Origin of the sequence: Blattabacterium clevelandi, from assembly GCF_003268615.1 — a bacterium.
Taxonomy (GTDB): domain Bacteria; phylum Bacteroidota; class Bacteroidia; order Flavobacteriales; family Blattabacteriaceae; genus Blattabacterium; species Blattabacterium clevelandi.
The window spans coordinates 288,358-403,700 of the sequence record NZ_CP029844.1 but is presented as its reverse complement, the minus strand read 5'-3'; the positions used below and the strand labels follow the sequence as shown (position 1 = coordinate 403,700).

The following is a 115,343-nucleotide window of genomic DNA, read 5'->3' as shown; positions in this document are numbered from 1 at the left end:
TCCAGAAGTTTTAGATAATATTTATGGTTTTTTTACTTTATTAAGATTTTCATCTAAATATTTAGATGTGAATCGGTCTTTTAAAATTTTGAGATCTTCAAGTAAAATATTATTTATTCCTAAAAAAAATTTGAAAAAAGGATGTTATAAACTTATAATTAGATGGAAATCTGATCAAAAAAAATATTTTTTTGAAAAAAATTTATTTTGGTGATCCTAATATTTTTTTATAAAATTTATTTTTTTATCTGTTTTCAAAACCATATCAATATTTAGTATAATGAGAAAAGACATAAATAATCTTCGTGAAGAATCTTTAAATTATCATAGTAAATTTCCTTCTGGAAAGATACAAATATCTCCAACAAAAAAATACAATAGTCCAAAATATTTATCTCTAGCATATTCTCCAGGAGTAGCAGAGCCTTGTAAAGAAATAGCACGATTTTCTAAGGAAGTATATAAATATACATCTAAAGGTAATCTAGTCGCTGTTATTACTAATGGAACTGCTGTTTTAGGTCTTGGAAATATTGGTGCATTGGCTTCTAAACCTGTAATGGAAGGAAAAGCAATTTTATTTAAAATATTTTCTGGTATTGATGTATTTGATATAGAAATTAATGAATCTGATCCAGAAAAATTTATAAAGGTTGTAAAAGCTATTTCTCCAACTTTTGGAGGAATAAATTTAGAAGATATAAAAGCACCAGAAGCATTTGAAATAGAACGAAGACTTAAATCTGAATTAAATATACCAGTAATGCATGATGATCAACATGGAACGGCTATTATTTCAGGAGCTGCTTTACTTAATTCTATCACTTATGTTGGAAAAAAAATACATAATATAAAAATGGTAATTAATGGAGCAGGAGCTGCTGCTATTTCTTGTGCAAGAATTTATAAAAATCTTGGGGTAAAATCTAAAAATATCCTTATGTTCGATAGTAAAGGATTATTACATATTTCCCGAAAAGACTTAAATAAAGAAAAAAAAGAATTTGCAGTAAATACTTCATTTACTAAAAATTTAGAAGAAGCAATTAAAAATTCGGATGTTTTTATAGGTTTATCCATAGGTGGAATATTAACTCCAGATATGTTAAAAAATATGGCGAAGGATCCAATTGTATTTGCTATGGCAAATCCAGATCCTGAAATTGATTATAACTTAGCCATAAAAGTTAGACCAGATGTTATTATAGCTACAGGTAGAAGTGATTATCCTAATCAGGTAAATAATGTATTAGGATTTCCTTATATTTTTAGAGGGGCATTAGATGTTCATGCAAGTATTATCAATGATGAAATGAAATTAGCAGCTATTCATGCTATTGCTTCTTTAGCAAAAGAACCTGTTCCAGAACAAGTTAATATTGTTTATAATAAAAAAAATATTTCTTTTGGAAAAGAATACATTATTCCAAAACCTTTTGATAATCGGTTAATTACTCGTGTAGCACCTGCTGTAGCTAAAGCAGCGATGGATTCTGGAGTAGCGAAAAATCCTATTTTAGATTGGAAAAAATATCAAGAAAAACTGCTAGATAGAATGGGATATGAAAACAAAATTATCAGAATGATTCAAAATAGAGCACGTACAAATCCTAAAAAAGTTGTTTTTTGTAATGGAGAAGAATATGAAATTCTTAAATCGGTTCAAATTCTTAATGAAGATGGAATTATTTCTATTCCCATTGTTTTAGGAAATGAAAATCGTATAAAACGTTTAATAGATACAAATAATTTAAATGTAAAATTACAAATTATAGATCCTGAAAAAGAAGATAATATAAAAAAAGTAGAACATTATGCTCAAATACTTTGGAAAAGAAGGAATAGAAAAGGATTAACTTTATATGAAGCAAAAATACTAATGCGTACAAATGATCATTTTGGAGCAATGATGGTAGACCAAGGAGAAGCGGATGCCGTTATAACAGGATATACTAGAAATTTTTCATTAAGTTTACGAACTTTATTAGAGGTTATCGGAAGATCAGATTCTATTCATAAAACAGCAGGAATGATTATTTTGTTAACTAAACGTGGTCCTTTATTTCTAGCAGATACTTCCGTAATTTCAAATCCAACTAGTGAAGAGTTAGTAAGAATTGCTCTTATGGCATCTTATGTAGTTAAAGGTTTTGATATTGAACCTCATATAGCAATGTTATCCTTTCAAAATTTTTCATCAAATTCAAAAACTTCTTCTAAAGTATCTCAAGCAGTAGCCTTTTTACATAAAAAATATCCTGATTTAATAGTAGATGGAGAATTACAACCTGATTTTGCATTAAATGAATTTTTATTGGCTAGTAAATTTCCTTTTTCCAAACTTATGAAAAAAAAAGCAAATATTTTTATATTTCCAAATCTTGAATCCGGAAATATGACTTATAAGTTTATTAGAGGATTAGGAAATATGCCAATTATTGGACCTTTAATATTAGGCATGCGTAAAACAGCACATATCATGCAAATGCAATCAAGTATAGAAGAAATTGTAAATCTTGCAACTTTATGCGTAATAGATGCACAATTTAGAAAAAATTAAGAATATGTTTTTTAAATAAAATTTTTTCTCCAAAATGAATTCGAACTTGTTCTTTAAAAAATGGAGAAATAGAACTAGATGTATAAAAAATTGTATTATTCCATTTTTTGGGATGAATGCATAATAAATTATTTTCAAATAATTTATTTTTTATTTCCTGAACTACAATTTTTTGTATATCTATTAAACGAACTTTACCATGATAAAAATTATCTATTTTTTTTTTTAAAAATAAGTAATGAGTACAAGCTAATAATAGCGTATCTATTGATTTTAGATGATTCAAATAATATTTTATGATGGAATTAATCTTGATTTTTTCAAATCCATTTTCAATTATTGTAGCTAATAAAGGCGTAGATATTTGGGTAATATCTAAATGAGGAAAACATTTTTTAATTTTTTTATGATAAAAATTGGAATGTATGGTAGCAGGAGTTGCCATTATTCCTATTCTTTTAGAAGAAAGAAATATTTTATTTTTTACTATGGGATCTATAACATTGAATATTAATATTTTTTTATAAAAATTTTTTTTAATTAAATCTAAAGCATTAGAAGTTATAGAATTACAAGCTATGACTATGGCTTTACATTTCTTTTTATAAAGGAAAGAAACAATTTTTATAGAATTATTTCTAATAAAATCTTTTGACTTATTTCCATAAGGCATATTTTTAGTATCTCCAAAATAAATAATACATTCATTAGGCATATAGGTTTTAATTTCTTTAGCTATAAGAATTCCTCCGATACCAGAATCAAATATTCCTATCGGAGAATAAGGACTTATTCTCATTTTATTGATTTTGAAGAAAAAAAATTATACTTTTTCCAAAAAAAAATAATAGTTATAAAAACCTATAAAAACAAATGACCATCATTATTCGTTATTTACTTAGGATCATTTTTTATTGATCAATAACTTTTTTCTTAATTTATTTTTTAACCTTGCTGCTTTATTCATATGTATGATATTTTTTTTAGATAATTTATCTATCATAGAAAAAACCTTAGAATATTCTTCCTTTTTTTTTTTCCCTTTTATTAATTGTTTAATAGTAGTTCTGGTACTTTTAAATACATATTTATTACGCAAACGTCTAGTATTATTTTGTCTAATTCTCTTTAATGCCGATAAGTGATTTGCCATAAGAATGATCTAGTATTTTGATAGCCCATAGGGGAATTGAACCCCTCTTTCCAGGATGAAAACCTGACGTCCTAACCAATAGACGAATGGGCCAGAATACAAATTTAATTTTTTTTAAATTTAATACAAGTATTTTACTTACATTTGAGCCTCTATTAATAATAATTAATAATTTATTTATTAGAATTTCTTTTGAATAATGGAAAAAAAATAAAAATTATTCCTATTTTAAATTCTAAAATTCTTTTATTTTTTGTATTCTATTCTCATTTTTTTTATATTCCGTTATTATATGGAAATATGGTATATAAAAAAAAGTCTGAAACAATTTTTTTCAGAAAAAATAAACAGAATCCATACTACGATAAAAAAAACTATTTTCAAATTATTAAAAATAAAATTTTTTTAAAAAAGAAAATGGATTTTCTTATTGAAGAAGCTAAAAATTATATGTCAACTCCATATAGATATGGTGGAAATACTAAAGATGGAATAGATTGTTCAGCTTTTATAAAAAATATTTTTGCATCTTATAAGATTTCATTACCACGTATATCTTCCAATCAAGCTAAAAAAGGACTTTTAGTTCCTAAAAAATATATAGATAAAGGAGATCTATTATTTTTTGCTACAGGACAATCTAAAAAAAAAATTAATCATGTAGGAATGGTGATCCATGTAGATCATAATAATATCTTCTTTATTCACGCATCTACGTCAGGGGTACTTATTTCTAGATTGTATCAAAAATATTGGAAAAATAAATTTATTACGGCAAGGAGAATACTTTATTCTTCATAATAATCAATTGAAAAACCTAAATATTTCAAGTCCATCCAAAAATTTGGATATGATTTCTCTACAACTTTTGGTTCCTCTATTTTCAAAGAATAAAATAATCCAAAAGAAGAAAAAGCCATAGCCATTCTGTGATCTTGATAAGTTTTTATTTTTATAGTAGAAGAATCCATTTTTTTTGGAAAAAAATCTATTATTTCTAAACAAGAACTTGTAATTTTTATTATTACACCCAATTTTAATAATTCATTTTTTAAAGCTTTCAAACGATCTGTTTCTTTAATTTTTAAGGTTTCTAAACCTTTTAAATAACACTTTATACCAAGAAAAGAACAAGTTACAACAATAGTTTGTGCAAGATCTGGAGTTTTATTTAAATCTAAATGAATGACTCTAGGTAGAGTAAAATTTAATTTTTTATTTAATATTATTTTATTTTTTTCAAAAATTGTGGATATTCCAAAATATTTTTCATAGATGGAAGTAATTTCTCTATCTCCTTGTAAACTTTTATTTTTATAGTCACTTAAAGTTAGATTACTCGTTTTTACAATACTAGCCATTGAATAATAATAAGAAGCTGAACTCCAATCTGATTCTATAGAAAAATATTTTTTTCCTATTTTTTTACCTGGATAAATATGAATAATTTTTTTTTTCCAGGATATTTTTATTCCTGCTATAGTTAATAAATCAAAAGTCATTTTTATATATGGAATTGATGTAATATCTTCTTTTAAAGATATTTGTAATCCAATCTTAAATTTGCTAGCTATTAACATTAAAGAACTAATATACTGGCTACTAATTCTAGCATTGATATCTATTTTTCCTCCTATAATGTTCTTACCAATAATTTTTATGGGTGGGTATCCAATTTTTTCTAAATAAATAATTTCTGATCCTAATTTTTTTAAAGCATCTACAAGAATAGATATAGGTCTTTCTTTCATTCTATTGGAACCTGTCAATACGAATTCTTTTCCTTCTTGTATAGATAAATAAGAAGTTAAAAAACGCATAGCAGTTCCTGCATGATGAATGTTTAATATGTTAGAAGTGCTATATAAACTTTTTTCTAAAACTTTTGTATCCTCACAGTTAGAAATATTTTCAATATGAATATCATCTTTATAAATAGCTTTTAAAATTAAAAGACGATTAGATATACTTTTAGATCCCGTTATAGATATAGAACCGGATAAGTTTTTCCTCTTTTTGTGAATTTTGATATAAGAAGGCATATTTTTTATTTTAATTTTTCATTTTTATGATGTCTTTCATCATCTCTTATTTTTTTTTTTTTTAATTTTTGATGAAAAGATTTTTCCAAATCAATTCCAGTTTGATTAGCTAAACAAATTAATACAAACAAAACATCGGATAATTCTTCTCCAAGATCTTCTTTTTCTTTACAATTTTTTTTTAAAGATTGTTCTCCATAATTTCTAGCAATAATTCTAGAAACTTCACCTACTTCTTCAGATAAAAGTATGGTATTAGTTAATATATTAAAATAACGTATTCCATAATTGACAATCCAATTATGAACTAGTTTTTGTATATTTTTGATTTTCAAATTTTTTTTTATTGATTCTTTTTTTTTTCTAATAAAATTTTTACATGATTCATAATAGAATCACGATCAATTTTATATTTTTTTAATAACTCCATTGGTTGACCACTTTCACCAAAAGTATCATTAACAGCTACTAAACTTTGATGTACGGAAAGTCTTTTAGTAGTAATTACTCTAGCTATACTCTCTCCTAATCCTCCAAAATAATTATGTTCTTCTGCAGTTACAATACATTTTGTTTTATCAATGGAATTTAAAATTAGTTTTTCATCTAATGGTTTTATTGTATGAACATTAATAACTTCACAAGTTATTCCCTCTTTTTCGGACAATATTCTAGATGCTTCTAAAGATTCCCATACTAAATGACCAGTACTCACAATAGTAATATCTTTCCCTTCGGTTAAAAGAATGGCTTTACCAATTTCAAATATTTGATTTTTATCCGTAAAATTAGCTACAGCTGGCCTACCAAATCGTAAGTATACTGGCCCAAAATAGTTAGCTATAGATAAAGTAGCTGCATAAGTTTGGTTATAATCGCAAGTATTAATGACGGTCATTCCAGGAAGCATTTTCATCATTCCAATATCTTCTAAACTTTGATGTGTAGCTCCATCTTCACCAAGTGTTAATCCGGAATGAGAAGCACATATTTTAACATTTTTATAAGAATAAGCAATGGATTGACGTATCTGATCATATACACGAGATGTTGCAAAATTTGCAAATGTCCCAGCAAAAGGAATATATTTTCCAATACTTAGTCCAGCAGCTATTCCAATCATATTAGCCTCTGCAATTCCAATTTGAAAAAATCGTTCAGGAAATTCTTTAGAAAAACGATTCATAAATAAAGAACTGGTAAGATCTGCACATAATGCAACTACTTGATTGTTTGTTCGACCTAATAAAGTCAAAGCATTTCCAAACCCTTTTCTGGTTTCTTTGAATCCTTTATTTTCATATATTTTGATCATAATTTTTTATATTTTTGGAAAATCCCCCAAAGTTTCAGGAAGTTGGAATAGTGCTTTTTTTAATTCCTCTTCGTTAGGAGATTTTCCATGCCATACATTATTTCCTACCATAAAATCTACACCGTATCCCATTTCGGTGTATAGAATAATTAAGACTGGTCTACCTTTACCAGTCTCATTTTTTGCTTTTTTTAAAATATTAATAACCTTTTCAATATTATTTCCTTTTAATTCTTCTAAAACTTTCCAATCAAAAGATTGGAATTTTTTTTTCAGATTTCCAAGAGGAAGAACTTCATCGGTATTTCCATCTATTTGTTGTCTATTGTAATCTACAGTAGCTATATAATTATCTATACCTTTAGATCCTGCATATAAAATAGATTCCCATATCTGTCCTTCATTCAATTCACCATCTCCATGTAAACTATAAATAAGACTATTATTATCTTTACTAAGTTTTTTAGATATAGCTGCACCAATTGATACCGACATCCCTTGTCCTAATGATCCTGAAGAAATTCGTATTCCTGGAAGATTTCCATGTACAGAAGGATGTCCTTGTAAACGAGAATTTAATTTTCTAAAAGAAGATAATTCTTTTATAGAAAAAAAACCAGAACGAGCTAATACACTATAATAAACAGGAGATATATGTCCATTTGATAAAAAAAAAAGGTCTTCCTTTTTTCCCTCCATAGAAAATCTTTTGGGATCGTAATGCATTATTTCTTGATATAAAGAAACAAAATATTCAGTACATCCTAAAGATCCACCAGGATGTCCAGAATTTGCGTTATTTACCATACGTAATATATCTCTTCTCACTTGAGTACATAAATTTTTTAAATAACATACACGTACATTTACATTCATAATTTTAAAAAAATTTATAGAATTTTATTTTTTCACAAAAATAACAATTAATTATGAGTATTCTAAACAGAAAAGCAAGATTTCAATATAAGTTTATAGAAGAATATATAGCTGGTATTCAATTATTTGGTTCTGAAGTCAAATCTATAAGACAAAATAAAGCTAATATAACGGAAAGTTTTTGTCAGATAAAAAATGGAGAATTGTATTCTATTAACATGTATATTTCTGAATATAAATTTGGAACTACTTGGAATCATTCAAGTAGAAGAGAAAGAAAATTATTATTAACTAAAAAAGAATTAATAAAAATAGAAAAAAAGTTAAAAGAACCTGGATTAACTATTATTCCTAATAAATTATTTTTTAGTGAAAAAGGATATGTGAAAATCCAAATTTTTTTGGCTAAGGGTAAAAAAATATATGATAAGCGTGAATCTATCAAAAATAGAGATCTTCTTCGTGAAAGAAAAGAATCTTTTAAAAGATAATTTTTAAAATCATATATATGATTTATATTTGTTGAGGTTCAAATTCAAAGAAATTCAAAGAAATTATAGTTCTATGAAAAAAAAATTAAATTTTTTTATTATTACTTTTTTTGTTTTATTTTCATCTGTATTCTCTCAATATTCTCAGAAAAAATGGTCTATTCGAATAGGAGCAAATGATATTAACTATTATCCAAGGAGTAATCCTATTAAATTTTTTTTACACAAAAAAAATAATAGCATCAATCCTATTTTTTCTAATGTAGAATTGGTACATCATATAAATAAAAATCTGGGGGTATATTTAGAGGGTGCATTAGGAATGGTTGACAATAATAGATGGAGAATAATAGATGGATTTTTCTTAAAATTTGGTCCTGGAATTAATTTCTATTTTTTACCGAAATATTGGTTTGATCCTTATTTTAGATTAGGAGGTGGTTATCATCAATTTAATTATCAAAATAGAATATTAAAACTATCAGGATCAAAATCTTATAAATTGAATAAGAAAAATTTTTTTCTATTAGATGGAGGATTAGGTATCAATTTTTGGATTGTCTCTAATTTTGGGATTAACATTCAAAGTACCTATAATCATGTATTTGCAAATCATTCAAGAGATTATTTAAATTTTTGTAAACATTCCCTGGGATTAGTATTCCGTTTCGGAGGAGAACATGAAAATTATTCTGATGATTATGATAATCAAACACAAAAAAAAATAATAGAAATCAATCAAGAAAATTCTTATTTACCTTCTATAATAGAAAAAAAAGAGGATAAAAATATTATAGAAAATTCGGAATATGAAAATAAAATTTGTTGTAAAAAAGATGACTTAGATAACGATGGTATTTTAGATAAAGAGGATTTATGTCCTGATCAATTTGGATTAAAAAAATTTAAAGGATGTCCAGATACAGATTCTGATAATATTCCAGATATTGAAGATATTTGTCCCAATAAATATGGAATAAAAGAAAATAAAGGATGTCCCAATAAAATAATTTTCAATACTATTTTATTTGATCTTGGAAAATACCAATTATCTTCTAGTTCCTTAGTAATTATTAATAAGATTTCTGAAATTATGATCAAAAAACTTCCTAATTCTAAATTTTATATCAATGGATATACAGATTCTTATGGAAAATATTCTTATAATAAAATATTATCCTTAAAAAGAGCAAATTCTGTATTTGAAGCTTTGGTTTCCAAAGGTGTAGATCCTTCTAGGATGGAAGTTAGAGGATTAATAAAATATGCAAAAAAGAAGAGTAAAGGAAGATATGTTGAAATAACAATTAAAAAATAATCATAAAAAACCTCTTAATTTAATTTTTAAGGGGTTTTTTATTTCTTTTTAGAAAAAGAAAAAGAAATATAGAGACTTAATTGATAAAGAATCAATAGAGGAATTAAAACGATTATCGTACTTAAAATATCGCCAGGAGTAATTGCAGAAGCAATAATTAAGATCATCAAAAAAGCATGTTTTCTATATTTTTTCAAAAATGTATAAGTTATTAATTCTATTTTAGTAAGAAAATAGATAAAAATTGGGAATAAAAAAGTCATCCCCATAGAAAGCATAGAATTCATCATCAAAGATATATAATCCGATAAATCAAATATATTTTTTGGAATAGAACTAATTCTAAAAGTATAACCAAAATGAATTAAAAATGGACATAATAAAAAATATCCAAAAAGAATTCCAAATATAAATAAAAATGTAACTGTTATAATGATACCACGAGAATATTTTCTTTCTTCATCAGTAAGAGCAGGTTTGATAAATTTCCAAAATTCATAAAATATATAAGGAAAAGATAAAATAAATCCACCGATACAACAAGTCCATATATACATATTAAATTGGCCAAATATTTTTCTATTTTGTATTTCCAAATTTTTTGTAAAAAAAAAAATAGGATCATGATCTATTCCAAAAAAAAGAAATTCTAATTTAGAAAATATACGGTAAGTAATAAAATCCTTTTTTGCTGGACCAAAAAGAATATAATCAAATATAAAATATTTATTATTCATCAAAATAATAGTTGAAATTATAATTGCACATAAACTATGAATCAGATGTTTTCTTAGATCTTCAATATGTTCCCAAAAAGGCATTTCTTTTTTTTCATTTTTCATAATAAATAGAAATACGATAAAATACTTATTTTTTATTTACAATAAATTGTAAATTTCACAGAAAAATATTGTTAGTTAAAATTTTTTTTTGAGTTTTGGAGTCAAAAAATGGCTATTTGATTAGTTAAATTTATCAGTATAAATAAAATATTTTTATCATCAATGAAATGTGGAATTATTGGGTTACCAAATATAGGAAAATCAACATTATTTAATCTTATTTCTAATTCTAAAGCATTATCAAAAAATTTTCCTTTTTGTACCATAGAACCTAATTATGGAATAACAAAAATTCCAGATAAAAGATTATATGAATTAAAAACCTTGATTAATCCCAATAAAATAGTTCCATCCAAAATAAAAATAGTAGATATTGCTGGATTAATTAAAGGTTCACATAAAGGAGAAGGATTAGGAAATAAATTTCTATCCCATATTCGTGAAACAAATGTAATAATCCATATGATTCGTTGTTTCAACGATATAAGTGTACTTCATATCGAAGGGGAAATAAACCCAATTAGGGATAAAGAAATTATTGATATAGAATTACAGTTCAAAGATCTAGAAACGATAGAAAAAAGACTAGAAAAAACTTCTAAAAATAAAAAATCTGTAAGTAATATACTACTACAAAAAGTTTTTTCTTTTCTAAAAGAAGGAAAAAATATTAGAATATTTCCATTTAAAAATAATGAAAAAAAGTACATAGATGATTTACATTTACTAACTATTAAACCCGTACTTTATGTATGTAATATAGATGAGAAAAATGATCCTAATCTAAAAAAAATCAAAGAAATGGTAAAAAAGGAAAAATCAACTTTAGTTGTTTTATCGTTGAAAAGAAAATTATATGATCAGAAAAAAAATTACATTTCAGGAATTGATAAGATTATTAAGGAATCATATAAGTTATTAAACTTACAAAGTTTTTTTACAATAGGAAAAGAAGAAGTACGTGCTTGGTCTATTCCAAACCATTATACTGCTTACCAAGCTTCTTCAGTTATACATACAGATTTAAAAAAAGGATTCATTTGTGCAGAAATTATTCATTATAAAGATTTTATCAAATATGGTTCAAAAGAAAAAGCGAAAAAAGCAGGAAAAACATTTTTAGTAGGCAAAAATTATCTTATTAAAGATGGAGATATTATCCATTTTCGATTCAATCAATGAAAAATTTTTCTTGAGAATAGTTAATTCCTTTTAAGGTTTCAAAAATTAATTGTATCGTTTTTTCCACATCTTTTTTATGTACCATTTCTACTGTAGTATGCATATATTTAAGAGGTATGGAAATTAAAGAAGAGAGAACCCCCTTATTAGAATAAGCAAAAGCATCCGTATCGGTACCCGTTCTAGATGAAACTAAACGTTGAAAAGAAATTTTTTTATTTTTAGACGTATCAATAATAAATTCTCTAATTTTTTTATGTATTGAAGGAGCATATCCGATTACAGGTCCTAAACCACATTTAATATCTCCCTGTATTTTTTTATCAATCATCGGAGTAGAAGTATCATGTGTTACATCAGTAACAATAGCTATATGAGGTTTTATGGCATGAGAGATCATTTTAGCTCCTCTCAATCCTACTTCTTCTTGAACAGAATTCACCACATATAATCCAAATTGTAAATCAATTTCATGTTCTATTATCATTTTTGCTACTTCTGCAATTATAAATCCTCCTATTTTATTATCCAAAGACCTACAAACAAAATAATTATGATTCATAATAAAAAATTCATCAGGATAAGTGATAAAACATCCTACATGAACGCCTATTTTTTCTACTTCTTTTTTATCAAAAGCACCAATATCTATGAAAATATTATCTAAACTAGGGTTTTTTTCTTCTAAAGATTTTCTTGTATGGATAGCTGGCCAACCGAATACCCCATTTACTAACCCTTTTTCTGTGTGTATAACTACTTTTTTCGATGGAGCTATTTGATGATCAGATCCTCCATTTCTGGAAACATATATTAATCCATCTTCTGTAATATAATTCACATACCAAGATATTTCATCCGCATGAGCTTCAATTATTAATTTGTAAGGAGAATTATTAGGATTAATAATTCCTACTACGGTTCCATACAAATCAGTTACTATTTTTTCTACATAAGAACTAATATAATCTTTCCATATTTTTTGACCTTCACTTTCGTATCCAGTTGGGGAAAAACTATTTAAATATTTATTAAGAAATCTTATAGATTGATCACTTATTGAATAACGGTTTTTATCCATATTTTTTTATCTTTATCATTAAATATTAATATACCCTTCAAAAATAAATTTAACAGATCCTGTTAAATTTATTTCTTTATATTTATCATGTATTTTTTTAAATGAAATCCATAATTTTCCTCCTAAAGTGTAGGCTAAAACCTTTCCATAAACATGATTATAATATGCAAGAATCCCTTTTTCATAAGCTGCAATAGCAGAAGCTGTAACTCCTGTACCACAGGATAAAGTTTCTTTTTCCACTCCTCTTTCGTAAGTCCGTACTTTTATCGTATTATTTCCAATAACTTCCACAAAGTTAACATTGACACCATCTTCTTCATAAGGGGACTGAAATCTAATTTTTCTACCTTGTTTATTAACATCTATTTTTTGAATATTTTCTACAAAAAGAACATGATGTGGAGATCCAGTATTTAAAAAAATATATTTTGGATAAATTTTTATCATATTTATTTCTATATCAATTAGATTTATGCATATCAAATTTTTATCCTTTATTATACCATAGTGAATTCCATCTATAGCTCTAAAATAGATTTTATTTTTTTTTTTTATTCCTAATTTTTTTGAAAATGAAATGGCACAACGTCCTCCATTTCCACACATTGTACTTTCTTTTCCATCAGAATTATAATACTTCATATAAAAATCGCTTTGAAAATCATTTTTAATTAAAATAATTCCATCAGCTCCAATTCCAAAATTCCTATTACATAATTTTGTAAACAAAGCAGGGATACATACCGGAATTTTTTTTTTTCTAATATCTAGTATGATGAAATCATTCCCCGTCCCTTGGTATTTAAAAAAATTAAATTTCATGAATAATATTAAGAAAAAGTTAATATTTTTTTTTAAATAAAGTTTACTTTATAAGTATCATATTTATATATTTGTGTAATCAGGATAAATATAATTATATTATCTTATTATTAAGAACATAACATGAAAAAAATAGTTGTTTATATTGTTATTAGTAGTATCATGAGCTCAGTAATGACTATTGCAGTATACAAAAAATATACTAAAGAAGACCCTCCATTATTTCCATATGGATCTTCGTTTGAAAAAACGACCCCCTCAAATTCATCTTCATTAATTAGTTCTGCTGGATTACCTGATTTTACAAGAGTAGTAGAAAAAACAATACATGCGGTAGTAAATGTAAAAAATTATTCTAAAAAATATAGTAATCGATTGAATTTCGATCCATTTGACTTTTTCTTTGGATTTCCTGATGATTTTGGAGGAAGAGGTAAAATGCCTCAAAGAAATGATATACCTGGTCTTCATGGATCTGGAGTGATAATATCTCCTGATGGATATATTGTTACAAATAATCATGTCATAAAAGATGCAGATAAGATAGAAATTACTCTTAGTGATCAAAGAACTTATAGAGCAAAATTGATTGGTACAGATACAAGTACGGATATAGCTTTATTAAAAATAAATGAAAAAAATTTACCTTTTATTTATTTTTCGGATTCTAATAAAGTACAAGTAGGAGAATGGGTTTTAGCAATAGGAAATCCTTTTGATTTGAATTCTACTGTTACTGCAGGTATCATAAGTGCTAAAAATAGAAATTTAGGAATATTAAGAGGAGAAACTCAAACAGCTATAGAATCTTTCTTTCAAACAGATGCAGCTGTAAATCCTGGTAATAGTGGAGGAGCATTAGTAAATACAAATGGGGAACTAATTGGAATTAACACGGCAATTTCTTCTAATTCAGGAAATTTTATAGGATATAGTTTTTCCGCTCCTTCAAATTTAGTTGGAAAAGTGATACAGGATATTAAGAAATACGGAACTGTACAACGTGCATATTTAGGAGTTAGAGGAATGGATCTTTCTAAGGCTGAATATTTAAAAGCTTATAACAATGAAACTCATCAAAATATAAAACCACAACAAGGATTCTTAATTGGAGAAGTATTTGACAAAAGTGGAGCCTATGAAGCAGGTCTTAAAAAAGGAGATATTATCAAAAGTATAGACGGAAAACCGATTCAAAATGTAGCAGATTTATCTTTTATGGTTGGAACCAAACATCCAGGAGATCAGGTAAAAGTTAATATTGTACGTAATAGAGAAAAAAAAACTTTTAACGTTACTTTAAAAGATTCACAAGGAAGAACAAAAATTAGAAAAAAAGAGGAAATAACACCATCGGAATTACTAGGTGCTACCTTTGAAACTCTGGGTAAAGATTACAAAAAAGATTTTGGAATTAATTATGGTATTAGAATTACAGAAATCCGAACAGGTCGTTTAAGTTCTATAGGACTGGAAGAAGGAGATATTATTTTATCTATTAATGGAGAAAAAATAAGAAAACCTAATGATGTAGATCGTATTTTAAAAAGATACAAAGGAGATGTAACTATAAAATCTATTAAACAAAATGGTCAAGTATATATAGCAGGATTTGAAATGAATTAATTTTTATTTCTATTCCAATAAATGAATAATGTGATTATTCCCATAATGATATTTGGAAGCCAAACAGATAAATAAGAAGGTAAATACTCTTTTGTAGAGTATACTTTAGATATTTCTATAAAAAAAATATAAAAAAAGGCTAATATTAATCCAATAATGAGATTTACTCCTATTCCTCCTTTTTTCATTTTTGATGATATCGATAATCCTAAAATAGTAAATATAAAAGTAGAAAAAGGTAAACTTGTTCTTTGATAATACTCATTCAAATGCATATTTATGTTATGGCTTCCTTTTTTTTTTTCTATATTAATAAATTTTTTAAGTTCCGAAATGGTCATAGTTTCTGCTATATACTCTTCCGGTAAAAGTTCTTCCGGAGTCATAGCAAAATTTTTTTTTATATAAAATCCTTTGAATAATATATCTTTATTCTTTTTTATATAAGTTTCTATATAATCATGTAGAATATATATACGATATTTTTTGGACCAAAAAATATTTTTAGCTTTTAAAATATATACTAATTTATTTCTATTAAGTTTTTGATATACACATTCATGTCCTATATTTTTTTTTTTTGAAAAATTTCTAATAAATAGATATTCATTATTGGAAATTTGAGCACTTATAGCTTTACTATTTTCGTATTGACTTTTTTGTCTTAAACTCAATAAATATTGATAATGAAATTTATTTTTTATTTTATTAGCCATGGGTAAAAAAGAATAATTCATGATTAAAGAAAATCCTCCTATCATAAATGCTGAAATTAAATAAGGAATAGTAATTCTTTTGAAACTAATTCCGCTACTTAGAATAGCGGTCATTTCTAAATTTTTAGTTAATCTAGATGTAAAAAAAATAATAGATAAAAAAACGGAAATAGGGGAAAAAGTATTGGCTAACCATATAGACCAAAATGGGTAATAATGAATTAAAGCCTGTTTTATTGATCCTTGATTGTTATCCAACCTATGCATACGTTGAGAAATATCTATAACTATAGATAGTATCTGTAAAAAAAAAGTAATAAATATATAAGTAACAAGAACATTATAAATAATATAACGATCTATTTTTTTCATTTTATGAATGTTCTTTTCATGAATAAATTATAGATTATTTCCAATAAAAAAAAATGGATTTTTGAGAAGATTATTTCTTTTTTTTTAAAATTTTTTTTTTGAATAAAAAAGATTTCTTACATATTCCCATTTTTTATATTTACAATACATTTCCAGGTAAATAACATTTTATGATGTATTTTTTGTCAACACTACGTAATCAAATATTTATATATTAAGTTAATTTTCTTATTAGTTAATAGAATAAATTTGAAAACCTACATTATCTTTCTAAGATGGATTTTTTCAAAAAAAATCTTATATCCAACATTGTATAGTTCATTTTTTGGAATAGATTTCACACTTTATTTTAAATTTACTGTTAATGGAATAAAAATAGGAGTTTCTATTTTTCCATGATCTTTATTTATTATATTATTATAGAGACTTTTTTTATAATATTTATTAAATTAAATAAAAATTTTATCGAATTATATATGAAAAATATGAGGATAAAGCATAATTTCGTTTTCAATAGAAAATAACAACCTATTCAAAGAGTAAAAAATGAAATTTCAACATTATTATTACCATAAACCAGTACTACTCAAAGAAAGTATAGATAATTTGGTTACAGATAAAAATGGAATTTATATAGATGTTACATTTGGTGGAGGTGGACATTCTTATGAAATTTTAAAAAAATTAGATCGAAAAGCTATTTTAATTGCTTTGGATCAAGATGAAGAATCCATAAAAAATAATTTTATCAAGGATAAACGTTTTCATTTATTCCAAAAAAATTTTATACATATAAAAAATGTATTGAAAAAACTTCATATCGAAAAAGTATCAGGATTATTAGCTGATTTAGGAATATCTTCTTTTCAAATGGATAATCCTATAAGAGGATTTTCTCATCAATTAAACTGTACTTTGGATATGAGAATGAATCAGAATGGAGATTCTTATTCTGCTGTACATGTGATCAATAAATATTCAAAAAATGAATTATTTCATATATTTTACAAATATGGAGATTTCAAAAATGCAGTAAAAATTACTGAAAAAATATTAGAAAGACGTTTAAAAAAACCTATTAAAACTACCTTGGATTTAAAAAATATTTTTTTTCTTAAAAAATCTTCTTTTAATAAAAGAAAAAAATTTTTTTCTAGACTTTTTCAATCTATACGAATAGAAGTTAATAATGAAATAAATATTTTAAAAAATTTTTTACTAGAATCTTCTGAAGTTATCCTACCAGGAGGTAGAATTTCCGTGATTTCTTATCATTCAATAGAAGATAGAATTACAAAATATTTCTTTAAAAAAGGATGTTTTAAACAAAAAAATAGTAGTCAGATCGATATAATTCCATTTAAAATGATTCATAAAAAAGTAATTAGGCCTAGTATTCAGGAAATTATGGATAATCCAAGATCTCGAAGTGCTAGGTTAAGAATTGCGGAAAAACTATAAATCAATAATAATTAATGAAGACTAATTTCAAAGATATACTGAAAGGAAAATTTTTAGTGAAGGAAGATGCATATCGTAGTTGGAATTTTATTGTTTTTATTACTATTTTATCTTTAATAAGCATTACTAGTTCTCATATGATGGATCGTAAAATTAGAAAAATTACGAATATAAGTGAAGAAATAAAAGAACTTCAATCTGAGTATGCAGATATTCATAGTAAATTTCTAAAAATGAAACTATCTTCCGTTTTAAATAAAATGGTCAATATAAATGGTTTAAAATATTTAGAGGAGCCACCATACGAATTAATTTTAATCGATAAAAAAGAGATGGATCCAAAAAGAAAATGATGAAACGAAAAAGGTATATTTTATTGTATAAATCTTACTTAATTGGTTTTTTATTTCTTTTTATTGCATCCCTGATTATTTTTAATTTATTCTACATTCAGAATTGTTCAGATCAATATAAAAAGTCTTTTATAGAAAGAACAATTAGAACTAATTTAATTAAGGCAAAACGTGGAAATATTTATGCATCAGATAGCAGTATTTTAGCCATGTCTATCATAAGATATGATATTCATATTGATTTTAGATCTATATCAGAAAAATTATTTAAAGAAAATATTTTCTTTTTGTGTAATTCTTTAGAATCTTTGTTTAAAAAACCAAGAAATTTTTTTTATAAAAAATTTCAATACGAAAAAAAAAAGGGAAATAGATATTTTTTATTAGTAAAAAATTTAGATTATCCACATTTCAAAATATTACGAAATTTTCCAATTTTTAACAAAGGAAAAATACGAGGAGGTTTTATTGTAGAAAAGAAAAATTTCAGAGTACATACATTAGAAAGTATAGGAAAAAGAACTTTAGGATACGATGATCATAGGGGTAAAGCAGGGTTAGAAGGAGCTTTTAGTAAGTATCTTAAAGGAAAAAATGGAAAACGATTAGAACAACGTATTAGTTCTAATATCTGGAAACCATTAAATTCAGGGAATGAAATTGATCCAGAAGACGGAAAAGACGTTTATTCTACTATAGATATATCTTTACAAGATATTGCTTATAATGCTTTACTTCATGAACTAACCATTTCTAATGCTGATCATGGATGTGTGATCCTTATGAAGGTAAAAAGTGGTGAAATTAGTGCTATGATTAATTTAGAAAAAACAAAAAAAAATGTTTATGAAGATTTAAGAAATTTTTCTGTATGGGAATGTAGTGAACCTGGATCTACTTTCAAGACTATGTCTATTCTTGCTGCTTTAGAAGATAAAAAAATAGAAATGGATATGATTGTTAATATTAAAGATGGTGTTATGAAATTAAGAGGAAAAAAAATACGAGATAGTCATTACAGTGGATATAGAAAAATGAATCTAAAACAAATTTTGGAATATTCTTCAAATATAGGAATCGCCAAAATTATTTATGAAAATTACAAAGAAAATCCGAAACAATTCATAGAACATTTTAGAAAATGGAAATTAGATAAAAAAATAGGAATAGATATTCCAGGTGAAAGTCACCCTTTCATTCCAAAACCGGGTGGAGAAAATTGGAGTAGTATTACATTACCATGGCTAACTTTCGGATATAACTTGAAACTAACCCCTTTGCAAATTCTAACTTTTTATAATTCTATTGCTAATAAAGGGATTATGATTAAACCTATTTTTATTAGAGATATTAAATTTTATGGAAAAAGTATTAAAAAATATACTACCCCTATTGTAATGAATCCTTCTATCGCATCAAAAGAATCTATAAAAAAAATTCAAAATATGCTAGAAGGAGTGGTAAAAAATGGAACAGCTAAAAAATATTATCATCCAGAATATCCTTATGCAGGAAAAACTGGGACCACACAATTAGATTATTGGATAAAAGGGAAACCTTTATCTTACAATAGTTCTTTTGTAGGATATTTTCCTGCAAAAAATCCAAAATATTCTTGTATTGTAGTTATTTCAAAACCAGAAAAAGGATATTACGGAATAGAAGTAGCTGTCCCCGTATTTGATAAAATAGCTAGATCAATTTATCCAAAAATTGGAAAAAAGTATCTTAACAAAAATAATAAAGTAGATATTAATTTTATAAAAAAAATTAAAGAATCCAAAAATTATTCGTTAATCTATTACCTTGATCAAGGTATTATGCCTAATATAATTTCTTTTCCTGGAAAAGAAATTATCCCTCTATTAGAAAATAGAGGGATAAAGATACAATATAAAGGGATAGGAAAAGTTTTTTTTCAGTCTGTAAAACCAGGAAATAAATTGAAAAAAAATAAAGTTATATTTCTGAAATTAGAAGAATGAAAAAACTACTAATGGATATTTTAATAAAAGTGAATATATTAAAAATCATAGGAGATTCTAAAAAATGGATAGAAGGGATTTCTATACATTCTAAAATGGTAAAAAAAAATAGGATTTTTGTAGCTCATAAAGGAAGAAGTACAGATGGTCATTTGTTTATTATAGAAGCTATCCAAAATGGAGCAAATATCATAGTTTGCGAAAAAAAACCTTTTTTCATACATAAATCTATTACCTATGTACTCGTCAAAGATTCAATAGAAGCTTTAGGAACTATTTCTTCTAATTTTTATGATAATCCTACTAAAAAAATAAAATTGGTAGGCATTACGGGGACAAATGGAAAAACCTCCGTGGCTACAATACTTCATTGTTTATTTTATAAAATGGGAGAAAAAAATATACTTATTTCTACTATGGGTATTAAAATTATGTCTAAAAAAATTCCTACTTTACATACAACTCCCAATATTATTGAAATAAATAAATATTTAAATATATCGATTCAAAAAGGATGTAAATATGCATTTATGGAAGTAAGTTCACATGGAATTCATCAAAAAAGAATTACAGGATTATTATTTACAGGAGGAATATTTACTAATATTACACATGATCATTTAGATTACCATAAATCTTTTGATAATTATCTATCAACTAAAAGATTTTTTTTTGAAAATTTTTTGCATAAAAATACTTTTGCATTAATTAATGTTGATGACAAAAATTCACATAAAATCATAAAAAATGTTTTGGCTAAAATCTATTTTTACGGAGTAAAAAAAAAAGCAGATTTTAAAATTAAAATTTTAAAAGAAAACATCAATGGTAATGAATTATTAATTGATAAAAATAAGTTTTTTATCGGTTTAATTGGAAAATTTAATATTTACAATTTATTGGCTAGTTACGCTACAGCTATATTATTGGGGAAAAAAAAATATGAAATATTAAAAAAAATAAAGACTATAAAACCTATAAAAGGTCGTTTTGAACAATTTCTATCCTATTCTGGAATTCGTATCATTGTTGATTACGCTCATAATCCAAATGGATTAAAAACGGTTTTAAATACCATTAAAAAAATAAAAAAAAAAGAGGAAAAGTTAATTTGCGTAATAGGTTGTGGAGGAAATAGAGATAAAAAAAAACGTTCATTAATGGGAAAAATTGTCTATGATCTATGTGATAGATCAATTTTTACATCAGATAATCCTAGGGAAGAAGATCCAAAAAAAATATTAATCGATATGAAAAAGTTTAGATCATATTTCAAGAAGAAAAAGTATATTTTGACAATTGTTAATCGAAAAGAAGCTATTAAAAAAGCTATTCAATTAGCAAAAAAAAAAGATATTATTGTTCTAGCAGGAAAAGGACACGAAAATTATCAAGAAATTAAAGGAATACGTTACCCTTTTAACGATATGAAAATTGCTAAAACGTTATTAAAAAATGATAATAGATAAGGATTGATATGTATGATAATTTTTCCTATTTTTAAGTATTTAATTTCGAATTCTATAATCATAAATTCTGTTTTTTATAGATCTGTCATAGCATTTATTTTATCTATTTGTATATCATTTTTTACCAATAAAAAAATTATTTTATGGAATAAAAGAAAAAAAAGTATAGGAGAACGAGTACGAAATCTTGGTCTAAAGGAACAAAAAGAAAAAGAAGGAACTCCTACAATGGGAGGATTAATTATTATAATTTCTGCATTAATTCCTACCATGGTTTTTTCAAAATTAAATAATTTATATATCATAATTTTGATAATTACTACATTATGGATGGGATGCCTTGGATTTATAGATGATTATATAAAAATCAAATATCATAAAAATGGACTTAGTTTCATGGGAAAAATATTAGGTCAAATAATCCTAGGTATTTTTATCGGAATTTTTATGTCTTTTAATAAAAATATCACTACTTTTAATCAAAAAATAGATTATTGTTCTAAAAAATATCCATCTTTATTAGTATCCGAAAAACATAATTTTAAGACAACTATTCCTAGTTTTTCCCATATAAATGAATTTGATTACGCCTATATTTTTAAAAAAAAATGGAAAAAATATACATGGATTATTTTCGTACCTATCGTTATTATAATTATTACATTTATATCTAATGGAGCAAATATAACCGATGGAATTGATGGATTAACGGCTGGGGTCTCTTCTATCATATTTTCAACATTATCCTTATTTTCTTTAATTTCCAGTAGTAAAATTTACTCCTCTTTTTTTCATTTTTTGTATATTCCTAATATAGGAGAAATCACTATATTCTCTTTTTCTTTTTTAGGATCTTTAATTGGATTTCTTTGGTATAATGCCTATCCAGCACAAATTTTTATGGGAGATAGTGGAAGTTTAACTATAGGAGGTGTCATTGCAGCAATATCTATATTAATTAGAAAAGAATTAATACTTCCTATTTTATGTGGAATTTTTTTTATCGAAAATTTTTCTGTAATAATACAAGTGTTGTATTTTAAATTTTATAAAATAAAATATGGAATAGGAAAAAGAATTTTTATGATGGCTCCTTTACATCATCATTTTCAAAAACTAGGTTATCATGAAAGTAAAATAGTATATCGTTTTTTAATCATACAAATGATTCTTTCTATGGTGGTAGTTATTTTATTAATCACATAAAAAAAATAATACAATGAAAAAAAAATTCATTGTTGTATTAGGAGGAGGAGAGAGTGGAGTAGGGGCAGCTTTATTAGCTAAAAAAAATGGGTTAAAAATATTTTTATCTGATTCTGGAATTATTCTAAATAGATACAAAAAAATTTTAGTAGAAAATCAAATTCCTTTTGAAGAAAAGGGACATACAGAAAACATGATTCTTCAAGCGTTCAAAGTGATAAAAAGTCCGGGTATTTCTAGAGAAAATATCTTGATAAAAAAAATCAATTTTTTAGGAATTCCCATTATTTCCGAGTTAGAATTTGGAAAAAGTTATCTGAATTCTTCTTATATTATTAGCATTACAGGAAGTAATGGAAAAACTACAACAAGTTCTATTGTGTACAAAATTCTTAAAAAAGATGGATTCCATGTAGGAATTGCAGGAAATATTGGACGTAGTTTTTCACGAGAAGTAATAAAAAAAAAAGAATTTTATGTATTAGAAGTGAGTAGTTTTCAACTGGATGATTGTTTAAATTTTCGTTCAAATATTGCAGTATTATTAAATATAACAAGGGATCATTTGAATAGATATAAGGATTTTCAAGGATATATATCTTCTAAATTGAGAATTTTTACTAATCAAAATAAGGAAGATATTTTTATTTATAATCATGATGATCCTATTCTAAAAAAGGAATTAAAAAAATATACAATTTTATCTCATTGTATCCCTTTTTCTATAAAAGAAGAGTTACAGGTAGGTGCTTATATCAAATGGAATAATATTGTTTTTCGTAAAAAAAAAAATAAAAAAGAAATATGTCTTCTCAATATAGAAAAAATATCTTTAAAGGGAGATCATAATTTATACAATATAATAGCATCAGTTCTTGTTTCCAAAATATTGAATGTTAAAAAAAAATCCATTATCCATTCTGTATTGGACTTTTATCCTATAGAACATCGTATGGAAAAAGTATTAAATATTAATGGAGTACAATTTATTAATGATTCTAAAGCTACTAATGTAAATGCCGTTTTTTATGCATTAAAAAGTATGAATTCTCCTATAATATGGATTGCAGGAGGAAAAGATAAAGGAAATGATTATAGAGAATTATTACCATTGGTTAAAAAAAAAGTGAAAGCCCTAATTTTTTTAGGAAAAAAAAATAAAAAATTTATAAATTTTTTTCAAGATGTGATTGATATTATTATAGTTACGGAATGCCTTAAAAATGCGGTTAGAATAGCATACATGTTATCTATTCATGGAGATAATATATTATTATCTCCAGCATGTTCTAGTTTGGATATTTTTAAAAATTATAAAGAAAGAGGTCATCAATTTAAACAAGAAGTAAAAAAAATTTTCTATGAAAAAAATAGATATTTTTTTTAATAGATATATAAAAGGAGATAGATATTTATGGGCTTTTATTACCTTATTAGCTTTATTTTCCTTTTTACCAGTCTACTCAGCAAGCACCAATTTGGTTACTACATATGGAGGAGGTTCAAATACCGTATTCCGTTATTTATTAAGACATACCATTTTTTTGTTAGTGGGGTTTGGGATTCTTTTTTTTACTCAATTTATAGACTATAAATATTTTTATCGTTTTTCTATACTTACGATTCCTGTAGTTTTAATTTTACTTGTTTTTACCATTAACCAAGGAAAAGAATTAGATGGTGTCAATGCATCTCGTTGGTTGCATATACCCATTATTAATATATCTTTTCAAACTTCCAATATTGCTGGATTAGTTCTTTTTATTTACTGTGCTAGATATTTAGCAAAAAAAAATAAAGAAAAAATTAATTTTATTAATTCTTTTTTTTCCTTAATTTTTCCTATTTTTTTTATTCTTGGGTTGATATTTCCCGCTAATGGTTCTACTGCTGTCATTTTTTTGATTTCAGTTTTGATTATTCTTTTTATAGGAGGATATCCTTTTACAGGAATTATAGGAATTTTATTTATGGGTATAATATCAGCAGGAATATATATTTTTTCTGTAATCAAATGGGGGGAAACAAAACCTATAAATAGAGTTTATACATGGAAAAATCGTATAGAAAATTTTCTTAATAATGAATCTGAAGAAAATTATCAAATAAAACAATCTAAAACAGCCATTATTTTAGGAAATAAATTTGGTCGTGGTCCTGGAAAAAGTGTTTTGAAGGCTTTTCTCCCCCAATCTTCTTCAGATTTTATTTATGCTATTATTATAGAAGAATATGGATCTTTTGGAGGAATTATTCTTCTGTTTATTTATATTCTTATTTTGCTTAGAATTATGGTTATTGCTACGAAAGTAAAAAATTATTTTTGTACTTTATTGGTTCTTTCTGTAGGGGTTCCTATTATAAATCAAGCACTCATTAATATGGGTATATCTGTAGGTTTATTTCCTGTTACAGGACAAACTTTACCACTGATTAGTGCTGGAGGGACTTCGATGTGGATAACATTTTTTAGTTTTGGTATAATATTGAGTGTAAGCAGGATCATATATAAGGAAAAAAAATCATAATGAAGAATACTTTTCCACCTAGAATAATTATTGGAAGTGGAGGAACAGGTGGACATATTTATCCAGGAATAGCTATAGCAGATGAGCTGAAAAAACAGATTCCAGAAGTCAATATTTTATTTATTGGATCTAAGAATAACATGGAAATGCAAGAAATACCTAAATTTGGATATCAAATTGAAGGTATTTGTATTTCAGGTGGAAAAGATAAATTTTTTTCTATATCAGGATTTTTTATTCAATCAATAGAATTAGTGTATAGTTTTTTTTTAGCAAATAAAATTTTAAAAAAATTTTCTCCAGATATAGTTATTGGAACAGGTGGATACGTTAGTTTTCCAACTTTATATGCTGCAAAGAAAAAGAAAATTCCCATTGTTATTCAAGAACAGAATTCATTCCCTGGATTTACCAATAGAATATTTTCTCGTTATGCTCAAAAAGTTTGTATTGCTTTTGAAGAATCAAGAAAATATTTTCCTAAGGGAAAAACTATAATAACGGGTAATCCAGTACGATCTGAAATATTGAAAAAATTTACTAGTAGAAATAAAGCTTGTCTTTATTTAGGATTAAAAAAAAATAGACCTATTATTTTATCTATGGGAGGAAGTCAAGGGGCTAATAGTATCAACAATGCTTGGATGAATGGATTAAAAAAACTGATCCATTTTGATATACAACTTATTTGGCAAGTAGGAAGATCTAATATTCATAGAATAAAAAAAAATAATACTCTTTCTAATCATAAAAATTTTATTATAATGGAGTTTATTGAAAATATTCCGATATGTTATGCTGCAGCAGATATTATTGTATCTAGAGCTGGAGCTTTAACCATATCAGAAATATGTTTAATAGGAAAACCTTATATATTAATTCCTTTTCCTTGGTCTTCAGATGATCATCAAAATAAAAATGCTCAAATATTGGAGGAAAAAGAGGCTGCTATAATAATTAAAAATGAAGAAATAGAGAAAAAATTAGTGGATTCCACAATACAAATACTTAACGATTCTGATAGAAAAAAAAAAATGAGGAAAAATATTTTACAATTAGGAAAACCTCAAGCAACAAACGATATTGTTAACGAAATTTTACATATTCTTTGATGATGAATTTATGAATATAAATCAAATTGATGCTTTTTATTTTTTAGGAATTGGAGGAATAGGAATGAGTTCCTTAGCAAGATATTTTCATTATATGGGTAAAAAAGTTTATGGTTATGATAGATATAAGACCTTTTTAACCAAAAAATTAGAAAAAGAAGGGATATTGATCAATTATCAGGATACCATAAAAATGGTCCCTGAATGGATTCATTCTCAACGATGTTTAATTGTATATACACCGGCTATACCATCTACTCATAAACAATGGATCTTTATAAAAAAATACGGAAAAAATATAAAAAAACGTTCTCAAGTATTAGCTTTAATTACAGAAAATAAAATTTGCATAGCTATAGGAGGAACACATGGTAAAACAACTACTAGTGCTTTACTAGGACATATTTTATATAGTTCAGGTAAAAAAGTTACGGCTTTTTTAGGAGGTATTTCTGAAAATTATCAATCTAATCTCATTTTGAATGGCACGGAGATCTTCTTGGTAGAAGCGGACGAATTTGATCACTCTTTTTTATATCTATCTCCTAATATAGCATGTATTACTTCTTTAGATCAAGATCATATAGATACTTATCCTAAAAAAGAATCCTTGATAAAGGCTTATATAAAATTTTCCAAAAAATTAAAAAATCCATATAAAAAACTCTTTCTTTGTCAAGAAGAATATTTTCCGTATTATAATAAAAACGCTATATATTATTCTGTAGGGAAAATAGGAAATTATTATTCAAATTGTATTTCTATCAAAGGGGATAAATGGTATTTTGATTTTCATACTCCAAAAGAAACATGGAAATCCCTTTTATTACCTATTCCAGGATTACATAATTTAAAAAATGTAACTGCTGCATTAGCTATATCTGACTATTTGAAAATAGATAGTGAAAATATTAGAAAATCCTTATTTTTATTCAAAGGAATTAAAAGAAGATATTCCATACATTATCAATCTAGAAAAAAAATATATATAGATGATTATGCACATCATCCTACAGAAATTAATGCATTGATTAGTACTATAAGAAAGTGTTTCCCTCGTAAAAAAATATTAGGAATTTTTCAACCCCATTTATTTAGTAGAACTAAATTTTTTGAAAAAAATTTTGCAAAAAGTTTAGAAAGACTTGACTTTTTAATTTTGTTGGATATTTATCCAGCAAGAGAATACCCCATTGAAGGGATTAGTTCTAATAGTTTATTAGAAAAAATAAAAATGAACTCTAAAAATAAAGAAGTTACTAGCCTATCTAGAGTTTTAGAAAAAATTGGAAAAAAAAATTTTGATATTCTACTTACAATAGGTGCTGGTAATATAGATACCTTGATTTTCCCAATCAAAAAATGGTTGTATAAAAAATATGGATAAATAAATAATAAATGAGAAAACATAAAAAAAATTTTATTCCTACTTTATTGTTTTTATATATGATTTTTATGACATTTTGTTTTTACTTTTCTCAAAAAATACATAAAAATAGAAATTTAGAAAAAATCAATATTATCATGGATCCATTATCCAAAAATCATTTTGTAAATGAAAAAATTATTAAAAATTTTTTATTTTATACAACAGAAAAAATTGAAAAAAAAATTGGTCAATTATGTATATTAAAAATGGAACAAAAATTAAATAATCATCCTTTTATAAAAAAATCTGAAGTATTTCTTAGTGCAGATGGAACCTTAAATATTAAAATTTGGCAAAAAGAACCCATTTTAAGAATAAAAAATGGTAATAAAGAATATTATCTTACTAAAGAATTGGAAAATTTAGGACTTTCTTCTTTTTATTCTTCAAAAGTTATTTTAGCAAAAGGATCCTTTTCGAAGGAAGAAAAAAAAGACTTATCGGATTTAGTGAAAACCATCAATTCTGATGAATTATTGAAAAACCAAATTATTAGTATAAAAAAAACTGTTTCTAACTTATTTATTTTAATTCCAAAAATAGGTAATCATCATATTATATTAGGAACTATAAAGGATTTTAAAAGTAAATTGAATAAATTAAAAGCTTTTTACAAGCAGTACTTAAATAAAATAGATATTAATCAATATAAAAGCATTGATTTACAATATAAGGACCAAGTAGTAGCAAAAAAAAGATAAGTCTATGGAATATCAAGATATAGCTATAGGTCTTGATGTGGGAACCACAAAGATTGTAGCTATGGTAGGAAGGATAAATGAATATAATAAAATTGAAATTTTAGGTATAGGTAGATCTAAAAGTACAGGAGTACATAGAGGAGTTGTTAACAATATAACTCAGACAATTGAATCTATTCGTGAAGCTGTAAATGAGGCAGAACATAGTTCTGGATTAAAAATAAAAGAAGTTATTGTTGGGATTGCAGGACAGCATATTAGAAGTTTACAACATAATGATTATATTACAAGATTAGATTTTGAAAATGTTATCAATCAAAAAGATATCCAAAAATTAATTAACCAAGTCCATAAACTAGTTATGCTTCCAGGAGAAGAAATAATTCATGTTCTTCCACAAGAATATAAAGTCGATAGTCAATCAGAAATCGGAGAACCTATAGGAATGTATGGAAGTCGTTTAGAGGCTAATTTTCATGTAGTTGTAGGACAAATTTCTTCAATTAGAAATATTGGAAGATGTGTAAAATCTGCAGGATTGAATTTATCTGGTATGACTTTAGAGCCATTAGCTTCTGCAGAAGCTGTTTTAAATATAGAAGAAAGAGAAGCTGGGGTAGCACTAGTAGATATAGGAGGAGGGACTACGGATGTTGCAATATTTAAAGATAATATTATTCGTCATACTGCAGTCATTCCTTTTGGAGGAAATGTCATTACTGAAAATATTAAAACAGATTGTTTAATTATTGAACGACAAGCAGAATTATTAAAAATAAAATTTGGATCCGCATGGCCTGGAGAAAATAAAGAAACCGAAATTGTTTGCATTCCTGGATTAAGAGGTCGTGATCCTAAGGAAATTACATTAAAACTTCTTTCTCAAATTATTCATACAAGAGTTTGTGAAATTTTAGAGCAAGTTAATATAGAAATAAAAAATTATGGAAATGAAGAACATAAAAAAAGACTTATAGCTGGAATAGTGATGACAGGTGGAGGATCTCAACTCAAACATATTCGACCCTTAACAGAATATATTACTGGAATGGATGTACGTATCGGTTATTCTAATGAACATATTTCAGGAGGAGAGAACGGAATGATAAGTGATCCAGAATATGCTACATCTATAGGTTTAGTGATAAAGGGTATTGAAGATAAAAAAAAATATATTTGCACAGAAATGGAGTCTAGATATTATGATGAAAATTCAGAATTTTTTTCTTCAAAATTATATGATAAAAACCGTAGATTCAATAATAATAAGGACCCAGAGGATAAAAAAAATAAGAAAAAATCTAAATCTTTTCTTGAAATTTGGGCTGATAAGTTCCGTCAAATACTGAATGATACAGAATAAATAATGAAAAAAGAAAATTTTATACAAAAAAAAGAAAACGTACCATTTGGATTTTCTAAAAATCGTTCAGCTTCTATCAAAGTTATTGGTGTAGGAGGTGGGGGAAGTAATGCTTTAAGTTATATGTTTGAACAAGGTATTACTGGTGTAGATTTTATAGCGTGTAATACGGATGCACAAGCGTTAAATAATAATCCAGTTCCCTTAAAAATTCAATTAGGGGCTTCTATTACAGAAGGGTTAGGAGCTGGAGCTGATCCAGAAGTAGGAGAAAAAGCAGCCTTAGAAAGTCTAGAAGAAATCAAAAGTATTTTAGATTCTAATACAAAAATGACTTTTATTACAGCCGGAATGGGAGGAGGGACTGGCACTGGTGCAGCTCCAATTATTGCAGGTATTTCTAAAGAAAAAGGAATCCTTACTGTAGGTATTGTAACAATTCCATTTCATTTTGAAGGAAAAATGAGATTACAACAAGCTCAAAAAGGAATAGAAAAATTAAGAAAAAATGTTGATTCTCTAATTGTTATTAATAATGATAAATTGAGAGAATTATATGGAAATCTTGGATTTAAAGCAGGATTTTCAAAAGCAGATGAAGTTCTTACTACTGCAGCTAAGGGGATAGCAGAAGTCATTACCCACCATTATAAACAAAACATAGATTTAAGAGATACTAGAACGGTTCTTAAAGAAAGTGGGACGGCCGTTATGGGATCATCTATTTCTGTTGGTGAAAATAGAGCAAAAGAAGCCGTTGTACAAGCATTAGATTCTCCATTATTGAATGACAATAAGATAACTGGAGCAAAAAATGTTCTTTTGCTTATTGTTTCAGGAAAAATTGAAATTACTATAGATGAAATAGGAATCATTAGTGATTATATACAGGCAGAAGCCGGAAATAATGCTAATATTATTATGGGAATCGGAGAAGACGAAAATTTAGAAGAAAGTATTTCAGTTACTATAGTAGCTACTGGGTTTCCAACGGAAGTACAAAGGGTAATTAATCACGAAGAAAAAAAAATATTTCATAGGTTAGAAGAACCTTACAAACAAAGATTAACAAAAATAGAAGAAATTCCTTCTTATTATAATTCTAAACGAATAGAATCTATTGCTTCAAAAAAAGAAAATTATAATAAAAGGGATTCATCGATAAATTATAATAAGGGAAAATTGTCCTTAAATTTAAATCCAAAAAAAAATATGATTAATCATCCTTCCAGTTCTTTGGTAGAAAAAAAATATAAAAGATATATGCTAGAAGATAATTTTAATCTTCCTATTTCCTACGAAGAAAAAAATAAAATATTGAAAAATAATAAAATGAAACTTACTAATAACATTTTAATAAAAAAAGAAAATAATAAACATGAATAGATAAAAAATTTTTAGATGAACTATATATATCCTTTTTTTTGATGGAAAAACCTAGTATTCCAAAAGGAACAAGAGATTTTTCATCCATGGAGATGAATAGAAGAAACTATTTAATTCAAATTATTCGAAATAAATTTGAACTTTTTGGTTTCTATCCTATAGAAACTCCTTCTTTTGAAAATATTTCTACTCTTATTGGAAAATATGGGGAAGAAGGAGATTCCCTGATGTTTAGATTACTTCATTCAGGAAATTTTTTAAAAAAAGGAATTTCAGATTTTTTGATGAAAAATAAAGAAACTAAAGTTGATATTATTAAAAATTTATTGACCGAATATATATCCAATAAAGCACTTAGGTATGATTTAACGGTTCCTTTTGTACGTTATGTAGTGATGCATAGAAATGAAATTTTTTTTCCTTTTAAAAGATATCAAATACAACCTGTATGGCGTGCAGATAAACCACAAAAAGGTAGATTTAGAGAGTTTTACCAATGTGATGCCGATTTTATAGGAATCGAATCCTTATCTTTATGGTCAGAAATTGAACTAATTCAACTTTGTGACGAAATTTTTACTAAATTAAATTTTCCTATATTAATTCATATTAATCATAGAGATATCTTAGGAGGATTAGTAGAAATTTCTGGAATAGAAAATAATTTATGGAAAGATTTTACTATTTCTTTGGATAAATGGAATAAAATGGGAAGAAATATAGTAAAAAAAGAAATGTTACGTAAAGGTATTTCTTCCGAATCTTTTGAAAAAATAGCTTGTTTTTTTGATATGAAAGAAAATTTTTCCAAAAAAATAGAATCTTTAACTTTTGCTTTAAAAAACTCTAAAAGAGGAAAAAAAGGAATAAAAGATCTTAGCTTTATCTTTAGAAATATAAAAAATATTTCTTTAAAAAATACAAAATTGGAATGGAATATTTCTTTAGCTAGAGGTATGAATTATTATACAGGAACTATATTTGAAATATTTCCAAAGGATAATAAGGGATCTAGTCATTTAAATTCTATTGGAGGAGGAGGAAGATATGATCAATTATCTAGTTTTTTTGGAATGAAAAATTTTTCTGGAATAGGGGTCTCTTTAGGTTTAGATAGAATTTATTTATCTATGATAAAAGAAAATTTTTTCCAGAATATTTCTAGTGCTCCTTCAAAAATATTGTTTATTAATTTTGGGGATGAAGAGGTTTTATATGCATATAAGATGATAAATTTTTTGAGAAAAAAAGGAATATCTACTCAATTATATCCTAATGCTGTTAAAATAAATAAACAATTTAGATATGCGAACGATAATAATATTCCATTTACTATTAGTATAGGAAAAAATGAAATAGAAAGAAATACAATACGAGTCAAAAATATAAAAAAAAGAGTAGAAATAGAATATGATAATATCAATGATTTTTTTTATCAATTAAGGAAAGATTCTTCTTAAATTAACATAATATAATATAATATAATATATAAATAAACTTTTATTTATTGATGAATAGTGCTTTTTTTTTCCAAAGCACATAACCAATTATGGATAGTACTGAAAGAAAAATAAATAAAAAACCTGTTAATATAAGACCTTTCAAAAAATAAATGGGGATAGAAATTAGGTTGCCAACCATCCAAAATATCCAATTTTCTACTTTTTTCATAGACATTTGATACATTCCAGAAAAAAAAATACCAGTTGTCAATACATCCATCCAATCGGAATTATTTTTAAGTTTTCCATTTAAAAAATAAACCGTTATACTTAAAATACAAGTTGATAAAAAAAATAAAGCTGTATATAAATAATCTTTTTTATTGGAATAAGTTATAGGTATTTTTTGTTTTTTTTTATCCTTTTTTGATGTCCATACATACCATCCATAAAAACCCATTCCTGTATAATATATATTGATAATAAAATCTCCATAAAGAGAGAATATAAAAGTTAAATAACTATATATACAGGTACTAAATATTCCTATTGGATATAACCATATATTATTTTTTTGTGCAAATATTACACTAAATATACTAAGTATTACAGCTGATAATTCTAAAATGATAGAACCCCAACTTTTATTATGATAAGGCGATAAAAACATATTTATCCATTCATTCATCCTAAATTCTATTTATTTATCATCTATAATATAAACTAGATAATGGTCATCTATTTTTCTATAAAAAGCAGAGAATTTTTTACTATAGGAATCTTTTATAATCCAACAGGAGATGCAAGAATCCTTTTTTAGAAAAAAAGGAGAAACTTTATAGTGATTTAAAAAATTGGAGGATAGGCCACCTTCTAACTTATATAAACTTTCTTTAATCCCCCATATGATATGAAGATAATCTTCTTCGTAATTAGGATGAATAAAAACTGATTCATCATTTCTAATGAATTTTTTTTTTATTTTTATTATCTTTTTATCTTTTCGTAATTTTTCTATATCTATACCTATATGATAGGAACTAATTGCTATAGCAATTAGTTCAAAAGAATGACTTAAAGAAATATACTTTCCTTTAGGAAAAAAAAAAGGCTTTCTTTTTTCATTATACAAAAGATTCATGTTTATACCTATATATTTTAGGGCATAACGTACTCCTAAAAATTCTTTTTTCCGTTTTTCTGATAAAGATAAAAAAAACTTTTTTTCTTTATCAGAAAATATTAATTTTTCTAAAAGCATAGTTTTTAGATGTGAACATCTAAAAACTATAATTTTAGTGTGAATATGGTTAAATTTATTCAAAATAAACATAGAAATAGAGATACATATTTTTTATGTTAAAAAAATTATCAAAATTCAATCTAGCCATTTTTTTTGTACTATTGTGAAAAATATCCATATATGGATTAGAATTTTTTTTTTATGAAACAAAAAATTTATCAAGCATTAGAAAATGTTTTTATCCTTGAAAATAAAAAAAATATTATTGAGTCTGGAATTGTAAAAAAAATAGATGTATTGAAAGATGAAATAAGAATACATATAAGTTTATACAATCCGACTATGCATATCAAAAAAAAATTAAAAAAAGATATTTTAAAATCTATAAAATATAAAAATTTAGATACAAAAAAAATTTGTTTAAAAATAGAAATTAAATTAAGAAGAAATACTGATCAAAAAATATCTGGGATAAAAAATATACTAGCAGTAGCTTCTGGAAAAGGAGGAGTTGGAAAATCAACTATTGCAACAAATATAGCGGTATCTCTAGTAAAAATGGGATTTCATGTTGGTTTATTAGATGCGGATATTTATGGTCCTTCCATTCCATTAATGTTTAACATAGAAGAAGATAAGATCCATTCTTCTATTCTAAAAAAGAAAAATAATTCTTATGTAATGAATCCTATCACGAGTTATGGAGTTAAAATTATATCTTTAGGTTTTTTTTCAAAATCTGGAGAAGCTGTTGTTTGGAGGGGACCAATGGCTACTAAGGCTTTAAGACAATTTATTCATGATACGGATTGGGGTCCATTAGATTTTTTAATTGTAGATTTACCTCCAGGAACAGGAGATATTCATTTATCTATTTTACAAGATATCCCCTTAAAAGGAATTATTATCGTGAGTACACCTCAAAAAATTTCTTTATCGGATGTACATAGATCTGTAGCAATGTTTCGTATTAGATCTATTCAAGTTCCAATACTTGGAATCATAGAAAATATGTCTTTTCTTCTTGAAAATAAAACCAAAGAAAAACAATATTTTTTTGGAAAAAATGGAGTAAAAAATTTTTCCAAAAAAATGAATATTTTTTTTTTGGGAGAGATTCCAATGTTACAAGAAATCAGAGAATATTCTGATTTAGGAGTCCCGGTAGTTTTAGAAAACGATCAAATAAGAAAAATTTTTGAAAAAATAACAAAAAATATAATAAATAAATTATCCTAATAATCATTTTTAAAATTTATACTAGGAACAAAGTTTTATAAAATCTTTGAAAATTAATATTAGAATAGGTAGAAATTTTTCGGTTTCGTCAAAAAATTTAGTCATAAAATTTATGGAATTAGAATAAGAATCCTTATTTTCATATAATCCAACTATCATGGAGATAAAAAAAACTCGTAGATTCATACATCTAGCTGTTATTATGTATGAAATCGGATTCATTCCAACACTATCTCCACCTATAGATCGGATCATTGCATGTTCTGCATAGGTTTTATAATTTGGATATGAAAAGGTTACATATATCCCTTTTTGTATGATTATATTATGATTCATTGCAATATTTTCTGCCATTTCAAGCATATTTTGATCATATAACTCTGTAATACAAAAAGACTTATTATTTTTTTTTTCTATAAATTTTTTTATTTTAGGATTTTCTGGTAAAAGATTGATATGATCTTTGACCAACATAATATCTCCTATTTTATAATTTGGATTTACTCCTCCAGAAATATTAATTAATATTAATTTATCTACTCCAATATTTTTAAAAATTATAATAGAAAAAGGAATTTTTTCATTTTCATAAAATGGTTCTATTGAAAAAATAACTTTTTTATTTTCTATTTCTCCGAAAATAAATTTTCCATATAAATTTTTTTTATTGAAATTGGGAATTTCTTCGTAAGAAATATATATAGGATTTTTGATTTCTTCTACCAGTTTATTAAACTGATTTTCCAATAATATTATTCCAAAATCAGGTTTTTCTTTGATTTTTTTTTGTATATATTTTGTTGATTTTTCTTCTAAAATTATTGACATAGATTAAATTTTTTTATCAATTTCTATATTATTTAAATAAAATAGAATCTTTATTATAAGATAATAAATAAAAAAAAAGTATTTTATTGATAGAAGATGGTTCTCTTTTTTTTTATTAATAAACTTTATCTAGAAAATTTTTTTAGTTATTTTTTACTGTATCATATTTACTTCTTTAGATAACACGACACCTAACTTTTCTTTAATTTTTTTAGTTATTTTTTCTGAAAAAGAATAAATATCCATACCACTAGCTTTTCCATAGTTTACTAAAACTATAGGTTTTTTTTCATAAACCCCAACATCTCCTATTTTTTTTCCTTTCCATCCTATTGTTTCGATCAAGGAACTAGCAGATATTTTTACTTTATCTTTAGAAACAGAATATCCAATAATAGTTGGATATTGATATTGTAATTTTTTTAAATCAAATATTCCTACTATAGGATTCATAAAAAAACTACCAGCATTTCCAATTTTTGTTGGATTGGGAAGTTTTCTATTTCTAATATTAAAGATAGCCTTTCTTAAATCGTAAGGATTTGGTGTTTTTACATTCATGTATTTTAATTCTTTTTGAATTTCAATGGAATAAATATTTAATTTTTTATATTTTTTCCTTAATAGAAAAGAAACAGATAAAACCAAAAATTTATTTCTAGCATGTTGATTTTTAAAAAAAGAATTTCGATATTCTAGTTTACATTCTTCTCGTGTGAACCTTTGGATTATACCACTATAGATATCATATACTTGAACTTCTAATAAAGTATCCTTGACTTCTGATCCATACGCTCCAATATTTTGAATTGGGGCAGCACCAACCGTACCAGGAATAAATGATAAATTTTCTAAACCATTAAATCCTTTTTTTAGAGTCCAATCTACAAATTCATTCCAATTTTCTCCAGCAAAAGCTTTAACAATTACTTGATCATTGTTCTCCTTCATTATTTTTCTACCTTTTATTCCCATTTTTATTACTAATCCTTGATAATAATTTTTTAAAAAAAGAATATTACTTCCATTTCCCAAAAAAAAATTGGGAATGTATGGATATCTATTAAAAGTTTTTTGTAGATCTTCTATACTTGTCACATTTACAAAATACCGAGCATAAACATTTATTCCAAATGTATTAAAATTTTTGAGAGAAAAATTTTTTTTAATATCTAACATATAGAAAAATATTTTCATAAAATAACAAATATCATTTTGTATGTAAATATTGTAAATTTATCTATAAATATAAAATTGTTTTTTTATGAAAAAAGGAGGAAATTTTTTTTGGGGATTGATTATTGGAACTATTGCAGGGTTAGTAATAGGAATGATTTTATCTACAAAAAAAGAAAATAAAATTAGAAATATACTAGGAAAAAAAACAGAAGAATTGAGAAATAATTTACAAAAAATAGGTAAAAAAATTGGAAAAAAAGTAAATAGAATTAAATCTGACATTGAAGAAAAATGGAAAAAAAATAAAATAGATAAAATTGATAAAGTAGAAGAAGAATTGGGAACTTAATAATTCTTTTTTTTAATGTTCACATTTATCAAAAATTTGATCAATAAAAAATTGAACTTTTTTAAAAATGAAGCAACAAAAATTATAGTATCCATCATGACAGAAATTTTTCTGAATTTTTGTTTACTTATATTTTTCATAATGATTCTTTTTTTAGGAAGTTTTTCTTTATCTTTTTTTCTATCCTATTATTTTGGAAATTATATTTTAGGATTTGGAATTATGACTATTTTATATATTTTTCTTTTATTCTTTATATTTTTTTTCTGTAAAGATTTTATACGATTTTTGATCAAAGATTCATTTTTTAAAATTTTTGATAAAAAAAAATAAAAGGATTATGAGTAAATTAGAAGTTATTTATGGAATACATCCATTAATAGAAGCCATTCAATCAAAAATTACTATTAGAAAGCTATTTTTTCAAATAGGATGGGAACAAGGAGCTAATAGTTATAAAAAAAAATTAATAAATCTTTCTAAAAAAAATAATATCCAAATTCATTCCGTTTCAAAAAAAAAATTTGATCAATGGAAAAATAAAAATCATCAAGGAGTTTTTGCGATTCTTTCACCAATAAAAACTTATCATATAGAAGATTTGCTACCGATTTTTTATGAAAAAGGAAAAAATCCACTTTTACTCATTTTAGATCGTATTACCGATGTAAGAAATTTTGGATCTATCATTCGTACTGCGGTATGTGCAGGTGTAGATTCTATAATAATTCCTAAAAAAGATATGGCTATGATTGGATCTGATTCCATCAAAACTTCTTCAGGTGCTTTATTTAAAGTTCCGATATGTAAAGAAAAAAACATTGTAAAAACTATTGAGTATTTGATAAAATCTGGATTAAAAATTGTTTCAGCTACAGAAAAATCTAATCAATATTGGTATGATATTGATTTTTCATTTCCTACAGCTTTAATACTAGGAAATGAGGAAAATGGAATTTCCCGTAAATATTTAGAACTTTCCTATGAAAAGGCAAAAATACCATTAATACAAGGAATATCATCTTTAAATGTTTCTGTAGCATGTGGAGTCATTTTATATGAAATAGTACGACAAAGAAAAAATATAATAAAATGAATTATTTAAAAATCACTTTTAAATTGTCTTAAAAAACGAATATCGTTATCAAAAAAAAGTCGAATATCATTGATTTTATAAATCAATATAGCAATTCTTTCTATGCCTACTCCAAAAGCAAATCCAGAATAAATTTCTGAATCAATATTTACGTTTTTTAATACTTTTGGATCTATCATACCACAGCCCATGATCTCTAACCATCCTCTATTATTTTTATTATTAAAATAAATATCCACTTCAGCACTAGGTTCTGTAAATGGAAAATAGGAAGGACGGAATCGGATTTTTACTTCTCCAAAAAGAGATTTTATTAAATATTGAATGGTTTTTTTTAGATCTGAAAAAGATACTTTTCTATCTATAGAAAAACATTCTGCTTGGTGAAACATAAAATGGGATCGTGAGGAAATTGTTTCATTTCGATATACTTTTCCTATAGATAAAATCCGAAAAGGAGGACAATGTTTTTTCATATATCGTATTTGGACAGAAGAAGTATGTGTACGTAACAAAATATCTGGATTTTTATGTAGAAAAAATGTATCCTGCATATCTCTTGATGGATGATCTATAGGAAAATTTAAAGCCGTAAAATTATGCCAATCATTTTCAATTTCAGGTCCCTCTACATAAGAAAAACCTATTTTTCTAAAAATGTTTATAATTCTATTTTTTAGAATAGATATAGGATGTATAGATCCTATATCTATAGATTTTCCTGGAACTGTAGTGTCAAAATTTAAGGTATTTTCCTTTCTAAAAAAATTTGTTGGAGGATTCATTTGTATTTTTTCTTGAACCTTTTGTTTTAAATCATTGATGATTTTACCATACAATTTTCTTTGATCAATAGGTATTGTTTTTAATTCTTTAAATAAAATCGTTAAAATACCTTTTTTTTTCCCCAAAAATTTAATTTTGAATTTTTCTAAATCTTCATATTTTTTAACCTGAAAAATTTTTATTTCTTCTTTGATTTGATCCATTTTTTTATCCATAAAACATGATTATTTATTTTTCTAAATATCATCAAGAATATTTTCTTCAATCATATAACGAATGATTGCTTTCTTAATTAAAAAATATTTTTCTTCCTTTTTTAAAAAGAAGTAATTTTTTTTCAATAAATAATGTGGCCATCCTTCTCGATCCCTACCAATAAATACATAATAACCAAAAGGTTCTAAAATTCTACATATTGCAATATGTAAAATGTTTATTTTATCTTCTTTTTTTAAAAATCTATTTTTACCTTTTCCTAGAACTTGAATCCCTATCAGGTAAATAATTCCAATAGAACTAATTTTTCCTCTTATGTAAAAATTATTTCGTATATATAAAATTACTTTATTCCAATTAATATGAAATTCTCGTATAAATTCTTTTTTCATGTTATTTTATTAGCTTACTATTATTAATATTTAGAAAAATAAGAATATTTATGATGATGATCACAGATATAATTATTCTGATTACAGTTTTATATGGTGGATATCATGGTTATAAAAAAGGGTTATTGTCTCAGTTATTTGTATTCATGATATTTTTTATATTGATATATAAAGGGATCGATATATTTGACTTAGTTTCAGAAATATTACCAAAAAAAGTAATTAGTAGTAATAAAGATCCTTTTTCTACTAGTTATTCTATAATAATTTCATTTTTTTTGATAATTTTAATAGCTTTTTTAACTAAAAAAATTATCGAATTTTTTTTTATAATTACATGGATACAACCTTTTGAAAAATGGTTAGGTGGTATTTTAGGATTAATCAAATATTTTTTTTATCTATCAATATGTATTCTTTTATTTAAAGAAGTAAATGAAAAAATAAATTTAATTCCTTATAATTTTTTTCAAAATTCTTTTGAAAAAGAATTTCAATATATTTTTTCAATATATAGGAAAGCCCCTCTGTTCTTTTTTAAGAAATTGGAAGAATTATATTTGCAAATTTCATGAAATGTACTTTAAAAAAAATATTATAATGATGGATACAGTATAAATAAAGGAAAAAAGAAAAAAAATAATTCGTCAATAATGAAACTATATAAAAAAAAAGTGGTTCGTATAAAAAATATTCCCTCGAAATATAAAATGACATAATTTTTGTATCAAAAAAATCCAAAGAAAAGGTCTATTTCGATGTGATCCTTTGGATGAGACTACGAGATCTATAAAATAGTCATATAGATTGAAAAAAATAAAATTAATTGATTAAAATTGATATTATTGATTTATCCAATTATTTTTTTTACTTTTATTTATACTAATGATTTATGAAAAAAATAAATAACGAGGAATTTTCATTTTTAGTAAAAATAGATTCATCAAATATACGAGGATAATTTTTTAAATTTTTATATTTTTTACAACTAAAATGGAAGAGTCTCTGTTTGAATAAAAATGGGATAAAAAATTTGTATATAATAGGATAAAATCTTCTATATTTTCTGTAATTTTTTTTGATTGGATAAGAATATCTAACATTAATAATGTATTTTTTTTACCATATTTTTTATGGATAATTCCATTAACCTGTTGATTTATTTGTTCTTCAATATTTTTTATAATATTAATTTTTATTTTTTTTCTTACATATTTACAATTTCTATTCATGATTATTTTTTTTATAATACTGAAATATTCTATCATAAAATGTTCAAGTGTAAGTAAATTATTTTTTTGATTGTATTTTAAAGGATTATGGCAATTAATGACATGAAATAAAGTGCAATTGGTAATAATGTCTTCGGATTCCAATATTTCTTTAATTTTATTGTATATACGTATATAAATTCTTCCAAAAATAGGATCACTATTCCTTGTTTTTTTGATCACTCTAATTAAAGAGTTTTGTATATAATTAAAATTTTCTTTTACTTTTAAAAAGTTTTTTCTATTATCTTTAAGGGGGTTCAAACTTTCTTGAGTAATTCCTTCTATACTATTTTTATAAATCAGTTCTATAGATTTGAGCATAGGCTCTAAAAGATCTGAACTTTCGGAAGTTTTGTTTTTTAATGTTATCCATTCTATTATCCCAAATATAGTTTTTTTCTCTTCCACTTTTTGATATTGTATTTTTTGATAATTTTTATAACTTTTGTAAAAAATAAATACCATTAAAAAAATAAAAAATATTAGAGCCCATACCTTTATAAAATACAAAAAATAGGCTATAATGACGGACATAGTGAATGCTATCAACCCAGTTAAAAACCATCCCCTTATAACTTTTAAAACTCCTGATATTCGATAAACCGCACTTTCTCTATTCCACGCTCTATCTGAAAGAGAAGTTCCCATAGAAACCATAAAAGTGACAAAAGTAGTAGATAGTGGAATATTTTTAACGGTAGCTATAGAGATCAATATACTAGATATAGTTAAATTAGCAGAAGCTCTAACTAGATCAAAAGCAATATTTTCCTCTTTTTTGATTTTTTGCTTAAAATTTTTTTCTATTTTAACCAGAAATCGTTTCGGAAAAAAATTAAAAAATTTTTTTCCGAAAAATAAAAAAAATCGAACAATTCCTCTTGCAAAAGAATTGGATAAAAATTTTTCGTTTCCTTCATTTTGTCTACTTAAATTAATTTCCGTTTTGGTAATTGTTTTTGTTTTTTTAGAAACCCAAAGTGTTAATATCATAATTATACCTGCAAATATCAAAACAAAAGACGGAACCTGGACATTTCCAGATAAATTTTTCATATTAAATTCTTCTGCAGGAGGACTTCCGGCTTCTTTCCATATATTATAAGATTGTATACTAGCTATAGGAACTCCTATGAAATTGACTAAATCATTTCCTGAAAAAGCCATAGCTAAAGAAAATGTTCCATATAATACGACAAATTTTAAGATATTATATCCTAAAAGAAAAAATATTTTCGCTATAATGATCCAAGTTGTAAATAATAAAATCAAAAAGAAAAAAAAATTATGATGGATCCATTTTATAAAATGTTGAATTACTAAAGATAATCCTGATAAATTATCATATATGTATCCTTTTTGTAAAAAGTTACTGTGTAGGCCTCTTACAATCAAAAAATAGGTCATACTACTCAATGAAATAGAGGCCCATATAACTCCGGTATATTTTAATCTACTTTTATATTCAAAACTGAATAAAAGCCGTATAAAATAGTGAATCAATGCACCAGAGGAAAAAGAAATTATAATAGATAAAAAAATTCCTATACCAATTGTCAATGTTTTTTCCGCTTTAATGTATTGACTTAAATGATGAAATGGTTCATTACTTAATGGAGAAGCAATTTTTATCATGGAAATACTAAACGCTCCTCCTAATAAACAAAAAACCATTGATACTGTAGTAGAGGTCGGCAATCCTAAAGTGTTAAAAATATCCAATAAAATAATATCGGATATCATAACTGCTAAAAAAATAAAAATAATATCAGAAAAATAAAAATAAGACGGATCAAAAATACCTTTTCTTGCTATTTCCATCATTCTACTAGATAAAAAAGAACCCAATAGAATACCTAAACTAGCAAAAATCATAATAGTCTTACGAGAAGCGACTTTAGATCCGATAGCGGAATTAAGAAAATTTACGGAATCGTTAATCACCCCTACAATAAGATCAAAAATAGATAATATAAAAAGAATAACTATAATTGATGGATAAAAAATTTTCATAATAAAGAGGTCAATATTAATTAATCAATTTCACGAAAAAAACAGAAATATATTATTTTTAGGGTTTGTTTTTTTTTCATCAATTAGAAATTGTAAATAATGATTGACGATCTTATAACTTTTTTAAAGATTCTTTGATTAAATTTTCTACAGTAAATCTTGGATTTTTTTCTAAAAGATCCTCTAAAACTTTTTTAGATTCTTTAGTAGAAAAACCCAATACTATCAAAGCACTTAAAGCTTCTTTTTTTATAATAGATGGTGTATTTTTATCGAATAATGTAACGTTTTTTTCTTTTTTAGAAAAAATACCTATTTTATCTTTAAGTTCTATTATAATTCTATGAGCCATTTTTATACCAATACCCTTAACTCTTTTGAATACTTCTGTCTCTTCTTTAGATATAGATTTTTCTATTTCATATGGAGTTAATGAAGATAACAATGTTATAGCAGAATTTGGTCCTATTCCATTTACAGATATCAAATTAGAAAATATTTTTCTTTCGATTCTATCAAAAAAACCATATAAAACATGTTGATGTTCCTTTATAAATAGATAAGTATATATATAGATTTCCTCTCCTTCTTTTTTAGTAGAAAAAGAAGAATAAGTAGATAAGGATATATGAATATAATATCCTATTCCGTTACAATCTATGATTAAATAGGATTGATTCCTTTCGATAAATTTTCCTCTTAAATGTGTTATCACTTTTTTATAAAAAAAACCACTAAGTAAGTAGATAGATGAATTATGAAAAAATTATTTTTTTCTGAAAAAAATTTGTATAGGAACTCCTATAAAATCGAAATAATAACGAATTTTATTTTCAATAAATCTTTTGTAAGATTCTTTTATATACTGAGGATAATTAGAAAAAAAAATAAATTTTGGTGTATATGTAGGCAATTGAGTACAATATTTTATTGTAATCAATTTTTTATTGATAGAAGGAGGAGGATTTTTTTTAAAAATTGGTAACATAACTCTATTTAATAAATTGGTTTTTAATCTTTTTTTTCTTTTTCTAAAAATATGATAAGCTATGGGGATAATATTATATATACCATCCTTATTTTTAGCCGATATAAAAAGGATAGGTACATTATCAAATGGAGCAATATTTTTTTTAATAAAAATTTCAAAATTTTTCTGTATAGAAGAATTTTGATTATTATGTAATAAATCCCATTTGTTAATAAGAATGATTACACCTTTTTGATTTTTTTCAATCAATCTAAAAATATTTCTATCCTGCGATTCCCATCCTCTAACTGCATCCACCATCAAAAAACAAATATCTGTATATTTAATCGTTTTAACCGTTTTCATAGTAGAATAAAATTCAATATTTTCACTTATTTTTGATTTTTTTCTAACTCCAGGTGTATCAAATAAAATACATTTATATCCCAATTTTTTGTAGAAAACATCTATACTATCTCTGGTTGTACCAGAAATATTTGTGACAATATGACGGTCTTTCTCTAAAAAAGAATTAATTAATGTAGATTTTCCTACGTTTGGTCTACCAATTACAGAAAAACGTGGAATACCTTCCCTTTCCTCTACTTTTTTTTCTACTAATTTTTTCAATATTTCTATTAATCTATCCAACATTTCCCCAGTACCACTTCCATTTATAGCAGATATACAATAATAATTATTAAATCCTAAACGGAAAAAATCTGTATCATGATACAGATTTTTTCCGTTATCTACTTTATTAACTACTAATAATATTGATTTTTTACATTTTCTAAGTATTTTAGATATTTCGATATCTACATCTAGTAGACCTATTTCCATATCCACTAAAAACAAAATTGCATCAGATTCTTTTAAAGCTATTAAAATTTGTTTTCTGATTTCTGTATCTATTATATCTATATGATTATTTGGAGGATTATAACCTCCTGTATCTACTACAGAAAAATGGATTCCATTCCATTCAGAATTTCCATAGATCCTATCTCTGGTAACTCCACTTTTAACATGAACTATAGCTTTTTTTTGTCCTATAATACGGTTAAATAAAGTTGATTTTCCTACATTTGGACGTCCTACTATAGAAACTAGATAACTCATTCTAAAAAATTATTCACAAAGGTAGAATTTTTTCACTATTTTCATTCATAGATTCTTATTCAAAGTGTATATTACTAAAAAAAATGCGTATAGATATTGTTAGCATAATTCCGGAAATACTAAAGGGACCATTTTCCAATTCTATGATTCAAAGAGCTATAAATAAAAAAATCATAGAAATTTATCTTCATGATTTACGAAAATATGGTTTAGGAAAACGTAAAAAAGTAGATGATTATCCTTATGGTGGAGGATCTGGGATGGTGATTCGAATAGAACCTGTATATCGGTGTTTTCATAAACTTTTTTCAGAAAGAGATTACGATGAAAAAATTTTTATGACTCCTGATGGAAATATTTTTTCACAAAAATATGCTTATGAATTTTCTTGTAAGAAAAATATTATTATTTTGTGTGGTCGTTACAAAGGTATTGATCAAAGAATCCGAGATCACTTAATTTCCAAAGAAATATCAATTGGTCCTTATGTTTTATCTGGAGGAGAATTAGCAGCAGCGGTTGTAGTAGAGGCTATAACTAGATTGTTACCTGGAGTTCTCAATAATCCAGATTCTATGATTACAGATTCTTTTCAAATGAAATCTATCAATCCTCCCCCTCTTTACACTCGTCCAATCCTTTATAAAGGATTAGCTGTCCCAAAAATACTTGTATCTGGACATCACAAAAAAATAAAAGATTGGTTCTCTAAAAAATCTATCCTGAAAAAAAAAATGGATTCTTAAATTTTCATAGTTTATTCCATAAATAATAGGATAAATTCACATTATATATAAATAGATCCCAAAATCTATTTTCGATTAGTATTTATCCTCCATTTTTTTTATAAATAAGTAAAAAAAAATTAACCATAGATATATTTTCTTTGATTCTTATATATTTGATTATTGATAGATCTTTTACTATGAATTTTTTTCTACTTTTTCTAATCAATTTATTAACAAAAATTATACTTTTTGAGAATAAGAATGAAAATCTTCATTCCTTAATGAAAATTTTAAAAATTTTTTTAGATAAAAATAATACTTAATATCATATTTACATGATCTATCGTTCCAATGAATGATATTATTATAATATCATGTTAATCTCAAAAAGTAGATCAAATTTCGAATCTTTCCATGATGTAAAATTTTCTATTAGTCTCTTTTTTACAAATTTTTATATGATAACATTTTTTATATTTTTTCTATCTTTATCAAATAGATTAATCAAATATAAAACTATAAATTTTTTAGAAAAAATTTCTAATAAAATTCATATTATGAGTAAAAAAACAGATTATACTGCAGATAGTATACAATCTTTAGAAGGAATTGAACATATAAGGATGAGACCTTCCATGTATATTGGAGACGTAGGGATTAGAGGATTACATCATTTGGTATACGAAGTGATAGATAATTCTGTAGATGAAGCCTTAGCAGGTTTTTGTAATAGGATATTCGTTACAATTCATAAAAATGGATTTATTACAGTTATTGATAATGGTCGTGGAATACCAATAGAAATTCATAAAAAAGAAGGGAAATCAGCTCTTGAAGTGGTAATGACTAAAATTGGAGCAGGTGGAAAATTTGACAAAAATTCCTATAAAGTTTCTGGAGGATTACATGGTGTAGGAATATCCTGTGTAAATGCCTTATCTAGGACACTTATTGTTACAATTTATCGTAACGGAAAAATTTACCAACAAGAATATTTTAAAGGAAAAGCTCTTTATAAGGTAAAGTTTTTAGGAAAAACTAATAGGAAAGGAACAAAAATTCATTATATAGCTGATAATTCTATTTTTAGTTCTATCACATATGATTATAACATATTAGTCAAACGTTTGCAAGAATTATCTTTTCTCAATAAAGGACTACACTTGTTTTTAAAAGACGAAAGAACTAACATAGATAACCAAAAAAAAGAATACTTTTTCTCAAAAAATGGATTAAATGAATATCTTTCTATTCTAGATAAAAATAAAGAATCCTTAACAAAAAATATTATTTTTTTCGAAGGGGAGAAAGACAGTACCATTATAGAAGTAGCTATGCAATACAATACTTCTTTCAAAGAAGAAATTTATTCTTATGTGAATAATATTCATACTTCTGATGGAGGAACTCATCTTACTGGATTTCGAAGAGCCTTAACTCGAACGTTAAAAAAATACACTGATGGATATATCCTTTCATCCAATAGAGATAAAATAGAATTTACGGGAGATGATTTTCGAGAAGGAATTACAGCAATTCTTTCTATAAGAGTGATGGACCCAAAATTTGAAGGACAAACTAAAACAAAATTAAGCAATCATGAAGTAGGAGGAATTGTAGAAAAATTTGTTGGGGAAAGGTTCAACAGTTATCTAGAAGAAAACCCTAATGATAGAAAAAAGATTATCGATAAAGTTATTTTAGCGGCTAAAGCTCGTCAAGCCTCTAAAAAAGCGCGAGAATTGATACAAAAAAAAAATCCAATTTACAATAATATTTTACCTGGAAAATTGGCAGACTGCTCATTTAATGATCCAGAAAATTGCGAAATTTATTTGGTAGAAGGAGATTCTGCAGGTGGTACTGCTAAACAAGGTAGAGATAGAAAATTTCAAGCTATATTACCTTTACGAGGAAAAATCCTAAATGTAGAAAAAGCAATGGAATATAAAATATTTGAAAATGAGGAAATAATAAATATATTTACCTCTTTAGGAGTTTCTATTGATAAAGAAGAAAATACAAAAAATTTAAATATTAAAAAACTTAGATACAATAAAATTATTATTATGACAGATGCGGATATAGATGGTAGTCATATTTCAACTTTGATTTTAACCTTATTTTTTCGTTATATGAAACCATTAATAGAAAAAGGACATATTTATATTGCTACGCCTCCACTTTATTTAATACGAAAAGGTCATCGTTCTCAATATGCTTGGAGTGATCAAGAAAGAGAAAGTATTATTCATCAATTAGGAGGAAGGAAAAATAATATAAATATACAACGTTACAAAGGATTAGGAGAAATGAATGCTGAACAACTTTGGGAAACTACTATGAATCCAAAAAAAAGAACCTTACGAAAAATTAATATAGAAAATATTTTTGAAGCAGATAAAATATTCTCCATACTTATGGGGGATGAAGTTCCACCACGTAGAAATTTTATAGAAAAAAATGCGATACATGCAAAAATTGATGTATAATAAACTAATAGTTTGGTTAATTATATGATTTATTATTCTATAATCATATTATACATATTATATAAATTAATTTATGAATTATATCCAATCAATCCTATTAGGAATTATTGAAGGAATTACAGAGTTTTTTCCTATTTCTTCTACAGGACATATGATCCTTGTATCTTCTTTAATGGGGATTTTAGAGAAAAAAATTACAAAATTATTTCTAATATCTGTTCAACTTGGAGCTGTTTTTTCGTTAGTTTTTTTATATAGAAAAAAATTTTTTTTTCAAAAATTTAATTTTTATTTAAAAATTTTTATAGCTAGTTTACCTATATTGATTTTTGGTTTTTTATTAAAAAATAAAATAATTTTTTTTTTTAGAAAATCCACTTATGGTAGCTATTTTTATCCTTATAGGAGGAATAGTTATTTTAATAGTGGAAAATTTATATGAAAAAAAAAATTATAAAAATAAAGACTATAGAATAACTTATTTTAAAGCTTTTATTATTGGATTAGGACAATGTTTTTCTATTATTCCAGGAGTATCTAGAAGTGCTACTACTATAGTATCCTGTATGTTACAAAATATTGAAAGAAAAAAGGCTATTGAATTTTCTTTTTTTTTATCTTTTCCTGTTATTTTTATTGCTACATGTAAAAAATTATTTGACCATTATTTTCAATTCCAGTATTTCACTTTTTCATTTAATGTTCGTAGATTTTTTATTTTTCCAATAATAGATAAAAATTTTTTTTTACAAGAAGATATAAAATTATTATTAGTTGGAAATATAGTTTCTTTTATTACAGGAATTTTATCCATAAAATGTTTTATGTCCTATCTCAAAAAAAATAATTTTAAAATATTTGGATATTATAGAATTATTTTTGGAATTCTATTCATTATTATACATTATTTTATTAAACCAATTGAAAATTTTTGATAAAAAATTGTTCAGAATTTGAAAATGGAAAGCTATTATTAATAGATAAACCGTGGGGGTGGACTTCATTTGAAGTGGTGAAAAGGATTAAAAAAAAAATAATGGGTTTTTCTAAAAAAATAAAAATAGGACATGCTGGAACTCTAGATCCTCTTGCAACAGGACTTTTAATTATTCTTACAGGGAAATATACTAAAAAAGTAGATTCTATTCAAAATTATAAAAAAACTTATACAGGTCTTATAAAAATGGGATGTGTGACTCCATCTTTTGATTCAGAAACCCAAGAATATAATTTTTCTTCTACCTCCCACATAACTCCGGAACTTATTCAAAAAATATCTCAAAAATTTATTGGTGAAATAAATCAATTCCCCCCCTGTTTTTCGGCATTAAAAATAGAAGGAAAGAGATTTTATGAATATGCTAGAAAAGGGAAAAAAATAAAAAATATGAAACCTAGACGAGTAAGAATTTATCAATTTTATATCCTAAAAATTGGAATACCTTATATAAAATTTTTGATAAAATGTGGAAAAGGAACTTATATTCGATCTATAGCCCAAGATTTCGGAATAAAAATAAAAAGTGGCGCCTATCTTCTTTCTTTAAGAAGAGAACGTATAGGCCCATTTTCTATAAAAGATTCTTATAATGAGCTATAAATTAAATTAAAAATATAATAAAACTATCATGTTAACTTACCCTACTATATGCTCTATGATAAATTTTTATTTTTCCAAAAATGAAATTTTTTATGAGCTTCTTCATCACTTAATCCTCCTCTTTTAACTCCTTCTAATAAATGTTTTTTTAATAATACTCCATTTTTAGAAAAAATAGATCTTACCGTATCAGTAGGTTGTGCACCTTTGATCAACCATGATACAGCATTATTCATTTTTAATACTGTTGAAGGTGGATTCGTATTAGGATTATAAGTCCCTATTTTTTCAATAAATTTCCCATCTCTTGGTGAACGAGAATCGGCTACAACTATATGGTAAATAGGCTTATGTTTTTTTCCAATTCTTTTTAAACGTATTTTTACAGACATAATAATTTGATGAATTCTGGTAATGATAAAAAAAAATTTTTTTATCTATTCAACATATCGTTTTTCCCTTTCTTCTAATATACTAATTAATTTTTTTTCCTATTTGGATATGGGGTTCTATTCGTACAATTTTCTATTGTAGATAGATCCTATAATCTAAAAAATATCCTTATCCATCATTGTAATGTTTTTGAAAAAAAATGGTATATATTTACATTTTTCATAGACCCGTTGTGTAACGGTAGCACAGCAGATTTTGGTTCTGTTAGTTGGGGTTCGAGTCCCTACGGGTCTGTTAACGATTATCCTTTTCTTCTTATATATATATAAATGTTGAATTTCACAAAATGAGTATTGGAATGAAAGTAAAAAAAGAAAAAATTTTACTAATAGCATTTTTAAGTTTTTTCGCATACGTGTTTATTCACTTATCAAAAAATTTTTTTGGATTAGATAAATTTACTCTTTTTATTTTTAGATATTTCGTTATCTCTATTTTCATATTTTATGCATTTTTGAAAAAAGACCTAACTACTTGGATCTTATTATCCATAATCATAGGAATAGAATTCGGGATAGATTATCCTAAAATTGCTATAGAACTTAGATTTTTATCTCAAATATTTTTGAGGCTTATAAAAACTATTATAGCTCCAATATTATTTTCCACTTTGGTAGTTGGTATAGCAAGTCATTCTAACATTAAACAATTAGGGAATATGGGGTGGAAATCCTTATTGTATTTCGAAATAGTTACTACTTTAGCCTTGTTCATTGGTCTTATTGCCATTAATATTTCTCAAGCTGGAGTAGGAATTGTTATGCCTTCAGGAATAACGGAGAATCAATTTCCAAAAGTAGAAATTAAAACTTGGCAAGATACTATTATTCACGTATTTCCAGAAAATTTCATTAAATCTATATATCATGGAGATGTATTACCTATTGTTGTTTTTTCCGTAATTTTCGGAATATCTATGGTTTTTTTAGATGAAAAAAAACGTAGTCCTATATTATCATTTACAGAGAGTCTTTCAGAGATTATGTTTAAATTCACTAAGATAATCATGTATTTTGCTCCTATAGGAGTAGGTTCAGCTATAGCTTATACAGTAGGACATATGGGATTGGATATATTATATAATCTTTTTCAGTTATTATTTACGCTTTATATTGCTTTATTTATATTTTTGATAATGGTGTTATTTCCCATTCTTTTATGGATTAAAGTTCCTTTAAGAGGATTTATAAAAGCTTTAATGGAACCGGTTTCATTAGCGTTTGCAACTACAAGTTCCGAATCTGCTTTACCTCTACTTATGGAAAATTTAGAAAAATTAGGTGTTCCAAGAAAAATTATTGCTTTTGTGATTCCTACAGGTTATAGCTTTAACTTAGATGGAACCACTCTTTACTTATCTTTAGCCACTGTTTTTGTAGCGCAAGCAGCTGGAATTCCTTTAAGTTTTAGTCAGCAAATATTTATAGGTTTAACTTTAATTTTAACTAGTAAAGGTGTTGCTGGAGTACCTAGAGCATCTTTAGTCATTCTGTTAGCTACTGTTTCTTCTTTTGGTCTACCGAATTGGCCTATATTAGCAATTATAGGAATAGATGAATTAATGGATATGGCTCGTACTACCGTAAATGTTATAGGTAATGGATTAGCTAGTTGCGTTATTGCTCGTTCCGAAGGAGAATTAGATGATGAAAAAATGTTAGATTATATAAAAAAACGTGATAACGGTTGATAAATTGAATCGTATTTTTTTACATAACTTTTGAAAAGTAATTGTTTCTTTTATAAGAAAAAAAACTATTCTATAGTTTCAAATGGAGTAGTCACCAAAAAGAGCCATTCCAATATAGCTTTAATAAAATATTGGGGAAAACGAAAGAATAAAATTCAAATACCGATGAATTCTTCTATTAGTTATTCATTAGAAGAGGTTTACACGGTAACAAAACTAATTTATCATCTTAGAGAGAAAAAAAAAAAAAGATCTATAAAAATTTTCTTTTCTGGAAAAGAAAAAACTAATTTTCTCCCAAAAATTTTGGAATTTTTTCATAGAATATCATTTTATTGTTCTTATTTGCGATATTTTAATTTTGTTATCAAAACCGATAATACTTTTCCCCACAGTAGTGGAATTGCTTCTTCGGCTTCTTCTATGAGCGCTTTAGCTTTATGTATTATGGAAATAGAAAAAAAATTAGATTCTTCTTTAAAAGAAGCTTTTTTTTTAAAAAAAGCTTCTTTTTTAGCTAGATTAGGATCCGGAAGTGCTTGTAGATCTATCTATCCAGGACTTGTAGTTTGGGGAAAACATAAATCAATAAAAGGGAGTAATAATCTTTATTCTATCCCTTATCCCTATAAAATACACCCAATTTTTACAAAAATTTGGGATACTATTTTAGTAATAGATGAAGAACCTAAAAAAATTTTAAGTTCAAAAGGACATCAATTAATGAATAACCATCCTTATGCTAAAGAAAGATTAAAATTCGCTAATAGAAATATGGATCAACTGATATCTATATTAAAAATAGGAGATTTTCCAAAATTTGGAGAATTAATAGAACATGAATCTTTAAATCTTCATGCTATGATCATGACCTCTAATCCCTATTTTTTATGGATGAGACCGAATACACTTCACGTACTTCATAAAGTATGGGATTTTAGAAAACAAAGCAAACAAAACATCTATTTTACACTAGATGCCGGCGCAAATGTTCACCTTTTGTATCCTATTCAAGAAAAAAAGGCCATAATAAGGTGGATATACAGTGAACTTATCTATTATTGCAAAAAAATTATCGAAAGTTTTTGTCAATAAATTAATTGATTGTCTATATTTGTTATTATTACGATAGATAGATATGGTGGATGTAGCTCAGTTGGTTTAGAGCATCAGATTGTGGTTCTGAGGGTCGCCGGTTCAAATCCGGTCTTCCACCCAAAATTAAATTATTTTAATACTTTTTTTATCCTTGTAAGAGCTTTTACAATTTTATCTTCTGTTGTAGCATAAGAAATACGTAAATATTCATTATCTCCAAAAGCACTTCCACTAACAGTGGAAACTTGAGCTTTTTCAAGAAAAAAAGAAGATAAATCTTCTGAATTTTTAATAATTTCTCCATATAACTTTTTTCCAAAAATATCTGAAACTTTTGGAAATACGTAAAAAGCTCCATTTGGTTTATTGATTATTTGAAATTCAGGAATTTCCTTCATCATATCCAATACTAAATTTCTTCTTTTTTTAAATTCTTTGATCATATATTCTATTTTAATTGGTGAAGCGTTTAATGCAGAAATAGCTGCACGTTGTGCGATAGAATTAGCACAAGAAGTTATTTGTCCTTGTATTTTTTCACAAGACTTAGAAATCCATTCAGGAGCTCCAATATACCCAATTCTCCATCCAGTCATAGAGAAAGCTTTTGATAATCCATTTATTGTTATGACTCTATCATAGATATCAGGAAAAATGGCAATACTAATATGTTTTACTGAGTAACAAATATGTTCATAAATCTCATCGGAAAGAATAATGATTTTTGGATATCTCTTAAAAATTTCTACTAAATTTTTTAATTCTTTATAAGAGTAAACACTCCCTGTAGGATTGCATGGTGTATTTAAAATAAATAATTTTGTTTTTTTTGTAATAGATTCTTCTAATTTTTTTGGATTAATTTTAAAATTTTTTTCCATAATCGTTGGAATAATAATAGGAATAGCTTCACATAATTTTACCATTTGATAATAACTTACCCAATATGGTGCGGGAATAATCACTTCATCTTTTGGATTAAGTAAAGATAAAAGGACATTCATAATAGATTGTTTTCCACCAGTAGAAACCACAATTTGAGATGGAATATATTTCAATCCATTATCACGATAAAATTTCTTGCATATTACTTCTCTAAGTTCTAAATATCCAGATACTGGAGTATAGTAATGATAGCTTCCTTCATCAATAGCTTTTTTTGCATCGTTTAAAATAAAATTTGGTGGAGAAAAATTAGGTTCTCCCAAACTTAAGTTAATAATGTCATACCCTTTATTTTGTAATTTTAAAGCTTTATTAGACATAGCTAAAGTTTGCGAATAAGATATATTTTGTAATCTTTGGGATAATAATCTATTTTTCATGGATAGATAATTTGAAATGATTGCAAATCTAAATAAATTTGATTATAAATTTGGATTCATTTATCAATCATATGGAATGGAATTAATTAAAAAGTATTTTCCAAATCTATTGGATAATCAAATACATCAATTATCTTCTTTAAAAAATTTATATGAATATTGGAATACTTATGTAAATATTATTTCTAGAAAAACATTCTATAATTTTTATCAACAACATGTTCTTTTTTGTTTAGGAATTGCTAAAGTTTTTCCTTTTTTTCCTGGATCCTTTGTTATGGATTTAGGTACAGGAGGTGGATTTCCAGGAATTCCTTTATCTATAATTTTTCCTAATACAAAATTTATATTGGTTGATTCCATTAAAAAAAAAATTAAAATTGTAGAGAAAATAATCTATGATCTACACTTAAAAAATGCACATGCTATTTGTATACGTGCAGAAAAATTAGAATATCGATTTGATTTTGTTGTTAGTAGATTTGTAACAAAAATATCAAAAACTCAAAAATGGATCAAAAATAAATTTAAATATAAATCCAACTATATAATCCAGAATGGATCCTTATATTTAAAAGGAGGTGACCTTTCTAAAGAATTAGAAAAATTTCCTCATGCAGTAGAATATCCTCTCATTAATTATTTTAGAGAACCATTTTTCATTACCAAAAAAGTTATTTGGATTTCCAATATTTAATATTTATTATAAAAAAAATCAAAATGAATCCCAAAAAAAAAATTATTGAAAAAGTTAAACAGAAAGGTGGGTGGGTAAATGCCCATTCTCACTTGGATAGAGCTTATACTCTAACAAAAAAAAATTTTAAATATTCTTATTATTCCCTTAATAAAAAATGGTATTTAGTTGATGAAATGAAACGTTTATCTTCAGAAGAAGATATTTATATCCGAATGGAAAAAGCTTTGGAATACTTTCTAAAACAAGGGACACAAGCTTTATGTACTTTTATTGATGTGGATGAAATTATTGAAGATCGGGCATTAAAAGCCGCTAAAAAATTGAGAAATAATTATGGAAATTCAATTCATATTCGTTTTGCAAATCAAGTACTTAAAGGAGTTTTGAATCAAAAATCGAAATATTGGTTCGATCAATCAGTGGAATTTGTAGATATTATTGGTGGATTACCTGCTAAAGATTATGGAAAAGAAAATGAACATCTAGATGTATTATTACAAATAGCTAAAAAAAAGGGGAAATTAGTACATGTACATGTAGATCAATTTAATACAAGTGAAGAAAAAGAAACTGAAAAACTAGCAAAAAAAACTATTGAACATGGGATGCAAGGTAAGGTAGTAGCCATACATAGTATTTCTTTAGCAGCACATGATAGAAAATATCGTTATGAAATATATAGATTAATGAAAAAAGCTAATTTAATGGTAATATCTTGTCCTATAGCTTGGATTGACCATACTAGAAGTGAACGTTTGACTCCTAGCCATAATTCTATTACTCCAGTAGATGAAATGATTCCTGAAGGAATTATAGTTGCTTTTGGAACAGATAATATATGCGATATATACAAACCTTTTTCTGATGGAAATCTTTGGATAGAATTACGTGTTATGTTAGAATCTTGTCATTATTATGACATAGACCATTTGGTTGAAATTTCTACAAAAAACGGATTAAAAGTTTTAGGGTTAGAAGAATAGACCTATTTATTTTATTTTTTTTCTGGTCGCATTTGCGGAAAAAATAAGACTTCTTGAATAGAACTTTTCTTCGTAAATAACATGACCAATCGATCTATTCCAATTCCAATCCCTGCAGTAGGAGGCATCCCAAATTCTAAAGATCGTATAAAATCTTTATCAAGCAACATAGATTCATCTGTATTTTTTTCAGATAATTTGATTTGTTCTCGAAAACGATCGAGTTGATCTATAGGATCATTAAGTTCTGAATAAGAATTAGCAATTTCTTGTCCGTTGATAAGTAATTCAAAACGTTCTGATAAATTTTTATTATGACGATGTCTTTTCGTTAATGGGCTCATTTCTATAGGAAAATCGATAATAAAAGTAGGATTTATGTAATTTTTTTCGCATTTTTCTTCAAAAATTTTTTCAATCATTTTAGCTTTGCTCATTTTTATATTTTCCTCTATCTCTATATGCAATTTTTTACAAACTTTTCTTAATTCTTCCTCTTCCATATTGATAATATCAAATCCAGTATTTTTTTGAATAGAATCCAATATAGGAATTCTTGGAAATGGAGTTTTAAAATTAATACGATTTTTTTCTATTAAAATACCCTTATCATCCTTTTGAACTTTTTTGTAAATACACTTCAAAAGTTCTTCTGTAAATTTCATCATCCAATAATAATCTTTATAAGCAACATAAAGTTCTAACACCGTAAATTCTGGATTATGAATACGATCCATTCCTTCATTTCTAAAATTTTTAGAAAATTCATATACTCCGTGAAATCCACCAATGATTAGTCTTTTTAAATAAAGTTCATTAGCAATACGTAAATATAATGGAATTCCAAGTGAATTATGATAGGTAATAAAAGGACGAGCTACAGCTCCACCAGGAATAGATTGTAGAATAGGAGTATCCACTTCTAAATAACCTTTATGGTCTAAAAAATTTCTAATTTCTCGTATTATACGAGTACGTTTTAAAAAAATATTTCTAACATGATCATTCACAATAAGATCTACATAACGCATACGATAACGTTGTTCAGTATTAGAAAAAGCATCATATATTTTTTTATTTTTTTTATCTATTTTTACTTGTGGTAATGGTCGTAAAGATTTAGATAGGATAGTTAATCTATGAACATGTATAGTAATTTCATTCATTTTTGTCTTAAATAAATTACCTTTAACTCCAATAATATCTCCTATATCTATAAGTTTTTTTAAAAAAATATTGTAGGATTCCTCTTTTTCCATTTTTTCTGAGTAAAAATGATTCTTATTAAAGTATATTTGTATACATTCTGTGTGATCTTTTATTTCTCCAAAAGAAGCTTTTCCTAAAATTCGTAAACGTATTAAACGTCCAGCTATGCTGATAGGGGCTTTTTCTCTAAAATTTTTTTTTATATCAAAAATAGTATTTGTAATAAAATACTCCTCTGGAGGATAAGGATTTATCCCTAATTGTCTTAATTGATTCAATTTTTTTATACGTATAATTTGTTGTTCTGATAAATTAGGCATAAAAATATTTCATGCAGAGAATTGTATGATTGTAAAAACAATACGAAGGTACATTTGTTTTTTTATTGTATTATTAATTTTTCAAAATTAAAAAATTATGAAAAAAAAAATACTTTTTTTCGAAGACTTAGGAAAAAAAGAATATAAAGAAACTTGGAAATATCAAAAAATATTATTTGATGATATTATCCAAAAAAAAGTAAAAAACAGATTTTTTCATAATAAAAACGAAATAGCAGGATATTTACTCTTTGTAGAGCATCCACATGTATATACGATAGGAAAAAATGGAAAAAATAAACATTTATTAGTATCATCGGATTTTTTAAAAAAAATAGATGCTACATTTTATCAAACAGATAGAGGAGGAGATATAACTTATCATGGTCCTGGCCAATTAGTTGTATACCCAATTTTAAATATGGACTATTTTTTTACTGATATTCACAAATATCTACGTCTTTTAGAAGAAGTCATTATTCATTTTCTAAAAAATCATGGAATAAAAGGGGAACGAGAAAAAGGAAAAACAGGAGTTTGGTTAAAGAAAAAAAATGGTAAATATAAAAAAATATGTTCGATAGGAATTAGAATGAGTCGTTGGGTTACCATGCATGGTTTTGCTATAAATGTAAATACAGATTTACGGTATTTTAATTATATCATTCCTTGTGGTCTTTTCAACAATCAAGAAGTAACTTCATTAGAAAAAGAATTAAAAAATAAGATATCCTTTTCATATACAAAATATCTAGTAAAAAAATCTTTTAAAGAAATTTTTAATGTAAAATTTATTATAAATAGAAAAATAAAAGTTATTTAATAGATTTAGCAATCATGATACCATCTTTATCTACTTCCGTTAAAAGTACATTTTGTAATGTATTTTTTAATATTGGATTTGAAGATATTTTTGTTCGAATATAATTTTCTGTATATCCATACAAATATTCGTTATTCGTAGAATTATTTTCAAACAAAACAGTTTTTTTCGTATAAATTTGTCTTTCACAAAAAGAAAAATATTTTTTTTTGGAAAGTGCTCTTAATATTTTGTTCCTTTTCCATTGTATTTTTTTAGATACTTTTTCCTGTATAGTTATAGATCTAGTATTAGGTCTTTGAGAATAAGAAAATATATGTAAAGAAGAAATTTCTAATTTTTTCAAAAAATGAAAAGTTTCTAAAAAATGTTTATGTGTTTCTCCAGGAAATCCAACAATAATATCTGAACCTATATAAGCATCTGGGAGTAAATTCCGTATAATTTTTACTTTTTCTTGATAAAGTTCTCTTCTATAACGTCTTTGCATTTTTTCCAATATATCGTTACTTCCAGATTGTAAAGGAATATGAAAGTGAGGAACAAAATGTTTACTTTTCGATAAAAATTCAATACATTCGTTTTTCAATAAATTAGGTTCTATTGAAGATAAACGGATTCTTCCCTTTTCTTTTATTTTATTATCTATAGCCTGGATTAAATCAAAAAATGTATAGGTACGATATTGATGTATCCCATCTATTTTCTTTCCATAGTCTCCAATATTGATTCCCGTTAATACTATTTCTTTTACTCCTTTATTAAAAAGTATCCTGATCTTTTTCAAGATATTTTCTATACTCTCAGATCTAGATCTACCTCTTGCCATAGGAATAATACAATAACTACATTTATAATCACATCCATCTTGGATTTTTAAAAAAGACCGAGTTCTATCTCCAATAGAATACGATGAAAAATAAGAAAATGTTTTTTTTGAAATAATTTTTGCAGGATATCTTTTAAATAAATGAATTTGATGGATATAATCGATTATTTTAAATTTTTCTTCAGACCCCAATACCATATCTACGCCACGTATATAAGAAATCTCTTTAGGATTAAGTTGTGCATAACATCCTACTGCAATAATAAAAGATTTTGCATTTTTCTTCATAAAAGAACGTACAATGTACTTAAATTCCAAATCTGCATTTTTGGTAACAGAACAACTATTGATCACATAAATATCTGCAACTCCCTTGAAAGAAACATGTTCATAATTTAAATTAGAAAATTTTCTCGCTATAGTGGAAGTTTCTGCATAATTTAGCTTACACCCCATTGTATAAAATGCAATTCTTTTTTTCCCCATTTAAATGAAAGATAATATTAATTAACGGAAATTAACCTTTTTTTTCAGAGTTTTTTTTAAGAAGAAAAATAATCTAAAAGACCACTATGACTAGCTTTCATAGATTTTTTACCTTTTTTCCAATTTGCTGGACAAACTTCTCCACTTTTTTCATAATACTGAAGAGCATCGATCATACGAATTGCTTCATCTACATTTCTACCCAAAGGAAAATCATTAATTAAAAGATGTCTTATAATCCCATTTTTATCTATTAAAAACAATCCTCTATAAGAAATCATTTCTCCCGTTGCTTTCAATTCTTCATTATTGCAAATCCAATTTGCAGATAAAACTCCATAATTATGGGATATAGTTTTATTGATATCTGAAACGATAGGATATGTAACACCATATATACCCCCTTTTTCTTTTGGAATCTGCAACCAAGCCCAATGCGATTGTTCTGTATCTGTAGATACAGCAATTATTTGTACATTTCTAGATTCAAAATCCTTCATTTTTTCTTGAAATGCATATATTTCTGTTGGACATACAAAAGTAAAATCTTTAGGATAGAAAAAAAGCAATACATATTTACTTCCCTTAAATTGTTCCAAAGTAAAATTTGGAACAATTTCTTTTCCATTTAATACTGCATTAGCTGTAAAATTAGGCGCTTTTTTTGCAATTAATGTATTCATTTTTCTATATTTTATATGCACGAATTTACCAAAATTCTTATAAGAATCAAAAATAAAACAAGTCATCTTCCATTTTACATAAATTCTATAATGAATATTTTTTCATTTTTATACATATCTATGTAATTTTTTATTCAGTTCATTTTTTAAAATTGTTAAATTCATTATTTTTTGTAAAAGATCTTTCTTATTCTCAATTTTAATATTTTTTCTAAAATTACTGATTTCTTTTTGAATTAATTTCAAAAAATATTGGGACTTATATCTCAATAAAAGGTCTATAAGATATCGATCTATGTTATCCTCTTTAGAGGACACTTCAATTCCTTTTTTATCCCATTTGGATAATGAATAGGATTTCGTATTTTTATGATACAAAAATTTCCATTTTTTTATTTCCTTTTTTTGTAAACAAATTTGGTCAAATATTTTTTGATGAGAATCCAAAGAAAAACGAAAATTATGGAATTGAAAAGTCTGGAATATTTTTTCGGAAACTGTTGTCTTAGATCCTTCTATTTTTATCTCCTTATCTCCATAATTTAAAATCAACTGAATCAACTTTTCTTCAATTAGAAGAAGAATATTTTTGTTAGTTTTTTCTGAACTAATACTAATAGTTTTATTTTTCTTATAAATTTTTTTATTATTTATTCTTTCCAATTCAGAAATTAAAATTTCTTTACGAATTTTTAGATTTTTGGAAGCTACTTCTATATATAATTCTCTTTGAATCAGATTGGATACTTTTGAAATGCTCTTCAAAATATTCAAAACTAAAAACGATTTTTTAATTGGATCATCTTGACAGAATTTTTCAAACATTTTTTGTTTAAAAGAAACAAAATTATAACTTTTTTTTTCTAAAAAATATCTCAATTGAGAATAAGAATATTTTTTCGAAATAGTATCTGGATCTTCTCCATTATTAGTCAATAATATACGTAAGTTCATTTCTTGTTCCAAGAACATATTTATTCCTCTTAAAGAAGCTTGAATTCCAGAACGGTCCCCATCGTAAAAAAGAACAATATTTCTTGTAAATTTCTTAATTAATAATATTTGATCAATTGTCAAGGAAGTCCCAGAAGAGGATACAACATTTTTTATTCCAGATTGATGCAAAGAAAGGACATCTGCATATCCCTCTACTAAATAACAAAGATTCTCTTTTAAAATAGTTTTTTTAGCTTGAAATAAACCATACAAAATTTTACTTTTTTGAAAAATATCATTTTCGGATGAATTTAAATATTTCGTTGTACGGGAATAACTATTAATAGTCCTACCACCAAATCCTATAACCCCACCTGATAAATCATGTATAGGAAAAATGATACGTTCACGAAAACAGTCAAAATTATTGGATTTTTTGAATTTAGTAAGACCAGATTTTTTTAAATCACGTATTTTAAATCCTTTTTTTAAAGCTGTTTCCGTAAATAATATCCAAGAAGAATTGGCATAACCTAATTCAAATTGATGAATCGTTTTCATATCAAATCCTCTTTTTTTTATTAAATAATTCAATCCCTTTTCTTGACCTTCTTTTGTGGAATGTAATTGTTGAATGAAAAAACATTTTGCATAATTCTGTATTAAATATAAAATTCCATATTTTTCATGATAAATTTTCCTAAATTCTGTATTTTCTTCAGATTCATGAATCTTTATATTATACTTTTTAGCTAAATAATGTAAGGATTCTACATAAGTTAATTTTTCGTATTCCATAAGAAAAGTAATAATATTTCCACCTTTTCCAGAACTGAAATCTTTCCATATTTTTTTTGTAGGAGAAACAATCAGAGAAGGTGTTTTTTCATTAGAAAATGGACTAAGACCTCTATAGTTTAGACCACTTTTTTTTAAAAAAACAAAATCTCCGATAACTTCTTCTATACAAGAAGAATAAAATATTCGTTTTATAGTTTCTTTAGAAATCATGATTATTCAAAAAAAAGAATAAGAATACAAAAATCTGATTTTAAATGCTTCCTAATTTCATTCTATGAATAATTTTTTTTGGGTTAGAATTCGAAAAAATAGTAGTTCCTGCTACCAATATATCTGCTCCATTTTTGAATAATAAAGAAGCAATTTCTAAATTAATACCTCCATCTACTTCGATAAGTGCAGAAGAATTTTTTTTAAAAATCAAATCTTTAGTATCTTCTATTTTTTGATAAGTTTGATGAATAAATTTTTGTCCGCTAAAACCAGGATTTACGCTCATTAATAAAACAAAATCTATATCTTTAATAACATCTTGTAAAAGAAAAACGGGAGTATGAGGATTGACTGCAACACCTACTTTCATTCCATATTCTTTAATGGAATTAATAGTTCTGTTTAAATGTATACAAGCTTCATAATGAACATGTAAGTTATCTACTCCACAGGATTTAAATTCTTCTATATAGTGTTCTGGTTGCATAATCATTAAATGCACATCTATAGGTTTATGAGTATATTTTTTGACATGTTTGATAAACAAAGTACCAAAAGAAATATTAGAAACAAAAGAGGAATCCATAATATCAATATGGAACCAATCTGCTTCACTTTTATTTAGCATTTCTATATCACGATATAAGAAAGCCAGGTCTGCTGAAAGTAAAGATGGAGAAATAATTTTTTTCATATTTTATATTTTTCTAAAAAAATTGAAATAAATAAATAAAAATTATGAAATCATCGTTTCACTAATCCCTGTTTTAGAAAAACCTCCATCATGATACAAATTTTGCATTGTTACTTTTCTTGTAAAATCTGAAAACAGTGTAATTATATAGTTTGCGCAATCTTGTGCCGAAGCATTTCCTAAAGGAGATATTTTTTCAGATAAAATAAAAAATTGATTGAATCCTTTAATAGATTTTGCGGCCTTTGTAACAGTAGGAGATTGTGAAACCGTATTAACCCTAACTTTTTTTTTTATTCCCCAATGATAACCAAAATTACGTGTAATGCTCTCTAGATAAGACTTATAATCAGACATATCTCCATAATATGAAAAGCTTTTTTGAGAAGCCACATAAGTTAGAGCTACAATAGATCCCCATTGGTTCATGGCATTTTTACTCCAAGCCGTTTGCATGATTTTATGATAGGATACGGCAGATATTTCCCATCCTTTTTTTAAAAATTCATAATTAATAGAGGTATAAGGAATCCCTTTTCGAATATTTATGGACATAGCAATGGAATGCAATAGAAAATCTATTTTTCCTCCAAAATGATCTAAAGCTTTATCAAACAAAATATTAAGATCTATCATAGAAGTTGCATCTGCTGGAATTACCATAGATTCTGTTTTATGAGATAATTCATAAATTTTTCCCATTCTTAAAGCCGCAGGGGTATTTGTTAAAATAAAAGACGCTTTTTCTTGATAAGCACGTTCTGCTACCTTCCAAGCAATAGAATTTTCATCTAAAGCTCCAAATATAATCCCTTTTTTTCCTTTCAATAGATTGTAAGACATAGTTAAAAATTTAACCAAAAATACCTATTTTTTATTGAATTAAATATCAAAAACTTCTTTGATTATAGGCAAATAGTCCAATTTTTCCCATGTGAAAAGTTCTACTTCTTGTTTTTTTTTATTTCCTTCTATATCCGAAAAATATTTCCATACTTTTTTTGGAATTTTTCCCATATGTCCATAAACAGCTGTTTCCTCATATATTGGGTTACACAATTTTAATTTTTTTGTTATAGCGTAAGGACGAAAATCAAAAATTTTCTTAATTTTTAGTACAATATCTTCATCAAGAAGTTCTTTTTTAGAAGACCCATAAGTATTCACAAAAATTCCTATAGGTTTTGCAATACCAACTGCATAAGATATTTGTATCGATAATTCATCTGCGACTCCTGCTGCAACAAGATTTTTGGCAATATACCTAGCAGCATAAGCAGCAGATCTATCCACTTTAGAAGGATCTTTTCCAGAAAAAGACCCTCCTCCATGAGAACCTCTTCCTCCATAAGTATCCACGATGATTTTTCTTCCGGTAATTCCAGTATCTCCGTGAGGTCCTCCAGTAACAAATTTACCTGTAGAATTTATGTAATATTTCGTTCGATCGGTAAATAATTTTTTTATATCCTTCGATAGGATATTCTTTACCCTTGGAATCAAAATATTTTTAATATCTTGAACTATCCGTTTATGCATTTTTTCTTTTGTATCAAATTCATCATGTTGAGTTGAAATTACAATAGTGTGAATATGTATAGGGATATTTTTATCAGAATATTCCAGAGTAACTTGAGATTTTGCATCTGGACGTAAATAAAGCATTTTTTCTCCTTCATTTCGTATGGATGAAAGTTCCCTTAATAAAGAATGAGACATTTCTAATGATAAAGGCATATAATTTTCTGTTTCCTTAATAGCATACCCAAATACAATACCTTGGTCACCTGCACCTTGATTTTCTTTTTTCTTATTTTGTATACCCTGGAATAAATCTCTAGATTGTTCTTGAATAGAAGAAATAACACCACAAGAATCTGCATTGAATCTATATTCATTTTTCGTATATCCAATCTTCCTAAGGGTATCACGAGCTATTTTTTGAACATTTACCCAAGTTTTAGAATTGACTTCTCCTGCTAATACAATTTGCCCTGTAGTAACTAAAGTTTCTATAGCTACTTTTGCTTCTGAATCATAGGCTAGAAAATGATCTAATATAGCATCCGATATTTGATCCGATATTTTATCAGGATGTCCTTCTGAAACAGATTCGCTAGTGAATAAATAAGGCATTTTTTTTATTTGATGACTTCGCTTGCTATTCTCCTAAATTCTATTTTTAATATTTTTGAATTTTAATGGATTCTTTATGCAATATTTTGAAAATTTCTTCAATAAGATCTTCCGAAACACCTAATTCTTTTCCTAATTTGATAGATTTATTTAAAATATACTCCCATCTATTTTTCTGTAATAAAGCTATATTATATTTTTTTTTCAGAATTCCTAATTTTTTAGAAATTTTCATTCTTTCTGCTAAAAGAGTAATAATATTTTCATCTATTTCATCAATGAGGATTCTTAACGAATTTAACTGATTTTGATATTTTTCATCATCATAATTATTAGAATATATCAATTTTTTTAACATTTCCAAAAGTTTTTCAGGAGTGATTTGTTGTTTAGCATCACTCCAAGCATGATCAGGATCACAATGACTTTCGATCATCCATCCATCACATCTAAAAAAATGAAAAGCTATTTTGGAAATTTCTAAAATTCCTTCTTTATTTCCACAAATATGTGAAGGATCACAAATAATAGGAATTCTAGGAAGAATACTCCTCAAATTCAATAATATATTCCAGTTAGGTTGATTACGATATTTAGATGTTTGATAGGTATAAAAACCACGATGTATAACTCCTAATTTTTTAACTCCTTTTGAAAATAAACGTTCTAAAGCTCCTATCCATAATTCTAGATCAGGATGTATAGGATTTTTTACTAAGATAATTTGATCCTCTTTTCCTTTTAAAGAATCCGCAATTTCTTGGACAGTAAATGGACTTGCTGTACTTCTTGCTCCTATCCAAAGAATATCTATATCAAAAGATAACGCCAACTTGACATGTTCTGCATTAGCTACTTCCGTAGCAACCATTAATCCTGTATTTTTTTTTACATTTTTTAGCCATTGAAGTCCAACTTTCCCAATTCCTTCAAAATTATTCGGTTTAGTTCTAGGTTTCCATATACCTGCTCTAAATGCTTGTACATAGGATGGGTCCATCCTTATAGCTGTTTCTTTGATTTGTTTTTCGCTCTCTGCACTACAAGGACCAGATATGACTAGGGGTTGATCAAACTTGTTAATCCAAGATCTGTCTATACTATTATTTAGAATATTTTTTTCCATCATAATACAATTTATACATTATACATATTTTTTTTATTTTATATCATTTGCTTTTTTTATATACCGATCCATTTGATGAAATTCTTCTTTTTTTAAATATTTACGAAATATCTTTAAGTGATCTATATAAACATCCATAGCTTGAATCAGATTATTTTTATTAGAAATAAAAATAGGTAACCACGTTTCAGGTTGACTTTTCGCTAAACGTGTAGTAGAATCCAATCCACTCCCCCTCATATTATTAAAAATTTTTTTTTCATTTTTAAATTTTTCTAAAACGGTGCTCGCTAAAGAAAAGGAAACCACATGAGGTAAATGAGATACGTAAGAAATATAAAAATCATGTTCTTTAGATGTGATATAAATCATACGCATATCCATTATAGAATAAATTTTCTCTACGATGAATATCGCATCTGGATCACTAAGTTCAGAATCACAAAGAATACAATTTTTTTTATGGAAAAGATCTGAATGAGCATATTCTGGTCCAGAATTTTCTACTCCTGCAATAGGGTGGGTAGCCACAAAACGACTTCTTTTTGGATGAGAATAGACACTGTTACAAATTTCATACTTAGTAGATCCAGTATCTAAAATAACTGTATCATTACTTATTTTATTAAGAATCATTGGAAGTATTTTTTCTATTCCATCTACAGGAATGGATAAAATAATAACGGATGATTGTAGAATAAGATCCTGAAAAGAAATGATTTTATCTACAATTCCAAGTTTTACAGCATGAATAGCATTTTCTTTATTAGAGTCTATTCCTAGAAATTTATCTCCAAAATTGGATTTTCTTAATCCTAAACTAATAGATCCCCCGATTAACCCTAATCCTATAATTCCAATATTCATGAAAAAATTCTATTTTTTGCTTTTTCCAAAGTTTTTACAGGACAACACATAGATAATCTTACATACCCTTTTCCATTATTTCCAAAAATGCTTCCAGGTGTAATAAATATGTGATAATTTTTGAGAATTTTATCGGACCATTCACGATCATTTTGTTCTAAATCTAGAATCTTAGCCCAAACAAATATTCCGGAACTTTTTCTTCTATATTCTAAATATAGACGATCACATATCTCCAATATAATTTTTTTACGTTTTAAATATTCTAGATTTAGTTTTTGAAACCATTCTGAATTTTGATTCATTGCTTCAATAGCCCCAATTTGTATTGGATAATACATTCCAGAATTGATTAGACTTTTTACTTTTAAAATATTTTTAATATATTCGTTTTTTCCTATTATCATTCCAATACGCCATCCAGCCATATTATAACTTTTACTTAAAGAATTTAATTCTAAAGCAATATCTTTAGATCCTTGAATATTAAATATACTTAAAGGACGTTGATTATTATTTAATATTAAACTATAAGGATTATCGTGCACTAATAAAATACGATTTTTTTTCGCAAAAAAGACTATCTCTTCCAACTTTTCAAAAGTTATAGTTGCACCTGTTGGCATATGAGGATAATTGATCCACATAATCTTCACCTTAGATAGATTTTTATTTTCCAATAGTTTTATATTAGGCCACCAATTTTCCCTATCATAAAGATCATAATAAATCACTTCCGATTCTAAAAGTTTAGATATGGAAGAATAAATAGGATATCCAGGATTTGGAATTAAAACTTGATTTCCTTTGTTCAAATAAGAAAGGCTTATATCCATAATTCCTTCCTTTGAACCCATCAAAGGTAACACTTCTTTTTGAGAATCCACATACACTTTATACGTATTTCCATACCAATCTGCAATAGCTTTACGTAAACTTTCTATCCCAATATAACTCTGATAAGTGTTAGCCTTTTTTATTTCTGATGCTTCTTTCATTTTATGAATAACTCCGTCTGGAGGTAGAATATCCGGATTACCAATTCCTAAATTAATGATATCTATTCCCTTATTTTCAAGAGTCTGAATCTCTTTCATTTTTTCGGAAAAAAAATATTCCGATATTTGATGTATTCTTTTTGCTACAACAATCATTAAGATCTAATTATTCCATTTTTATATTCTCCCATAATAGAAAGTTTATGAAGATAGGGGATCCTTTGTATACATATTTTCATTTTTTCATAATCTTTTATATTATTGAATATAATATCCACATAAAAGAAATATTCCCAAGGTTTTTGTATTCTAGGAATAGATTGTATTTTAGTCATATTTATTCCAAGATTTGATATAAGACTCAATATTTGAGATAAGCTACCAGTAGTATGGAAAATTTTTAATCTTAGTGAAGCTTTATTAAAATTATCTTCTTTATTGGAAAAATTTTTAATAATAAAAAACCTGGTAAAATTTCTTTTAATGGTTTGTATATTTCTAGAAATAATTTCTAATCCATATTCCTTAGCTGCATATTCTGATGCAATCGCAGCTAATCCTTTTTTCTTGCATATAGAAATGTATTTAGCGGCAGAAGCCGTATCAGAATACTTGGATATCTTTACATCAGGATGTGAATCTATAAATAACTCACATTGCAAAATAGCCATTGGATGAGAGTAAATTTCCTTTATATCTTTCATATTTTGTCCATGGATAGCCATCAAATGATGTCTTATAGGAATATATATTTCTCCAACTATTCTTAATTTATATTCATATAAAAGACTATAATTAGTCAATATAGGACCTGCTATAGTATTCTCTATAGCCATTACACCAATATCTACATTAGATTTAGAAACAGAAAAGGCAAGTTCTCTAAAGGAAGAACATTCCATCAGTTTGTAATGACATCCTTCAAAGTATCTAGAAACTGCAGCATGATGAAAACACCCCTTTATTCCTTGTATAGCAATTTTTTTCATGTAAGAAATATTTAATTAATCTCATACTCCATATCACCGATTCGATAAAAAAAAATAAGGAATAAGGAGTCCTATTCTTTGTCTTTCTTACTTCTTACTTACTTAACTTCGCAGAATCAAAATAAATAAAGGTAAAAAATAATTGTATAAAATAAAATTTTTTTTTAAAATTTTATCCTAATAAGACAATCGAAAATAAAAATAGTAAAACAGTTAACTTTATATTTTCATACTCTACTAATTCTATTTTTATGCTAAAAAATAAAGATCCAATAAAAGGATGGAGAAAAAAGAATAAAACCCCTTCCCTTTCTGAGGTTTTTTCTACTGTTTATGTTCCTAAAAAAAAAGGAATATGGAAAAAATTTTTTGCTTTTACTGGACCAGGACTATTAATTGCTGTAGGGTATATGGATCCAGGAAATTGGGCAACAGATATTGCTGGAGGGTCTAAATTCGGATACATGCTTTTATCCGTTATTTTTATATCCAATATTTTTGCTATCATTTTGCAACATTTGTCTTTAAAATTAGGAATTGTTTGTGAACGAGATTTAGCACAAGCCTGTAGGGATCATTATCCTCCCTTTATTAGTTTTATATTATGGATTTTATGCGAAATCGCTATTGCTGCATGTGATTTAGCAGAAATAATTGGTTCCGTATTAGCATTAAAATTACTTTTTGGAATTCCCATTACGTGGGGGGTATTAATTACGACTATAGATGTTTTACTCATTTTATTTTTTCAATATAAAGGATTCAGATACATTGAAAGTGTGGTAGCCGTATTAATTTTTACAATTTTGATTTGTTTTAGTTTTGAAATTATTAGTTCTAAACCAGAAATTTTACCCATTTTAAAAGGAATTATTCCAAATCCTGAAATAATTCAAAATTCACATTCTTTCTACATTTCTATTGGAATCCTAGGAGCAACTGTCATGCCTCACAATCTTTACCTACATTCAAGTATTATACAAACAAGGAACTACCAACGAACTATTGAAGGTAAAAAAATGGCCATAAAATATGCGACTATAGATAGTACATTATCTTTATCTTTAGCTTTTTTTATCAATGCAGCAATATTAATCATATCTGCAGCAACTTTTCATAAATATGGGCATACAGAAGTAGCAGATATTATGGACGCACATAAACTTTTATCTCCTATACTAGGATCTAGTCTTTCGGGAGTTTTTTTTGCACTAGCTTTACTCGCATCAGGACAAAATTCTACACTTACTGGAACTTTATCTGGACAAATTGTGATGGAAGGATTTCTTCATATACGATTAAAACCTTGGGTTAGAAGACTAATAACTAGGTTAATTGCTATTGTTCCTGCTATGATAGCCTCTATTATTTATGGAGAAAAAGGAACTGCAGAATTACTAATAATTAGTCAAATAATTTTATCAATACAATTAAGTTTTGCAATTATTCCTTTAGTTAATTTTACAGGAGATTATAATAAAATGGGATTATTTGTCAATGGACCTTTTTTAAAAATATTATCTTGGTTGATCACTATTATCATTGTTTTACTCAATTTAGTCTTATTATACAATACCTTTCAATAATTTAAAATTCAATCATATCAGGAAGACAATACTTCAAAATTTAGAGTGAACTCTTTTGTACGATGTAAACGTATACTTACCTGATGTTTCCCAATTGTCTTAATTACTTTATTACCAGGAATTCTGATAGATTTTTTTTCTATAGAAATTCCTTTTTTATTTAAAACTTTCATTATTTCTTGATTGTTAATGGAACCGAATAATTTTCCTCTTTTTCCTACTTTAGCTTTTATTTTTATAGTTAATTTTTTTAATTTTTTTTCTATTTCTTTGGATTTTTCAATTAAAAAACTTTCCTTTTTATAGCGTTGTTTCAATATTTCATGAATATTTTTTACTGTTCCAGGAAGTGCTAAAACAGCATAATCATTAGGAATTAGATAGTTTCTAGCATACCCAGGTTTAACATCTAATTCATCGTATTGAAACCCTAAATTTTCCACGTCTTTTTTTAGAATAATTTTCATATTATCTTAAATCATCTGTAACAAAAGGTAAAAGCCCTATTTGTCTGCATCTTTTTATAGCAGAATTTAATTTTTTTTGATTTTTTTGTAGAGTACCTGTAATACGACGTGGTAAAATTTTACCTTGTGCATTCAGAAATTTTATTAAAAAGGTAGGATCCTTATAATCTATATACTTTATATTACTTTTTTCAAAAAAACAATATTTTTTTTCTAATTTTGTTTCTATTTTAAGAGGAGATAAGTATCTTAAATCGCTATCTCCTCCTTTTTTTTTTATATTTTTTTGATCTATCTCCTCTAAACTCATAATTCTTTGTTCTTGTTAAAAAATTTATTTCTTCTCCTTTCTGCATATTCTATCCCATATTTATTTAATTTTACAGTAATAAAACGTAAAATTCGTTCATCTTGTCTTAATTTCAATTCTAAATCAGATACTAAGTTAGAATTGAATAAAAATTCAAATAAATGATAACAACCACTTTGTTTTTTTTGAATTGGATAAGCTAATTTTTTTAAACCCCAATGTTCCTGATAAACTATTTTTCCATTTTTTTGTATTAGATAATTTTCATATTCTTTTGCCGTTTTTTTTGCTTGATCATCCGACAAAACTGGTGTAATTATCATTATATTTTCATAATGTTTAAGCATTTAAATTTTTTTTTCAAAAATGTAAATCTATATTTTTTTTCAACAAAAAGAATCATTATCAATTTTTTCTTTAATTTTTTTCATCATATTTTCTATACGTCGTATACTTTCTTCTTGACCTAACATTTCCAAAATCATGAAAATGTCAGATCCTTTTAAAGCACCTACTAAAGATAAACGAAATAGTTGCATTATTTCATGGATATTTTTATCGTATATTCTTTTTTTTAACAAAAATCTTAAATTTACGTATGTAAATTTATGAACCTCTGATAATGATTTTTTACAAAATTTTAATTGATCAATAGTATTTTGATGACAAATTTTATCAAAAAAACTGGGATCATAATAACTAGGAGAAACAAAAAAGTAAAAAGAATGTTCCCAAATTTCATGAATAAAATAAATCCTATTTATTGTTAGATGGATCACTTTCCATAAATAATCTTTTTCATATAAAAGAGAACGATTTTTTAGTTCTATACAAAGAAATGAAAATATTTCTTCTTTTTTTTTATTTAAATATTGTTTATTGAACCAATTGGCCTTCTTTAAATTAAAAGTCACTCCAGATTTATTGATTTTTTCTAAAGAAAAAGAATTTTTTAATTCTTGTAAAGAAAAAATTTCTTTTTTACCTCCAGGATTCCATCCTAAAAAAGCTAGCATATTAACAAAAGCTTCTGGAAAATAACCTAGCTCTCTGTATCCTTTAATAATGGTTTTATTACCGGGAACTTTCCATTGCAAAGGAAATATAGGAAAATCTAAACTTTCTGCATTTCGTTTGCTTATTTTTCCTTTTCCATCATCTCTTAATATTAAAGGTAAATGTGCAAAAATAGGAGGGATCCAACCAAATGAACGATACAATAATAGGTGCAATGGCATGGATGGGATCCATTCTTCTCCTCTGATTACATGAGTTATTTTCATTAAATAATCGTCTATAGTATTAGCTAAATGATAAGTAGCAACTCCATTAGATTTTAATAAGACTTTATCGTCTAAAGTATCTGTATTTACCATAATAGTTCCACGTATCATATCCTGTATTTTCAATTTTTCTCCAGGTTTAATTTTAAATCTAATGACATAGGAAGTTCCATCATTTAATTTGTAAGATAATTGTTTTTTTGTCATTTTTAAGGAATTATTAAGGGACATTCGTACTCTTGCATTATAAGAAAAAGTTAATCCACGATTGTAATATTCCTTCCTTTTTTTATTAAGTTCCTTATCTGTATCAAAAGCATAATAAGCATCCCCTTTCTCTAACAGTTTATTTAAATAAATACGATAAATATATCCACGTTGAGATTGATAATAAGGAAAATATTTACCACCATAACCAACTCCTTCATCAGGTTCGATCTGGCACCATTTTAATGTTTCCAAAATATAGGATTCAGAATTTTGAACAAATCTTTTTCTATCCGTATCTTCTAGTCTAAGAATAAATTTTCCTTGATTTTTTTTAGCAAAAAGATAGTTATATAAAGCAGTCCTTATTCCACCTAAATGGAGTGGACCTGTAGGACTAGGAGCAAAACGAACTCTTATACATGACATACTTTTCTTTTTTCTTTATTATTTTCCAATACAAAATTGGGAGAATATGTTTTTTAGTACCTCTTCATTAGTGATTTCACCTGTAATTTTTCCTAAATGATGTAAAGCCTCTTTGATATGTATAGAAACTAAATCTTCTGGTAATCTTTTACTTAATGCATCATGAGCAAGTAAGACTTCCTTTAAGGATTGTTTCAATGCTTCATAATGTCGGTTTTGTGTCACAATAATATTTTTTTCTTTTAATTTTTCAATGAATAAATTACTTAAAGTATAGAGAATTCTTTTTATACCGTGATGATTTTTTGCAGAAATTTCAAAAAAATAAGAAAACTTTGATTTTAAGTTATAGAAGTCTTTAAAAGAGGATAGATCCGATTTATTAGCAATCACTAAAATTTTTTTAAGTGGATTTTTTTCGTGGATAATTTGAATTTTTTTGAGCATTTTTTTCTGTTTTTTTCTATCATTTTTAGATGCATCAAAAAGGTATAATAGGACTTGAGCTTCTTGTATTTTTTCCATAGTCTTTCGAACCCCCATTATTTCTATTGTATCTTTCGTATCTCTAATTCCTGCTGTATCCACAAAATGAAAATGTATCCCATTCAAAATCAATTCTCCTTCTATACTATCTCTAGTTGTCCCTTCTATGTGAGATATAATCGAACGGTTTTCTTGAATTACGTAATTGAATAACGTAGATTTACCTACATTTGGTTCTCCAATAATTACTACATAAATTCCTTTTTTTATAGAATTTCCTAGAGAAAAAGATTCAATTAAATCTTTTAAAGTTTCTTCTAAATCCTTTAAGAAAGAAAAAAGATCGGATCTTTTTGCAAAAATCATATTTTCTTCAGAAAAGTCCAATTCTAATTCTAATAAGGAATAAAAATCCAATAATTTTTTCCGTAAATTTTTAATGGTACTAGTTAAGGTGCCCTTTATTTGTTGCAAAGATAATTCATGAGAGGCTTGATTATCCGATAATATGAGATCTGCTATAGCTTCTGCTTGTGATAAATCCATTTTTTTATTTAAAAATGCACGAAATGTAAATTCTCCAGGACGAGCTAAACGTATTCCTTTTCTGATTAACAATTGTAAAATCTGTTGTTGAATATAATAAGATCCATGACAAGATATTTCTATCATATTTTCTCCTGTATAAGAAAAAGGAGATCTAAATATAGATACTAAAACTTGATCCAAATAATTACTTCTATTATTACTTCTATCATCATCTATATGATTATCTACAATATATCCTAAATGAATAGTATGAGTGGATTGATTTTCCAATTTTTTTCCAGAATGAACGGAACTAAAAATAGTTTCAACGGTGGATATAGATTTTTTTCCAGAAATACGAATAACCGAAATTGCACTGGAACCAGTAGGAGTAGCTAAAGCAACAATTGTATCATCATCAAACATAAAAAAATTATTTTTTAATAAAATAAAATTCCACAAAAAATAAGTATTTTTTTGAATTCATTTTTTATTTTATGATGTATTTTTATAAATTTTACAATTTATTTTATGATACTCTTAAAAAAGTATATCCAGAAATTAAGGAATTAAATCATCTATTTTTTATTCTAACAACTCATGTTTTGGAATGTGATAAAATAAAAATTATCTTAAAATTAAGTAGAAAGGAAAAAATAGATGATTTCATATACAAAAAATTGATAAGAAAATTATGGGAATTAAAAAAAAATAGACCCATTCAATATGTAATTGGAAAGACAGAATTTTTTGGAATGGATTTCCTTGTTAATGAAAAAGTTTTTATCCCGAGACCAGAAACAGAAGAATTAGTATCTTGGATAATAGATGATTATAAAATAAAAAATAGTGAAAATATTCAAATATTTGATATTGGAACAGGATGTGGATGTATTAGTATTACTTTAAAAAAAAAACTTCCTAAAATCCGTTCTATTCATGCAATAGATCTTTCTCATGAAGTCCTTTCGATAGCAAGAATAAATTCCAAATTACATAACGTAAAAATTTTTTTAAGAAAAGTTGATATTCTTCATAATTTAATTTTTTTACAAAAAATAAAAAAATATACCGTTAATATTATCGTGAGTAATCCTCCTTATGTAAGAGTATCTGAGAAAAAATTGATGCATCCAAATATTGTTCAATATGAACCTTTTCAAGCTTTATTTGTTCCAGATGAGGATCCATTCATTTTTTATAAAAAAATTATTTTTTGGATAAAAAAAAGGTTTACTGGTGTAGTAGTATATGTTTATTTTGAGATCAACCAATTTATTCATTTAGATTTTATTCATTTTATGAAAAAATACGGGTTTACGGATATAGAAATGAGAAAAGATTTTCAAGGGGTTTTCCGAATGATTCGTGCAACATATTATTAATTAAAAAATGAATGAAATGAATAATAATAGAAAAAAATATATCAAAGAAAAGATAGACAAACTAAGAAAAGAATTATCAGAATATAATTATCAATATTATATATTGGATACTTATAATGTATCGGATTACGAATTTGATAAAAAATTGAGAGAATTATATTTATTAGAAAAAGAAAATCCAGAATTCTATGATCCTAAATCACCTACAATCATAATAGGTGGAAGTATTCATCCCAAAAAATATAGATCTACAATCATTCATCATAAATATAAAATGTACTCCCTTCAAAATACCTATTCCAAAAGTGAATTAATGATTTGGAAAAATAGAATTGATAAATCAATTTCTTTTTCTACTTTCGTGTGTGAACTAAAATATGATGGAGTATCCATTAATTTAATCTATCAAAATGGATTATTAACCAATGCCGTAACTCGTGGAGATGGTAAAAAAGGAGAAAATGTTACAAAAAATGTACGAACCATAAAATCGATTCCCATAAAATTAATTGGAGAAAACTATCCTAAATATATTGAAATACGTGGAGAAATTTTTATTCCTAAAAAAAAATTTATAGAAATAAATATAGAACGAAAAAAAAAAGGAATAATTCCTTATTCTAATCCAAGAAATACAGCTAGTAGTACCCTAAAAATGAAAGATACCAAAGAAGTCTATAAAAGAAATCTATCTTGTATTGTATACACGGTTATAGGAAAAAATCTTCCTTTTGAGACACAATATCAATCTTTCAAATACCTACGAAATTGGGGATTTAAAGTACCAGAAAATGCTATGCTTTGTAAAACAAAACAGGATATATTTCATTTCATGGACTATTGGAATATATGGAATAATCATCTACCCTACCATATTGACGGGATAGTCATTAAGGTTAATGAGTACCAAAAACAAAATCTTTTAGGATTTACGAATAAATATCCAAGATGGGCAATTTCTTATAAATTTAGACAAAGATTATCAGAAACAAAGTTGTTAAACATAAAATTTCAAGTAGGACGTACTGGTATCATTACACCTGTAGCTTATGTACGCCCTACAAATATTTCTGGAACCATGGTGAAAAAAGTTTCTCTTTATAATGATCGTTTTATACAAAAAATGGACCTCCATTATGGAGATTCTATTTTTTTGGAAAAAGGAGGGGATGTCATTCCTAAAGTTACCAAAATAAATGTAAAAAAACGATTGATCAATGCCTATCCTATCTATTTCTTAAAAAAATGTCCATCATGTGATAGTTCTTTAATAAAAAAAAATAAATTGTTATACTGTTCCAATCATAAATGTCCTTCTCAAAGGATTGGAAAAATACAACATTTTGTAAGTATACGAGCCATGAATATACAAGGAATTGGAAATAAAATGATTAAAAAACTATATAAAAAGGGATTTTTATACATAATTTCCGATTTATATAGATTAAAAAGGGAAGAATTTCTTCAACTTAAGGGAGTTAAAGAAAAATTAACAGATAATATCATAAAAAATATAGAACAATCTAAATACAATTCTTATGATAGAGTTTTATATGGATTAGGAATTCCTCATGTAGGAGAATATATTTCTAAAAAGTTAACAGAAACCTTTACCGATATCAATCATTTGATCAATGCAGATTATAATATTTTAACGTCAATTTCAGGTATAGGTAAAAAAATAGCAAAAAGTATAAGTACTTATTTTTCAATCATGGAAAACAAAAAAATGGTAGAAAAACTTATAAAATATGGATTAAATTTTTCAAAAAAATATTCTATGATTGAAGGAAAATCTATGATTGAAGGAAAATCTTTTGTTTTTACAGGAAAACTATCTTGTATGTCACGGAATATCGCTAAAAATATGGTAGAAATTTTAGGTGGAAAAGTATTTAGTACTGTTAATAATCAAATTAATTTTATCGTTGTTGGAAAACAATTTGGTTCAAAATTAAAAAAAGGAATGAAAAAAGATAATGTGAAAATTTTGACTGAAGATATTTTTATTGAGCTCCTTAAAAAGGAAAAGAAAGAAAAGGAAATCAAATATTAACAGAATTATTCAGAATAGTATCAAAAAAAAAGGGGTATGTAGTCTATATTGAAGGTTTTTTTTTTCATATAGAAAACAGTATATTTAAATAGGTGATGATGATTTTATGAATCATCATTTGCATCATTTAAGTAAGAAATCTATTTTTTTATGTTACTAAAAAATATATTTACCGAATCTGGATTCGAGTCTGAAGCAGAATTTATCCCTTTAATGAGTCAAGATGAAGAAGATCAGCTTCTTAAAGATGATATTCCTGAACAATTATGTATATTAACAGTGAGAAATATGGTTTTGTATTCTGGGATCGTTTTTCCTATTATAGCAGGAAAAAGTGGATCTATTCAGTTATTACAAGATGCTTATGGATTTGATAAAACGGTTGGGGTATTAACACAAAAAAATTCTGTAATAGAAAATCTTAGTGAAAAAGATTTATATACTATAGGAACAGTAGCTAAAATATTAAAATTGTTAAAAATGCCTGATGGAAATACTACTGTAATTTTACAAGGAAAAAGGAGATTTAAAGTTAACCGTTTTATTCAAAACGATCCATATTTTAAAGCAGAAATTATAGCGTTAAAAGAAAATAAACCGTCTTGCAAAGATAAGGAATACCTTGCTTTGGTAGAATCAATCAAGGAAATTGCCATAAAAATTATTCAGGATAATCCAAATATTCCATCAGAAGCCAGTATTGCTATTCGTAATATAGAAAGTCCTTCTTTTTTAATCAATTTTGTAGCTTCTAATATGAATTTAGCTACTAGAGATAAACAAAAATTGTTAGAATACAATGATTTAAAAAAAAGAGCTATGGAAACATTACGTTTCCTTAACGTAGAACATCAACAAATAAAGTTAAAAAATGATATTCAGTCCCGTGTTCGTAGTGATATGGATCAGCAACAGAGAGAATATTTTTTACATCAACAAATTAAAGCTATACAAGAAGAATTAGGTGATATATCTTATGAAAAAGAGATTGATGAAATGCGTGCTAAAGCTTCCAGAAAAAAATGGCCTAAAGAGGCTAAGAAGCAGTTTGATAGAGAACTACTTAAAATGCAAAGGACTAACCCCCAAATGCCAGAATATACGGTTCAAAGAAATTATCTAGAATTAATGATTGATCTTCCATGGGGTCGATATTCAAAAGATAATTTCAATTTAGAATTTGCACAAAAAATATTGGATAGAGATCATTACGGATTGGAAAAAGTTAAAGAACGTATTATAGAATATTTAGCTGTATTAAAATTAAGAGGAGATATGCGTTCTCCTATTCTATGCTTTTATGGTCCACCTGGAGTCGGAAAAACATCTTTGGGTAGATCGATAGCTACCGCTCTTAAAAGAAAGTATGTCCGTGTTTCTTTAGGAGGATTACACGATGAATCGGAAATACGTGGTCATAGAAGAACTTATATTGGAGCTATGCCAGGACGTCTTTTACAATCTATACGAAAAGTCGGAACTTCCAATCCAGTTTTTGTAATTGACGAGATCGATAAAATGGGATTAGGAACAAATGGAGATCCCTCTTCTGCCATGTTAGAAGTTTTAGATCCGGAACAAAATACTTCTTTTTACGATAATTTTTTGGAAATGGGTTATGATCTATCAAAAGTATTGTTTATTTCTACAGCAAATTCTCTTTCCAATATACAATCTGCTCTGATAGATAGAATGGAGGTCATCGAAATGAATGGATATACGGTGGAAGAAAAAACTCCAATTGTAAAAAAGCATATTTTACCTAAGCAATTGAAAGAAAATGGATTGAAAAAATCTGATTTAATACTTGGTAATAAACAAATTGAAAAGGTAATTGAAAGTTATACCCGAGAATCGGGGTTAAGAACTCTAGAAAAACATATTGCTAAATTAGCCCGTTATGCAGCAAAGCATATTGCTATGAATAAAAAATATGTAAAACGTTTAAATATTGAAAAAATAGAGGAAATTCTTGGAATTCCAAATGATCCAGATCGTTATGAAGGAAATAATGTTACAGGAGTCGTTACAGGTTTAGCTTGGACTAATTTTGGTGGAGATATTTTATATATTGAATCCAGTCTTTCCAAAGGAAAAGGAAATTTAAGTATAACCGGTAATTTAGGAGATGTAATGAAAGAATCTGCAACAATTGCTTTGCAATATATTAAAGCTCATTATGAAGAATTTCATATTGATCCTAAAATGTTTGAAGAAAAAAATGTACATGTTCATGTACCGGAAGGTGCTGTACCTAAAGATGGTCCATCTGCCGGAATTGCTATGTTAACTTCTCTTGTATCCATTTATAAAAATAGGAAATTAAAACCTCATTTAGCTATGACTGGAGAAATAACTTTAAGAGGAAAAGTATTACCTGTAGGAGGAATTAAAGAAAAAATATTAGCTGCTAAAAGGGCTAATATCAAAGAAATTATTCTTTCACAGGATAATAAAAAAGATGTAGAAGAAATTAAACAAGACCACTTAAAAGGATTAACCTTTGATTATGTTATAGACATGAATGATGTAGTTCATTTATCCCTATTATAATAGATTTTATAGTCCAAAATACATTCTATTTTTTTTATATATGTTGTTGAAAAATATGAATCATACAGTTCATAGAGAACAGTTAATACAAATAGGAATAAAATACGGTACTCCACTTATATGATTCTGGAAAAATAGAGATACAATATATAAAGATGAAAAAAGCCTTTAGTAGTGTTAAAAATTTAAGAATTAATGATGCTTGTAAAGAAAAAACCAATTTTTCTGAGGTTATGATGATTCAAGGAAAATATTTTCTGATAAGAAGAAGAGAAACTATGCAAGATCTTATTAGAAAGATCGTGGATATAAAAATATAAAAAAAATGGAGAGATGGCAGAGTGGTTAATTGCGGCGGTCTTGAAAACCGTTGAGGTTTTATTCCTCCGGGGGTTCGAATCCCTCTCTCTCCGCTAATGATGATGTAATTACACTTTTTTATAGAATATTTTCAATCTAGTTTATCATTTTTTTTACTGGAAATTTGAACTAAAAATTACCTTTTAAGTCTAACTTAACTTAGATGGAAAAAATAGCTGAAATAACATTCATCCTTAATGTTTTTACTCCATTCTATACAAAAAAAAATATTAAAAATGATCCATACAAATAAACTTTAATAATACTACTTACACTCTATTCGTCAAAAATAGATATTGATGGATTATATTTTCGCTATCAAATAAGAAAAAATGATTCCTTTTTTGGAATCATTTTCTAATGAAAAGACACATTCATTACTCATCTATTTCTTTTTTTTAATTTTTTTAGTTGCTTTTCAACCTTTTCATTTGTTATTTTTTGAAATAACAATATAGATTTTCCCAATACATGTCCTGGACATAAAATTTCTTCTTTGTTTTCTATTTTTTTCCAAAAAAAAGCTTTCAAACGTAGCATTTTTAATAATTTTTTTGCTGTATATGGAAGAAAAATATCTGATAATTGCGCTAACATTCCAACGATTTGGAAAGAAACATAAAGAATGGGTTTCAATCTTTGATTATATAACCCTTTCCAAGGTTCTTCTTTTGTTAAATACTTGTTCCCAAGTCTAGCCAAATCCATAAAGCATACTAAAGCATCACGAAATTGAAAAGATTCGATCAAATTACCTATATTTTCTGGATATTTTCTTACTTTTTTTAAAATATATTTATCCCGAATCGATAGAATTCCAGGATGAGGAATAATTCCATTGTGATATTTTTGAATTAAAGTTATACTTCTATTCACGAAATTTCCTAATATAGCTACTAATTCCGTATTATTTTTTATTTTAAAATCTGTCCAATTAAAATTATTATCTTTTTTTTCTGGCATATTTGCTATGAGAATGTAACGAAGTGAATCCTGTTGATTTGGGAAATCCTCCAAATATTCATGTAGCCATACGCCCCAATTTCTAGAAGTAGAAATTTTCTTATTTTCTAAATGAAGAAATTCATTAGCAATAATCTTATCCGGTAATATATATCCAAGATTACACGCTTTAAGTATAACTGGAAAAATAATGCAATGAAATACAATATTATCTTTTCCTATAAATTGAATTAATCGAGTATTCTTATTTTTCCAATAAGGCTTCCAGTCTATTTTTTTACGATTTGCCCATTCTATGGTAGAGGAAATATATCCTATGGTTGCCTCAAACCATACATAGAGAACTTTTCCTATTTCTTCCGGAAAAGGAATAGGAATTCCCCAATTCAGATCTCTTGTTATAGCACGAGGTTTTAATCCTTTATCTAACCATGATTTTGATTGTCCATAGACATTGACTTTCCAATCTTTTTTATGATCCGTTAAAATCCATTTTTCTAAAAATTCTTGATATTCGTTTAAAGGTAAATACCAATGTTTGGTTTTTTTTAAAACTGGTAAACTACCACTTATAGTAGATCGAGGATCTATTAATTCATCAGAACTTAACGAAGACCCACAATTTTCACATTGATCTCCATAAGCATCCTTTTTTTTACAATGAGGACATTTTCCGGATATATATCTATCTGCTAAAAATTGTTTAGCTTCGTTATCATAATATTGTTCAGATATTTTTTCAAAAATTTTTTTTTCTTTATAAAGTTTTTTAAAAAAATAAGTCGAAATTTCGTGATGAATCATTGTAGAAGTTCTGGAATAGTTGTCAAAATGTATTCCAAAATTAGTCAAGCTATCTTTAATCATGAAATGATATTTGTTTACTATTTCTTTAGGAGTAGTATTTTCCTTTTTAGCTTGTATAGTAATAGGGACACCATGTTCATCCGATCCACATATAAAAACAACCTCTTTATTTTTTCGTCTAAGAAAACGAACAAAAATATCTGCAGGTAAATAAACCCCCGCCAAATGTCCTATATGTATTGGTCCATTTGCATATGGAAAGGCCGCTGTTACTATATATTTATTTGATTTTTTCATAAATTATAACTACCTAATCTTGCAAAATTAGTAGCATTATTATGAAAAAGAAATTTTTTATAAAAATTATTATGAAATATGAATAATAAAAAATTATTTTTAATAGATACATATACAATCCTTTATCAAGGATATTATGCTTATATAAAGAATCCTCTTTGTACTTCTAAAGGCCTAAATACTTCTCCTATATTGAATTTTACTTATTTGTTGATTAATACCCTTAATGAAGAAAAACCTTCCTATATGGCTGCTATTTTTGATAGTAGTAAAAAAACTATTCGTAAAAAAGAATATCATAAATATAAAGCTCATAGAAAAAAAACACCAAAAGATATTTCTATTGCTATTCCTTATGTGATAAATATTTTAAAATCTTTTCGTATTTCCTTTTTTTATGCTAAATATGGCTACGAAGCAGATGATCTTATCGGAACTATAGCAAAAAAAGCAGAAAAAAAAGGATATATAATTTATATAATTACTTTAGATAAAGATTTTTGCCAACTTGTTACAAAAAATATAAAAATTTACAGACCTCCTTTTAAAGGAAATCCAAAAAAAATATTAGGTATTGAAGAAATAAAAGAAAAATTTGGGGTAAAAAAACCAAAACAAGTTATAGATTTATGGAGTATGATGGGGGATCATTCTGATAATATTCCAGGACTACCAGGAATAGGAGAAAAAAATGCTAGAAAATTTATTAAAAAGTATGGAAGTCTTGAAAAATTTTTAAATTCCACTCATGATCTTAGCGGAAAAATTAAAAAAAATATTGAACAAAATAAAGAATTAGGTTTTTTATCTAAAAGATTAGCAACTATTGTTACTAATATTCCTCTTTTCTATTTTCATGATGAAAAATTTTATATAAAAAAACCAAATTGGAATTCCATAGAAAAAATATTTTTGGAATTAGAATTTAGAATATTATTAAAAAAGGCCTATCAATATTTTATTTTTAGAATGGGATAAAAAAAAATACAATTTAATTTTTTGTTCTATAAAACTTATGTTTTTTTATATACTTCCAAACTTCTGTTTGAAGTAAATGGTTCATATTCTTTCCTTTTTGAATAGAATTACGAATGTAAGAAGAAGATATTTCAATAATTGGCGCTTTCAAAAAAAATATTTTATTATGTTGAATAGGGATAAAAAAATGATTATAGTTAGAGAAAGTACCAAGACGAGGGTATACAAAAATATCATATTTATTTAAAATTATTTTATAATTTTTCCATTTTTTTATAGAATATAAAGAATCTATTCCTAGAATGAGAGTAAATTTATCTTTAGGATATTTTTTTTTTATAACATCAAGTGTATTAATTGTATAAGAAGGGTAACATCCAGATTCTATATCTAAAAAACTCATTTTTTTATAACCAAAAATGGCTATACGAAGCATTTTAACTCTATGAACATAATCTAAAAGATTCTTTTTTTTTTTAGTGGATTTTGTGGAGAGACTACGAACCAAATATGATCTATATCTAAAAATTCTACGATATGGTTAGCAAGAATAATATGTCCTAAATGAATGGGGTTAAAGGATCCAAAATAAAGTCCTATTTTCATAATACCGAAAAAAAATAAAAAAAAATACCGAGCTGCATTATTGCATTCTCGATATTTTTTGTGTTATCTTTTAAAGTAACTTCACACGATAACTCAATCCTAAAGAAATAAAATGATTATTTTTGTTTTCTTGTTTAACTAAATCCATATATTTTACATTTTTTCTTTGATAGACAAAATATAAACTGAGATCCTCATTATTTTTAATAGGTTGATATTCTATACCACCATAATAAGTATATCCCTTTTTGAATAATTGATTTTTTCCAATAATTTTTTTAATTTCTTTTTTAGATCTTCCTAGTTCATACACTCCTTTCGCAAATAAGTTCCATCTTGGAATAAAGTTGTATTTAAATTTAAGGAAATATGTTCCATATCTCATAGAGGCTACCTCCTTGGTAATGGAACGAAAAAATTGTGTAAAATGTCCATTTTTTTCTATATCTTCATCACTCAATATATAATCTGATTCCATAGAAACAGGTTTGAAATCTAATTTACTTCCCAATGCTAAAACTTTCCAAAAGTGATCCTTTACCATCTCTTGAAAAATAGAATATGACCATCTATTTTGGATTTTATTATGTAATAAATTCCAATTCCAATTCAAAGAATATCCCATCAAATTATTTTCTTTTTGAACTAAATTATTGTCATGATTCAAATGATTTACAATTTGAAATCGAAATTCCTGATTTTTTTTTGGAGTATAAATAAAATTTATACCAATAGGATGATCCTCATTTTTGTATATATCTGGATACTTATATACCGGAAGATATTTTGAATGATATTCCATACTTCCAAAAGAAATTGGTTGTTTCCCTATCAAAAAAGATAGTTGATCATTGAGTTTGCATTTCAAATAAGCTATATCCATTTTTGTATCAATCTTATAAGATTCAGGATACATATGAATTTTTTGTACAAAACGATAATCAATATTTTCATTGGCCTTTCCTATCAAGTCTAATTTCAAAAATTCTTCAGAAAAAATTCCTCCATCAAAAACATTTTTTTCAACTTGAGAAGAAATACTACTTTTTTCAACTTTAGAAGAAATACTACTAATAAAATCTATATACATGTTCAAATGACGATCTTCATGTTTTTCTATGTTTTTTTTTAATATTTCTTCTTTTTTTGTTTTGCTATGTATACCACCATAAAAAGGATAGAAAAAAACTAAAAAAAGAAGAAAAAAGATAGTTTTTATTTTTTTCATTGTTTTCAATATTTTTTTATATAATATAATAATTAAATTCCTTTATCCATAATTAATTGTGGATAATAAAATTAAAAATAAAAGAATGTACAAAAATTTTACGAAAAAAAAGGAAAAAAATATTATGGAAACTATTTTTTGTTTTTTTTTATTAGGGAATAGCCTATTCTTATTTTTAAGCTTTTTTTCTTTTATTTTTCATTGGAAAAATGATCAAAGTCAAATAAACCAACTCTTTGATAAAGATATAGTAGCAGAAAATTTAATTGGAAAAATCGGAGCAACTCTATCTCACTATTTTATACATTGTGGAATAGGAATTAGTTCTTTTTTTTTTCCAATATTCTTTTTCTTAATAGGGTTAAAAATACTTTTTAGAGGAATCCTGATACTGAATATTTATAAATTCATAACATATCAATTTTTATTTTTTAGTATATGGATCCCAATAACATTTTATCTTATTTTTCCTAATTATGGAATATTAAGTGGTGTTTTTGGGTTTGAAGTCGGAAATTTTTTGATCAGTTTATTTGGAAAAGTAGGATTAGGAATGATAGTATTAACGATCTTTTTACTTTATTCCGTAATCATATTGCGTCATATAAAAAATACTAAAAAATTAAAAAAAGAAAAGGAAAAAAATGGAAAAGACAATAAGGGGATATTCCTCAAACTATTCCATAATTTTAAAAAAAAATTTTTCAATTATGAAAAATATGAAAAAAAGGAATATGCTATTGATCATCATCCATTTTTTCTTAATCTTAAAGAAAAAAAAAGAAAAATAGATATCCCTATTTTATCTTCTTCTCTTTCTATTCATGAAGAGAAAAAAGAAGAAAAATATCTAGAAAAAGATAATAAAAAAAAAATACTACAAATACTTAACTATTATCAAATAGGAATAGATAAAATAAAGTGCACTATAGGACCTAATATAACTTTGTACGAAATATTTCCTAAGGTAGGTGTACGAATTTCAAAAATAAAAAACTTAGAAAATGAGATAGCTTTAAATTTATCTTCTTTAAGTATAAGAATTATAGCTCCAATACCTGGAAAAGGGTCTATTGGAATAGAAGTTCCAAATCATCCAACTACTACCGTATATATGAAAAACATCCTTTATTCAGAAGAAAGTTTCAAGAAAAGTACCAATATGGAACTTCCCATTGCCTTAGGAAAAACAGTATTTAATGAAACTTTTATTGTAGATCTAACCAAAATGCCTCATTTGCTAATAGCCGGATCCACTGGACAAGGAAAATCCGTAGGATTAAATTCTATGATTGTATTCTTATTAGGTAAAAAAAATCCAGAAGATATTAAATTTATTTTGATTGATCCCAAAAAAGTAGAATTATCTATTTACAAAAAAATTTCAAAATCTTATTTTGCTATGTTGCCTAATTCAAAAGAACCTATCATTACAAATATATATGAAGTAAAAAATATATTAAATTCTTTATGCAAAGAAATGGATAAACGATATGATCTTTTGGAAAAATCTATGGTAAGGAATATTAAAGAATACAATATAAAATATGAAAAAAAATATCATTTTCCTTATATTATCCTAATTATTGATGAATTTGCAGATTTAAGTTTTTCTTTTCAACAAAAAAAAATAGAAATATATATTACTCGTTTAGCACAGTTATCCCGTGCAGTAGGGATTCATTTGATAATTTCTACACAACGTCCATCGGTAGATGTGATTACTGGATTAATTAAATCTAATTTTACTGCAAGAATTGCCTTTAGAGTTAGTTCTAAAATAGATTCTAGAACAATACTAGATTGCACAGGAGCGGAACAACTCATTGGAAAAGGAGACCTATTATTTTCCAATAAAAATGAATTAATACGGTTACAATGTCCTTTCATAGATCTATCAGATCTTCAAAAGATTATTTCTTTTTATGGAAAAAATAACTTAAAAAAAAACGAATACTTTTTTTTACCGTATCCGGATGAATAAATAATTGATAAAAATATTATCTTAATAATAAATTAATAAAAATAACATAATGTTAAAAATAAAAAAACTGGATCTATATATGATTCGTTTATTTATAGTTCCTTTTTTAGTTATTTTTGTTTCGGTTATTTTTGTATTTATCGTTCAATTTTTTTGGAGTAAAATTGATGAATTAACAGGAAAAAATATTAATATTTTCATCATCCTAAAATTTATATTTTATTTTGGTATTACGATAGTTCCTTTAGTAACTCCAATTTCTATATTGTTAACTTCTATCATGACTTATGGAGAAATATCAGAAAGCCAAGAACTTATAGCAATTAAATCTTCTGGAATTTCCCTTTTTAGGATGATGAACCCTATTTTATTTTTAACATTCATCCTTTCCTTAGGTTTATATTTTTTCTCTGATTATGCCATTCCAAAAGCAAAAAAAAAAGCGAAAGAATTAGGTTATCAAATTTCAGTTTCCCATCCATCTTTAAAGTTAAAGGAAGGAATTTTTGTGAACATTTTTCCAGATTTTTTCATAAAGATAGATAAACAATCAGGAAAAGATAAAAATCATCTGAATGGAATATTCATTTTTTTTTATGAAAAAAATTTATTTATCAATACTATTCTTGCTAAAGAAGGAATTTTGATACCAAATAGAGAAGATGGGTCCTTTCGGATAAAACTCATGAATGGTTTTTTTTATAGAGACCAACATTATGAAAAAAAAGGACCATATTATCAAAATCAAATCGTCCAATTTGATACTTTAATTCAATATTTTAAAATACCTTTGATAGAAGAGAAAATAAAAAACTTAGAGGATTATGATTCTTATCAAACTTTGGATACAATCAAATTGATCGAAAAAATCAATTGTTTAAAAAAAAAAAAGAATCAATTTGATTCTGAATTTCAGAAAAAAAATTACGATTTTATTTTTATAAAAAAAAAATTGGAAAAAATTTCAAATAATAGATCTATTATCCTATCTAAAATGATAGATCGTTTATCCTTTTTGATAGAAAAACTTAAACATCAAAAAAAATTTCTTAAAAAAAGAAAAATAAATTTAGCAAAGTATCAATTAGAATTGCAAAAAAAATTTATATTTCCAGTAACATGCATTATAATGTTTCTTACGGGAGCTCCAATAGGAGCTCTTATACGAAAGGGGGGAATTGGTTTTCCAACTATTATGGCAATAACTATATTCATCATTTATCATACTTTACTTACCATTACACAAAATCAAGGAGAAAAAGCTGATATTGATCCATGGATAAGTGCTTGGATACCCAATTTTATTTTTTTTCCTATAAGTATATGGATTACTTATAAAACTGTAATGGATGATTTTTAAATCATACTAAGAAAATAAAAATAGAGTATTTATATGGCTTTTTATTTTTCTGATAAAAACAAAAAATTGTTTAATCTAAATGGTATTGAAGAATCATTACAGGATATCCAAAATGGAAAAATGATTATTGTTGTTGATGATGAAAATCGTGAAAATGAAGGAGATTTCATTGTTGCAGCAGAAAAAATAACTCCTAAAATTGTAAATTTCCTGATCACTCATGGAAGAGGATTGGTTTGTGTTTCTTTAACAGAGGAAAGATGTGATCAATTAGAACTTACAATGATGGTAAAAAATAACACAGATCCTAGAAAAACGGCTTTTACGATATCTGTAGATGTACGAGGGTATGGAGTTAGAACAGGAATATCTGTTTTCGATAGAGCAAAGACAATCCTAGCACTAGTACATGAAGAAAAACCAGAATCCTTTAATAAACCAGGTCATATTTTTCCTCTTCGAGCAAAAAAAGGTGGTGTCCTAGAAAGACCAGGACATACAGAAGCTGCTATTGATTTAACTAGATTATCAGGATGTATTCCTGGAGGTGTTTTAGTGGAAATTCTTAATAAAAACGGATCTATGGCGCGTCTTCCACAATTAATTCAAATGGCTCAACAATTTCATATTAAAATTATTTCCATAGAAAATCTCATCCAATATCATAAATAAGAATGATCAAGTAGTTTATTTTTTTTAAATGCGGTCTGGACGGGATTTGAACCCGCGACCCCATGCGTGACAGGCATGTATTCTAACCAACTGAACTACCAGACCAAAATTTATTTAATTTTTATTAAAAAATCTAATTTTTTTCTTATCTCCTCTTTAGAGGCTACTCCAATATGCATATCTTTTTTTTCTCCGTTTTTAAAAAAAAACATGGTAGGAATACTTCGTATTCCATATTTAGAAGAAGTTTTTGGGTTTTGATCTACATTTAACTGGAAAACAATAGCTTTTTCTTTATACTCTATGTATAGATCTTTTAATATAGCAGATAAAGTTCTACATGGAGCACACCATGGAGCCCAAAAATCTACTAAAATAGTTTTATCCGATTCAAGAACAACTTTTTCAAAGTTATCATCGTTAATTTCTTGTATCATACTTTTTTCCTTTTAAATAAAATAAGAACAAGACAAATTTACCTTTTTTGTTTTAAAATTGAAAGTCTTTTAACAAACGTATGTAAATATCTATTCCATCTATAATTTCTGAAATAAGAACATACTCATTAGGAGTATGAGAACGTATGCTGTCTCCTACACCCATTTTAATGGTTGGAAATGGCATTACACTTTGGTCAGATAGGGTAGGAGATCCATAAGTTTTTATACCTATTATTTTTGCTTTCAATACAATGGGATGTATTGGATTTATGAAAGAAGAATGGAAATGAAAAGAACGTGGTTTTATTTTAGAACGAATTTTTCTTTTTATTATTTCAATTAATTCCTCATTGGAATATAATTCATTGGTTCTAATATCAATGACAAAAGAGCAAAAATCAGGAATAACATTATGCTGGATCCCCCCTTTTATTTGAGTGACCGTTAATATTGGAAATCCGAGCAATTTAGATTTTCGATCAAATTGAAAATTTCTTAAACATTCTATGTCTTTTGTAGCAATATATATGGCATTAACCCCTTTATTACTTGCAGAATGGGCTGTTTCTCCTTCTGAAATTCCATCTAATATGATCAATCCTTTTTCAGCTATTGCCACTTTCATTTTTGTTGGTTCTCCTATTATTCCTAAATCAATAGATCCTAATTCAGGTAAAATTGATCTTACGCCTAATGATCCAGAAATTTCTTCTTCTGCAGTAATAGAAAGTACCAATTTGTAAGGTAATACACAGAAATGACTTAAATAGATAAAGGTAGAAATTAAGGTAACCACGGAAGCTCCAGCATCGTTACTTCCTAATCCTATTAACTTATCCTCTTTTTGTATTGCAGTAAAAGGATCTGTTTCCCAATTTTTTCCTGGTTTTACTGTATCATGATGAGAATTCAATAGGATAGTACGAAGATTTTCTTTTTTTTTATTATAATTTGTACTTTCTGTCCATATATTGTTAAATTTTCTTTTGATGTTAAATCCATATTTAGAAATATAGTTTTCTATCAGATAAGAGACCTTTTTTTCTTTTTTAGATAGAGATGGAGTATTGATTATTTGTATAAGAAGTTTTATAGCTTCTTCCTTTAAAACTTTCAATTTTACTACAGACATATAATGGTCTTATTATTAAGATCATTTAAATAATTAGGGTGACAGATACTGACCTTAGATACTCCATTTTTTAATGAAAAAAAGGCATTTTCTAATTTTGGTATCATCCCATTTTTAATAGTATGATTCTTTCTTATTATTTGAAATAAAGGAAAATCTATTCTTTTTAAATAGGATTCTTCATCATGTAAATCTCGTAATACCCCCTTTTTTTCGAAACAAAAATGTAACTCTATTTCATCTTTAAAATCCTTTTTCAATGATATGGCTATCCATGCAGCTATAGTATCTGCATTCGTATTTAGAAGATTCCCTTTTCCATTATGAGTGATAGAACATAATACAGGCACAATATTGTTTTTCAAAAGAAATTTTATAAAAGACGTATTAACACTTTTATTTGTGATATCCCCTACATATCCATAATCAATATCTGTTTTTTTTTTTTTTAAACGGAAGCATGACTGAATAATATTTCCATCTGCACCACATAATCCCAAAGCATTACAGTCATAAGATTGTAATATTGCGACAATATTTTTATTGATAAGACCGGCATAGGTCATGACAACTAGGTCAATTGTTTCTTTATCCGTAATCCTTCTTCCTTGTATAAATTTTGGAGTAATCCCCATTTGATCAGAAATAAGGGTGGCCTTTCTTCCTCCTCCATGAATTAATATCTTATTCCCTTGTAGTTTGAAAAATTCTTTTAAAGAATCATTAAGCCATTTTTGATCACTAATTAAATTTCCTCCAATTTTTACTATATGTATTTTCATGATAAAGATTGTAAAATTTTCAAGAAAATTATTTGCGAAGCATAAATTCTATTTTCTGCTTGTTTCAAAACAATGGAATTGGGACTATCCAAAACAGAATCTTCCACTACCATATTTCTCCTTACAGGTAAACAGTGCATAAATTTTGCCTTATTGGTAATTTTCATTTTTCTTTCGGTAATCATCCAATCATTATTATGACAGAGTATTTTTCCATAATTGATATAACTACTCCAATTTTTGGCATAAATAAAATCTGCATTTAAGAATGCTTCATTTTGGTTATATGTAGTATCAACTCCATTAGAAAATTCTTCATATAAATCATACTGTTCTGGACAAGTAATGGTGAAATCTATTTCTTCTATTTTGGATATCCATTGGGAAAAAGAATTTGCCACAGAATGTGGCAATGGCTTTACATGAGGAGCCCAACTTAACACCACTTTACATTTTTTTTTTTTAGAAAAAAAAGGTATAAATTCTGCAATGGTCATTACATCAGCTAAAGACTGCAAAGGATGCAAAGTAGCACTTTCCATGTTAACTACTGGTACTTTAGAATAGCTCAATATTTTCTTAAAAAGAACTTCATTATAATCATAATCTCTGTCTATAAGATTAGGAAAAGTTCTTACTGCAAGAATGTCACAATATAAACTCATTACAGAAATAGCATCCTTAAGATGTTCTTGAGTATCTGTCATCACATTTCCATCTTTCATTTCGATATTCCAGGAATCCCGATGAATATTTAATACCCAAGTATTACTTCCTAAGTTAAAAGCTGCTTTTTGACAACTAATTCTTGTACGTAAACTAGGATTAAAAAATACCAATCCAATTGTTTTATTCTTCCCAATATGTTGAAAACAATATGGATTTTTCTTCAAATTTATGGCTTCTTTAATGATATCATATACGTTGACAACATCTTCAACGCTAAAAAAATTTTTCATCAATTTATTGATATTCATCCCAAGAATTGATGGATAGTTTATCCATAGATAAATTACAAAAAGCTTTTATAAAAGCTTTAGCTAAGCGCGTATTAGTTAGTAGAGGAATATTAAAATCTACGGAAAAACGTCTTATCGCATAATCATTATCTAACTCGAATTTACTTAAATTTTTAGGAATATTGATAATAAGATCGAATTTTCTATCTTTGATCAAGTCAATGACATTGGGATATTTTCTTTCATTTGGCCAATGAACTTTTATTGATGGGACTCCACAATCGGATAAAAAATTATTTGTTCCTTTTGTAGCAAATAATATATATCTTTTTTTATGCAAAAGTTTAACCATATTTAACAAATCTAATTTAGAATCCATCGGACCACTAGATATAAGAATATTCTTTTTTGGAATATTATAACCAACAGAAAGCATCGATTTTAGAAGAGCTTCATCAAATGAATATCCTAAACATCCTACTTCTCCAGTTGAAGTCATATCTACACTTAATATAGGATCTGCATCTTGTAACCTGGAAAAAGAAAATTGAGAGGCTTTTATCCCTAAAAAATTAGTAGTAAAAAAATTAGGATCCGTTTTCTTTTTTTTCTTTCCAAGAAGTACTTGAGTAGCTAGTTCTATCATATTGAACTTAGAAATTTTTGATACAAAAGGAAAACTCCTAGAAGCTCTCAAATTACATTCAATTACTTTGACTTCATTTTCTTTAGATAAAAATTGAATATTAAAAGGTCCAGATATATTAAAATATTTTGCGATTTTATTAGATATACGTATTATTTCCTTTAATGTAGATAAATATAAATTATGTGGAGGATATACCAAAGTAGCATCTCCTGAATGAACTCCAGCAAATTCTACATGTTCTGATATAGCATAATACAATATTTCTCCATTTTGAGCAACAGCATCTAATTCCATCTCTTTTGCATTTCTAATAAACTCTGTGATCACCAATGGATGATCATCAAAAGTAACCGATTCTTTATGACGAATAAGATAGTGCTGTAGTTCTTCAGAATTGGAAATAACATTCATATACGAACCTGAAAGAACATAAGATGGTCTAACTAATATAGGATAATCTACTTCTTCTACAAACTGATAAATACTATCAAAATCTGATAATTCTTTCCATCTAGGTTGTCCAATCCCTAAAACATCCATAGCGTTAGAAAATTTATATCTATTTTCCACTTTATCTATAGAAATAGGAGAGGTTCCTAGAATTTTTACTCCTTTTTTATAAAGTTTTAAAACTAAGTTATTGGGGATTTGTCCTCCCATAGATACTATTGTTCCTTTTGGTTGTTCTAAATCAATAATATCTAAGACACGTTCTAAAGTAATCTCTTCAAAATATAAACGATCACAAACATCAAAATCTGTGCTAACTGTTTCTGGATTGTAATTAATCATTATTGATCTATAAGATTCTTTATTAATAGCATTTAATGTATTGACACAACACCAATCAAATTCTACACTACTTCCAATTCTATAAACTCCAGATCCTAAAGTAATTACAGATTTATAATCTTTTTCATAAATAACGTCATGTTGAATAGAATGGTAGGTTAAATACAAATAATTTGTATCTGATGGATATTCAGACCCCAAAGTATCAATTTTTCGAACATATGGAATAATTCCTTTTTCTTTTCTATATTTTCTTATTTTTTCTTCCATAGCATCAATACTATCTTGATCCTTATCAATAATAAAAAGGTTAGCAATTTGCATATCAGAAAATCCTTCTTTCTTAGCTTTACGTAATAATTCATCCGGAATAGACCTCCAATCGTTATAAGAAGAAATCTCGTTTTTTGTTTGAAATATGTTATCCAACTGGTATAAAAACCATGGATCTATCTTTGTAAGATCATGTATTTCTTTTATAGAAATTCCTTTTTCGAAAGCTTCTTCTAAAAATAAAATTCTTTGATCAGTTGGTTTTTTCAAAAATTCCTTAAGTAAAAGAGTAGATCCAATTTTTTTTTTAGAATTTATGAATCCTAGCATACCAATATCTAACATTCTAATTCCTTTTTGTAATGCTTCTTCAAACGAACCTCCAATAGCCATCACTTCTCCTATACTTTTCATACTACTTCCAATTCTATTGGAAACACCATAAAATTTATTGAGATCCCACCTGGGAATTTTACAAACTACATAATCCAATGCTGGTTCAAAAAACGCATAAGTTTTTTTATTAAAAGAATTCTTTAATTCATGCAATCCATATCCTATAGCTAATTTTGCAGAAACAAAAGCTAATGGATAACCAGTTGCTTTAGAAGCAAGAGCACTAGAACGAGAAAGACGTGCATTGACTTCAATCACACGATAATCTTCTGATCTAGGATCTAATGCAAATTGAACATTACATTCTCCAACTATCTTTAAATCCCTAGCTATATGGATAGCTAAATTTCTTAACCCATAATATTCTGAATTTGTTAAAGTCTGTGAAGGAGATACGACAATACTTTCCCCAGTATGAATTCCTATAGGATCAAAGTTTTCCATATTGCATACTGCAATACAATTATTATATTTATCTCTAACAATTTCATATTCAATTTCTTTCCATCCTTCTAAATATTCTTCTAAAATAACTTGAGAAGAGTAATAAAAAGCTTTCCTGACGATTTTTTTTAAATCATGAATATCTTTTGCAAAACCACTACCTAAACCTCCAAGTGTGTAAGAAGACCTAATTATAATAGGAAACCCAATCTTTAAAGAATAGGATATGGCATGATCCATGGAATGGACTACCAAGCTTTTTGCCGTTTTGATATTAATACGACTTAACCTATTTCGAAATAGATTTCTATCTTCACTGTTCATTATAGATTCAATAGATGTTCCTAAAACTTTAATTTTATATTTTTCGATAATTCCTTCTTTAAAAAGTTTTATTCCACAATTTAATGCAGTTTGTCCTCCAAAAGAAAGAAAAATTCCTTTCGGTTTTTCCTTTTCAATCACGTTTTTTATAAAAAAAAATGTGAGAGGTAAAAAATAAACTTTGTCAGCAACTTCTTTAGAAGTTTGAACAGTTGCGATATTTGGATTAATCAATATAGTATAAATACCCTCCTCTTTAAGAGCTTTTAAAGCTTGTGTTCCAGAATAATCAAATTCACCAGCTTCTCCTATTTTTAATGCCCCTGATCCAAGTATAAGTATTTTATCTATTTTCATTTCATAATACTATTTTTGGAATCTTCTTGAAGATCCAATCGAATTAATAAAAAAATCGAATAAAAATTCGGTATCTGTAGGTCCACTTGATGCTTCTGGATGAAATTGAACCGAAAAAAAAGGTTTAAAATCATGAATGATTCCTTCGCAAGTGTTATCATTTAAATTTTTAAAAAATATCTTCCATTCTCTAGAAATATTGGTAGTGTCCAAAACATATCCATGATTTTGTGATGTAATAAAATTTTGTCCTGTTTCTATAAATACAACAGGGTGATTATGTCCTCTATGTGCATACTTCAGTTTATAAGTATATCCTCCTGCAGCAATACCCAAAAGTTGATTTCCTAAACATATCCCAAATATAGGTCGTTCTTTTTTCATAGCAATACGAATATAGGAGATTGGTTTTTCATAAATCTGTGGATTTCCAGGTCCATTAGAAAGGACCAGGCCATCATATTCTTCCTTCGTAAAATCATAATCCCATGGGACCCTTATTATGGTACAATTTCTTCGCAATAAACAACGTAAAATATTATTCTTTAATCCAAAATCTACAAGTAATATTTTATATTTTCCATTTCCATATATGATTTTTTTATAGGTAGAAACTTTTTGAGAAAGATTATCTTGATTAGGATCATAAAAGGGAATATCTTCTTGTTCCATTATTAAAATTTTACCTAACATGGATCCTCCTTGATTTATAAGTTTTTTTGCAATAAATCTAGTATCTATCCCATATAATCCAGGAATACCATTTTCTTTTAACCAATCAGATAAAGTCGTATACATATTCCAATGATACGGACGGTTGGAATAATATGAAATAATCAGGCCTGAGACTTGAACCTTATCAGATTCGTAAAATTCATGGATAGATTCTTTATAAGATGGAGAAGGAATTCCATAATTCCCTATTAAAGGATAAGTATAAGTCAAAATTTGACCTTTGTAAGATGGATCCGTCATACTTTCCGTATATCCGGTCATAGCTGTATTAAATACTACTTCTCCGGAAGAGGAAACGGGAGCTCCAAAATGATCAGCTTCATACTTAGTTCCATCTTCAAGTATAAGCATAGCCTTTTTACTACTATTATTTTTTTTCATTTTTTAGAGATCTGATAAGGCCTTCTTTAGTTTTTTAATAAATAATTTTATATGACTGAGGTTGATACTCAGTGGAGGGAGTAATCGTAATATATATGAGTTATTGGATGTTCCTACAAATACTTTTTCATTGTAAATTAAAATATTTTTTAAATCATCAATAGGAAAATCAAATTCTAACCCTAACATAAGTCCTCTACCACTAATTTTTTTAATTTTAGGAATCATACGCAATTCGTTTAATAGTATTTCTCCCATTTTTTTTGCATTTTCAATTAAATTTTCTTTTAGAATAATTTTTAATACAGCAATACCTGCTACACAAGCTAAATGATTCCCACCAAATGTAGTTCCTAACATTCCGTAATATGGTTTAAATTTAGGATGGATAAGAACACCTCCTATGGGGAATCCATTTCCCATACCTTTAGCAATCGTAATTAAATCTGGTTTTATAGGATATAATTGGTGAGAAAAAAAAGATCCAGTTCTTCCATATCCACTTTGAATCTCATCAATAATAAAAATTGTGTCATATTTTCTACAAAGTTCCCAATATTTACGAAAATAATTTAACCCAGGATCTATAATTCCAGATACACCTTGTATTCCTTCCGTTATTAATGCACAAATATCGCCATTTTTTAATTCCTTTTCTAAGGAATTAAGATCTTTATAATCTATAAATATAGTTTTATGTTGCGTATTAAAAGGAGATATAATTTTATGATTATCCGTAACGGATAAACTACCGCTCGTTCTTCCATGAAATGCCCCTTTAAAAGCAATAACTTTTTTTTTCCCTGTATGAAAAGAAGCTATTTTCAATGCATTTTCATTAGATTCAGAACCGGAATTGCAAAGAAATAACGAATAGTTTTCATATCCTGAAATACAGCCAAGTAAATAGGCTAATTCTTTTTTTTGAGAAATAAAAACACTATTTGAATAATAGGATATTTTATGAATTTGTTCTGTTAAGGATTTTACATAATATGGATGAGAATGACCAATGGAAATGACGGCATGTCCTCCATAAAAATCTAAATACATATGTCCTTTTTTATCAAAAACATAGATTCCTTTACTTTTGGTCAATTCTATATCTAAAATTGGATAAACGTCAAATAATTCCATTTTTTTTTCTATTAGAAACGAATGGATTTTAATCTTAAACCACAAGTTTCATCAAAATTAAATAAAAGGTTCATATTCTGTATAGCTTGTCCAGAAGCTCCTTTTATAAGATTATCTATAACACTTATAACAATTAGTTGATCCTTTTCTTTAAGAAGATGTAAAATACACTTATTAGTATTTACCACTTGTTTTACATCAACGTTTATGTTCGATATTTCTACAAAAGGATGATTTTTATAATATTCCTTATATATTTCCTTATTTTTTTCTAAAGAAAAACTAGAATAAGTATATAAAGTAACTATAATTCCTCTAGAGAAATTTCCTCTATAAGGAATAAGATAAATTTCTGAATGGAAATTATTTTGCATTTGAAGAATAGTTTGTTTTACTTCTTGCAAATGCTGATGTTTAAATATTTTATAAGAAGAAATATTATTATTTCTCCAGCTAAACTGATTCGTATCGAGATTCCTTTTACCAGATCCTGTTGAACCAGTTATCGCACTTATATGAATATCATTTTTTAATAATTTTTCTTTAGCTAAAGGTAAAATAGCTAAAAGAATAGCTGTAGAAAAACATCCTGGATTAGAAATATTACTAGATTTTTTAATGATATCTTTCTGTAATTCTGGTAATCCATAAATAAAATTTCTATTTCTGAAAAATGAATGATTTATAATTCTAAAATCTTGATTAAGATCAATGACTTTTATACTTTCTGATATATTTTTTAATTCTTTTCTAGATTGTCCATGGCCTGAACATATAAATACGACATCAATTTCTTTGCTTAAGGAATCAGTAAACTTCAAATCATCTATTTCTCCTAATAAATCTTGATGAACCGAATGAATTAACTTTCCAGGTTCACTTCTGCTAACCACACTATTAATCCTTGCTTTGGAATGATTAATGATTAATCTAATTAATTCTCCAGAAGTATATCCAGTCCCTCCTATAATTCCTATTTCAATCATTATTCTTTTTTATTTTTATTTAAATTATGATATATTTTCATTTGATTACTCAATATTTTTGTAAATCCTTTAACATCCTCTGCAGTCCAAGAATAATTCATTTCTCCGTATTTAGCCATATTAGATTCCATTAAATCAAATTCAGATTTAATTCCAACTAAGTGAAATCTATAAGGATGTAAAATTATATATACGGTTCCAGTAAGTCTTTCTTGTGTACTTTTTAAAAACATTTCTATATCACGCATGACAGGATCTAAATATTGAGCTTCATGAAGCAACATTCCATACCAATTGGATAATTGATCTTTCCAATGAAGTTGCCATTTTGTAAGAATATGCTTTTCCAATAAATGATGTGCTTTAATAATAATAATAGCTGCAGAAGCTTCAAATGCTACTCTTCCCTTAATACCTAAAATAGTATCTCCTATATGGATTCCCCTTCCTATAGCAAATTGAGAGGCAATTTTTTCAATTTTTAGGATATTTTTTATAGCTTCTCCCTTTTCTTTATTAACACTTACTAATTCTCCTTTTTCAAATTCTAATTCTAGATTTTCACTTTTTTTTCTGCTTAATTTTGTTGGATAGGCATCATCTGGAAAATCTTGGTAAGAAGTTAAAGTTTCTTTTCCTCCTATACTAGTTCCCCAAATTCCTTTGTTAATAGAATATTCTGCCTTATTCCAACAAATGGATACACCACTATTTCGTAAATATTCAATTTCTTCTTTTCTGGAAATTCTTAAATCTCTTATTGGGGATAAAGTAATTTTATCTGGACAAATAATTTGAAAAGCTATATCAAATCTAATTTGATCATTTCCGGCTCCTGTACTTCCATGAGCGATTGCTTTTGCTTTAATAAAAGTCGCATATTGTGCAATTTTAATAGCATGAAAAATTCTTTCGGAGCTTACTGAAAGTGGATAGGTATTGTTTTTAAGAATGTTTCCAAATATAAGATATTTGATGCAATTTTGATAATAATCTTCTATAGCATCGATTGTTTTGTGTGATTGAGATCCAATATTTAAAGCTCTTTCTTCAATTTTTTTCAATTCTTCTTCTTTAAATCCACCTGTATTAATAATCACCGTATGTACATCGTATCCTTTTTTTATCAGATATTTTAAGCAATAAGAGGTATCTAAACCCCCACTATAGGCCAAAATAATTTTATCCCCATGAATTAAATTATCTATGTTTTTTTTTTGAACGGTTTTATCTTCATAAGATTGAGATGGTTTATATAAAAGACCTGTACAAAGACACATATTTCTTTTATTTCTGGTTAATATATCGAAGTTAGCACAACTTTTACATCCTTTCCAAAATTCTTCTGATTGAGTTAATTCACTAAAAGAAACAGGATTAAACCCCAGTTTTGTATTCATTCTAATCACTGAATGGCTGGTTGTAATGCTAAAAATTTTAGAATTTGGAAATTTTTTTCTAGAAAGTTTAAATATTTCAATTTTTATAATATTTGCTAATCCTTTTTTTCTAAATTCAGGAAAAACAATTAAACCAGAATTAACAACAAATTCTTGATTTTGAAAAACTTCAAGGTAAATAAACCCTGCTATTTTTCCATTATAGAAAGCTATTACGGCATTTCCATTAATCATTTTTGATTTAATATATTCTGGATCTTTCTTAGCAATACCAGTTCCTCTAATTTTTGCGGATTCCTGTATTTTTTTGCAAATTAAGGAAGCATATTTTGTATCCTCTTCATGAGATACTCTAACTTTTATTTTCATCTTAAAAAAAACCAATAACTACTAAAAAAAAATGTAATTTATTGATTTACAAAAAAGTGAATTCATAATATTTACTTTATTTTAAGTGCAAATTTAAGAAAGTCTTATTCATAATTAATTTTTAATTCAAAGAAAAATCTAACCCTTTTATTTTTTCCAAATTTTTTAAAAAACTGGAATTAATATCAACTCTATACTTCTTTGATTCAAAATTTAAAGAAATATGATTTTCCTTATCATAAAGAAGAATATTCAGCTTTTTATATCCTATCGGTTGTTCAGAAAATAATTTTTCTAGATCATCAATAATCATGCTATCTAAGTCTTTTATATTTATCCTAATTACCAGTTTATGGGAAAATTTTTTTAAAACATTTTGTAGACTTTCGATATGAAATATATGTATTTTTCGTTCTTTAGAGCGTTCAATAAAAATATATAAATATAATAGGCTATTACTAAATAATAAATGTTCATACTTTAAATATTGTTGTCCATAAATACGAAATAATTTAGAAGAATGATCATCTTCTAATAAAAAAATTCCATATTTTTTTCCACTTTTGATATATATTTTTTTTTCTATTTTAGATATAATTCCACATATATATATTTTTTTTCCTATCAGTTTTTGTTCATTTTTATTTAATTGGTCTAAAGATAAATTTGTAAAATATTTTCTTTCATAAAAATAATCATCTAAAGGATGTGAAGTAGCATAAATCCCCAATACTTCTTTTTCTTTATCTAATTTATATAGATTGCTCCATGGTTGACATTTAGTAATCATGGGTTTTTCTATTTCCATATTTTTTTTGGAAATATTATCTTTTTTTTTCATTTTTTGGTATTTAGATCCAAATTGAATGATCTTTTCTAGAATACTTAACTTACTTTTTTCTTCAAAGTGGAAATACTGTTCTCTACGTAAATGAAATTTATCTAATCCTCCAGATAAAACTAAACTTTCTAAAGTTTTCTTATTGACTATACGTAAATTAATACGTTTTACCAGATTAAAAATAGAAGTGAATGGTCCATTTTTTTCTCTTTCCTGAACAATCATTTTTACAGAATTTTCTCCTACACCTTTTATTCCTCTAAGACCGAATTGAATACAATTTTGATTTTTTACTTTAAAAAAATCATCACTTTCATTAATATTGGGACCTAAAATTGATATATCCATACGCTTACATTCTTTGATAAAGTAAGTGAGCTGTTTAATATTGTCCATGTGATTACTTAATACAGAAGCCATATATTCACAGGGAAAATGCGTTTTAAGATAAGCCGTCTGAAATGCTATATAAGCATAACAGGTAGCATGAGATTTGTTAAAAGCATAGCAAGAAAAAAACTCCCAATCTTTCCATATTTTTTCTAATATATTTTTTGGATATCCTTTTTTAATAGCTTGATTAAGAAACTTATTTTTCATTTTATTTAGTTCCTCTTTTTGTTTTTTACCCATAGATTTTCTAAGAAAATCTGCTTCTCCTTTGCTAAACCCTGCTATTTTCTGGGATATTAACATAACCTGTTCTTGATATATAGTTATTCCATAAGTTTCTTTTAAGAATTCTTCCATTTCTGGTAAATCATAGGTGATCTTCTCTTTCCCCTGTTTTCTGGAAATAAAGTTAGGAATGTATTGTAATGGCCCCGGTCTATATAATGCATTCATTGCAATTAAATCATCAAATTTATCAGGTTTAAGTTGACGTAAATATTTCTGCATTCCTGGAGATTCATATTGAAAAATAGCTACGGTTTCTCCTTTTTTAAAAAGAGAATAAGTCTTTAAATCTTCTATAGAAAATGAGAATTCTGTAACATTGATGTTTTTTTTGATAAGATTCAAGGAATCTTTAATAATAGTAAGAGTCTTTAATCCTAAAAAATCCATTTTTAATAATCCAACATGTTCTACTACATTGTTATCAAATTGCGTTAACAATAAATCGGATTCTTTAGAAATAGAAACTGGAATATATTCTCTTATATCGTATGGACTTATAATGATTCCACAAGCATGTATACCAGTACTTCTTATAGATCCTTCTAATTTTTTTGCTTGATTCAAAATTTTTCCCTCCAAAGTTTCTTCATGTTCGGCAATTTTTCTCAATTTTTTGATATTTTCCATTTCTTCCTTACTTCTATTTTCTAGTACCGAAGAAGATAATAGAACTTTTAATGGGAGGAAGTTAGGTACCATTTTTGCTATACGATCTGTATCTTTTAAAGATAAATTTAATACACGAGCAGTATCTCGAATAGCAGATTTTGCCCCCATTTTGGAATATGTGATGATTTGTGCTACTTTATTTTTTCCATATTTTTGAACTACCCATTCAATAATCTCTTCACGTCCTCGATCATCAAAATCGATATCAATATCTGGTAAAGATATTCTGTCCGGATTTAAAAATCGTTCAAAAAGAAGATGATATTTTATGGGGTCTATATCCGTAATTCCTATACAATAGGCAACTACAGAGCCCGCAACAGAACCTCTTCCAGGTCCTACTGAAATATTCATTTTTCTAGCTTGAGAAACTAAATTATGAACAATAAGAAAATAACCAGGATATCCAATTTTTTCAATTGTTTGTAATTCGAAGTGAATTCTTTCTTCTACTTCCTTAGTTATATTTTTATAACGTTTTTTAGCACCTTCATATGTAATACTTCTTAAAAATAAATTTTCCCCTCTATTCCCTCCATCTTTTTTATCTAAAGGTGTTTCAAAATGTTTTGGTATCTGAAATTTTGGAAGTAATATTTTTTGTGATAGACTGTAAAATTCAATTTTACTGACTAATTCATCTAAAAAATCAAAAGATTCTGGAATATCCGAAAATATTTCTTTCATCTCTTCTGTACTTTTGAAATAAAATTCTTGATTTGGAAATCCAAATCTAGACCCTCTTCCTCTACCTATAGGAGTTGATTGTTTTTCTCCATTTTTTACGCAAAGCAAAATATCCTGAACATAAGCATCTTTTTGATTTAAATAAAAAGTATTATTTTGTATAATGTACTTTACATGATATTTTTCTGAAAATTTCAGTAGGACCCTATTAACATAGTCTTCTTCTTCTAATCCATGACGTAATAATTCTATGTAAAAATCTTCTTCAAAAAGTTCTTTCCACCATAAAAAAACCTTTTCTGCTTTTCTTTTTCCTTGATTAAGAATAATCTGTGGGATTTCTGCATTGAGATCTCCGGTAAGAGCTATTAAATTACCCTTATATTTTTCAATCAAGTTTTTTCCTATTCTAGGAATTCCACCATAAAGTCCTTCTAAAAATCCATGAGAACAAAGTTTGGATAAATTATGATATCCCGCTTTATTTTTAGATAATAGAACTTGATGATAACGTTTATCCGGTGTTTCTTTAGTAAACTTTTTCTGTAAATAATTATCGGAAATAAACATTTCACAACCAATAATTCCTTTTATTGATTTTTTCAATGAAGCATATTTTTTGTTGAAATAATGAATGGTATTTAAAAAATGGAAACTACCCATCATATTTCCATAATCTGTAATTCCAATAGCAGGCATATTACAGGATATAGCTCTATTTATCATGGATAAAATATCCATAGTTGAAAAAAGAATAGAAAAAGAAGTATGATTATGAATATGAGAATATCTTTTTTTTTGTAATTTTTCCTTATTATTGTTAATTATTTTATTTTCTATTTTTTTTTCTGTATTCTTTTTAGGATTATGGGGATTGAAAGAAACTATAGAGGAAGAGATAATAGTTTGGAAAGATTCTCGAAAATTTTTGATTATTGATTCATCTATTCCAATATCATTATTGGATATAATTCCCATCCGTAAAAGTTCTAAAAAACAACGAGAGGTAGCTTTTACATCATTTTCTGCATTATGATGAAAATTAGATAAATCTATTCCAAATAATTTATAGTATAATTCAATTAATGTAGGCCATTTAAATTTGTTTCTAATACCAGGTAATTTGCAATAATTAACAGAAACTTCTTTAGTATCTAAAAATTTTTTTTCTTTACAAGAAATTTCTTCTTTTATTCTAAAAAATTCACATTCAATAACTTTTCTATCAAAATCTAAATTATGTCCAATTAAACATTTAGATTTTTCAAATGATTTTTTAAATTTTTTAAGAACAAAATCTAAATGGGTTCCTTCTTTTTCTGCTTTTTCATTAGTAATTCCATGAATTTTAAAAGCATTATAAGGAATATCATAACCATCCGGTTTTATAATAAAATTTTTAAATTCTATTATTTTTCCTGAATAAATATCATGACATTGCCATGCTATTTGTACTAGTCTTGGCCAATTATCGGAATTAGTAATAGGAATATTATAGGAATTAGGTAATCCTGTGGTTTCAGTATCAACAATAAGATACATAATTTTTTATTATTATCAAATCAATCAATTTACACTATCTATCACAATGAATTTGTGGAATAATTTTTTTTATATCTATTAAATAAAATATAAATAAAAAATCCAAAATTTTATGTTCTGAAAAATTATTAGTTTTGTATTCCTAAACGACCTAAACAATAGGCCTAATCATAGTGGATATTTTGAATGTATATTCCTAGTTTATAATTTTTGAATATCAACTAGTTAGGGTTTTTTATAAAAAAATATCAAAATATATGTCTAATCAAAAAGAAGAAACTAAAAAAGAAACTACCCATTCATCTGATAGGATCCATGGTAGTGATAAAAACATCAACTTGAAATATCAGGAAAAAGAAAAAAGTTTCGATTGGACAAAATACGAAACTCATTTAAATAATGAGATACAAGAAGAAAGAAAAAAGTGGGAAAAAATATACGAAGAAACTTTGCCAGATATACACGAATTGGAAATATATAAGGGAATTGTTACAAATATTATGGATCACAATGTGATTGTAGATATAGGATTCAAAGCGGAGGGGGCTATTCCAATTAGAGAATTTAAAGAAAATTTTAATTTTGAAGTAGGAAGTAATATGGAAGTTATGGTTGTTAAAATGGATTATAAAGGGCAATGTATTCTTTCCTATCAAAAAGCAAAAACGTTAAGAAATTGGCAAAAAATTAATGAAGCATATACAAAAGAAAAAGTTATTTTAGGTTATGTAGCTGCTAGAACTAAAGGTGGCTTAATCGTAGAAATTTTTGATATTGAATGTTTTTTACCAGGATCGCATATTAATGTAAAACCTGTTCGAGATTATGATACTTATGTTGGTAAAACAATGGAGGTAAAAGTGGTAAAAATCAATCAAAAAACAAAAAATGTTGTCGTATCCCATAAAGTTTTAATAGAAAGAGATATTGAAGAGCAAAGAAAAGAAATGATTTCTAAATTAGATAAAGGTCAAGTTTTAGAAGGAAAAATAAAAAATATTCTTCCTTATGGTGCTTTTGTAGATCTAGGAGGAGTCGATGCTTTATTGCATATTACCGATATGAGCTGGCATCATATTAATCATCCTACAGAAGTAGTTCAATTAGAACAGGAATTAAAATTCGTTGTTTTAGGTGTAGATAAAGATAAAAATCGTGTACAGCTAGGGTTAAAACAATTGCTACCTCATCCTTGGAATTCTTTAGATGAAAAATTAACAGTAGGAAGTAAATTAAAAGGAAAAGTTAGTGTTTTAGCTGATTATGGTGCTTTTGTAGAAATTATTCCAGGTGTTGAGGCTTTATTGCATATTAGTGAAATGTCTTGGTCCTCCGATTTGTCTTCTACACAAGATTTTGTACAAATTGGAGATGAATTAGAAGCTATTATATTGACTATAGATCGTCAAGAAAGAAAAATGTCTTTGAGCATAAAACAACTTACTTCAGATCCTTGGATCGATATTCATAAAAAATATCCTATAGGATCAAAACATATAGGATTGATACGAAAATTTACTAATTTTGGAGTTTTTTTAGAATTAGAAAAAGGAATATCTGGAATTATTTATACAAAAGATCTTTCATGGATTAAAAAAATCAAACATCCTTCTGAATTTTGCAATATTAATGATCAATTAGAAGTAATTATTCTTTTTGTAGATTTTCAAACCAGAAAATTAAATTTAGGCCATAAACAATTAACGGAAAATCCATGGGATAAATATGAAAAAATTTATTATGTAGGTAGTATTCATAATGGAATGATAGAAAATTTATTAGATAAAGGAGCCTCTATTCAATTTAGAGATCAAGAAATAGAAGCATTTGCCCCCCTTCGTTCTTTGGAAAAAAAGGATGGAAGTATTCTTAAAAAAGGAGAAAAAATTAATTTTAAAGTTGTCGATCTTAATAAAGAAACTAAAAAAATTGTAGTTTCTCATACAGCAATTTATCGTGATAGGGATCAAAAAAAAGAACAACGTATTAGAAATAGAAAATTAGAAAAATCTACTCTTGGAGATATTGCGGGGTTAGCTAAATTAAAAGAAAAAATAGAAAAAGAGAAAAAGTAAAAAAAAAGGAAATTTCAATACTAAAAATGGAAACACACCCTATTGCAGAAAAAAAAGGATGGAAAGTAGGAAAAGATTTACCGTTATGGGCTAATAATGAACTGTATTTAACTACAATTAAAGGTGGATATTTATTAGATGGAGAAACTCCTTTTGAAGGATATAAAAGATTGGCTATCAATGCTGCAAAAATTCTTAAAATACCAAATATGGAAGAAAATTTTTTTCAAATTTTATGGAGAGGATGGCTCATCCCTTCCACTCCAGTGATGGTAAATTTAGGAACAAAAAAAGGATTGCCTATTAGTTGTTTTTCTGGACGTATTGGGGATAGTATGTATGATATATATAGAAAAAATTTAGAAATGGCTATTTTAAGTAAACATGGAGGAGGGACTTCTTATGATTTTAGTATGGTTAGACCAATTGGAAGTCCTATTAAAAATGGAGAATTAGGCTATTCGGATGGAATTATTCCTTTTATTAAATCATACGATAGTACTATTATTGCTAGTAAACAAGGAAGTACACGAAGAGGAGCTGTAGCTATTTATTTAAATATAGAACACAAAGAATATCCAGAATTTTTAAAAATAAGAGAACCTAAAGGGGATATCAATCGACAATGTCATAATCTTCATCAGGGAGCCATTATTTCTAATTCTTTTATGGATAAAGTTTTGAAAAAAAATGGAAAAGAAAGATTATTATGGATCAATACCCTTAAAGAACGTGTTAAAACTGGAGAACCATATCTTTTTTTTAAAGATAATGCTAACAAAAATATACCGGATAATTGGAAAAAATATGGATTAAAAATCCATCATAGCAATCTTTGTTCAGAAATTATGTTACCTACAGATGAAAATCATACTCTTGTATGTTGTCTTTCTTCATTAAACTTATATAAATACGTAGAATGGAAAAATACTAATACCGTTTTTTATGCAATTTTATTTCTTGATTCTGTTTTACAAGAATTTATTGATAAAGGAAAAAATATTCGAGGAATAGAAGATTCTGTTCGTTTTGCAGAAAAAAGTAGAGCTTTAGGATTAGGAGCTTTAGGTTGGCATTCTTATTTACAATCTAGAATGATTCCTTTTATTTCCGTAAAATCTGAAATATTAACTCATAAAATATTTAGAAATATCCAAGTGGAATCTCAAAAAGCGACTCAATATTTGGCAAAAGAATACGGTGAATCCGAATGGAATATAGGAACAGGAAGAAGGAATTTAACTTTGATGGCTATAGCCCCTAATAGAAGTTCTGCTAAATTAGCGGGTGGATTATCTCAAGGGGTAGAACCTTTGGCTGCAAATATATATGTAGATGATGATTCAAAAGGAATGCATATTCGTAAAAATCCTTATTTGGAAAAAATTCTTAAAAAAAATGGATATAATCTTCCAGAAATTTGGGAAAAAATTGCTAATGAAAAGGGATCTTGTCTTAATTTAACGGCTCTTAGCGAAGAAGAAAAAAATGTATTTTTATGTTTTAAAGAAATTAATCAATTGGAATTAATAAAACAAGCAGGTATACGACAAAAATATCTTGATCAAGGTCAGAGTATAAATCTGGCTTTTAATCAAAAAACCCCAGCAAAATTTATTAATAAAGTTCATCTTGATGCTTGGAAAATTGGATTAAAAAGTCTCTATTATTATAGAAGTGAAAGCATACTCCGTGCAGAATGTTGTAGGTAATACGAATAAAAAACGAATATATAAAAAAAAAAAAGGGCGGAGACTTACTCTCCCGGAAAAACCAGTACCATCAGCGCTAATGTGTTTAACTTCTCTGTTCGGAATGGAAAGAGGTGGATCCACATTGCTATAACCACCCATTATAAAAATTTCATACAAATATTATAAAAATAACATACAAATAAGGAAAAAAATATAAGCCTATGGGTAATTAGTACTACTTAGCTATGACATTACTGTCTTTACACTTATAGCCTATCAACGTTGTAGTCTTCAACGACCCTTAAAAGAAGCCTAATCTTGTGGTGAGTTTCGCACTTATATGCTTTCAGTGCTTATCTCTTCCGAACGTAGCTACTCAGCGATGCACCTGGCGATACAACTGATACACCAGAGGTTCGTCCAATTCGGTCCTCTCGTACTAGAATCAGCTCCACTCAAGCTTCTAACGCTCACAATAGATAGAGACCGAACTGTCTCACGACGTTCTGAACCCAGCTCGCGTGCCACTTTAATGGGCGAACAGCCCAACCCTTGGGACCTTCTTCAGCCCCAGGATGTGACGAGCCGACATCGAGGTGCCGAACCTCCCCGTCGATATGAGCTCTTGGGGGAGACTAGCCTGTTATCCCCGGAGTACCTTTTATTCTTTGAGCGATGGCCCTTCCATACGGAACCACCGGATCACTATGCCCTACTTTCGTACCTGATCGACTTGTAGGTCTCACAGTCAAGCACCCTTATGCCATTACACTCTACACACGATTACCAAACGTGTTGAGGGTACCTTTGGGAGCCTCCGTTACTTTTTTGGAGGCGACCACCCCAGTCAAACTACCCACCACGCAATGTCCTCAATAATTATGAATTGAGTTAGATTTCAACTAAAAAAAGGGTGGTATTTCAAGGTTGACTCCATATTGTCTTGCGACATTACTTCAAAGTCTCCCACCTATCCTACACATTTTTTAATCAAAACCAATACGAAGCTATAGTAAAGGTTCACAGGGTCTTTTCGTCCCATTGCGAGTAATCGGCATCTTCACCGATATTACAATTTCACCGAGCTCACGGCTGAGACAGTTTCCAGATCGTTACACCATTCGTGCAGGTCGGAACTTACCCGACAAGGAATTTCGCTACCTTAGGACCGTTATAGTTACGGCCGCCGTTTACTGGGGCTTCAGTTAAAAGCTTTGCCGAAGCTAACCTTTTTCTTTAACCTTCCAGTACTGGGCAGGTGTCAGACCCTATACATCATTTTTCAATTTAGCAGAGTCCTATGTTTTTGATAAACAGTCGTCTGGATATCTTCACTGCGGCCTTTTTTGGAAGGCAACCTTTATTCCGAAGTTACAGGTTAATTTTGCCTAGTTCCTTAGCCGTGAATCACTCGAGCACCTTAGGATTCTCTCCTTAACTACCTGTGTCGGTTTTGGTACGGATCACTTTTATCTGAAGCTTAGAGGATTTTCTTGGAAGCTCTTACCTGTACTATCCACTCACCCGAAGGTTTATGGTACTATCATAGCTTAGCAAAACATACGGATTTTCCTATATATTTTATACCTAACTATTTCAACGTACACTTCCGTCCGTACGCGACAGTTTCATAACTCCGTCTTCCCATCGCAATAAAAGCAAGTACCGGAATATTAACCGGTTACCCATCGATTACACCTTTCGATTACATCTTAGGACCGACTAACCCTCAGTTGATTAACATAGCTGAGGAACCCTTAGTTTTTCGGTGTGCGGTTTTCTCTCCCGCATTATCGTTACTTATACCTACATTTTCTTTTGTAATTACTCCACTGTATTTCACAATACAACTTCAACGTTATTACAATGCTCCCCTACCGATTTTTCAATCCCATAGTTTCGGTGATATATTTATGCCCGATTATTATCCACGCTCAATCACTCGACTAGTGAGCTGTTACGCACTCTTTAAATGAATAGCTGCTTCCAAGCTAACATCCTAGCTGTCTGTGTAATTAAACTTTGTTTATACAACTTAATATATACTTAGGGACCTTAACTGATGGTCTGGGTTGTTCCCCTCTTGGACATGGATCTTAGCACCCATGCCCTCACTACCGTGAAACATAATGACAGCATTCGGAGTTTATCAGGAATTAGTAGGCGATGAAACCCCTTCATCCAATCAGTAGCTCTACCTCTGTCATATTTAACACGATGCTGCACCTAAATGCATTTCGGGGAGTACGAGCTATCTCCGAGTTTGATTAGCCTTTCACCCCTACCCACAAGTCATCCGAAGACTTTTCAACGTCAACCGGTTCGGTCCTCCACTATGTGTTACCACAGCTTCAACCTGCTCATGGGTAGATCACTCGGTTTCGCGTCTAATTCTTCCGACTAAATGCCCTATTCAGACTCGCTTTCGCTACGGCTCCATAGCTAAACTACTTAACCTTGCCGGAAAAATTAACTCGTAGGTTCATTATGCAAAAGGCACATCGTCACCCTACTCTTAATTAAGAGGGCTCCGACAGCTTGTAAGCGTATGGTTTCAGGATCTATTTCACCCTTCTATTCGAAGTACTTTTCACCTTTCCCTCACGGTACTAGTTCACTATCGGTCTCTGAGTAGTATTTAGCCTTACCGGATGGTCCCGGTAGATTCAGACAAGATTTCCCGTGTCCCGTCCTAATCAGGTTACTACTAGGTTATTTTTCTATTTCGTATACAGGAATATCACCTTCTATGATTGATTTTTCCAAATCATTCTACTATATAAAAATAATCCTTTATTGTAGACCTACAACCCCACTATGGCCTAAACCACAATAGTTTGGGCTTTTCCGATTTCGCTCGCCACTACTTACGGAATCACTTTTGTTTTCTTTTCCTCTAGATACTTAGATGTTTCAGTTCTCTAGGTTAGCATTACTTTAAAAAAGTAATATCATATAGTTAATATGATAGGTTTCCCCATTCGGAAATCTGCGGATTAATTCGTATGTGCCAATACCCGCAGCTTATCGCAGCTTATCACGTCCTTCTTCGCCTCTCAGAGCCAAGGCATCCACCATACGCCCTTACTTAGCTTTTTTTTCTTTCCTTATTACAGTATGTTATTTCAAAGAACTTTATATCTAAAAAATGGAGAATATCGGAGTCGAACCGATGACCTCCTGCGTGCAAAACAGGTGCTCTAGCCAGCTGAGCTAATCCCCCTTATTCTTAACTAATATAGTAGTCTCGCGCGGAATTGAACCGCGGACCTCTACATTATCAGTGTAGCGCTCTAACCGTCTGAGCTACGAGACTGATACAATTATTATTTATCATCAATCTCTACACTTACTTTTTTATCAATCAATAGAAAAAACTTCTAGCCTGATTCCTTAATTTTCTTATTTATTAAGATATATAAAATTACTCTAAAAAAAGAGATGTTCCAGCCACACCTTCCGGTACGGCTACCTTGTTACGACTTAGCCCCAGTTATCGATTTTACCTTAAGCAGTTCCTTTTATGGTCACCAATTTCAGGTCCCCCCGACTTCCATGGCTTGACGGGCGGTGTGTACAAGGCCCGGGAACGTATTCACCGCATCATGGCTGATATGCGATTACTAGCGATTCCAACTTCATAGAGTCGAGTTGCAGACTCCAATCCGAACTGAGATCGGTTTTTAGAGATTAGCTTCTGATTGCTCAGTAGCAACCCTTTGTACCGACCATTGTAGCACGTGTGTAGCCCAAGGTATAAGAGCCGTGATGATTTGACGTCGTCCTCACCTTCCTCTCGACTTACGTCGGCAGTCTTGCTAGAGTCCCCGACATTACTCGTTGGCAACTAACAATGAGGGTTGCGCTCGTTGAGGGACTTAACCCAACACCTCACGGCACGAGCTGACGACAACCATGCAGCATCTTGTACTCCGTCCTAAGACTAAACTATTTCTAGCTTATTCGTAGTACATTTAAACCTTGGTAAGGTTCCTCGCGTATCATCGAATTAAACCACATGCTCCACCGCTTGTGCGGGCCCCCGTCAATTCCTTTGAGTTTCAACCTTGCGGTCGTACTCCCCAGGTGGATCACTTATCACTTTCGCTTAGCCACTGAACAATAAAATCCAACGACTAGTGATCATCGTTTACGGCGTGGACTACCAGGGTATCTAATCCTGTTTGCTCCCCACGCTTTCGTACCTCAGCGTCAGTATAGATTTAGTAACCTGCTTTCGCGATCGGTGTTCTGTGTGATATCTATGCATTTCACCGCTACACCACACATTCCAGCTACTCCAATCTCACTCAAGTCTATCAGTATCATTAGCCATTTTAACAGTTAAGCTGTAACATTTCACTACTGACTTAATAAACCGCCTACGCACTCTTTAAACCCAATAAATCCGGATAACGCTTGTGTCCTCCGTATTACCGCGGCTGCTGGCACGGAGTTTGCCGACACTTATTCGTTTAGTACCTTCACAATTCCTATCACGTAGAAATCTTTATTCCTAAACAAAAGCAGTTTACAACCCATAAGGCATTCTTCCTGCACGCGGCGTGGCTGGTTCAGAGTTTCCTCCATTGACCAATATTCCTCACTGCTGCCTCCCGTAGGAGTCTGGTCCGTATCTCAGTACCAGTGTGGGGGATCACCCTCTCAGGCCCCCTACCGATCATCGTCTTGGTAGGCTATTACCCCACCAACTAACTAATCGGGCGCATGCCCATCTTTTTCCGCATTTCTGCTTTAATAATATTCTCATGCGAGGATACTGTATTATAGAATATTAATCCGAGTTTCCTCAGGCTATTTTCTAGAAAAAGGTAGGTTACATACGTGTTACGCACCCGTACGCCGGTCGCCATCAAAATTTAAATAAATAAATTTCATGCTGCCCCTCGACTTGCATGTGTTAAGCCCGCCGCTAGCGTTCATCCTGAGCCAGGATCAAACTCTTCGTTGTAAAAAAAAATAATATCAAATACGTAAAAATCTTAATTCAAGAATCCTTAACTAATCAGGTCTAGAAGCTATTTTTCAATTAAAAAATAAAGAACAATTTTTAAAATTCATATTTTTACACTTAAAATATAAAAATAATATAATACAAATATATATATATTTTTTTTTGATGAAAAAAAATAATTTAATTTTATTCTTAGTCAAGAATAAGACAATACCTTGTATATTTGTTTTGTTTCTAATTTAATTATGAGAACTTCAGATTTTAATTTCGAATTTCCATTAAATCTTTTATCTTATCAACCAACCCAAGAAAGAGACGAATCTAGATTAATGATTATTCATAGAAAAAACAAAAATAT

Annotated in this window: 93 protein-coding genes, 7 tRNA genes, 3 rRNA genes and 2 pseudogenes (2 of these 105 only partly in view); 48 read left to right on the top strand and 57 right to left on the bottom strand. The window is 26.8% G+C overall.

Annotated features, from left to right (window positions below; genetic code table 11):
- Positions 1-214: the 3' end of a FixH family protein gene (locus DM817_RS01995; protein ID WP_113738564.1), read on the top strand. It extends 233 nt beyond the left edge of the window; only the last 214 of its 447 coding nucleotides appear in the window; its start codon lies beyond the left edge, outside the window; it ends in the stop codon at positions 212-214.
- Positions 215-280: 66 nt separating this feature from the next.
- Positions 281-2,560 carry an NADP-dependent malic enzyme gene (locus DM817_RS01990; RefSeq protein WP_113738365.1) on the top strand — a complete coding sequence of 760 codons (2,280 nt, stop codon included), beginning with the start codon at positions 281-283 and terminating at the stop codon, positions 2,558-2,560.
- On the opposite strand, the gene murI is transcribed toward DM817_RS01990, so the two are convergent.
- The 3 genes from murI to DM817_RS01975 form a co-directional block, all read right to left on the bottom strand.
- Positions 2,547-3,359 (bottom strand): glutamate racemase, encoded by an 813-nt coding sequence (gene murI, locus DM817_RS01985; RefSeq protein ID WP_113738364.1) that lies wholly within the window; start codon positions 3,357-3,359, stop codon positions 2,547-2,549. The two genes, DM817_RS01990 and murI, sit on opposite strands and share 14 nt — an antisense overlap.
- Before the next feature lie 105 nt (positions 3,360-3,464).
- Positions 3,465-3,713: a 30S ribosomal protein S20 gene (gene rpsT / locus DM817_RS01980; RefSeq protein WP_113738363.1), complete on the bottom strand. Its 249-nt coding sequence runs from the start codon at positions 3,711-3,713 to the stop codon at positions 3,465-3,467.
- Positions 3,714-3,734: 21 nt separating this feature from the next.
- Positions 3,735-3,806 (bottom strand) — tRNA-Glu (locus DM817_RS01975).
- A 99-nt stretch (positions 3,807-3,905) separates the two neighbouring features.
- On the opposite strand from DM817_RS01975, the gene DM817_RS01970 reads away from it, so the two are divergent.
- Complete coding sequence (locus tag DM817_RS01970) at positions 3,906-4,514, top strand: C40 family peptidase (protein WP_235610869.1); 609 nt, start codon at positions 3,906-3,908, stop codon at positions 4,512-4,514.
- Here DM817_RS01970 and DM817_RS01965 read toward each other — a convergent pair.
- The 4 genes from DM817_RS01965 to DM817_RS01950 are packed head-to-tail and all read right to left on the bottom strand — an operon-like array spanning position 4,502 to position 7,946.
- Positions 4,502-5,755 carry a 3-phosphoshikimate 1-carboxyvinyltransferase gene (locus DM817_RS01965; RefSeq protein WP_113738362.1) on the bottom strand — a complete coding sequence of 418 codons (1,254 nt, stop codon included), beginning with the start codon at positions 5,753-5,755 and terminating at the stop codon, positions 4,502-4,504. The genes DM817_RS01970 and DM817_RS01965 overlap by 13 nt on opposite strands.
- A 5-nt stretch (positions 5,756-5,760) precedes the next feature.
- The gene (locus DM817_RS01960; RefSeq protein WP_113738361.1) at positions 5,761-6,090 is read right to left on the bottom strand and encodes a nucleotide pyrophosphohydrolase; all 330 of its coding nucleotides are present in this window, start codon (positions 6,088-6,090) and stop codon (positions 5,761-5,763) included.
- An 8-nt stretch (positions 6,091-6,098) separates the two neighbouring features.
- The gene (locus DM817_RS01955) at positions 6,099-7,070 is read right to left on the bottom strand and encodes a transketolase family protein (RefSeq protein ID WP_113738360.1); all 972 of its coding nucleotides are present in this window, start codon (positions 7,068-7,070) and stop codon (positions 6,099-6,101) included.
- Between the two features lie 6 nt (positions 7,071-7,076).
- The gene (locus DM817_RS01950; RefSeq protein WP_113738359.1) at positions 7,077-7,946 is read right to left on the bottom strand and encodes a transketolase; all 870 of its coding nucleotides are present in this window, start codon (positions 7,944-7,946) and stop codon (positions 7,077-7,079) included.
- Between the two features lie 53 nt (positions 7,947-7,999).
- On the opposite strand from DM817_RS01950, the gene smpB reads away from it, so the two are divergent.
- Positions 8,000-8,437 (top strand): SsrA-binding protein SmpB, encoded by a 438-nt coding sequence (gene smpB / locus DM817_RS01945; protein WP_113738358.1) that lies wholly within the window; start codon positions 8,000-8,002, stop codon positions 8,435-8,437.
- A 73-nt stretch (positions 8,438-8,510) separates the two neighbouring features.
- Positions 8,511-9,755 (top strand): OmpA family protein, encoded by a 1,245-nt coding sequence (locus DM817_RS01940; protein ID WP_113738357.1) that lies wholly within the window; start codon positions 8,511-8,513, stop codon positions 9,753-9,755.
- A 38-nt stretch (positions 9,756-9,793) separates the two neighbouring features.
- Here the strand turns inward: DM817_RS01940 and tatC are convergent, their stop codons facing one another.
- Positions 9,794-10,597: a twin-arginine translocase subunit TatC gene (gene tatC / locus DM817_RS01935; protein ID WP_113738356.1), complete on the bottom strand. Its 804-nt coding sequence runs from the start codon at positions 10,595-10,597 to the stop codon at positions 9,794-9,796.
- Positions 10,598-10,759: 162 nt separating this feature from the next.
- On the opposite strand from tatC, the gene ychF reads away from it, so the two are divergent.
- Positions 10,760-11,779, top strand: a complete 1,020-nt coding sequence (ychF, locus tag DM817_RS01930) for a redox-regulated ATPase YchF (protein WP_113738355.1) — start codon at positions 10,760-10,762, stop codon at positions 11,777-11,779.
- Here the strand turns inward: ychF and DM817_RS01925 are convergent.
- Positions 11,769-12,860, bottom strand: coding sequence for a M42 family metallopeptidase (locus tag DM817_RS01925; protein WP_113738354.1), 1,092 nt, complete (start codon positions 12,858-12,860; stop codon positions 11,769-11,771). The two genes, ychF and DM817_RS01925, sit on opposite strands and share 11 nt — an antisense overlap.
- A gap of 18 nt (positions 12,861-12,878) precedes the next feature.
- The gene (gene dapF / locus DM817_RS01920; RefSeq protein WP_113738353.1) at positions 12,879-13,685 is read right to left on the bottom strand and encodes a diaminopimelate epimerase; all 807 of its coding nucleotides are present in this window, start codon (positions 13,683-13,685) and stop codon (positions 12,879-12,881) included.
- Positions 13,686-13,808: 123 nt separating this feature from the next.
- Between dapF and DM817_RS01915 the strand changes: the two genes are divergently transcribed.
- A complete protein-coding gene (locus DM817_RS01915; RefSeq protein WP_113738352.1) occupies positions 13,809-15,311 on the top strand; it encodes a Do family serine endopeptidase in 1,503 nt (500 codons plus the stop codon).
- Here DM817_RS01915 and DM817_RS01910 read toward each other — a convergent pair.
- Positions 15,308-16,399, bottom strand: coding sequence for an LptF/LptG family permease (locus tag DM817_RS01910; RefSeq protein WP_113738351.1), 1,092 nt, complete (start codon positions 16,397-16,399; stop codon positions 15,308-15,310). The genes DM817_RS01915 and DM817_RS01910 overlap by 4 nt on opposite strands.
- A gap of 546 nt (positions 16,400-16,945) precedes the next feature.
- Between DM817_RS01910 and rsmH the strand changes: the two genes are divergently transcribed.
- Genes rsmH through hisS form a run of 13 tightly spaced genes read left to right on the top strand, consistent with a single transcriptional unit; the run spans position 16,946 to position 32,852 of the window.
- Positions 16,946-17,860: a 16S rRNA (cytosine(1402)-N(4))-methyltransferase RsmH gene (gene rsmH / locus DM817_RS01905; RefSeq protein ID WP_113738350.1), complete on the top strand. Its 915-nt coding sequence runs from the start codon at positions 16,946-16,948 to the stop codon at positions 17,858-17,860.
- 14 nt (positions 17,861-17,874) lie between these two features.
- Positions 17,875-18,213 carry an FtsL-like putative cell division protein gene (locus tag DM817_RS01900; RefSeq protein WP_113738349.1) on the top strand — a complete coding sequence of 113 codons (339 nt, stop codon included), beginning with the start codon at positions 17,875-17,877 and terminating at the stop codon, positions 18,211-18,213.
- Positions 18,210-20,198, top strand: a complete 1,989-nt coding sequence (locus DM817_RS01895) for a penicillin-binding protein (RefSeq protein WP_113738348.1) — start codon at positions 18,210-18,212, stop codon at positions 20,196-20,198. The genes DM817_RS01900 and DM817_RS01895 overlap by 4 nt, the downstream gene beginning before the upstream one ends.
- Positions 20,195-21,667 carry a UDP-N-acetylmuramoyl-L-alanyl-D-glutamate--2,6-diaminopimelate ligase gene (locus tag DM817_RS01890; RefSeq protein WP_113738347.1) on the top strand — a complete coding sequence of 491 codons (1,473 nt, stop codon included), beginning with the start codon at positions 20,195-20,197 and terminating at the stop codon, positions 21,665-21,667. Before DM817_RS01895 ends, DM817_RS01890 begins: the two co-directional genes overlap by 4 nt.
- Before the next feature lie 12 nt (positions 21,668-21,679).
- On the top strand, positions 21,680-22,873 hold the full coding sequence (gene mraY, locus DM817_RS01885; protein ID WP_113738346.1) for a phospho-N-acetylmuramoyl-pentapeptide-transferase: 1,194 nt from the start codon (positions 21,680-21,682) through the stop codon (positions 22,871-22,873).
- A gap of 13 nt (positions 22,874-22,886) precedes the next feature.
- Positions 22,887-24,260 (top strand): UDP-N-acetylmuramoyl-L-alanine--D-glutamate ligase, encoded by a 1,374-nt coding sequence (murD, locus tag DM817_RS01880; RefSeq protein ID WP_113738345.1) that lies wholly within the window; start codon positions 22,887-22,889, stop codon positions 24,258-24,260.
- The gene (locus DM817_RS01875; RefSeq protein ID WP_113738344.1) at positions 24,235-25,401 is read left to right on the top strand and encodes an FtsW/RodA/SpoVE family cell cycle protein; all 1,167 of its coding nucleotides are present in this window, start codon (positions 24,235-24,237) and stop codon (positions 25,399-25,401) included. The genes murD and DM817_RS01875 overlap by 26 nt, the downstream gene beginning before the upstream one ends.
- A complete protein-coding gene (murG, locus tag DM817_RS01870) occupies positions 25,401-26,513 on the top strand; it encodes an undecaprenyldiphospho-muramoylpentapeptide beta-N-acetylglucosaminyltransferase (RefSeq protein ID WP_113738343.1) in 1,113 nt (370 codons plus the stop codon). Before DM817_RS01875 ends, murG begins: the two co-directional genes overlap by 1 nt.
- A 10-nt stretch (positions 26,514-26,523) precedes the next feature.
- Positions 26,524-27,900, top strand: a complete 1,377-nt coding sequence (murC, locus tag DM817_RS01865; protein ID WP_113738562.1) for a UDP-N-acetylmuramate--L-alanine ligase — start codon at positions 26,524-26,526, stop codon at positions 27,898-27,900.
- Between the two features lie 11 nt (positions 27,901-27,911).
- Positions 27,912-28,643, top strand: coding sequence for a cell division protein FtsQ/DivIB (locus DM817_RS01860; protein WP_113738342.1), 732 nt, complete (start codon positions 27,912-27,914; stop codon positions 28,641-28,643).
- 4 nt (positions 28,644-28,647) lie between these two features.
- Positions 28,648-30,006, top strand: a complete 1,359-nt coding sequence (ftsA, locus tag DM817_RS01855; RefSeq protein ID WP_113738341.1) for a cell division protein FtsA — start codon at positions 28,648-28,650, stop codon at positions 30,004-30,006.
- Positions 30,007-30,009: 3 nt separating this feature from the next.
- Complete coding sequence (ftsZ, locus tag DM817_RS01850) at positions 30,010-31,392, top strand: cell division protein FtsZ (protein WP_113738340.1); 1,383 nt, start codon at positions 30,010-30,012, stop codon at positions 31,390-31,392.
- 41 nt (positions 31,393-31,433) lie between these two features.
- Entirely contained in the window at positions 31,434-32,852 is a 1,419-nt protein-coding gene (gene hisS / locus DM817_RS01845; protein WP_113738339.1) for a histidine--tRNA ligase, read from the top strand.
- 40 nt (positions 32,853-32,892) lie between these two features.
- On the opposite strand, the gene pnuC is transcribed toward hisS, so the two are convergent.
- Both pnuC and DM817_RS01835 read right to left on the bottom strand, forming a co-directional pair.
- A complete protein-coding gene (pnuC, locus tag DM817_RS01840) occupies positions 32,893-33,522 on the bottom strand; it encodes a nicotinamide riboside transporter PnuC (RefSeq protein ID WP_113738338.1) in 630 nt (209 codons plus the stop codon).
- Between the two features lie 12 nt (positions 33,523-33,534).
- On the bottom strand, positions 33,535-34,167 hold the full coding sequence (locus DM817_RS01835; protein ID WP_113738337.1) for a 4'-phosphopantetheinyl transferase family protein: 633 nt from the start codon (positions 34,165-34,167) through the stop codon (positions 33,535-33,537).
- Between the two features lie 111 nt (positions 34,168-34,278).
- Between DM817_RS01835 and DM817_RS01830 the strand changes: the two genes are divergently transcribed.
- Positions 34,279-35,316, top strand: coding sequence for an Mrp/NBP35 family ATP-binding protein (locus DM817_RS01830; RefSeq protein WP_113738336.1), 1,038 nt, complete (start codon positions 34,279-34,281; stop codon positions 35,314-35,316).
- Positions 35,317-35,337: 21 nt separating this feature from the next.
- Here DM817_RS01830 and DM817_RS01825 read toward each other — a convergent pair whose 3' ends face one another.
- The gene (locus DM817_RS01825) at positions 35,338-36,144 is read right to left on the bottom strand and encodes a purine-nucleoside phosphorylase (RefSeq protein WP_113738335.1); all 807 of its coding nucleotides are present in this window, start codon (positions 36,142-36,144) and stop codon (positions 35,338-35,340) included.
- 153 nt (positions 36,145-36,297) lie between these two features.
- Complete coding sequence (gene murB / locus DM817_RS01820; RefSeq protein ID WP_113738334.1) at positions 36,298-37,323, bottom strand: UDP-N-acetylmuramate dehydrogenase; 1,026 nt, start codon at positions 37,321-37,323, stop codon at positions 36,298-36,300.
- A gap of 85 nt (positions 37,324-37,408) precedes the next feature.
- On the opposite strand from murB, the gene DM817_RS01815 reads away from it, so the two are divergent.
- Both DM817_RS01815 and rlmB read left to right on the top strand, forming a co-directional pair.
- Entirely contained in the window at positions 37,409-37,672 is a 264-nt protein-coding gene (locus DM817_RS01815) for a YtxH domain-containing protein (protein WP_113738333.1), read from the top strand.
- A 340-nt stretch (positions 37,673-38,012) separates the two neighbouring features.
- Positions 38,013-38,768 (top strand): 23S rRNA (guanosine(2251)-2'-O)-methyltransferase RlmB, encoded by a 756-nt coding sequence (gene rlmB / locus DM817_RS01805; protein WP_113738561.1) that lies wholly within the window; start codon positions 38,013-38,015, stop codon positions 38,766-38,768.
- 5 nt (positions 38,769-38,773) lie between these two features.
- On the opposite strand, the gene pheS is transcribed toward rlmB, so the two are convergent.
- Entirely contained in the window at positions 38,774-39,769 is a 996-nt protein-coding gene (gene pheS / locus DM817_RS01800; RefSeq protein ID WP_113738331.1) for a phenylalanine--tRNA ligase subunit alpha, read from the bottom strand.
- A gap of 21 nt (positions 39,770-39,790) precedes the next feature.
- Positions 39,791-40,162 (bottom strand): hypothetical protein, encoded by a 372-nt coding sequence (locus DM817_RS01795; protein ID WP_113738330.1) that lies wholly within the window; start codon positions 40,160-40,162, stop codon positions 39,791-39,793.
- A 56-nt stretch (positions 40,163-40,218) separates the two neighbouring features.
- Here DM817_RS01795 and DM817_RS01790 point away from each other — a divergent pair, with 56 nt between their 5' ends.
- Positions 40,219-40,737: a CvpA family protein gene (locus DM817_RS01790; RefSeq protein ID WP_317046354.1), complete on the top strand. Its 519-nt coding sequence runs from the start codon at positions 40,219-40,221 to the stop codon at positions 40,735-40,737.
- Between the two features lie 390 nt (positions 40,738-41,127).
- Here DM817_RS01790 and DM817_RS01780 read toward each other — a convergent pair whose 3' ends face one another.
- The 3 genes from DM817_RS01780 to der all read right to left on the bottom strand — a co-directional run bounded on the left by DM817_RS01780 (position 41,128) and on the right by der (position 45,541).
- Positions 41,128-43,449 carry an inorganic phosphate transporter gene (locus DM817_RS01780; RefSeq protein ID WP_113738327.1) on the bottom strand — a complete coding sequence of 774 codons (2,322 nt, stop codon included), beginning with the start codon at positions 43,447-43,449 and terminating at the stop codon, positions 41,128-41,130.
- A gap of 112 nt (positions 43,450-43,561) precedes the next feature.
- Positions 43,562-44,164, bottom strand: a complete 603-nt coding sequence (gene ruvA / locus DM817_RS01775; RefSeq protein ID WP_113738326.1) for a Holliday junction branch migration protein RuvA — start codon at positions 44,162-44,164, stop codon at positions 43,562-43,564.
- Positions 44,165-44,215: 51 nt separating this feature from the next.
- Positions 44,216-45,541 carry a ribosome biogenesis GTPase Der gene (der, locus tag DM817_RS01770; protein ID WP_113738325.1) on the bottom strand — a complete coding sequence of 442 codons (1,326 nt, stop codon included), beginning with the start codon at positions 45,539-45,541 and terminating at the stop codon, positions 44,216-44,218.
- Between the two features lie 83 nt (positions 45,542-45,624).
- On the opposite strand from der, the gene trmD reads away from it, so the two are divergent.
- The 4 genes and pseudogenes from trmD to truB all read left to right on the top strand — a co-directional run bounded on the left by trmD (position 45,625) and on the right by truB (position 50,361).
- Positions 45,625-46,287, top strand: coding sequence for a tRNA (guanosine(37)-N1)-methyltransferase TrmD (gene trmD, locus DM817_RS01765; protein ID WP_113738324.1), 663 nt, complete (start codon positions 45,625-45,627; stop codon positions 46,285-46,287).
- Positions 46,288-46,826: 539 nt separating this feature from the next.
- The gene (gene gyrB, locus DM817_RS01760) at positions 46,827-48,761 is read left to right on the top strand and encodes a DNA topoisomerase (ATP-hydrolyzing) subunit B (RefSeq protein ID WP_113738560.1); all 1,935 of its coding nucleotides are present in this window, start codon (positions 46,827-46,829) and stop codon (positions 48,759-48,761) included.
- A gap of 73 nt (positions 48,762-48,834) precedes the next feature.
- A pseudogene (locus DM817_RS01755) lies at positions 48,835-49,696 on the top strand (undecaprenyl-diphosphate phosphatase).
- Positions 49,693-50,361 (top strand): tRNA pseudouridine(55) synthase TruB, encoded by a 669-nt coding sequence (gene truB / locus DM817_RS01750; RefSeq protein ID WP_113738323.1) that lies wholly within the window; start codon positions 49,693-49,695, stop codon positions 50,359-50,361. The pseudogene DM817_RS01755 and the gene truB overlap by 4 nt, the downstream one beginning before the upstream one ends.
- 53 nt (positions 50,362-50,414) lie before the next feature.
- On the opposite strand, the gene rpsP is transcribed toward truB, so the two are convergent.
- A complete protein-coding gene (gene rpsP / locus DM817_RS01745) occupies positions 50,415-50,753 on the bottom strand; it encodes a 30S ribosomal protein S16 (RefSeq protein ID WP_113738322.1) in 339 nt (112 codons plus the stop codon).
- 224 nt (positions 50,754-50,977) lie between these two features.
- On the opposite strand from rpsP, the gene DM817_RS01740 reads away from it, so the two are divergent.
- From DM817_RS01740 to DM817_RS01725, 4 genes are all read left to right on the top strand, one after another.
- Positions 50,978-51,048: transfer RNA gene (locus tag DM817_RS01740), tRNA-Gln, on the top strand.
- A 52-nt stretch (positions 51,049-51,100) separates the two neighbouring features.
- Positions 51,101-52,504 carry a dicarboxylate/amino acid:cation symporter gene (locus DM817_RS01735; RefSeq protein WP_113738321.1) on the top strand — a complete coding sequence of 468 codons (1,404 nt, stop codon included), beginning with the start codon at positions 51,101-51,103 and terminating at the stop codon, positions 52,502-52,504.
- A gap of 30 nt (positions 52,505-52,534) precedes the next feature.
- Positions 52,535-53,599, top strand: a complete 1,065-nt coding sequence (locus tag DM817_RS01730; RefSeq protein WP_113738320.1) for a diphosphomevalonate/mevalonate 3,5-bisphosphate decarboxylase family protein — start codon at positions 52,535-52,537, stop codon at positions 53,597-53,599.
- 45 nt (positions 53,600-53,644) lie between these two features.
- Positions 53,645-53,721: transfer RNA gene (locus DM817_RS01725), tRNA-His, on the top strand.
- A gap of 9 nt (positions 53,722-53,730) precedes the next feature.
- Here the strand turns inward: DM817_RS01725 and DM817_RS01720 are convergent.
- On the bottom strand, positions 53,731-54,927 hold the full coding sequence (locus DM817_RS01720) for a pyridoxal phosphate-dependent aminotransferase (protein ID WP_113738319.1): 1,197 nt from the start codon (positions 54,925-54,927) through the stop codon (positions 53,731-53,733).
- A 76-nt stretch (positions 54,928-55,003) separates the two neighbouring features.
- On the opposite strand from DM817_RS01720, the gene rsmG reads away from it, so the two are divergent.
- Together rsmG and DM817_RS01710 are read left to right on the top strand one after the other, a co-directional pair.
- Positions 55,004-55,624 (top strand): 16S rRNA (guanine(527)-N(7))-methyltransferase RsmG, encoded by a 621-nt coding sequence (rsmG, locus tag DM817_RS01715; protein ID WP_113738559.1) that lies wholly within the window; start codon positions 55,004-55,006, stop codon positions 55,622-55,624.
- A gap of 23 nt (positions 55,625-55,647) precedes the next feature.
- On the top strand, positions 55,648-56,610 hold the full coding sequence (locus DM817_RS01710) for an amidohydrolase family protein (RefSeq protein WP_113738558.1): 963 nt from the start codon (positions 55,648-55,650) through the stop codon (positions 56,608-56,610).
- A gap of 11 nt (positions 56,611-56,621) precedes the next feature.
- Here DM817_RS01710 and lysS read toward each other — a convergent pair whose 3' ends face one another.
- Positions 56,622-58,139: a lysine--tRNA ligase gene (gene lysS / locus DM817_RS01705; protein ID WP_113738318.1), complete on the bottom strand. Its 1,518-nt coding sequence runs from the start codon at positions 58,137-58,139 to the stop codon at positions 56,622-56,624.
- Between the two features lie 97 nt (positions 58,140-58,236).
- Between lysS and lipB the strand changes: the two genes are divergently transcribed.
- Entirely contained in the window at positions 58,237-58,962 is a 726-nt protein-coding gene (gene lipB / locus DM817_RS01700; protein WP_113738317.1) for a lipoyl(octanoyl) transferase LipB, read from the top strand.
- Here lipB and mtaB read toward each other — a convergent pair.
- From mtaB to DM817_RS01650, 10 genes are all read right to left on the bottom strand, one after another.
- Entirely contained in the window at positions 58,955-60,277 is a 1,323-nt protein-coding gene (gene mtaB, locus DM817_RS01695; protein ID WP_113738316.1) for a tRNA (N(6)-L-threonylcarbamoyladenosine(37)-C(2))-methylthiotransferase MtaB, read from the bottom strand. The genes lipB and mtaB overlap by 8 nt on opposite strands.
- 56 nt (positions 60,278-60,333) lie before the next feature.
- Positions 60,334-60,960 (bottom strand): peroxiredoxin, encoded by a 627-nt coding sequence (locus DM817_RS01690; RefSeq protein ID WP_113738557.1) that lies wholly within the window; start codon positions 60,958-60,960, stop codon positions 60,334-60,336.
- A gap of 108 nt (positions 60,961-61,068) precedes the next feature.
- Positions 61,069-62,907: a DNA primase gene (gene dnaG, locus DM817_RS01685; RefSeq protein WP_113738315.1), complete on the bottom strand. Its 1,839-nt coding sequence runs from the start codon at positions 62,905-62,907 to the stop codon at positions 61,069-61,071.
- 40 nt (positions 62,908-62,947) lie between these two features.
- Positions 62,948-63,604: a ribulose-phosphate 3-epimerase gene (rpe, locus tag DM817_RS01680; RefSeq protein WP_113738314.1), complete on the bottom strand. Its 657-nt coding sequence runs from the start codon at positions 63,602-63,604 to the stop codon at positions 62,948-62,950.
- 42 nt (positions 63,605-63,646) lie between these two features.
- The gene (locus DM817_RS01675; RefSeq protein WP_113738313.1) at positions 63,647-64,447 is read right to left on the bottom strand and encodes an enoyl-ACP reductase FabI; all 801 of its coding nucleotides are present in this window, start codon (positions 64,445-64,447) and stop codon (positions 63,647-63,649) included.
- A 39-nt stretch (positions 64,448-64,486) separates the two neighbouring features.
- Positions 64,487-65,740 carry a methionine adenosyltransferase gene (metK, locus tag DM817_RS01670; RefSeq protein ID WP_113738312.1) on the bottom strand — a complete coding sequence of 418 codons (1,254 nt, stop codon included), beginning with the start codon at positions 65,738-65,740 and terminating at the stop codon, positions 64,487-64,489.
- Between the two features lie 46 nt (positions 65,741-65,786).
- A complete protein-coding gene (locus DM817_RS01665) occupies positions 65,787-66,866 on the bottom strand; it encodes a bifunctional 3-deoxy-7-phosphoheptulonate synthase/chorismate mutase type II (RefSeq protein ID WP_113738556.1) in 1,080 nt (359 codons plus the stop codon).
- Between the two features lie 33 nt (positions 66,867-66,899).
- Positions 66,900-67,733 carry a prephenate dehydrogenase gene (locus DM817_RS01660; RefSeq protein WP_113738311.1) on the bottom strand — a complete coding sequence of 278 codons (834 nt, stop codon included), beginning with the start codon at positions 67,731-67,733 and terminating at the stop codon, positions 66,900-66,902.
- Entirely contained in the window at positions 67,730-68,887 is a 1,158-nt protein-coding gene (locus DM817_RS01655) for a pyridoxal phosphate-dependent aminotransferase (protein ID WP_113738310.1), read from the bottom strand. Before DM817_RS01655 ends, DM817_RS01660 begins: the two co-directional genes overlap by 4 nt.
- The gene (locus tag DM817_RS01650; RefSeq protein ID WP_113738309.1) at positions 68,887-69,720 is read right to left on the bottom strand and encodes a prephenate dehydratase; all 834 of its coding nucleotides are present in this window, start codon (positions 69,718-69,720) and stop codon (positions 68,887-68,889) included. Before DM817_RS01650 ends, DM817_RS01655 begins: the two co-directional genes overlap by 1 nt.
- 251 nt (positions 69,721-69,971) lie before the next feature.
- Here DM817_RS01650 and DM817_RS01645 point away from each other — a divergent pair, with 251 nt between their 5' ends.
- Complete coding sequence (locus tag DM817_RS01645) at positions 69,972-71,306, top strand: Nramp family divalent metal transporter (protein ID WP_113738308.1); 1,335 nt, start codon at positions 69,972-69,974, stop codon at positions 71,304-71,306.
- A gap of 17 nt (positions 71,307-71,323) precedes the next feature.
- On the opposite strand, the gene rplI is transcribed toward DM817_RS01645, so the two are convergent.
- From rplI to mnmE, 5 genes are read right to left on the bottom strand one after another with little or no spacing between them, the layout of a single operon-like run.
- Positions 71,324-71,773, bottom strand: coding sequence for a 50S ribosomal protein L9 (gene rplI, locus DM817_RS01640; RefSeq protein WP_113738307.1), 450 nt, complete (start codon positions 71,771-71,773; stop codon positions 71,324-71,326).
- 1 nt (position 71,774) lies between these two features.
- Positions 71,775-72,083, bottom strand: coding sequence for a 30S ribosomal protein S18 (rpsR, locus tag DM817_RS01635; protein ID WP_113738306.1), 309 nt, complete (start codon positions 72,081-72,083; stop codon positions 71,775-71,777).
- Entirely contained in the window at positions 72,080-72,430 is a 351-nt protein-coding gene (gene rpsF / locus DM817_RS01630) for a 30S ribosomal protein S6 (RefSeq protein WP_113738305.1), read from the bottom strand. The genes rpsR and rpsF overlap by 4 nt, the downstream gene beginning before the upstream one ends.
- A 39-nt stretch (positions 72,431-72,469) precedes the next feature.
- Positions 72,470-74,002 carry a glutamate--tRNA ligase gene (gene gltX, locus DM817_RS01625; protein WP_113738304.1) on the bottom strand — a complete coding sequence of 511 codons (1,533 nt, stop codon included), beginning with the start codon at positions 74,000-74,002 and terminating at the stop codon, positions 72,470-72,472.
- 18 nt (positions 74,003-74,020) lie between these two features.
- Entirely contained in the window at positions 74,021-75,442 is a 1,422-nt protein-coding gene (gene mnmE, locus DM817_RS01620; RefSeq protein WP_113738555.1) for a tRNA uridine-5-carboxymethylaminomethyl(34) synthesis GTPase MnmE, read from the bottom strand.
- 71 nt (positions 75,443-75,513) lie between these two features.
- On the opposite strand from mnmE, the gene DM817_RS01615 reads away from it, so the two are divergent.
- The 5 genes from DM817_RS01615 (at position 75,514) to DM817_RS01600 (ending at position 81,423) form a co-directional block, all read left to right on the top strand.
- Positions 75,514-76,401 carry a N5-glutamine methyltransferase family protein gene (locus DM817_RS01615; protein WP_113738303.1) on the top strand — a complete coding sequence of 296 codons (888 nt, stop codon included), beginning with the start codon at positions 75,514-75,516 and terminating at the stop codon, positions 76,399-76,401.
- 16 nt (positions 76,402-76,417) lie between these two features.
- Positions 76,418-78,457, top strand: a complete 2,040-nt coding sequence (gene ligA, locus DM817_RS01610) for an NAD-dependent DNA ligase LigA (RefSeq protein WP_113738302.1) — start codon at positions 76,418-76,420, stop codon at positions 78,455-78,457.
- 150 nt (positions 78,458-78,607) lie between these two features.
- The gene (lon, locus tag DM817_RS01605; protein ID WP_113738301.1) at positions 78,608-81,010 is read left to right on the top strand and encodes an endopeptidase La; all 2,403 of its coding nucleotides are present in this window, start codon (positions 78,608-78,610) and stop codon (positions 81,008-81,010) included.
- Positions 81,011-81,165: 155 nt separating this feature from the next.
- Positions 81,166-81,330, top strand: a complete 165-nt coding sequence (locus DM817_RS03025; RefSeq protein ID WP_161520723.1) for a hypothetical protein — start codon at positions 81,166-81,168, stop codon at positions 81,328-81,330.
- 7 nt (positions 81,331-81,337) lie between these two features.
- Positions 81,338-81,423: transfer RNA gene (locus DM817_RS01600), tRNA-Ser, on the top strand.
- Between the two features lie 328 nt (positions 81,424-81,751).
- Here DM817_RS01600 and metG read toward each other — a convergent pair.
- The gene (metG, locus tag DM817_RS01595) at positions 81,752-83,437 is read right to left on the bottom strand and encodes a methionine--tRNA ligase (RefSeq protein WP_113738300.1); all 1,686 of its coding nucleotides are present in this window, start codon (positions 83,435-83,437) and stop codon (positions 81,752-81,754) included.
- Positions 83,438-83,515: 78 nt separating this feature from the next.
- On the opposite strand from metG, the gene DM817_RS01590 reads away from it, so the two are divergent.
- Positions 83,516-84,415 carry a 5'-3' exonuclease gene (locus DM817_RS01590; protein WP_113738299.1) on the top strand — a complete coding sequence of 300 codons (900 nt, stop codon included), beginning with the start codon at positions 83,516-83,518 and terminating at the stop codon, positions 84,413-84,415.
- A 13-nt stretch (positions 84,416-84,428) separates the two neighbouring features.
- Here DM817_RS01590 and nadD read toward each other — a convergent pair.
- Positions 84,429-85,021, bottom strand: a pseudogene (nadD, locus tag DM817_RS01585) (nicotinate (nicotinamide) nucleotide adenylyltransferase).
- Between the two features lie 70 nt (positions 85,022-85,091).
- Positions 85,092-86,249, bottom strand: coding sequence for a porin (locus DM817_RS01580; protein ID WP_113738298.1), 1,158 nt, complete (start codon positions 86,247-86,249; stop codon positions 85,092-85,094).
- 85 nt (positions 86,250-86,334) lie between these two features.
- Here DM817_RS01580 and DM817_RS01575 point away from each other — a divergent pair, with 85 nt between their 5' ends.
- From DM817_RS01575 to ribB, 3 genes are read left to right on the top strand one after another with little or no spacing between them, the layout of a single operon-like run.
- Positions 86,335-88,233 carry a DNA translocase FtsK 4TM domain-containing protein gene (locus tag DM817_RS01575; protein ID WP_113738297.1) on the top strand — a complete coding sequence of 633 codons (1,899 nt, stop codon included), beginning with the start codon at positions 86,335-86,337 and terminating at the stop codon, positions 88,231-88,233.
- Between the two features lie 49 nt (positions 88,234-88,282).
- Positions 88,283-89,593: an LptF/LptG family permease gene (locus tag DM817_RS01570; protein WP_113738296.1), complete on the top strand. Its 1,311-nt coding sequence runs from the start codon at positions 88,283-88,285 to the stop codon at positions 89,591-89,593.
- Between the two features lie 33 nt (positions 89,594-89,626).
- Positions 89,627-90,265, top strand: coding sequence for a 3,4-dihydroxy-2-butanone-4-phosphate synthase (gene ribB / locus DM817_RS01565; RefSeq protein ID WP_113738295.1), 639 nt, complete (start codon positions 89,627-89,629; stop codon positions 90,263-90,265).
- A 31-nt stretch (positions 90,266-90,296) separates the two neighbouring features.
- Here ribB and DM817_RS01560 read toward each other — a convergent pair.
- The 11 genes from DM817_RS01560 to dnaE all read right to left on the bottom strand — a co-directional run bounded on the left by DM817_RS01560 (position 90,297) and on the right by dnaE (position 106,241).
- Positions 90,297-90,370: transfer RNA gene (locus DM817_RS01560), tRNA-Asp, on the bottom strand.
- 5 nt (positions 90,371-90,375) lie between these two features.
- Positions 90,376-90,702, bottom strand: a complete 327-nt coding sequence (trxA, locus tag DM817_RS01555; RefSeq protein ID WP_113738294.1) for a thioredoxin — start codon at positions 90,700-90,702, stop codon at positions 90,376-90,378.
- 52 nt (positions 90,703-90,754) lie between these two features.
- Positions 90,755-91,837: a M20 family metallo-hydrolase gene (locus tag DM817_RS01550; protein ID WP_113738293.1), complete on the bottom strand. Its 1,083-nt coding sequence runs from the start codon at positions 91,835-91,837 to the stop codon at positions 90,755-90,757.
- Positions 91,828-92,619, bottom strand: a complete 792-nt coding sequence (gene argB, locus DM817_RS01545; protein ID WP_113738292.1) for an acetylglutamate kinase — start codon at positions 92,617-92,619, stop codon at positions 91,828-91,830. The genes DM817_RS01550 and argB overlap by 10 nt, the downstream gene beginning before the upstream one ends.
- Positions 92,616-93,578, bottom strand: coding sequence for a Rossmann-fold NAD(P)-binding domain-containing protein (locus DM817_RS01540; RefSeq protein ID WP_113738554.1), 963 nt, complete (start codon positions 93,576-93,578; stop codon positions 92,616-92,618). The genes argB and DM817_RS01540 overlap by 4 nt, the downstream gene beginning before the upstream one ends.
- Before the next feature lie 4 nt (positions 93,579-93,582).
- Positions 93,583-96,813 (bottom strand): carbamoyl-phosphate synthase (glutamine-hydrolyzing) large subunit, encoded by a 3,231-nt coding sequence (carB, locus tag DM817_RS01535; RefSeq protein WP_113738291.1) that lies wholly within the window; start codon positions 96,811-96,813, stop codon positions 93,583-93,585.
- Between the two features lie 9 nt (positions 96,814-96,822).
- Positions 96,823-97,929 carry a glutamine-hydrolyzing carbamoyl-phosphate synthase small subunit gene (gene carA / locus DM817_RS01530; protein ID WP_113738290.1) on the bottom strand — a complete coding sequence of 369 codons (1,107 nt, stop codon included), beginning with the start codon at positions 97,927-97,929 and terminating at the stop codon, positions 96,823-96,825.
- Between the two features lie 3 nt (positions 97,930-97,932).
- A complete protein-coding gene (locus DM817_RS01525; RefSeq protein ID WP_113738289.1) occupies positions 97,933-99,066 on the bottom strand; it encodes an aspartate aminotransferase family protein in 1,134 nt (377 codons plus the stop codon).
- Between the two features lie 11 nt (positions 99,067-99,077).
- Positions 99,078-100,052, bottom strand: a complete 975-nt coding sequence (argC, locus tag DM817_RS01520) for an N-acetyl-gamma-glutamyl-phosphate reductase (RefSeq protein ID WP_113738288.1) — start codon at positions 100,050-100,052, stop codon at positions 99,078-99,080.
- On the bottom strand, positions 100,052-101,821 hold the full coding sequence (locus DM817_RS01515; RefSeq protein WP_113738287.1) for an argininosuccinate synthase domain-containing protein: 1,770 nt from the start codon (positions 101,819-101,821) through the stop codon (positions 100,052-100,054). Before DM817_RS01515 ends, argC begins: the two co-directional genes overlap by 1 nt.
- A gap of 121 nt (positions 101,822-101,942) precedes the next feature.
- Positions 101,943-106,241 (bottom strand): DNA polymerase III subunit alpha, encoded by a 4,299-nt coding sequence (gene dnaE, locus DM817_RS01510; protein ID WP_113738286.1) that lies wholly within the window; start codon positions 106,239-106,241, stop codon positions 101,943-101,945.
- A 257-nt stretch (positions 106,242-106,498) separates the two neighbouring features.
- Between dnaE and rpsA the strand changes: the two genes are divergently transcribed.
- Both rpsA and DM817_RS01500 read left to right on the top strand, forming a co-directional pair.
- Entirely contained in the window at positions 106,499-108,316 is a 1,818-nt protein-coding gene (gene rpsA / locus DM817_RS01505) for a 30S ribosomal protein S1 (RefSeq protein WP_113738285.1), read from the top strand.
- Between the two features lie 26 nt (positions 108,317-108,342).
- A complete protein-coding gene (locus DM817_RS01500) occupies positions 108,343-110,028 on the top strand; it encodes a ribonucleoside-diphosphate reductase subunit alpha (protein WP_113738284.1) in 1,686 nt (561 codons plus the stop codon).
- Positions 110,029-110,059: 31 nt separating this feature from the next.
- On the opposite strand, the gene rrf is transcribed toward DM817_RS01500, so the two are convergent.
- From rrf to DM817_RS01475, 5 genes are all read right to left on the bottom strand, one after another.
- Positions 110,060-110,169: ribosomal RNA gene (gene rrf, locus DM817_RS01495) — 5S ribosomal RNA — on the bottom strand.
- A 50-nt stretch (positions 110,170-110,219) separates the two neighbouring features.
- Positions 110,220-113,109 (bottom strand): 23S ribosomal RNA (locus DM817_RS01490).
- A gap of 50 nt (positions 113,110-113,159) precedes the next feature.
- A tRNA-Ala gene (locus tag DM817_RS01485) sits at positions 113,160-113,233 on the bottom strand.
- A 19-nt stretch (positions 113,234-113,252) separates the two neighbouring features.
- A tRNA-Ile gene (locus DM817_RS01480) sits at positions 113,253-113,326 on the bottom strand.
- A 118-nt stretch (positions 113,327-113,444) separates the two neighbouring features.
- A 16S ribosomal RNA gene (locus tag DM817_RS01475) occupies positions 113,445-114,982 on the bottom strand.
- Together the 16S, 23S and 5S rRNA genes with 2 tRNA genes alongside form the textbook arrangement of a ribosomal RNA operon.
- A gap of 248 nt (positions 114,983-115,230) precedes the next feature.
- On the opposite strand from DM817_RS01475, the gene queA reads away from it, so the two are divergent.
- Positions 115,231-115,343, top strand: the start of a protein-coding gene (queA, locus tag DM817_RS01470) for a tRNA preQ1(34) S-adenosylmethionine ribosyltransferase-isomerase QueA (protein ID WP_113738553.1). It continues 931 nt past the right edge of the window; 113 of the gene's 1,044 nt are visible here — the first part of the coding sequence; its start codon is at positions 115,231-115,233; its stop codon lies off the right edge, out of view.

What these genes read in the sequence shown, in the direction of transcription:
- DM817_RS01900 (WP_113738349.1), top strand. Translation starts at nt 17,875, where the DNA reads ATGAAGACTAATTTCAAAGATATACTGAAAGGAAAATTTTTAGTGAAG.
- DM817_RS01580 (WP_113738298.1), bottom strand. Translation starts at nt 86,249, where the DNA reads ATGAAAAAAATAAAAACTATCTTTTTTCTTCTTTTTTTAGTTTTTTTC.
- murB (WP_113738334.1), bottom strand. Translation starts at nt 37,323, where the DNA reads ATGTTAGATATTAAAAAAAATTTTTCTCTCAAAAATTTTAATACATTT.
- der (WP_113738325.1), bottom strand. Translation starts at nt 45,541, where the DNA reads ATGAGTTATCTAGTTTCTATAGTAGGACGTCCAAATGTAGGAAAATCA.
- DM817_RS01540 (WP_113738554.1), bottom strand. Translation starts at nt 93,578, where the DNA reads ATGAAAAATTTTTTTAGCGTTGAAGATGTTGTCAACGTATATGATATC.
- DM817_RS01955 (WP_113738360.1), bottom strand. Translation starts at nt 7,070, where the DNA reads ATGATCAAAATATATGAAAATAAAGGATTCAAAGAAACCAGAAAAGGG.
- metG (WP_113738300.1), bottom strand. Translation starts at nt 83,437, where the DNA reads ATGAAAAAATCAAATAAATATATAGTAACAGCGGCCTTTCCATATGCA.
- rpsR (WP_113738306.1), bottom strand. Translation starts at nt 72,083, where the DNA reads ATGAGTTTAGAGGAGATAGATCAAAAAAATATAAAAAAAAAAGGAGGA.
- DM817_RS01795 (WP_113738330.1), bottom strand. Translation starts at nt 40,162, where the DNA reads ATGAAAAAAGAATTTATACGAGAATTTCATATTAATTGGAATAAAGTA.
- metK (WP_113738312.1), bottom strand. Translation starts at nt 65,740, where the DNA reads ATGCCTTATTTATTCACTAGCGAATCTGTTTCAGAAGGACATCCTGAT.
- DM817_RS01910 (WP_113738351.1), bottom strand. Translation starts at nt 16,399, where the DNA reads ATGAAAAAAATAGATCGTTATATTATTTATAATGTTCTTGTTACTTAT.
- DM817_RS01990 (WP_113738365.1), top strand. Translation starts at nt 281, where the DNA reads ATGAGAAAAGACATAAATAATCTTCGTGAAGAATCTTTAAATTATCAT.
- DM817_RS01895 (WP_113738348.1), top strand. Translation starts at nt 18,210, where the DNA reads ATGATGAAACGAAAAAGGTATATTTTATTGTATAAATCTTACTTAATT.
- rlmB (WP_113738561.1), top strand. Translation starts at nt 38,013, where the DNA reads ATGAGTAAATTAGAAGTTATTTATGGAATACATCCATTAATAGAAGCC.
- rplI (WP_113738307.1), bottom strand. Translation starts at nt 71,773, where the DNA reads ATGAAAATTATTCTAAAAAAAGACGTGGAAAATTTAGGGTTTCAATAC.
- DM817_RS01965 (WP_113738362.1), bottom strand. Translation starts at nt 5,755, where the DNA reads ATGCCTTCTTATATCAAAATTCACAAAAAGAGGAAAAACTTATCCGGT.
- DM817_RS01550 (WP_113738293.1), bottom strand. Translation starts at nt 91,837, where the DNA reads ATGTCTGTAGTAAAATTGAAAGTTTTAAAGGAAGAAGCTATAAAACTT.
- trxA (WP_113738294.1), bottom strand. Translation starts at nt 90,702, where the DNA reads ATGATACAAGAAATTAACGATGATAACTTTGAAAAAGTTGTTCTTGAA.
- ligA (WP_113738302.1), top strand. Translation starts at nt 76,418, where the DNA reads ATGAATAATAATAGAAAAAAATATATCAAAGAAAAGATAGACAAACTA.
- DM817_RS01875 (WP_113738344.1), top strand. Translation starts at nt 24,235, where the DNA reads ATGAAAAAAATAGATATTTTTTTTAATAGATATATAAAAGGAGATAGA.
- ribB (WP_113738295.1), top strand. Translation starts at nt 89,627, where the DNA reads ATGGCTTTTTATTTTTCTGATAAAAACAAAAAATTGTTTAATCTAAAT.
- rsmH (WP_113738350.1), top strand. Translation starts at nt 16,946, where the DNA reads ATGAAATTTCAACATTATTATTACCATAAACCAGTACTACTCAAAGAA.
- carA (WP_113738290.1), bottom strand. Translation starts at nt 97,929, where the DNA reads ATGAAAAAAAATAATAGTAGTAAAAAGGCTATGCTTATACTTGAAGAT.
- DM817_RS01780 (WP_113738327.1), bottom strand. Translation starts at nt 43,449, where the DNA reads ATGAAAATTTTTTATCCATCAATTATAGTTATTCTTTTTATATTATCT.
- pnuC (WP_113738338.1), bottom strand. Translation starts at nt 33,522, where the DNA reads ATGAATGAATGGATAAATATGTTTTTATCGCCTTATCATAATAAAAGT.
- DM817_RS01710 (WP_113738558.1), top strand. Translation starts at nt 55,648, where the DNA reads ATGAATCCCAAAAAAAAAATTATTGAAAAAGTTAAACAGAAAGGTGGG.
- ftsA (WP_113738341.1), top strand. Translation starts at nt 28,648, where the DNA reads ATGGAATATCAAGATATAGCTATAGGTCTTGATGTGGGAACCACAAAG.
- dnaG (WP_113738315.1), bottom strand. Translation starts at nt 62,907, where the DNA reads ATGATTTCTAAAGAAACTATAAAACGAATATTTTATTCTTCTTGTATA.
- DM817_RS01690 (WP_113738557.1), bottom strand. Translation starts at nt 60,960, where the DNA reads ATGAATACATTAATTGCAAAAAAAGCGCCTAATTTTACAGCTAATGCA.
- mtaB (WP_113738316.1), bottom strand. Translation starts at nt 60,277, where the DNA reads ATGGGGAAAAAAAGAATTGCATTTTATACAATGGGGTGTAAGCTAAAT.
- argB (WP_113738292.1), bottom strand. Translation starts at nt 92,619, where the DNA reads ATGAAAATACATATAGTAAAAATTGGAGGAAATTTAATTAGTGATCAA.
- DM817_RS01525 (WP_113738289.1), bottom strand. Translation starts at nt 99,066, where the DNA reads ATGGAATTATTTGACGTTTATCCAATTTTAGATATAGAATTGACCAAA.
- murI (WP_113738364.1), bottom strand. Translation starts at nt 3,359, where the DNA reads ATGAGAATAAGTCCTTATTCTCCGATAGGAATATTTGATTCTGGTATC.
- pheS (WP_113738331.1), bottom strand. Translation starts at nt 39,769, where the DNA reads ATGGATAAAAAAATGGATCAAATCAAAGAAGAAATAAAAATTTTTCAG.
- DM817_RS01830 (WP_113738336.1), top strand. Translation starts at nt 34,279, where the DNA reads ATGAAACAAAAAATTTATCAAGCATTAGAAAATGTTTTTATCCTTGAA.
- trmD (WP_113738324.1), top strand. Translation starts at nt 45,625, where the DNA reads ATGCGTATAGATATTGTTAGCATAATTCCGGAAATACTAAAGGGACCA.
- dapF (WP_113738353.1), bottom strand. Translation starts at nt 13,685, where the DNA reads ATGAAATTTAATTTTTTTAAATACCAAGGGACGGGGAATGATTTCATC.
- DM817_RS01675 (WP_113738313.1), bottom strand. Translation starts at nt 64,447, where the DNA reads ATGTCTTACAATCTATTGAAAGGAAAAAAAGGGATTATATTTGGAGCT.
- DM817_RS01665 (WP_113738556.1), bottom strand. Translation starts at nt 66,866, where the DNA reads ATGGAAAAAAATATTCTAAATAATAGTATAGACAGATCTTGGATTAAC.
- rsmG (WP_113738559.1), top strand. Translation starts at nt 55,004, where the DNA reads ATGGAATTAATTAAAAAGTATTTTCCAAATCTATTGGATAATCAAATA.
- DM817_RS01860 (WP_113738342.1), top strand. Translation starts at nt 27,912, where the DNA reads ATGAGAAAACATAAAAAAAATTTTATTCCTACTTTATTGTTTTTATAT.
- DM817_RS01660 (WP_113738311.1), bottom strand. Translation starts at nt 67,733, where the DNA reads ATGAATATTGGAATTATAGGATTAGGGTTAATCGGGGGATCTATTAGT.
- argC (WP_113738288.1), bottom strand. Translation starts at nt 100,052, where the DNA reads ATGATTGAAATAGGAATTATAGGAGGGACTGGATATACTTCTGGAGAA.
- DM817_RS01940 (WP_113738357.1), top strand. Translation starts at nt 8,511, where the DNA reads ATGAAAAAAAAATTAAATTTTTTTATTATTACTTTTTTTGTTTTATTT.
- rpsA (WP_113738285.1), top strand. Translation starts at nt 106,499, where the DNA reads ATGTCTAATCAAAAAGAAGAAACTAAAAAAGAAACTACCCATTCATCT.
- lysS (WP_113738318.1), bottom strand. Translation starts at nt 58,139, where the DNA reads ATGCCTAATTTATCAGAACAACAAATTATACGTATAAAAAAATTGAAT.
- mraY (WP_113738346.1), top strand. Translation starts at nt 21,680, where the DNA reads ATGATAATTTTTCCTATTTTTAAGTATTTAATTTCGAATTCTATAATC.
- DM817_RS01650 (WP_113738309.1), bottom strand. Translation starts at nt 69,720, where the DNA reads ATGAAAAAAATTGCTATACAAGGAATAAAGGGGTGTTTTCATCATGCT.
- DM817_RS01570 (WP_113738296.1), top strand. Translation starts at nt 88,283, where the DNA reads ATGTTAAAAATAAAAAAACTGGATCTATATATGATTCGTTTATTTATA.
- gyrB (WP_113738560.1), top strand. Translation starts at nt 46,827, where the DNA reads ATGAGTAAAAAAACAGATTATACTGCAGATAGTATACAATCTTTAGAA.
- tatC (WP_113738356.1), bottom strand. Translation starts at nt 10,597, where the DNA reads ATGAAAAATGAAAAAAAAGAAATGCCTTTTTGGGAACATATTGAAGAT.
- DM817_RS01925 (WP_113738354.1), bottom strand. Translation starts at nt 12,860, where the DNA reads ATGGATAAAAACCGTTATTCAATAAGTGATCAATCTATAAGATTTCTT.
- DM817_RS01500 (WP_113738284.1), top strand. Translation starts at nt 108,343, where the DNA reads ATGGAAACACACCCTATTGCAGAAAAAAAAGGATGGAAAGTAGGAAAA.
- rpsT (WP_113738363.1), bottom strand. Translation starts at nt 3,713, where the DNA reads ATGGCAAATCACTTATCGGCATTAAAGAGAATTAGACAAAATAATACT.
- rpsF (WP_113738305.1), bottom strand. Translation starts at nt 72,430, where the DNA reads ATGCTTAAACATTATGAAAATATAATGATAATTACACCAGTTTTGTCG.
- DM817_RS01815 (WP_113738333.1), top strand. Translation starts at nt 37,409, where the DNA reads ATGAAAAAAGGAGGAAATTTTTTTTGGGGATTGATTATTGGAACTATT.
- murD (WP_113738345.1), top strand. Translation starts at nt 22,887, where the DNA reads ATGAAAAAAAAATTCATTGTTGTATTAGGAGGAGGAGAGAGTGGAGTA.
- DM817_RS01790 (WP_317046354.1), top strand. Translation starts at nt 40,219, where the DNA reads ATGATCACAGATATAATTATTCTGATTACAGTTTTATATGGTGGATAT.
- DM817_RS01735 (WP_113738321.1), top strand. Translation starts at nt 51,101, where the DNA reads ATGAGTATTGGAATGAAAGTAAAAAAAGAAAAAATTTTACTAATAGCA.
- DM817_RS01645 (WP_113738308.1), top strand. Translation starts at nt 69,972, where the DNA reads ATGCTAAAAAATAAAGATCCAATAAAAGGATGGAGAAAAAAGAATAAA.
- lon (WP_113738301.1), top strand. Translation starts at nt 78,608, where the DNA reads ATGTTACTAAAAAATATATTTACCGAATCTGGATTCGAGTCTGAAGCA.
- DM817_RS01615 (WP_113738303.1), top strand. Translation starts at nt 75,514, where the DNA reads ATGATGTATTTTTATAAATTTTACAATTTATTTTATGATACTCTTAAA.
- carB (WP_113738291.1), bottom strand. Translation starts at nt 96,813, where the DNA reads ATGAAAATAGATAAAATACTTATACTTGGATCAGGGGCATTAAAAATA.
- rpsP (WP_113738322.1), bottom strand. Translation starts at nt 50,753, where the DNA reads ATGTCTGTAAAAATACGTTTAAAAAGAATTGGAAAAAAACATAAGCCT.
- DM817_RS01515 (WP_113738287.1), bottom strand. Translation starts at nt 101,821, where the DNA reads ATGAAAATAAAAGTTAGAGTATCTCATGAAGAGGATACAAAATATGCT.
- hisS (WP_113738339.1), top strand. Translation starts at nt 31,434, where the DNA reads ATGGAAAAACCTAGTATTCCAAAAGGAACAAGAGATTTTTCATCCATG.
- DM817_RS01890 (WP_113738347.1), top strand. Translation starts at nt 20,195, where the DNA reads ATGAAAAAACTACTAATGGATATTTTAATAAAAGTGAATATATTAAAA.
- dnaE (WP_113738286.1), bottom strand. Translation starts at nt 106,241, where the DNA reads ATGTATCTTATTGTTGATACTGAAACCACAGGATTACCTAATTCCTAT.
- smpB (WP_113738358.1), top strand. Translation starts at nt 8,000, where the DNA reads ATGAGTATTCTAAACAGAAAAGCAAGATTTCAATATAAGTTTATAGAA.
- DM817_RS01590 (WP_113738299.1), top strand. Translation starts at nt 83,516, where the DNA reads ATGAATAATAAAAAATTATTTTTAATAGATACATATACAATCCTTTAT.
- lipB (WP_113738317.1), top strand. Translation starts at nt 58,237, where the DNA reads ATGAAAAAAAAAATACTTTTTTTCGAAGACTTAGGAAAAAAAGAATAT.
- ychF (WP_113738355.1), top strand. Translation starts at nt 10,760, where the DNA reads ATGAAATGTGGAATTATTGGGTTACCAAATATAGGAAAATCAACATTA.
- mnmE (WP_113738555.1), bottom strand. Translation starts at nt 75,442, where the DNA reads ATGTTTGATGATGATACAATTGTTGCTTTAGCTACTCCTACTGGTTCC.
- rpe (WP_113738314.1), bottom strand. Translation starts at nt 63,604, where the DNA reads ATGAAAAAAATTATTTCTCCATCTTTACTTTCAGCAGACCTGGCTTTC.
- DM817_RS01655 (WP_113738310.1), bottom strand. Translation starts at nt 68,887, where the DNA reads ATGATTGTTGTAGCAAAAAGAATACATCAAATATCGGAATATTTTTTT.
- murG (WP_113738343.1), top strand. Translation starts at nt 25,401, where the DNA reads ATGAAGAATACTTTTCCACCTAGAATAATTATTGGAAGTGGAGGAACA.
- DM817_RS01835 (WP_113738337.1), bottom strand. Translation starts at nt 34,167, where the DNA reads ATGTTTATTTTGAATAAATTTAACCATATTCACACTAAAATTATAGTT.
- DM817_RS01950 (WP_113738359.1), bottom strand. Translation starts at nt 7,946, where the DNA reads ATGAATGTAAATGTACGTGTATGTTATTTAAAAAATTTATGTACTCAA.
- ftsZ (WP_113738340.1), top strand. Translation starts at nt 30,010, where the DNA reads ATGAAAAAAGAAAATTTTATACAAAAAAAAGAAAACGTACCATTTGGA.
- DM817_RS01825 (WP_113738335.1), bottom strand. Translation starts at nt 36,144, where the DNA reads ATGTCAATAATTTTAGAAGAAAAATCAACAAAATATATACAAAAAAAA.
- DM817_RS03025 (WP_161520723.1), top strand. Translation starts at nt 81,166, where the DNA reads ATGAAAAAAGCCTTTAGTAGTGTTAAAAATTTAAGAATTAATGATGCT.
- DM817_RS01915 (WP_113738352.1), top strand. Translation starts at nt 13,809, where the DNA reads ATGAAAAAAATAGTTGTTTATATTGTTATTAGTAGTATCATGAGCTCA.
- DM817_RS01720 (WP_113738319.1), bottom strand. Translation starts at nt 54,927, where the DNA reads ATGAAAAATAGATTATTATCCCAAAGATTACAAAATATATCTTATTCG.
- murC (WP_113738562.1), top strand. Translation starts at nt 26,524, where the DNA reads ATGAATATAAATCAAATTGATGCTTTTTATTTTTTAGGAATTGGAGGA.
- DM817_RS01575 (WP_113738297.1), top strand. Translation starts at nt 86,335, where the DNA reads ATGTACAAAAATTTTACGAAAAAAAAGGAAAAAAATATTATGGAAACT.
- gltX (WP_113738304.1), bottom strand. Translation starts at nt 74,002, where the DNA reads ATGTCATGTATAAGAGTTCGTTTTGCTCCTAGTCCTACAGGTCCACTC.